105 protein-coding genes, 3 tRNA genes, 1 other RNA gene and 1 other annotated feature are annotated in these 90,041 nt (G+C 40.1%); of the genes, 9 read left to right on the top strand and 100 right to left on the bottom strand.

Annotated elements, in window-relative coordinates; all coding sequences use genetic code 11:
• Positions 1 to 119: 119 nt before the first annotated feature.
• The 30 genes from IAE53_RS07895 to xylA all read right to left on the bottom strand — a co-directional run bounded on the left by IAE53_RS07895 (position 120) and on the right by xylA (position 22,175).
• Positions 120 to 851, bottom strand: a complete 732-nt coding sequence (locus IAE53_RS07895) for an acyl-[acyl-carrier-protein] thioesterase (RefSeq protein WP_148423491.1) — start codon at positions 849 to 851, stop codon at positions 120 to 122.
• Position 852: 1 nt separating this feature from the next.
• Positions 853 to 1,722: a 16S rRNA (cytidine(1402)-2'-O)-methyltransferase gene (rsmI, locus tag IAE53_RS07890; protein WP_148423490.1), complete on the bottom strand. Its 870-nt coding sequence runs from the start codon at positions 1,720 to 1,722 to the stop codon at positions 853 to 855.
• Position 1,723: 1 nt separating this feature from the next.
• Positions 1,724 to 2,626, bottom strand: a complete 903-nt coding sequence (locus tag IAE53_RS07885) for a DNA polymerase III subunit delta (protein ID WP_148423489.1) — start codon at positions 2,624 to 2,626, stop codon at positions 1,724 to 1,726.
• Positions 2,626 to 2,955, bottom strand: coding sequence for a cyclic-di-AMP receptor (locus IAE53_RS07880; RefSeq protein ID WP_004912736.1), 330 nt, complete (start codon positions 2,953 to 2,955; stop codon positions 2,626 to 2,628). Before IAE53_RS07880 ends, IAE53_RS07885 begins: the two co-directional genes overlap by 1 nt.
• On the bottom strand, positions 2,952 to 3,593 hold the full coding sequence (gene tmk / locus IAE53_RS07875; protein ID WP_148423488.1) for a dTMP kinase: 642 nt from the start codon (positions 3,591 to 3,593) through the stop codon (positions 2,952 to 2,954). The genes IAE53_RS07880 and tmk overlap by 4 nt, the downstream gene beginning before the upstream one ends.
• A 38-nt stretch (positions 3,594 to 3,631) precedes the next feature.
• Positions 3,632 to 3,892, bottom strand: a complete 261-nt coding sequence (locus IAE53_RS07870) for a YaaL family protein (RefSeq protein ID WP_004912743.1) — start codon at positions 3,890 to 3,892, stop codon at positions 3,632 to 3,634.
• Complete coding sequence (recR, locus tag IAE53_RS07865) at positions 3,889 to 4,494, bottom strand: recombination mediator RecR (RefSeq protein ID WP_010292719.1); 606 nt, start codon at positions 4,492 to 4,494, stop codon at positions 3,889 to 3,891. The genes IAE53_RS07870 and recR overlap by 4 nt, the downstream gene beginning before the upstream one ends.
• 53 nt (positions 4,495 to 4,547) lie before the next feature.
• Positions 4,548 to 6,356, bottom strand: a complete 1,809-nt coding sequence (gene dnaX / locus IAE53_RS07860) for a DNA polymerase III subunit gamma/tau (protein WP_188353418.1) — start codon at positions 6,354 to 6,356, stop codon at positions 4,548 to 4,550.
• A 117-nt stretch (positions 6,357 to 6,473) separates the two neighbouring features.
• Positions 6,474 to 6,556, bottom strand: an RNA gene (gene ffs, locus IAE53_RS07855) — signal recognition particle sRNA small type.
• A gap of 25 nt (positions 6,557 to 6,581) precedes the next feature.
• On the bottom strand, positions 6,582 to 7,100 hold the full coding sequence (locus tag IAE53_RS07850; RefSeq protein WP_148423486.1) for an HD domain-containing protein: 519 nt from the start codon (positions 7,098 to 7,100) through the stop codon (positions 6,582 to 6,584).
• Between the two features lie 114 nt (positions 7,101 to 7,214).
• Entirely contained in the window at positions 7,215 to 7,706 is a 492-nt protein-coding gene (gene tadA, locus IAE53_RS07845) for a tRNA adenosine(34) deaminase TadA (protein WP_148423485.1), read from the bottom strand.
• Positions 7,684 to 8,316 (bottom strand): class I SAM-dependent methyltransferase, encoded by a 633-nt coding sequence (locus IAE53_RS07840; RefSeq protein ID WP_010292728.1) that lies wholly within the window; start codon positions 8,314 to 8,316, stop codon positions 7,684 to 7,686. The genes tadA and IAE53_RS07840 overlap by 23 nt, the downstream gene beginning before the upstream one ends.
• 81 nt (positions 8,317 to 8,397) lie before the next feature.
• Complete coding sequence (rplL, locus tag IAE53_RS07835) at positions 8,398 to 8,763, bottom strand: 50S ribosomal protein L7/L12 (RefSeq protein WP_114667228.1); 366 nt, start codon at positions 8,761 to 8,763, stop codon at positions 8,398 to 8,400.
• Positions 8,764 to 8,812: 49 nt separating this feature from the next.
• The gene (gene rplJ / locus IAE53_RS07830; RefSeq protein ID WP_147651055.1) at positions 8,813 to 9,379 is read right to left on the bottom strand and encodes a 50S ribosomal protein L10; all 567 of its coding nucleotides are present in this window, start codon (positions 9,377 to 9,379) and stop codon (positions 8,813 to 8,815) included.
• 27 nt (positions 9,380 to 9,406) lie between these two features.
• Positions 9,407 to 9,523, bottom strand: a sequence feature (ribosomal protein L10 leader region).
• 37 nt (positions 9,524 to 9,560) lie between these two features.
• The gene (rplA, locus tag IAE53_RS07825; RefSeq protein WP_148423484.1) at positions 9,561 to 10,253 is read right to left on the bottom strand and encodes a 50S ribosomal protein L1; all 693 of its coding nucleotides are present in this window, start codon (positions 10,251 to 10,253) and stop codon (positions 9,561 to 9,563) included.
• Positions 10,253 to 10,717, bottom strand: a complete 465-nt coding sequence (rplK, locus tag IAE53_RS07820; RefSeq protein ID WP_002815940.1) for a 50S ribosomal protein L11 — start codon at positions 10,715 to 10,717, stop codon at positions 10,253 to 10,255. Before rplK ends, rplA begins: the two co-directional genes overlap by 1 nt.
• 110 nt (positions 10,718 to 10,827) lie before the next feature.
• Entirely contained in the window at positions 10,828 to 11,406 is a 579-nt protein-coding gene (nusG, locus tag IAE53_RS07815) for a transcription termination/antitermination protein NusG (RefSeq protein WP_010279704.1), read from the bottom strand.
• Between the two features lie 74 nt (positions 11,407 to 11,480).
• Positions 11,481 to 11,657 carry a preprotein translocase subunit SecE gene (secE, locus tag IAE53_RS07810; protein ID WP_004912775.1) on the bottom strand — a complete coding sequence of 59 codons (177 nt, stop codon included), beginning with the start codon at positions 11,655 to 11,657 and terminating at the stop codon, positions 11,481 to 11,483.
• An 11-nt stretch (positions 11,658 to 11,668) separates the two neighbouring features.
• Positions 11,669 to 11,818 carry a 50S ribosomal protein L33 gene (gene rpmG / locus IAE53_RS07805; protein WP_010279708.1) on the bottom strand — a complete coding sequence of 50 codons (150 nt, stop codon included), beginning with the start codon at positions 11,816 to 11,818 and terminating at the stop codon, positions 11,669 to 11,671.
• Positions 11,819 to 11,855: 37 nt separating this feature from the next.
• Positions 11,856 to 12,443 (bottom strand): TetR/AcrR family transcriptional regulator, encoded by a 588-nt coding sequence (locus IAE53_RS07800; protein WP_148423482.1) that lies wholly within the window; start codon positions 12,441 to 12,443, stop codon positions 11,856 to 11,858.
• A 92-nt stretch (positions 12,444 to 12,535) separates the two neighbouring features.
• Positions 12,536 to 13,402, bottom strand: coding sequence for a helix-turn-helix transcriptional regulator (locus IAE53_RS07795; RefSeq protein WP_148423481.1), 867 nt, complete (start codon positions 13,400 to 13,402; stop codon positions 12,536 to 12,538).
• Positions 13,402 to 14,535: a D-alanine--D-alanine ligase family protein gene (locus IAE53_RS07790; protein WP_200136264.1), complete on the bottom strand. Its 1,134-nt coding sequence runs from the start codon at positions 14,533 to 14,535 to the stop codon at positions 13,402 to 13,404. The genes IAE53_RS07795 and IAE53_RS07790 overlap by 1 nt, the downstream gene beginning before the upstream one ends.
• A gap of 80 nt (positions 14,536 to 14,615) precedes the next feature.
• Entirely contained in the window at positions 14,616 to 15,620 is a 1,005-nt protein-coding gene (locus IAE53_RS07785) for a DUF2785 domain-containing protein (protein WP_188353416.1), read from the bottom strand.
• Positions 15,620 to 16,834, bottom strand: a complete 1,215-nt coding sequence (locus IAE53_RS07780; protein WP_148423478.1) for an FtsW/RodA/SpoVE family cell cycle protein — start codon at positions 16,832 to 16,834, stop codon at positions 15,620 to 15,622. The genes IAE53_RS07785 and IAE53_RS07780 overlap by 1 nt, the downstream gene beginning before the upstream one ends.
• 142 nt (positions 16,835 to 16,976) lie before the next feature.
• Complete coding sequence (locus IAE53_RS07775) at positions 16,977 to 17,186, bottom strand: DUF2969 family protein (protein WP_200136265.1); 210 nt, start codon at positions 17,184 to 17,186, stop codon at positions 16,977 to 16,979.
• Entirely contained in the window at positions 17,186 to 18,178 is a 993-nt protein-coding gene (locus tag IAE53_RS07770) for a rod shape-determining protein (protein WP_010279731.1), read from the bottom strand. Before IAE53_RS07770 ends, IAE53_RS07775 begins: the two co-directional genes overlap by 1 nt.
• 108 nt (positions 18,179 to 18,286) lie before the next feature.
• Positions 18,287 to 18,505: a DUF1146 domain-containing protein gene (locus tag IAE53_RS07765; RefSeq protein ID WP_148423476.1), complete on the bottom strand. Its 219-nt coding sequence runs from the start codon at positions 18,503 to 18,505 to the stop codon at positions 18,287 to 18,289.
• Positions 18,489 to 19,115: a VanZ family protein gene (locus IAE53_RS07760; protein WP_234456355.1), complete on the bottom strand. Its 627-nt coding sequence runs from the start codon at positions 19,113 to 19,115 to the stop codon at positions 18,489 to 18,491. The genes IAE53_RS07765 and IAE53_RS07760 overlap by 17 nt, the downstream gene beginning before the upstream one ends.
• A 99-nt stretch (positions 19,116 to 19,214) precedes the next feature.
• Positions 19,215 to 20,726, bottom strand: a complete 1,512-nt coding sequence (gene xylB, locus IAE53_RS07755) for a xylulokinase (RefSeq protein WP_148423474.1) — start codon at positions 20,724 to 20,726, stop codon at positions 19,215 to 19,217.
• A gap of 102 nt (positions 20,727 to 20,828) precedes the next feature.
• The gene (xylA, locus tag IAE53_RS07750) at positions 20,829 to 22,175 is read right to left on the bottom strand and encodes a xylose isomerase (protein ID WP_004912802.1); all 1,347 of its coding nucleotides are present in this window, start codon (positions 22,173 to 22,175) and stop codon (positions 20,829 to 20,831) included.
• 255 nt (positions 22,176 to 22,430) lie between these two features.
• On the opposite strand from xylA, the gene IAE53_RS07745 reads away from it, so the two are divergent.
• Positions 22,431 to 23,426 (top strand): ketopantoate reductase family protein, encoded by a 996-nt coding sequence (locus IAE53_RS07745; RefSeq protein WP_010279751.1) that lies wholly within the window; start codon positions 22,431 to 22,433, stop codon positions 23,424 to 23,426.
• Positions 23,427 to 23,504: 78 nt separating this feature from the next.
• Here IAE53_RS07745 and IAE53_RS07740 read toward each other — a convergent pair whose 3' ends face one another.
• Positions 23,505 to 25,043, bottom strand: a complete 1,539-nt coding sequence (locus tag IAE53_RS07740) for a bifunctional UDP-sugar hydrolase/5'-nucleotidase (RefSeq protein WP_148423473.1) — start codon at positions 25,041 to 25,043, stop codon at positions 23,505 to 23,507.
• A gap of 55 nt (positions 25,044 to 25,098) precedes the next feature.
• On the opposite strand from IAE53_RS07740, the gene IAE53_RS07735 reads away from it, so the two are divergent.
• Positions 25,099 to 25,764, top strand: coding sequence for a phosphatase PAP2 family protein (locus IAE53_RS07735; protein ID WP_148423472.1), 666 nt, complete (start codon positions 25,099 to 25,101; stop codon positions 25,762 to 25,764).
• A gap of 30 nt (positions 25,765 to 25,794) precedes the next feature.
• On the opposite strand, the gene nrdF is transcribed toward IAE53_RS07735, so the two are convergent.
• The 4 genes from nrdF to nrdH form a co-directional block, all read right to left on the bottom strand.
• Positions 25,795 to 26,769, bottom strand: coding sequence for a class 1b ribonucleoside-diphosphate reductase subunit beta (gene nrdF / locus IAE53_RS07730; RefSeq protein WP_010279337.1), 975 nt, complete (start codon positions 26,767 to 26,769; stop codon positions 25,795 to 25,797).
• Entirely contained in the window at positions 26,769 to 27,212 is a 444-nt protein-coding gene (locus IAE53_RS07725; protein WP_148423471.1) for a class Ib ribonucleoside-diphosphate reductase assembly flavoprotein NrdI, read from the bottom strand. Before IAE53_RS07725 ends, nrdF begins: the two co-directional genes overlap by 1 nt.
• Before the next feature lie 58 nt (positions 27,213 to 27,270).
• Entirely contained in the window at positions 27,271 to 29,442 is a 2,172-nt protein-coding gene (gene nrdE, locus IAE53_RS07720; protein ID WP_148423470.1) for a class 1b ribonucleoside-diphosphate reductase subunit alpha, read from the bottom strand.
• A gap of 109 nt (positions 29,443 to 29,551) precedes the next feature.
• Positions 29,552 to 29,782 (bottom strand): glutaredoxin-like protein NrdH, encoded by a 231-nt coding sequence (gene nrdH / locus IAE53_RS07715; protein WP_010279343.1) that lies wholly within the window; start codon positions 29,780 to 29,782, stop codon positions 29,552 to 29,554.
• 464 nt (positions 29,783 to 30,246) lie between these two features.
• Between nrdH and IAE53_RS07710 the strand changes: the two genes are divergently transcribed.
• Together IAE53_RS07710 and IAE53_RS07705 are read left to right on the top strand one after the other, a co-directional pair.
• On the top strand, positions 30,247 to 31,647 hold the full coding sequence (locus IAE53_RS07710) for a hemolysin family protein (protein ID WP_010279346.1): 1,401 nt from the start codon (positions 30,247 to 30,249) through the stop codon (positions 31,645 to 31,647).
• A gap of 120 nt (positions 31,648 to 31,767) precedes the next feature.
• Complete coding sequence (locus tag IAE53_RS07705) at positions 31,768 to 32,436, top strand: histidine phosphatase family protein (RefSeq protein ID WP_200136266.1); 669 nt, start codon at positions 31,768 to 31,770, stop codon at positions 32,434 to 32,436.
• A gap of 55 nt (positions 32,437 to 32,491) precedes the next feature.
• Here IAE53_RS07705 and IAE53_RS07700 read toward each other — a convergent pair whose 3' ends face one another.
• The 5 genes from IAE53_RS07700 to IAE53_RS07680 all read right to left on the bottom strand — a co-directional run bounded on the left by IAE53_RS07700 (position 32,492) and on the right by IAE53_RS07680 (position 37,841).
• Positions 32,492 to 34,033 (bottom strand): ABC transporter permease, encoded by a 1,542-nt coding sequence (locus IAE53_RS07700; protein ID WP_148423717.1) that lies wholly within the window; start codon positions 34,031 to 34,033, stop codon positions 32,492 to 32,494.
• Between the two features lie 96 nt (positions 34,034 to 34,129).
• Positions 34,130 to 35,083 (bottom strand): aldo/keto reductase family oxidoreductase, encoded by a 954-nt coding sequence (locus IAE53_RS07695; protein WP_148423468.1) that lies wholly within the window; start codon positions 35,081 to 35,083, stop codon positions 34,130 to 34,132.
• 122 nt (positions 35,084 to 35,205) lie between these two features.
• Positions 35,206 to 35,751: a ribosome hibernation-promoting factor, HPF/YfiA family gene (gene hpf, locus IAE53_RS07690; RefSeq protein WP_004912837.1), complete on the bottom strand. Its 546-nt coding sequence runs from the start codon at positions 35,749 to 35,751 to the stop codon at positions 35,206 to 35,208.
• A gap of 136 nt (positions 35,752 to 35,887) precedes the next feature.
• A complete protein-coding gene (locus IAE53_RS07685) occupies positions 35,888 to 36,394 on the bottom strand; it encodes a ComF family protein (RefSeq protein ID WP_233610710.1) in 507 nt (168 codons plus the stop codon).
• Between the two features lie 172 nt (positions 36,395 to 36,566).
• Entirely contained in the window at positions 36,567 to 37,841 is a 1,275-nt protein-coding gene (locus IAE53_RS07680; protein WP_188353415.1) for a DEAD/DEAH box helicase, read from the bottom strand.
• A 17-nt stretch (positions 37,842 to 37,858) separates the two neighbouring features.
• On the opposite strand from IAE53_RS07680, the gene IAE53_RS07675 reads away from it, so the two are divergent.
• The gene (locus IAE53_RS07675) at positions 37,859 to 38,494 is read left to right on the top strand and encodes a YigZ family protein (RefSeq protein WP_148423467.1); all 636 of its coding nucleotides are present in this window, start codon (positions 37,859 to 37,861) and stop codon (positions 38,492 to 38,494) included.
• A gap of 160 nt (positions 38,495 to 38,654) precedes the next feature.
• Here the strand turns inward: IAE53_RS07675 and IAE53_RS07670 are convergent, their stop codons facing one another.
• The 7 genes from IAE53_RS07670 to IAE53_RS07640 all read right to left on the bottom strand — a co-directional run bounded on the left by IAE53_RS07670 (position 38,655) and on the right by IAE53_RS07640 (position 46,595).
• Positions 38,655 to 39,626 carry a Ppx/GppA family phosphatase gene (locus tag IAE53_RS07670; RefSeq protein ID WP_010278909.1) on the bottom strand — a complete coding sequence of 324 codons (972 nt, stop codon included), beginning with the start codon at positions 39,624 to 39,626 and terminating at the stop codon, positions 38,655 to 38,657.
• Positions 39,623 to 41,755, bottom strand: a complete 2,133-nt coding sequence (locus IAE53_RS07665) for an RNA degradosome polyphosphate kinase (RefSeq protein WP_148423466.1) — start codon at positions 41,753 to 41,755, stop codon at positions 39,623 to 39,625. The genes IAE53_RS07670 and IAE53_RS07665 overlap by 4 nt, the downstream gene beginning before the upstream one ends.
• A 9-nt stretch (positions 41,756 to 41,764) precedes the next feature.
• Positions 41,765 to 43,243, bottom strand: coding sequence for an HD domain-containing protein (locus tag IAE53_RS07660; RefSeq protein WP_148423465.1), 1,479 nt, complete (start codon positions 43,241 to 43,243; stop codon positions 41,765 to 41,767).
• 89 nt (positions 43,244 to 43,332) lie between these two features.
• Positions 43,333 to 43,947 carry a DNA-3-methyladenine glycosylase I gene (locus tag IAE53_RS07655; protein WP_200136267.1) on the bottom strand — a complete coding sequence of 205 codons (615 nt, stop codon included), beginning with the start codon at positions 43,945 to 43,947 and terminating at the stop codon, positions 43,333 to 43,335.
• Positions 43,948 to 44,020: 73 nt separating this feature from the next.
• Positions 44,021 to 45,346, bottom strand: a complete 1,326-nt coding sequence (gene eno, locus IAE53_RS07650) for a phosphopyruvate hydratase (RefSeq protein WP_036067776.1) — start codon at positions 45,344 to 45,346, stop codon at positions 44,021 to 44,023.
• 107 nt (positions 45,347 to 45,453) lie between these two features.
• On the bottom strand, positions 45,454 to 46,263 hold the full coding sequence (gene tpiA / locus IAE53_RS07645; RefSeq protein ID WP_139968026.1) for a triose-phosphate isomerase: 810 nt from the start codon (positions 46,261 to 46,263) through the stop codon (positions 45,454 to 45,456).
• Complete coding sequence (locus tag IAE53_RS07640; RefSeq protein ID WP_148423463.1) at positions 46,260 to 46,595, bottom strand: bZIP transcription factor; 336 nt, start codon at positions 46,593 to 46,595, stop codon at positions 46,260 to 46,262. The genes tpiA and IAE53_RS07640 overlap by 4 nt, the downstream gene beginning before the upstream one ends.
• Before the next feature lie 112 nt (positions 46,596 to 46,707).
• Between IAE53_RS07640 and IAE53_RS07635 the strand changes: the two genes are divergently transcribed.
• Positions 46,708 to 46,793 (top strand) — tRNA-Leu (locus IAE53_RS07635).
• An 88-nt stretch (positions 46,794 to 46,881) separates the two neighbouring features.
• Here the strand turns inward: IAE53_RS07635 and IAE53_RS07630 are convergent.
• From IAE53_RS07630 to IAE53_RS07570, 13 genes are all read right to left on the bottom strand, one after another.
• Positions 46,882 to 46,953 (bottom strand) — tRNA-Gln (locus IAE53_RS07630).
• A gap of 39 nt (positions 46,954 to 46,992) precedes the next feature.
• Positions 46,993 to 47,075, bottom strand: a tRNA-Tyr gene (locus tag IAE53_RS07625).
• Between the two features lie 55 nt (positions 47,076 to 47,130).
• A complete protein-coding gene (locus IAE53_RS07620; RefSeq protein WP_148423462.1) occupies positions 47,131 to 48,219 on the bottom strand; it encodes a DUF871 domain-containing protein in 1,089 nt (362 codons plus the stop codon).
• Between the two features lie 137 nt (positions 48,220 to 48,356).
• Positions 48,357 to 48,980: a hypothetical protein gene (locus IAE53_RS07615; protein WP_242019393.1), complete on the bottom strand. Its 624-nt coding sequence runs from the start codon at positions 48,978 to 48,980 to the stop codon at positions 48,357 to 48,359.
• 362 nt (positions 48,981 to 49,342) lie between these two features.
• Positions 49,343 to 49,738, bottom strand: a complete 396-nt coding sequence (rpsI, locus tag IAE53_RS07610) for a 30S ribosomal protein S9 (protein ID WP_004912888.1) — start codon at positions 49,736 to 49,738, stop codon at positions 49,343 to 49,345.
• Positions 49,739 to 49,756: 18 nt separating this feature from the next.
• Positions 49,757 to 50,200 (bottom strand): 50S ribosomal protein L13, encoded by a 444-nt coding sequence (gene rplM / locus IAE53_RS07605; protein WP_004912891.1) that lies wholly within the window; start codon positions 50,198 to 50,200, stop codon positions 49,757 to 49,759.
• Between the two features lie 137 nt (positions 50,201 to 50,337).
• Positions 50,338 to 50,748 carry a pyridoxamine 5'-phosphate oxidase family protein gene (locus tag IAE53_RS07600; RefSeq protein WP_010293112.1) on the bottom strand — a complete coding sequence of 137 codons (411 nt, stop codon included), beginning with the start codon at positions 50,746 to 50,748 and terminating at the stop codon, positions 50,338 to 50,340.
• Entirely contained in the window at positions 50,745 to 51,251 is a 507-nt protein-coding gene (locus tag IAE53_RS07595; RefSeq protein ID WP_148423461.1) for a phage tail protein, read from the bottom strand. The genes IAE53_RS07600 and IAE53_RS07595 overlap by 4 nt, the downstream gene beginning before the upstream one ends.
• A gap of 15 nt (positions 51,252 to 51,266) precedes the next feature.
• Entirely contained in the window at positions 51,267 to 52,037 is a 771-nt protein-coding gene (truA, locus tag IAE53_RS07590; RefSeq protein ID WP_148423460.1) for a tRNA pseudouridine(38-40) synthase TruA, read from the bottom strand.
• A gap of 24 nt (positions 52,038 to 52,061) precedes the next feature.
• Positions 52,062 to 53,177, bottom strand: coding sequence for an enhanced intracellular survival protein Eis (gene eis, locus IAE53_RS07585; protein WP_148423459.1), 1,116 nt, complete (start codon positions 53,175 to 53,177; stop codon positions 52,062 to 52,064).
• Position 53,178: 1 nt separating this feature from the next.
• Complete coding sequence (locus tag IAE53_RS07580; RefSeq protein ID WP_148423458.1) at positions 53,179 to 53,982, bottom strand: energy-coupling factor transporter transmembrane protein EcfT; 804 nt, start codon at positions 53,980 to 53,982, stop codon at positions 53,179 to 53,181.
• The gene (locus IAE53_RS07575; protein ID WP_148423457.1) at positions 53,975 to 54,832 is read right to left on the bottom strand and encodes an energy-coupling factor transporter ATPase; all 858 of its coding nucleotides are present in this window, start codon (positions 54,830 to 54,832) and stop codon (positions 53,975 to 53,977) included. Before IAE53_RS07575 ends, IAE53_RS07580 begins: the two co-directional genes overlap by 8 nt.
• A complete protein-coding gene (locus IAE53_RS07570; RefSeq protein ID WP_200136268.1) occupies positions 54,808 to 55,626 on the bottom strand; it encodes an energy-coupling factor transporter ATPase in 819 nt (272 codons plus the stop codon). Before IAE53_RS07570 ends, IAE53_RS07575 begins: the two co-directional genes overlap by 25 nt.
• 174 nt (positions 55,627 to 55,800) lie before the next feature.
• On the opposite strand from IAE53_RS07570, the gene IAE53_RS07565 reads away from it, so the two are divergent.
• On the top strand, positions 55,801 to 57,471 hold the full coding sequence (locus IAE53_RS07565) for an FAD-dependent oxidoreductase (RefSeq protein ID WP_148423455.1): 1,671 nt from the start codon (positions 55,801 to 55,803) through the stop codon (positions 57,469 to 57,471).
• A gap of 67 nt (positions 57,472 to 57,538) precedes the next feature.
• Positions 57,539 to 58,537, top strand: coding sequence for a polyprenyl synthetase family protein (locus tag IAE53_RS07560; protein WP_148423454.1), 999 nt, complete (start codon positions 57,539 to 57,541; stop codon positions 58,535 to 58,537).
• A gap of 56 nt (positions 58,538 to 58,593) precedes the next feature.
• On the opposite strand, the gene rplQ is transcribed toward IAE53_RS07560, so the two are convergent.
• The 36 genes from rplQ to rpsL all read right to left on the bottom strand — a co-directional run bounded on the left by rplQ (position 58,594) and on the right by rpsL (position 81,105).
• Positions 58,594 to 58,977 (bottom strand): 50S ribosomal protein L17, encoded by a 384-nt coding sequence (gene rplQ, locus IAE53_RS07555; protein WP_004899394.1) that lies wholly within the window; start codon positions 58,975 to 58,977, stop codon positions 58,594 to 58,596.
• A gap of 37 nt (positions 58,978 to 59,014) precedes the next feature.
• Complete coding sequence (locus IAE53_RS07550) at positions 59,015 to 59,959, bottom strand: DNA-directed RNA polymerase subunit alpha (RefSeq protein ID WP_004911224.1); 945 nt, start codon at positions 59,957 to 59,959, stop codon at positions 59,015 to 59,017.
• Between the two features lie 47 nt (positions 59,960 to 60,006).
• A complete protein-coding gene (rpsK, locus tag IAE53_RS07545) occupies positions 60,007 to 60,393 on the bottom strand; it encodes a 30S ribosomal protein S11 (RefSeq protein WP_004899402.1) in 387 nt (128 codons plus the stop codon).
• 127 nt (positions 60,394 to 60,520) lie between these two features.
• The gene (gene rpsM, locus IAE53_RS07540) at positions 60,521 to 60,892 is read right to left on the bottom strand and encodes a 30S ribosomal protein S13 (RefSeq protein ID WP_002816010.1); all 372 of its coding nucleotides are present in this window, start codon (positions 60,890 to 60,892) and stop codon (positions 60,521 to 60,523) included.
• Between the two features lie 73 nt (positions 60,893 to 60,965).
• On the bottom strand, positions 60,966 to 61,085 hold the full coding sequence (gene rpmJ / locus IAE53_RS07535; RefSeq protein WP_002816013.1) for a 50S ribosomal protein L36: 120 nt from the start codon (positions 61,083 to 61,085) through the stop codon (positions 60,966 to 60,968).
• Positions 61,086 to 61,130: 45 nt separating this feature from the next.
• The gene (infA, locus tag IAE53_RS07530; protein WP_002816015.1) at positions 61,131 to 61,346 is read right to left on the bottom strand and encodes a translation initiation factor IF-1; all 216 of its coding nucleotides are present in this window, start codon (positions 61,344 to 61,346) and stop codon (positions 61,131 to 61,133) included.
• A gap of 103 nt (positions 61,347 to 61,449) precedes the next feature.
• On the bottom strand, positions 61,450 to 62,016 hold the full coding sequence (locus IAE53_RS07525; protein ID WP_010296127.1) for an adenylate kinase: 567 nt from the start codon (positions 62,014 to 62,016) through the stop codon (positions 61,450 to 61,452).
• Complete coding sequence (secY, locus tag IAE53_RS07520) at positions 62,009 to 63,343, bottom strand: preprotein translocase subunit SecY (RefSeq protein ID WP_147651110.1); 1,335 nt, start codon at positions 63,341 to 63,343, stop codon at positions 62,009 to 62,011. Before secY ends, IAE53_RS07525 begins: the two co-directional genes overlap by 8 nt.
• On the bottom strand, positions 63,343 to 63,777 hold the full coding sequence (rplO, locus tag IAE53_RS07515) for a 50S ribosomal protein L15 (RefSeq protein WP_004911235.1): 435 nt from the start codon (positions 63,775 to 63,777) through the stop codon (positions 63,343 to 63,345). The genes secY and rplO overlap by 1 nt, the downstream gene beginning before the upstream one ends.
• 29 nt (positions 63,778 to 63,806) lie before the next feature.
• Positions 63,807 to 63,989, bottom strand: a complete 183-nt coding sequence (rpmD, locus tag IAE53_RS07510) for a 50S ribosomal protein L30 (RefSeq protein ID WP_004911238.1) — start codon at positions 63,987 to 63,989, stop codon at positions 63,807 to 63,809.
• Positions 63,990 to 64,000: 11 nt separating this feature from the next.
• The gene (gene rpsE / locus IAE53_RS07505) at positions 64,001 to 64,507 is read right to left on the bottom strand and encodes a 30S ribosomal protein S5 (protein ID WP_004911239.1); all 507 of its coding nucleotides are present in this window, start codon (positions 64,505 to 64,507) and stop codon (positions 64,001 to 64,003) included.
• A gap of 19 nt (positions 64,508 to 64,526) precedes the next feature.
• Entirely contained in the window at positions 64,527 to 64,880 is a 354-nt protein-coding gene (rplR, locus tag IAE53_RS07500) for a 50S ribosomal protein L18 (RefSeq protein WP_004911242.1), read from the bottom strand.
• 79 nt (positions 64,881 to 64,959) lie between these two features.
• The gene (gene rplF / locus IAE53_RS07495) at positions 64,960 to 65,496 is read right to left on the bottom strand and encodes a 50S ribosomal protein L6 (protein ID WP_004911247.1); all 537 of its coding nucleotides are present in this window, start codon (positions 65,494 to 65,496) and stop codon (positions 64,960 to 64,962) included.
• 24 nt (positions 65,497 to 65,520) lie between these two features.
• Positions 65,521 to 65,919 carry a 30S ribosomal protein S8 gene (gene rpsH, locus IAE53_RS07490; protein WP_010280531.1) on the bottom strand — a complete coding sequence of 133 codons (399 nt, stop codon included), beginning with the start codon at positions 65,917 to 65,919 and terminating at the stop codon, positions 65,521 to 65,523.
• A gap of 133 nt (positions 65,920 to 66,052) precedes the next feature.
• Entirely contained in the window at positions 66,053 to 66,595 is a 543-nt protein-coding gene (gene rplE / locus IAE53_RS07485; RefSeq protein ID WP_004911253.1) for a 50S ribosomal protein L5, read from the bottom strand.
• A 23-nt stretch (positions 66,596 to 66,618) separates the two neighbouring features.
• Positions 66,619 to 66,927: a 50S ribosomal protein L24 gene (gene rplX / locus IAE53_RS07480; RefSeq protein WP_002816025.1), complete on the bottom strand. Its 309-nt coding sequence runs from the start codon at positions 66,925 to 66,927 to the stop codon at positions 66,619 to 66,621.
• 23 nt (positions 66,928 to 66,950) lie between these two features.
• Entirely contained in the window at positions 66,951 to 67,319 is a 369-nt protein-coding gene (gene rplN, locus IAE53_RS07475) for a 50S ribosomal protein L14 (protein ID WP_004911257.1), read from the bottom strand.
• A 48-nt stretch (positions 67,320 to 67,367) separates the two neighbouring features.
• Entirely contained in the window at positions 67,368 to 67,634 is a 267-nt protein-coding gene (gene rpsQ / locus IAE53_RS07470) for a 30S ribosomal protein S17 (RefSeq protein WP_004911259.1), read from the bottom strand.
• Positions 67,635 to 67,656: 22 nt separating this feature from the next.
• Entirely contained in the window at positions 67,657 to 67,863 is a 207-nt protein-coding gene (gene rpmC / locus IAE53_RS07465) for a 50S ribosomal protein L29 (RefSeq protein WP_002816028.1), read from the bottom strand.
• Positions 67,863 to 68,276, bottom strand: a complete 414-nt coding sequence (gene rplP / locus IAE53_RS07460; RefSeq protein WP_002816029.1) for a 50S ribosomal protein L16 — start codon at positions 68,274 to 68,276, stop codon at positions 67,863 to 67,865. The genes rpmC and rplP overlap by 1 nt, the downstream gene beginning before the upstream one ends.
• Before the next feature lie 14 nt (positions 68,277 to 68,290).
• Positions 68,291 to 68,962 (bottom strand): 30S ribosomal protein S3, encoded by a 672-nt coding sequence (rpsC, locus tag IAE53_RS07455; protein WP_004911266.1) that lies wholly within the window; start codon positions 68,960 to 68,962, stop codon positions 68,291 to 68,293.
• Positions 68,962 to 69,318 carry a 50S ribosomal protein L22 gene (gene rplV, locus IAE53_RS07450; RefSeq protein WP_004911267.1) on the bottom strand — a complete coding sequence of 119 codons (357 nt, stop codon included), beginning with the start codon at positions 69,316 to 69,318 and terminating at the stop codon, positions 68,962 to 68,964. Before rplV ends, rpsC begins: the two co-directional genes overlap by 1 nt.
• A 14-nt stretch (positions 69,319 to 69,332) precedes the next feature.
• Complete coding sequence (rpsS, locus tag IAE53_RS07445) at positions 69,333 to 69,611, bottom strand: 30S ribosomal protein S19 (RefSeq protein WP_002816034.1); 279 nt, start codon at positions 69,609 to 69,611, stop codon at positions 69,333 to 69,335.
• 17 nt (positions 69,612 to 69,628) lie between these two features.
• Entirely contained in the window at positions 69,629 to 70,462 is an 834-nt protein-coding gene (rplB, locus tag IAE53_RS07440; protein WP_010296466.1) for a 50S ribosomal protein L2, read from the bottom strand.
• 22 nt (positions 70,463 to 70,484) lie between these two features.
• Positions 70,485 to 70,772: a 50S ribosomal protein L23 gene (rplW, locus tag IAE53_RS07435; protein ID WP_004911278.1), complete on the bottom strand. Its 288-nt coding sequence runs from the start codon at positions 70,770 to 70,772 to the stop codon at positions 70,485 to 70,487.
• Positions 70,772 to 71,395 carry a 50S ribosomal protein L4 gene (rplD, locus tag IAE53_RS07430; RefSeq protein WP_148423453.1) on the bottom strand — a complete coding sequence of 208 codons (624 nt, stop codon included), beginning with the start codon at positions 71,393 to 71,395 and terminating at the stop codon, positions 70,772 to 70,774. The genes rplW and rplD overlap by 1 nt, the downstream gene beginning before the upstream one ends.
• A gap of 32 nt (positions 71,396 to 71,427) precedes the next feature.
• Complete coding sequence (gene rplC, locus IAE53_RS07425; protein ID WP_010296472.1) at positions 71,428 to 72,114, bottom strand: 50S ribosomal protein L3; 687 nt, start codon at positions 72,112 to 72,114, stop codon at positions 71,428 to 71,430.
• Positions 72,115 to 72,189: 75 nt separating this feature from the next.
• The gene (gene rpsJ / locus IAE53_RS07420; RefSeq protein WP_002816040.1) at positions 72,190 to 72,498 is read right to left on the bottom strand and encodes a 30S ribosomal protein S10; all 309 of its coding nucleotides are present in this window, start codon (positions 72,496 to 72,498) and stop codon (positions 72,190 to 72,192) included.
• A 252-nt stretch (positions 72,499 to 72,750) separates the two neighbouring features.
• Positions 72,751 to 73,830 (bottom strand): ABC transporter substrate-binding protein, encoded by a 1,080-nt coding sequence (locus IAE53_RS07415; protein WP_148423452.1) that lies wholly within the window; start codon positions 73,828 to 73,830, stop codon positions 72,751 to 72,753.
• Between the two features lies 1 nt (position 73,831).
• Positions 73,832 to 74,659, bottom strand: a complete 828-nt coding sequence (locus IAE53_RS07410) for an ABC transporter permease (protein WP_148423451.1) — start codon at positions 74,657 to 74,659, stop codon at positions 73,832 to 73,834.
• A gap of 9 nt (positions 74,660 to 74,668) precedes the next feature.
• Complete coding sequence (locus IAE53_RS07405) at positions 74,669 to 75,490, bottom strand: ABC transporter permease (RefSeq protein ID WP_031941314.1); 822 nt, start codon at positions 75,488 to 75,490, stop codon at positions 74,669 to 74,671.
• Entirely contained in the window at positions 75,477 to 76,580 is a 1,104-nt protein-coding gene (locus IAE53_RS07400) for an ABC transporter ATP-binding protein (protein WP_148423450.1), read from the bottom strand. The genes IAE53_RS07405 and IAE53_RS07400 overlap by 14 nt, the downstream gene beginning before the upstream one ends.
• 93 nt (positions 76,581 to 76,673) lie before the next feature.
• On the bottom strand, positions 76,674 to 77,861 hold the full coding sequence (locus tag IAE53_RS07395; protein WP_200136269.1) for an MFS transporter: 1,188 nt from the start codon (positions 77,859 to 77,861) through the stop codon (positions 76,674 to 76,676).
• A gap of 80 nt (positions 77,862 to 77,941) precedes the next feature.
• The gene (gene fusA / locus IAE53_RS07390) at positions 77,942 to 80,053 is read right to left on the bottom strand and encodes an elongation factor G (RefSeq protein WP_139968045.1); all 2,112 of its coding nucleotides are present in this window, start codon (positions 80,051 to 80,053) and stop codon (positions 77,942 to 77,944) included.
• A gap of 152 nt (positions 80,054 to 80,205) precedes the next feature.
• Complete coding sequence (gene rpsG / locus IAE53_RS07385; RefSeq protein ID WP_004899475.1) at positions 80,206 to 80,676, bottom strand: 30S ribosomal protein S7; 471 nt, start codon at positions 80,674 to 80,676, stop codon at positions 80,206 to 80,208.
• A gap of 15 nt (positions 80,677 to 80,691) precedes the next feature.
• Entirely contained in the window at positions 80,692 to 81,105 is a 414-nt protein-coding gene (gene rpsL / locus IAE53_RS07380) for a 30S ribosomal protein S12 (RefSeq protein ID WP_004911305.1), read from the bottom strand.
• Between the two features lie 242 nt (positions 81,106 to 81,347).
• On the opposite strand from rpsL, the gene IAE53_RS07375 reads away from it, so the two are divergent.
• Positions 81,348 to 81,998: a prepilin peptidase gene (locus tag IAE53_RS07375; RefSeq protein WP_148423448.1), complete on the top strand. Its 651-nt coding sequence runs from the start codon at positions 81,348 to 81,350 to the stop codon at positions 81,996 to 81,998.
• 35 nt (positions 81,999 to 82,033) lie between these two features.
• Here IAE53_RS07375 and IAE53_RS07370 read toward each other — a convergent pair whose 3' ends face one another.
• The 4 genes from IAE53_RS07370 to serS form a co-directional block, all read right to left on the bottom strand.
• Positions 82,034 to 84,514: an ATP-dependent Clp protease ATP-binding subunit gene (locus IAE53_RS07370; protein WP_148423447.1), complete on the bottom strand. Its 2,481-nt coding sequence runs from the start codon at positions 84,512 to 84,514 to the stop codon at positions 82,034 to 82,036.
• 148 nt (positions 84,515 to 84,662) lie between these two features.
• Entirely contained in the window at positions 84,663 to 85,781 is a 1,119-nt protein-coding gene (gene prfB, locus IAE53_RS07365) for a peptide chain release factor 2 (RefSeq protein WP_010275969.1), read from the bottom strand.
• Between the two features lie 50 nt (positions 85,782 to 85,831).
• On the bottom strand, positions 85,832 to 88,246 hold the full coding sequence (secA, locus tag IAE53_RS07360; RefSeq protein WP_139968048.1) for a preprotein translocase subunit SecA: 2,415 nt from the start codon (positions 88,244 to 88,246) through the stop codon (positions 85,832 to 85,834).
• 128 nt (positions 88,247 to 88,374) lie between these two features.
• Positions 88,375 to 89,682, bottom strand: a complete 1,308-nt coding sequence (serS, locus tag IAE53_RS07355; protein ID WP_148423446.1) for a serine--tRNA ligase — start codon at positions 89,680 to 89,682, stop codon at positions 88,375 to 88,377.
• Between the last annotated feature and the right edge of the window lie 359 nt (positions 89,683 to 90,041).

Below are 90,041 nucleotides of genomic sequence, written 5' to 3'. Positions count from 1 at the left end.
CACCATGTGTGAGCCAATATATCCTGCACCACCAAGTACTAATACTGCCATAATTATAAACGTATCTACCCTATGTGGTAGATACATCCCCTTTCTTGAGTATCTTATCTTAAATTATACTACAACTCACGCCATTTAAATTCTGCTTCGGCACTAACCGTATCTCCCATCATAATACGGTGACGTGTTTCACCATCACCTAAAACGACTTGTGATAAAATCGTATGTCCCAAACGAATTTCATTTTCAAATTTCAAGTTAATATGCGTCACTTCATGCGTCATCAAATATTCTGGTGACAAGACATCCTGCATCCATTCAAAGTACTTTGAATTATTAACATGTTGATTGGCATCAATATCCAAATACCGTACATGATAATCATTTTCAATGACGGTATCATCATCCGTTATTTTGATTGGATTGGGAATACGAGGGACTTGTTTAACGCGTTGTGCGTCGTATTTATCAACAATTTCTTGTGGCAAACGTGCCATACGACGATTTTTAATATCAAGCATCGTCCAAATTGATGACACCTTAATAATTTCATCACCTGATTCATCAAAAAATATAAAAGGTCGTCGTACAAAAAATGGATTGTATTCAGCAGCATAGGTTTGAATACGCATTAATTCACCCACCTTAGGTCGCCTTTTAATCTTAACTTCATACTGCAAAATGACCCAACCTAGTCCCATTGCCAAATGATAATCTTGACCAACCCCAAGTTCGTCACTTTGATTTTTAGATGCCAAAACCGCTAAATTCAAAATCATTGGTAGTGACAACTTTTGTGTCGTGTCTGCTTCATAATATTCAACACGACGTTCTATTTCATATTTTTTCATTTTAATTTATCCCATGATAATCTGCATAAACGGCTTGACGATCTAGTTCGCGCTCTTTAGCAACTTGTTTAATAGCTGCATTTGGTCGCAGTCCTTTTTCAATCAGTGCGTCAACAGCTTCTCTGACTGATAATGTGGTTTCTGACGTTTCTGCAACAACAGCCCCATCAAAGCCATCTATCATGACAACGAATTCACCGCGAATCTCATTTTCTTGTGCCCAAGCCACTAATTCAGAAACTGTTCCCCGTAAAAATTCTTCATAGCGTTTTGTCAATTCACGTGCTAACACCAGTTTTCGATCTGGTCCCATTATTTTTTGAATGTTCACCAACGTTTGCTTTAAACGATGGGGTGCTTCATAAAAAATAAGCGTATCTTTCATTGTGGATAACTGCTGTAATTCAGCTAATTGTTCACTGTTTTTACGTTTCAAAAAACCGTAAAAATAAAAAGGTTGCGGTACTAATCCACTGGCAATTAAAGCTGTCACGCCAGCAGTGGCACCCGGAATTGGCACAACTGGAATCGCCGCCGTAATAGCAGCAGCCACTAATTCTTTACCCGGATCCGAAATCGATGGCATACCAGCGTCACTAACCTGCGCTACATTCATGCCATTTTGCAAATCAGCAACTATATTTGGAATTTTGGCTTGCCAATTATGTTCATGAAAACTGGTCTGCGGTGTTTCAATACCAAAATGGTTCAACAACTGCTGCGTATGTCGAGTATCTTCGGCAGCAATCAAGTCAACATCACGCAGCGTATCCAGTGCTCGTACTGAGATATCACCCAAATTGCCAATTGGCGTTGGCACGAGATAAAGTGTGCCATATACTTGTGACCCAAAACTTTTTTGTTGTTGCATACTATTCTCCCAGCGCAATCGTAACCTCTAAAGCCATTTTTTCAAGACGTGCTTGCAAGGATATATTGATTTTTCGTAATTTATCATCAGCAAATACAGCTTCTGCTGCCTGCACTAACTGTGTGACTTGATAATGCTTAGCCAGTGTTTTATAAAAACCTATTAGACTGGGAAACCTCAAGTTCTCGTCAGCAGTGGCGGAATATACCACCATATCTCTTGCCAATTCTCGCAACCACTTCATAAACATTTTTTGTTGTAAATCAGTTGTGATTTGACTAATCAACGTGGTTTGAACATACGCAAAAGCTTCAATTTTACGTTGCATCATTAACTCAAACCACTTAAATAACAACATTTGTGTGTTCTTCTGCCAACTATCATCAAGAGTGTCTGCATTAGCCAAAGATATTTCAGGGTTCAAATGAACGATTTGAGCGCGCGACTGAATTGTTGGCAATACATCTTGCAAATTGTTCGTCAGTAGTAAAATAAGTTGTGGTCCGGCTGGCTCCTCAATAAACTTTAGCAGCGAGTTGGCGGCACTAGCCGTCATCGTTTCCACAGCATCTAAAATAAACACTTTTTTCGGACTTTCCAGCGTGGTAGTCACGAATTCAGGTGTCAAGTCGCGCACTTGTGCTACTTTTAAAGTAGCTCCTTCTTCTTTAGGCGCCACCAAATGAACATCGGGATGTTCATTTTCGTTAATGCGTAATGCATTACGATCAGTGGCACCAACGACTTGCCAAGCCAAATAACGCGAAAAGGCCAGTCTCGTCGACTGGCTTGATCCAACAAATAAGTATAAATGGCTTAATTGACCATTGCTCAGCAACTCATTAAAATGAGTTGCTTGTGTTGGGTAAGTTTGCTGTGCAGTTGTGGCAAAATCAGGCAACATTAAAACTGATAGAAGGATTCAATCTCTTGCGTAAATACTGTTGCGCCACCAACTTCAACTTCAATTGGATAAGCGCCTACATGATCCCCACCAGCATCTAAGCTAATTGGTGGTACCATGAATTGCTTACGCTTTTGAGATACATCTTTAATAATATCAAGAACCTCTTGAACCCGATCAGCCTCAATGGCAATCATAAACGTTGTATTACCTGATCGTAAGAAGCCACCAGAAGTTGACAGGCGTGTAGCTCGAACATTAGCTTTAACAAAAGCGTTACTCAATTTTGTTGTATCTTTGTCTTGTACAATTGCAGTTATAAGTTTCATGATTTGTCCTCCAGAACTTGGTTAATAAGTTCACGCGTATCGTGCACCACTTTATCTAACGGTTGTGTTGCATCGACTATTTTAATTCTATCAGAAAATTCACTTTGAAGTTTTAAATAAGTTTGGCGAACCTTTTGATGAAAGGCTAAACTTTCTTTATCTAAACGATCAATTTTTCCTTTACGGTTAGCTGTGACACGAGCCAAACCTAATTCAGAAGGGACATCTAAGTAGATTGTTAAATCAGGCAACAAGCCATCAATCGCAAATTGATTAATCTGCCAAATTTTTTCAACACCCAAGTCTCGCCCGCCACCCTGATAAGCTAATGAACTGTCAACATAACGATCAGAAATTACCACTTTTCCAGCTGCCAAAGACGGTTGGATAATCTCGACCAAGTGTTGTCGACGTGCAGCGGCATAAAGTAAAGCTTCTGTACGCTTCTCTAGGCCATTGTCATCTTCTGGCTGTAAAATTGCTCTAATGGCCTCAGAAATTGGATTACCACCAGGTTCACGTGTTGTGACAAGATTGTCTCCTAATTTTGGTTGCAATTCTGCAATGAGAATATTCAGTACCGTGGTCTTACCAGCCCCTTCAGGACCTTCAAATGAAATAAATAGTGGTTTTGACATTGGTGTTCCTTTTTAATACTATCTTAGTGATTATTTTCTCAAATTCGATCAGATTTGAGTACATGCGTCTGCATATGACCAACCGTTTTACGACGTCGTGCCTCACGATACAAGTAATTAAACTTTGCACGTGCCAAAGCGGTTTGCGCCTGAATCAAACGAAAATTGACCTGTCCATCCAACAATGCTTCTTCAGAATTTTTAGCCGTATCCCAGTCGATCTTAGCCTTATCGATTTGAAAGACCAGTGCCTGATCATATTCAGCACGTAAACGTCGCTTCTTTTTACCAAATATCATAGTTTTGTCCGTCCTTGAACTGCTTTTATTAGCGTCAATTCATCTGCATAGTCAATATCAGAGCCCACTGCCAAGCCGTGTGCCAACCGCGTTACTGTCAATCCAGCAGGCTTTAATAAACGAGCCAAATACATGGCCGTTGCCTCACCTTCAGCATTTGCGTTGGTGCCGACAATCACTTCTTTTATTTCTTCATGTTCTGATAAGCGTCTAATTAAGCTTGGTAAATTAATATCTTCTGGTCCGGTACCAGCACTTGGCGAAATGACACCATTTAGCACATGATACAAGCCATGATAGTCACGGGTATTTTCCATAGCCATCACATCACGAGAATTTTCAACAACAAAGACAGTTGATTGGTCGCGCGATTCATCCCGACAAATAACACAAGGGTTAATGTCTTTTTCTGTAATGTTACCACACACTGAACAAAAAGTGAGATCATTTTTGGCTGAAAGTAAGGATTTGGAAAAATCAGTTACATCCGCCTCACTCATACCCAGTGTATAAAATGCCAATCGTGTCGCAGTTTTGACACCTACGCCAGGTAACTTGGCATAACTATCAATTAATTTTGCAATAGGTTCTGGATACTGCATATATTCATAACGTTAAGCGTCAGAAACGTTTAACGTGTTCCTTCCTAAATTAATTAGTCCACAATGTTCACAAGGTCTTCACCAAACAGTGATTGGGCTTGCTTGACAATTTCTGGCGTATCGTTTACGACTGCTACTGTATCGTCTTGTTCAACAGGTATCTTTTCAACGTTCGCTTTGACAACTGGTATATCACTCAATTTTACAGTAATTTTTTCACCACCACGCAAACGCGACACATACGCTGCGCGATCAATTTTCCACTCGTCTTTAGAAATCAAAACAAGCGCAAATGGCAAGTTGCTTTCTGATAAATGCTGCACTAACTGTGCTTGTAGTTCGGCATCTTGCAAAGCTTCAGCCAGTAGGGCAGGATAATCAAATGCTAATACAATTGCCTCATCACTTGCTGCCACTGGCTTCGCAATCGTCAAAAACGCCTGCTTGGCTACATCAAAGTGTTGCTGTAGTTCTGGCCAAAGTTGCGTAGCACTAGTGAGCGTCTCGCGACGCGCCACACTCAAAACAGCAAATACTGCTTCTTGTCCTGTACGAGCACTTAACTTTTTATTACTGGCGACCGGCTGTAAAACTGGTTCAGGATCGACATTAGCTATTTTTTCCTGCGTTAGGGCTGATTGTTGTGTGTCACTTTGTGTATCGTTATTTGTTGATTTTACAGGTGATGACGAAGGCTTCGTGATTGGAGATGATATATCGTCAACGGTCATTGACGGAGAAACAGATGGCTCTGCTTCTGACGAATGTTTAGGCGTTGCCAAGGACTGCGAATGATTGATTTTAGAAGATGTTGGCGTGGATTCTGACCCAGCTAGGCTAAGTTTAACTGTTAAGAGTTCGAGGTAGACATCACTTTGCATCGTCTGCAATAACTCTTTTTGCGTTTCATCAAGTGCAAGCATCATAATTTGAATTCGCTGTTGCCCTATTTTTTGATTTAACTGTTTTAGTAGCTCAACTGAAGCTGTGGTCTTAATTAAGTTGGGCGCAATTGGCGACAGCATTACATCACGTAGAAGACCTATCATATCAGCTACAAAACGCTGTGCGTCTTTGCCGTCAAGTAATATCGTATGCAACGTCTGCAAGGCATTTCTAGTATCGCCCTCACTAACCTGTTGTAAAAACGATAACAATGCTTCTGTTGTGGTTGATCCTGTAACTTGTAAGGCATTCTCAACGGTGACTTTATCACTACCATACGCAATCACTTGATCCAAAATAGACAAGGCATCACGCATACCACCTTCAGCTGCATTTGCAATCACGCGTAGCGCGTCTTGATCATATTCTACAGACTGCTTATCAAGTATCGCTGCCATACGCGTTTGAATTGTTGCATCCTCAATCCTCTTAAAATCAAAGCGCTGTGTTCTCGACAAAATCGTTGCAGGAATTTTTTGTGGTTCTGTTGTCGCAAGAATAAATTTAACATTAGCGGGTGGTTCTTCAAGTGTCTTGAGTAGGGCATTAAATGCGCCAGTTGACAACATATGCACTTCATCAATAATATAAATTTTGTATTGTGCCTCAATTGGCGCGTAATTGGCGCTATCTCGAATATTGCGAATTTCGTCAACACCATTGTTAGAAGCAGCGTCAATTTCAATAATATCTGGAATTTGGGTTTCGTCGGTATCTGGCGAAATACCATTTACTTCACGAGCAAAAATTTTAGCAGCTGATGTTTTACCAGTTCCTCTTGGACCACTAAATAAATAGGCATGCCCCGTTTGATGAGCTTCAATTGCGTTTTTGAGCGTTTGCGTAATTACTTCTTGGCCTACCATATCGTCAAATGTACGTGGTCGATAAACACGATATAGTGCCTGATATGCCATGATAATACCTCCATTATGAACTGCCAAAAGTCATCTGCAATTTAATCAAGTCATGCTAAATCTTATTATCACAGACTCAGATTTACAAAAAAAGACCGCTACGCGGCCGCCATCTTATGTACACAAGCACAACCTCGAACAACCTTAGGGCTGCTACATTCCTGTCCTGACCCGGTTCGGGATCCGACGCTTGCCTGCCTATCTATTATATCTAAAAAAACAACTTTACGCAAACACTCTTGCCATTTTACGCGCAATATTTTCCTGCCACTTGAAATAAGTCAGGTAGACTTTAGGGATTGCATATTCATCAACAGCTGCAAAGTCATCCACTAGCGATACAATCCAGCTTTCACGATATTTGGGTAGTGCAATTGTTGCGCCAAACATGTGCTTCACAATGATATCTTCTTCTTTAGGACTAATTGTGGTAATTTTACGCGCATTTTTTAGAGCAATGCGGGGATGAACATACGCATGAGAACCTTCTGCAAATTTGGTCACACGCCAATCATAATAAAACATATCGTGTAACAAACCAGCTCTGGCAGTAGCGACTTCATCCGCACCAATCTTTTTGGCGATTAAGTATGAGTGATATGATACTGAAATTGAATGTTGTAAGCGATTTGAGAAGTGGTGTTGTGGATAAAGCGCTAATTTCTGGACTTCATCGTGTGCCAATAAATCATCAACAATATTTAAATATTCTGTATCTTGTCGCCATGCATTAGGATTTTGCATTCATTTGCCTCTTTATTATTTACTAAAAACAATTATAATCTATTTTCATAAAAAAAGCTGACATTTGACTTTGCAAATTCTTTACAAAGATATTGTAATGTTATAATCAACTGACTATTTTTGTTTTCTTTTGGCACGAATCTTAGCAAAAAATTGTTGCAGTAATCGGCTGGATTCTTTGGCACGAACATCAGATTGCACGAAAACGCGGTGATTCAGACGCTGATCTTCCAATAAATGATAGAGCGATTGTGTTGCACCGCCTTTTGCGTCTTGCGCACCATAATAAACCGCTGGCACACGTGCATTGATTATTGCACCAGCACACATAATACAGGGCTCAAGCGTAACAAATAATGCAGTGTCTTCAAGACGCCATGATTGCAAGACTTGGTTAGCACGTTCAATAGCAATCAGTTCCGCATGAGCAGTGGCTAATTGATTTCTTTCACGGTGATTGTGTGCACGAGCAATAATTTGATTTTCAAATACAATTACTGCCCCAATTGGCACTTCCCCTTCATCTCCCGCTAATTTTGCCTCATTTAAGGCTTCTTGCATGAAATAATCAATTTGTTGTTCACTAAATGTCGGAACTTTCGCCATAAGTGCTCTCCAAGATATAGTACCCTTTATTTTTATGAATTACCGACGCATTACCAAATGCCAACAGCATATTTTTTTGAGCTGACGGAGCGCCTTGTTTTTTTTGTAAAACAGCAATTAATTTGCCTCCTGGCTGTAAATATTTAATTGCCTCTTGCAACATCGCCGTCACTACCTGTTTACCTGCTCGAATCGGCGGATTCACTAAAATAGCAGCATATTGCTGATCGATATTCTGATAAACATCAGATTGGAATATTCTAGTTAAATTTTCGACACCATTTTTTTGCGCATTTTGTTTTGCAAGTGCCAAAGCTCGTTCATTAACGTCAACCATGTCAACTTTTCGATTGTAAGCTTTGGCAATACTAATGCCAACCGGTCCATATCCTGTGCCCAGGTCAAGTATTTTACCAGTCGGAATAGTCGTTTTTGACAATGCATCCAGCATTGTCCGAGTTCCAAAATCAACAGTAGATTTTGAAAAAACGCCTGAATCAGTTGTGAAATGTAATTGATGATCTAATAACTCAAAATCAAATTGTTGAAAGTGATGATCCGCATTAGGATTGGTAGTAAAATACTGTTCTCCTGATGTTTTGTCTGTCATGTTGCAATGCCTCCATGAAATTGTTTCAATATGTACAAAAAAAGAAGTACCGAAGCACTTCTTTTAATATGATGAAGAAGATTACTTCAATGTTACTGAAGCGCCTGTTTCTTCCAAGGCTGCCTTCAATGCGTTGGCGTCGTCTTCGTTCAAACCTTCTTTAACGATTGAAGGTGCGTTATCAACTAAGTCTTTAGCTTCTTTCAAGCCCAAACCAGTTGCTTCACGAACTGCCTTGATAACCTTAACTTTAGCAGTACCTGCTGAAGTCAATTCAACATCAAAGTCTGACTTTGCAGCAGCTGCACCGTCACCTGCACCAGCAGCGGCTACTGGAGCTGCAGCTGAAACGTTAAATTCTTCTTCGATAGCTGAAACCAAGTCAGCCAAGTCCAAGATCGTTGCATCTTTCAATGATGCGATAATCGCGTCTTTATCAAAAGCCATGATCAAAATCCTCCGAGATTTATATTTACTTTATAATGGTTGTTTTAAATTATTCAGCATCTGTAGCTGCTTCTTCGGCAGCAGGTGCTTCTTCAGGTGTTGCTTCAGTAGTAGCGCCACCTTCCTCTTCCAATTTGTCAGACACAGCCTTAACAGCATATGCGAATGAACGAATTGAGAATTGGAATTCTGCCATCAACTGACCCAACAGACCTTCACGTGAAGGCAATGAAGCGTACTTGTTAATGTCATCAAGACTAGCAATGTTACCATCAACAACACCACCCTTGATTTGCAATGCTTCGTTCGCATCCGCAAACTTCTTCAAGATACGTGCTGGTGCAACAGCATCATCGTTAGAAAAGGCAACAGCTGAAGGACCGGCAAAAATGTCGTTCAATTCAGCGTAACCAGCTTTTTCAGCTGCACGAGTCAAGATCTTGTTCTTGATTACTTCAAGGACAACCCCTTCTTCACGCAATTGATGACGCAAGTCTGTGGATTGCGCAACTGTCAATCCACGGGCATCAACAACAACTGCTGAAGCGGCATCCTTAAATTGATCAGCAATTTCTTCAACTTTTTGTGCTTTAACTGCAATAGCTTTTTCACTCATGATTATGATTCTCCTTCCTTTAAATTTATTTTGCAAAAGAAATCCCGTGCGCTCAAAGACACACGGGAAAAGGTTTTAAACTTCCTCGGCAGGCTATTAAGATGCAAGCATCACCTGAGTCTTAGGCAAAATGGATTCAATTACTTAATAAATTCTACCAAACGAAGTTGATATTGTCAAATTACAATGAATTAACATCCAACGATACAGCTGGACCAAATGTTGACGAAATTGAAACGTGTTGTACATAAGTACCCTTAACAGCTGCAGGACGAGCCTTCAAAACTGTTTGAGAAATTGACTTAATGTTCTCAGCCAATTTGTCAGCATCAAATGACACACGACCAACTGGAACTGCAACGTTTCCGTCACGATCTGTACGGTATGTTACTTGTCCACCCTTGGCATCTGAAACAGCCTTAGTAACGTCCATTGTAACTGTGCCAGTCTTAGGGTTTGGCATCAATCCCTTAGGTCCCAAAGCACGACCAACACGACCAACTTGAGCCATCATATCTGGTGTTGCAATCGCAACATCAAAGTCTAACCAGCCGCCTTGGATGCGTTGTACCAAATCAGCAGCACCAACAACGTCAGCGCCAGCTGCTTCAGCTTCTTTTGCCTTGTCCCCTTGTGCAAAGACAACAACAGTCTTATCTTTACCAGTTCCGTTTGGCAACACAACAGCACCACGCAATTGTTGGTCTGCTTGACGTGTGTCAACGTTCAACTTGAAAACAACTTCAACAGAAGCGTCGAACTTAGCAAAATCAATTTCTTTTACCAATGAAACAGCATCGTCCAAAGCATAAGCTTTTTCAGCTTCTACCTTTGCTGCTGCTGCAACATAATTTTTACCATGCTTTTGAGCCATTATTCTGCGTCCTCCTTGATTGCTGTACCTTCAACAGTCAAGTCAACACCGTCAACAGTAACACCCATTGAACGTGCTGTACCTTCGATCATACGCATAGCGTTTGTGATGTCGTTGGCGTTCAAATCAGCCATCTTGTTTTCCGCAATGGCACGAATTTGATCAAGTGTCACGTTTCCTGCCTTTTTGGTGTTAGGTTCACCTGAACCCTTACCAACAATCTTACGCAATTGATCAGCTGCAGGTGGTGTTTTTGTGACGAATTCGAATGAACGGTCATCAAATACAGAGATTTCAACTGGAATAATTGATCCAGCTTGATCTGCAGTACGCGCATTAAATTCCTTAGTGAATTGCGCAATGTTAATACCAGCTTGTCCCAATGCAGGACCAACTGGTGGTGCCGGCGTTGCTTTAGCGGCGGCAATTTGTAGCTTAACTACGTTTACAACTTTTTTAGCCACGATATTTTCCTCCTCGTGTTGTGGTGAAACACAGCTTTAGTGCTGCTCCCACGTATGCCGATGGCATACTAATATATGTTACCAAATATCAAAACGTTTTGCAAGATGATTTAACGTTCATCTAAAACTGTATCAACGTCAGCAAAATCAAGTTCAGTTGGTGTTTCGCGTCCAAACACTTCAACTGTAGCTTCCAGTGTTTGCTTTTCCTGGTCAACTGAAGTGACAACGCCTTCCATTCCTGAAAATGGTCCAGCAATAATTTTAACCGTTTGACCAACTGTCACATCTAGATCAACCTTTTCACGGGTAACCATACCCATTCGTTTCATCAATAAGTCAACTTCTTCAGGCATGAGTGAATTTGGTTTTGAACCAGCACCGTGAGAACCCAAGAAGCCAGTTACGCCAGGTGTGTTACGCACAACGTACCAAGCTTCATCCGTCATGTTGTCGTCTTGTGGTGTTGCCATCTCGACTAAGACATAGCCCGGAAAGTCGTTTTCAACGGTTTGCTTGGCTTCACCATCTTGAATCGTTGTCACTTCTTGTTCCGGCACTAATACACGAAAAATTTGTTGTGACATACCCATTGTTTGTGTACGTGATTCTAAGTTTGCTTTGACTTTGTGTTCATAACCAGAATAAGTATGCACAACGAACCATGATTTTTCAATATCTTCTGACATTTTTTACCTCTTTCCAAAATAAAAAGAACCCCCAAAGAGCTCCTGTTGTTAAAGCAATTATAACAAAAAAAAACTTACTTTGCTAGTAAGACATTAAACCCTTGTTGCAAAAGCCAATCAACGCCACCTAGAAAAAGTGCAAAAATAATTGATACCGTGATCACTGTAACTGTTTCTTTTGATGTTTGCTCACCTGTAAGCCAAGTGACCTTTTTCATTTCTGCTGCAACGTTTTTAAAGTAGTTAATCATTAGGAAATTCCTTATTTCGTTTGTTGATGCAATGTATGTTTGCCACAGTGTTGGCAAAACTTATTGACAGAAAGACGCTCGGTGCGATCTTTCGATAATGTTACCGTGTAATTGCGCGAACCACAAACAGTACACGCCAACGATACTTTTTGACTAGCCATGCGTTAGCCTCCATATTCTCTATGTATCATACCATTGTTAATTATTTTTTGCTACCCCATACAGGATCAAATCCATCAGCTGCGCAATTCGTTCATGTTTAGTTTGTTTAGCACCTAAGGCGTGAAAATCACCAAACAGTGGTGCCAAACTCGTGATATAAAAAGAACTTGCAGTTCGTGCGTCAATGTTTGAACGCAAACTCATTTTCGCAAAAAATTGGGCGATTGGTGCAACATAATCTTGCCCAAAAATCATCCCCAGAACGCGTTGATGTTTGTCCGATAATGACGTAAAGCTACTATGGATTAGCGTAAAAACATCACGCGGATGACGTGTCAAAATAGCATCCGTCAAATCAATGAGTTGATCTATTGGTTCCGTATATGTCCTCGCCAAAATTTTTTTCATATCGCGATTGACCTGATCGCCAACCGTTTTAACCACTTCGACAAATAGCGTTTCTTTATCACCAAAATGATGATAAAGAGCAGGTTGACTAATATTTAGGACTTTTGCAATATCTCGCGTTGTTGTTTGGTTATAACCTCTGGCCAAAAAAAGGGTTGTCGCTGCATCGATAATTTGTTGGCGCCGGTTTTCACTTTCTGGTATAGACTCTGCCACTGTGTTACCCCACTTTGTATTCTTCAATCTAGTTTACACCTGAAACCGACAAAAAAACATTTCCAAATTGTGGAAATGTTTTTAAATATTGATCAAAACACCACAGTATCAAGTTTAGCTAAACGTGCCTCTGTGTTAGAACGCCCTGACAGGTAAGCAGCGATACGCGCATAGTGCATATAACGTTTAGCTGCTTCTGCATCACCACGTTTTTCTTCAATGTTTGCTAATTGTTCGCTCAATTCAGGTACCCAGAACAAATCAACACGGTGGCGCAAAGCATTTAACGCACCCGACAAGATACTTGCAGCTTCGTCATAATCTTGTTGTGCTACCAAGAATTCAGCATAATATTTGCGCCCTTGCAAAACACCATGGAATTCCAAGTCAGAAGAAGTCAGCAAATCAGGCTCTTGTTCGTAGGCCAAAGCGAACTTTTCTCGTGCTGTCGCGACATCTCCTTGCAAATAATAGGATGATCCCATTTGGTGGTACGCGTAAAATAAGAAGAAATTACTTAAGACAGGTGTCTTCTTATCGGTTGCGCGCTCAGTATTGTAAATAACTTGCGCGTAGTTCTGTTTATTATGAAATTCGTCAGCAGCTTTTAGAATGTAATAGGCTTGCAGTGTAGGAGGATTCTGGCTCAAAGCTTTTTCAAAATCCTTGAATTCATTCAAAGCATCTGTGTTCATGTTTAAAACAACTTGACTCAATAATTCCTTAGCTTTATTCGTCAAGAAATCACCGGACACGAACTGTGACATATCTAAATTCAAACGGTCTAGTATTGCCAACAATACATCTGCATTGGGTACGCGATTTTGATTTTCGACCAATGAAATTGTCGCTTGAGTGGTGATACCTTCAGCTAGCTCAACTTGTGATAAATGCATCTTTTTGCGAGCAGCGCGGATTGCTTTACCGTCAAAATTTTCGTTTTTACCGTTTCTTGCCATTAATTAAACTTCCCTATTTTTTCTTCACCCAGCGCTAAGAATGAATAGCTTAATGATTCATTGCGCTCAAATTCTTCAAAACCGTACTCAATTAACATATCAGCTAACTTTGCATTATTGATGTCTGAATAGTCCCATAAACGCTTAAATAAAGACATATTAGTGAATCCAGGCAACGTGTTTGGTTCACCTAAATAAGGCACATTATTTTCATCCAACAAGAAGTCCATTCGTGCTTCACCGCGCAGATTTAACACTTTAAACGCATCCAAAGCCATTTGCTTTACTTCTTGTGTCACACTGTCGGGTAACTTAGCCGGAATTTCAAATTGAACCGCTGAGTTATCAACAAACTTGTTACTGTAATCGTACCAGCCGTCACCTACACCTTGTTCTGGAACCGTATGTGCACCAATTTCAGACACCAATAAATCATCGTTTCCAATAACGCCAACTTCTAATTCTCTTGGTCCTTTAACCGCCAGCTCAATCAACACTTTATAATCGTATTGAAATGAATCGGCCAATGCTGTCTGCAATTCTTCAGCACTTTTAACACGTGAAATACCTACAGAAGAACCCTGATTTGCAGCCTTAACGAAGACAATATCTCCTAATTCAGCAACTACTTGTTCCCATGTAAGATTTTGTGCAGTTTTTGGATCAACTACCATATACTTCGTGTTACGAATGCCATTAACTGTCAACAACTCTTTGGTCAACACTTTATCAAAACTAACCGCATGACCGCGTAATGGTGCACCAACATAAGGCTTGTTGAGCATTCGGAAAAGGCCTTGTAAGGTCCCATCTTCACCTAAATTACCGTGAACGACTGGGAAGAAGATATCAAAATCACCAGCTGCACGTAGCGCAGAAATGCGTGCCAAGGGGTCAGTTGCATCAATTTTTGCCATAAACGCATCAACAATTGGTTGTTCATTTTCCAGTGCCAAAATGCGTTCCGAACTAGCTGGATCTAAAAAGAAACCGTTTTGTGCAATAGCGAAAACCGTGATGTCATATTTATTTGTGGCCATAATTGCATCATAAAAATTTTGAGCCGATCGTTTCGACACATCATGTTCTGATGAGTTGCCACCAAAAATAAGCGCTACGTGTTTTTTATTCATTTTTCTATCCCCGTTTTTTTATTATATCAAATATAAGTAATATTATGCAAGCATTTACATATTGAAAGTCAGCAATGTCACTAACTCAAGTAATTTTTGGTCTCGTTAACATAATCAGTAATTGCTTTGGGCACATCACTTGGGTTAAGTAAGATAATCTCGTGAAAAAACTGTGACCGATTATAAAATTGTTGCCAACGTGCTTGCGTTTTTGGTGGTGTTTGCGTCACCAAATCTTTACGCCAATTTTTAAGCGTTAACAACATATAGTCGCTGTAAAGGGCATGTTGTTTTGCCAATTTTGACAAAACTTCCACCAATCGGCCTGTTTCACCAAATGTCAGCGGGTCCGACAGTTCCCTAAAACCAGCAAGCATCGCACTCATCAAAAATAATTTGTCTGCTCTTATAAGTTGTGGCATCAAAAATATTTCAGCAGCAGCATTACCAACGTGAGTAAAGGCATGCGCCCAGCCATTTTGGCCAATGAAGCCTCGACCATCCCGCTCTAAAGCAGCATATAAGGCAACCTGATCAATCAAATCGTCTAATTGACCATCTGACAAAAATGGTTTTTTTACCCGATTCGCGTATAACAGTAGTGACAAAATCATAACGCTAAATGAACGTCGATAAATGCCATCATTGTGTGGTTCCAATATATGACTGAATAATTGCTCATCCGATGACAAGTACTCAGTTAACCACCGAAGCTGTTCCGGCGCTAGTAAATCATTTTGCACCATGTCACTTAAAAAGAAGAAAGCGCCTGTGTCTCTGTACTGTGGCTGTGGATTAGCCAGTTGTTCAGTAATGACATGTAAGTCAGTATCACTGATATGAAAATCGACATGCTGCATATCTGGATCTGCTTCAGTTATAAGATCCAGTTGATGTGTATATTCTTGTATTCTTTGTAAAGCGTACTCACCATCTACTGGTAGTATGACTTCAGTCGCCGGTTTAGGGGGCATTTCGCGTAAAGCTTCTGCCATTAAATCACCCAAGGACTGAAAAATATTACCATCCCGGACCTTTTGACGTAACGCCCCAAATTCTTGCTTTAATTTTTCGAATTCTGTCATTAGATTGAAAACCCTGTTGATTCAGTAAAAGTTGTATTTTTCTTTTGATAGCTGATAGAAAGTACTAGACCAACACCTATTAAATTACCAATCAGTGATGAGCCACCTTGAGAAATAAAAGGCAGTGGAATTCCTGTTAACGGCAATAGCCCAATACTCATCCCAATATTTTCGAAAACATGGAATAACACCAACATCACAACGCCGGTTGCTATATAAGCGTAAAAAGCACTTTGCGCGCGAAAAGTAGCACGAACTAGTAAGTAAATAAGGCCAAAATACAAAGCAATCAAGAGCGCACCGCCAATGAATCCAAAGCTTTCACCAATGACTGAAAAAATCATATCAGACTCTCGCACGGGTACGTAAACTTTTAACGCACCCCACCCATTACCTGTTAATTGTCCTGATCCAATGGCTTTTAAACTCTGATAAGTTTGGTAGCCATCACCTGAAGTATCAGTCGCTGGATGCAACCACGTATCAATACGTGCAAATTGATAACTTTGAAACCCTAATACGGATAAAATTTCTCGTCCTGCAGTTGAAATAACAAGCGTTAGCAAGGTAGTTCCCAAAACAACGCCAGAAATGATGACAGGTGCCAAAATTCGCCAAGTAACACCAGAAACCAACGTAACACCACCAAATATGGCAATAAAGACAAGTAATGTTCCCAAATCATTTTGCAAGGCAATCAAAGCCGCTAGAGGCAAAAACACTAATGCCATTTTTCCTAATAAAATCCAATCACTCTGCACCGCGTGCGTTGGATAATCACGATTATGCTGTGCCACTACCCTTGCTAGCATTAAAATAAATGCTGGTTTGACAACTTCAGAAGGTTGAAATGAGATCGGTCCAAACACAAACCACGACTTTGCTCCTGTCGCAAGAGCCATCGATCGGTTATAGAATATCAAAACAGCCACCAGCAAGAATACGCCTAATCCATAGGCAATAGGGGCTAATCGCCACAGCTGCGATTCATCAAACCGTAGCAAAAAAACAATAATCAAGCCGCCAATAAACCAGAACCCTCCCTGCACAATTACCGCACGAAGCGCTGTTCCAGCGGTTGAACCTTGCATATGCGTAGCTGCCTCAAACAAGGCACTCAAACCAATAATCATAAATAATAGCAAAGCTAAAATAATGCCCCAGTCTAATTCTGATCCAGATGTTCGTTTTGAAATTTGTCGTCTTTGTTGCATGATATCTCCAAAATGCTAATCACTTCTTTTTTAACGCTACTTTTTGCTCAACCCCAAGAGGGATGATATACGTTATTACACAATTAATATTTCAATCGATTTATGTACAAAAAACGCCGCGAAAAATCACGACGTGCTTTATTTATTGATACAAATTAAAGCTTGCCAGAATCGCTTGTAAAGCCTCATCGTCATCTTTTGCCTGATTAACCACGGCTTGTTTACCGAAATACCCAGCAAACCCGCGTGTCGTTTTCTCAATGTATCCGATTTCTTTACTATCGACTAACACTTGCGTCCGTCCGTCTGTTGCGACAAGATCGACCCCAAAGCTTTGATTTTTTTTACTCATTATAGACCTCGATGTCCTGCCTTCATGTGCTCAAGAAGTGCGCCAGCACCTTTAGCCACGTTATCAAGTGGTGAATCTGACACAACAACTGGCACTTCAAGTGCATCAGATAGCAGTTGATCCATACCATGTAGCAAAGCACCACCACCCGTCAACATAATACCGCGATCAATAATATCAGCTGCTAATTCTGGTGGTAACTTGGCCAATACAGAGTGAGCCGCACGCACAATTTGTTGCAGCGTATCATGCAGTGATTCTTCAACTTCATTTGAGTTAATTGTGATTGTTTTTGGCATGCCTTCAAAATTATCACGACCACGCACTTCCATAGTCAATGGCTCATCAACTTGTAATGCAGATCCGATTTGGATTTTAATGGTTTCGGCTGTGCGTTCACCAACAATCAAGTTGTGACGACGTTTTAAGAAATTGACAATATCAAAATTCATCTTGTCACCGGCCACTCGGATTGATTCAGAGACAACGATATCGCCCAATGACAATACGGCAATATCAGATGTTCCACCACCCATATCAATCACCATTGAACCAATTGGCTTAAAAATATCCAGTCCAGCACCAACAGCCGCTACCTTTGGTTCATACTCCAAATAAACTTTTGCCCCGCCAGCCTTTTCAGCAGCTTGAATGATGGCTTTGCGCTCAATTTCAGTAATGTTAGTTGGCGCACAAATCATAATGTTTGGTTTTGACATGAACCCTTTAACATTTAGCTTGTCAACAAAGTAAGTCAGCATTGCTTCTGTGACGTCAAAATCAGAAATCACACCATCTTTCAAAGGGCGTACCGCACGAATATTACCAGGTGTACGACCCACCATGCGATAAGCCTCTGATCCGACAGCCAATACACGATCAGTTTTGTCATCAACTGCGACAACCGAAGGTTCATTTAAGACGATGCCTTTGCCTTCCACGTAAATCAGAACATTGGCTGTTCCTAAATCAATTCCGATATCTTTTGCCATTTTATTTCTCCAAGATTTTAGCTTTCGTACTGTATTTTTCGTCGTACATAATCCAGTAAATTATACCATAATACCACTTTTTTTGCGGTGGATTCTCTCGTTAATCGGTCATTTCAGAACTGCATCCGGAATTTGTAAGACCCATTGTGTGATTGAGATAAAGAAGCTTGAGAGTAGATAGCCACCAATAATTGCCAGCGTGACCTTCAAAAAAGTTGCCTGAACCGGTGTATAAGGCATGAATTTAGCAAAATTAATTGGCCTAATTGCCCAGAAAAAGAAATATATGGTGATTAAAGTTAAACTCAACTCAAAAATCGGACTCATCTTGTTTCTCCTTAAAATGTTTACCTTGACTAAAACGCTGTTTTTCAATTCTGATGTATCTCACAACAAGTTTATATAAAATATAACCAATCACCCCACCAGTAGTATTTGTGACCAAATCATTCGCATCAAATAACCGATTAGAAAGATAGAAAAAAGTGCTGATACCTTGAATAGTTTCAATGATTAGTGACGTCAGAAAAATTTTAGGTAGAATTTTAAAAAAGCCACGCCATTTAGGTAAGACTAGAGGTGACAGCAACCCCAACGGTATAAATAATGAGATATTGGCTAACATTTGATACCAACTAAAAGCCACCCCTTCAGGGTGAAAGACTGAGAGTCGCCAAAACTCATATTGACCTAGACCCCCGTATCCTTTAATGACATCAATATATGTGCCAAATGAAGGCCAACGATAAAAAGTCAAGGTTAAAAAAGCAACTAAGACGGCGTAACTCGCCAATGCTAATCGTCCCAAGACAGTTTGCCAAGTCAACGTCTCTGCAAGTTTAGATTTCACGAGATAACGTAGTAGTAAAATAACGCTTAAAAACGCTACCACAAGACTAGCATTAACATTTTGCGCTGTGTATTGTTGATTGTTCAAATAAACAGTGTGCATAACTTAATATTATACCATTTGTCATTCAACATGACCTTATTTCCAAAATAAAAAGAACCGTTTCCCCAACGATTCTTTCATTTCTTATTCGGCATTTTCACGACGATAATTCATCAAATCATGCGAAATTTCTGCCGTTGCAGCATAAGCTTTTTTGTAAGCAGCGTGCACCTTTTGATACTTCACAACATTGTCAGCGATTGGTTCATACGTAGCACCAAATGAAATAAAGCTTTTAGCGGCGTCTTGCACTGTGTCAAACCATCCAAGACCAGTCGCTGCAAGCATTGCAGCACCTAATCCAGGTCCTTGCTCATTACGCAATGTTGTAACCTTTTTGCCAAAAATATCGGCTTGAATTTGTAACCATAATGGTGATTTAGCGCCACCGCCAATGGCAACCACCGTGTCAAAATCGGCGCCCTCGCGATCATAAATATCAAAGATATCGCGGAATGAGAAAATAATACCTTCCAAAACTGAACGCACAAAATCATATTTCTGATGAGTGCCATCAACACCTAAGAATGCGCCACGAACATCTCCATCTGGATGCGGTGTCCGTTCACCCACAAGATAAGGTGTGAAAATTAAACCGTTAGCGCCAACAGCCGATTGTTCAGCAGAAGTAACAAAATCACTAAAATCTTCATCTTTTGCAAACGTATTTTTAAACCATGATAATGAATAGCCCGCCGCCAAAGTAACACCCATGGAATAAAATTTATTTGGAATAGCATGATTAAAGAAGTGCAAATCGCCCTTATAATCAACATTTGCATTGTCTTCATACTTCAACACAACACCTGATGTCCCAATTGACGACATCACCATATTTGGCTCTAAAATGCCAGCCCCCACAGCACCCGCAGCGTTATCAGCTGCGCCACCAAAGACTTTGGTGTGTGTATCTAGACCCGAGAAAGTCGCGTATGATTCAGTAATGTTCCCCGCATAACCAATCGATTCAATCACTTCTGGGAAGAATGAAGCCGGTAACTCAAAAACTTCTTGAATTGTTTTTGACCACGTCTTCTTCGCAACATCAAAAGCTACTGTTCCAGCCGCGTCTGAATACTCCATTTGTAGTTTACCAGTCATGCGATAACGCACATAGTCCTTGGGCAAAACAAAAGTCGTGGCTTGCTTAAAGATTTCTGGTTCATTTTCTTTTACCCAGAGGATTTTTGGCAAGGTAAACCCTTCTAAGGCACGATTGCGTGTAATATCAATAAATTCTTGACCAAGTGTTTCATTGATTTCAGTCACCTGTGCTGTCGTACGCGTATCATTCCAAAGAATTGCTGGACGTAATACTTGATTATTAGCATCTAGCAAAACTAAGCCATGCATTTGTCCAGAAAAAGAAATACCATCGATTTCAGAAGGCTTAATGCCATCTTTTAAAATTAAATTAACAATGGCAACCGTTGTCCCATTGACCCAATCTTCCGGATTTTGTTCGGCATACCCAGGTTTTGGATATGAAAGTGGATAATCAAAACTTTGTTGCGCAACGATGTTACCCGTACGATCAACGGCTGATACTTTAACCGCCGACGTGCCAAGATCAACACCTAAAACAACTGATGTCATAGTTAGTACCTCATTCTTTTTTTGTTGTGATAAAAAGGATCGGAACACAACGTCCCGACCCTTGTCCGTGCAAATCTTTTGGTGGAACACGGAAAACTTAAATTATGCACCTAATACTGAGAAAATGTAATTATTCAAAGTTTGCTTAATTTGTTCTTGACGACCAGATTTCAACGTAGCATTGATATCAGCATCTGTCTTATTTTCAGCATATTCAGCCAAATCCTTCAATGTCAACTTACCAGCTTCAAAGTCTGCACCAATACCTTCGTCAAATGAAGCATAACGCTCTTTCAAAACATTTTCAATCACTTGGTCTTCAATCAACTTAGCTGCTACTTTCAAACCAGCAGCGTAGATGTCCATACCAGCAATGTGAGCATAGAACAAATCATCCATTTCAAAGCTTTGGCGACGTGGCTTTGAATCAAAGTTCAAACCACCAGTTGGCAAGCCACCGTTCTTCAAGAATTCGTACATAACCAATGTTGCTTCATAGATGTCGTTAGGGAATTCATCAATATCCCAACCAATCAACTTATCACCCATATTAGCATCAAGTGATCCCAACAAACCAGCTTCACGTGCAAAACGTACTTCATGTTCGTATGTGTGACCAGCCAAATAAGTATGGTTACCTTCTAAGTTCAACTTGAATGTGTCTTCCAAACCATAAGTCTTCAAGAAAGCAATTGTTGTTTGGGCATCAAAGTCATATTGATGTTGTGTTGGTTCTTTTGGCTTTGGCTCGATCAAGAATTGTCCAGTGTAACCAATCTCATTAGCATAGTCTTTAGCTAACTTGAAGAACGCTGCGATATGATCTAATTCACGCTTTGTATCAGTATTTAACAAGAAATCGTAACCTTCACGGCCGCCCCAAAATACATAACTTTCTGAACCCAAACGCTTAGCAATATCTAATGAATGCTTGATTTGTCCAGCAGCGTATGCAAATACTTCAGCAAATGGTGATGTTGCGCCACCAGCCAAGAAACGCTTGTTAGTGAACAACGATGCTGTGTTCCAAAGCAATTTCTTGCCAGTTTCTTGCATTTTTTGCTCAATCTTGTCAATTACTTTGTCAAGATTTGCATTTGTTTCTGCCAAAGTGTTGCCTTCAGGTGCCAAATCACGATCGTGGAATGCAAAGTATTCAACGCCTGTCTTTTCCAAAAATTCAAACATGTAATCAACTTTAGCCAAAGCCAAAGCCATTGAGCCTTCTTCGCCTTCTTTATCCCAAGGGCGTGTTGCTGTGCCTTCACCGAATGGGTCAACCAAACGTTGATCCATTGTATGCCAGTAAGCAACTGAGAACTTGAGCCATTCGCTCATCTTCTTTCCTGCTACAACTTCGTCTGCGTTGTAATAATGGAAGCCATCTCCAGCTTGCAAAGATTTGTTTCCTACGAATTCTACTTTAGGAAAAGAGAATAATTCAGCCATGTCGTTAGTTCCTCCTAGATGATTAAACATCTGTCTTTTAATTGTTTTTTAGTTGGTTGGTTTACGCAACCAACTTACATGAATAATTATATATCCTTTCCAAATTCCTTGCAAGCCCTTTCTTATAAATCAAAGAAATATTCGATATATTTAGCCGTTTGTAATATTTTTCCTAAACATGTCTCTGTTTATATTGACAGTATATTAGAAAAAGATTAGTATTAAACTATTATTTATTGGAGGACGTTAAAAATTATGAAATATACAGTTGTAGGTGCGGGTGCAATGGGGCTACGATATGGTATTTTACTACAAGAAAATGCCGGTGTTTCAGTTGACTATGTTGAGCCAACACAAGCAAGCCTAGATAAAATTCGCCAGCAGGGTAACAAAGTTTGGAAATCACGTGATCACAAAGATCGTCACGAAATTAAAATTAACATTTTTTCACCTGAAGAATATCAGGGTTCGCCAGATGTTTGGATTTTCTTTATGAAGCAAATGCAATTGCAAGATACACTTGACCGTCTTGCGCCAAAGTTTAAGCCAGGTCAAACAGCACTTGGTGCAATGAATGGTATGGGCCATATCGAAAAACTACAACACTATTTTGATGATGAACACATTATTGGTGGTACAGCTATGATTGCCACTGTCTTGAATGATTACGGCGACGTTGATTTCATGGGCGCTGAAAGTGCTGGCTCATCAGTCTATGCTAACCTGACAGAAAAACCATCTGAAGTAATGGATCAGGTGCAAAAAGATTTTCAAGCAGCACATTTGAATCCGTCTTACACCGAAAATTTCATGGGAACTCTTTTGACAAAAGTCTTCTTTAACGCAGTGGAGAACTCAATTGCTACAATGTTCCAATCACGTATGGGTCAGTTAATGGCCTATGACGGTTTCTTAGAAGGTATTGCTCGACCATTGGTTAACGAGGCTTACGATGCTGCCGAAGCGGCTGGCATCCAACTCATCGAATCGCGTGACGACATGGTCAAACAAGTTGATTACGTTTCAAATGTCGCTAACCCCTTACATTTTCCATCTATGTATCAAGACTTTGTTAAGGGTCGCCCGACAGAAGTCGACTATATAAACGGCTGGATTGCAGATTTGGCTGACAAGAATGGCACACAAGCGCCTAATCATCATCTGGTCACAAACTTTGTTCATCTTGCAGAAGCTATGCGTAAGTTCACCCCACCAGTCAATAAATTATCACCAGATTATACTGGTGCATAATTGAAAAATATTTTTTTGTAAAAATCCCCAGCAATAACTTCAGTCATTGCTGGGGATTTCATGCTATTGAATTGTAGGTTAGGATTTAAAGAGTTTAAAATTATGCGCATCCGTCAAAGTCACAGTACCATGTTGCATAAAATAATCCGCAATGACATCAGCCACTTCTTCGGTGTCTTCAAAAATAATTTTATCTGGTGAAAACATACTAAAATCACCGCCACCAATCGCTCGATATGTTGTCATCCCAACTTTTAATTCATCCTCATCAGCAACACGATGACCATGGTATTGCAAATCAACTAATCTCGAACCAATTGGTTGGCTAATATCAAACGCATAAACTATGCCATACCATATATCATAATTATAATGTTGTGGCTTGGGATATTGATAGTTTGGACTAATGATGATTTTGTCATTCAACACGCTAAAATAACTGGCATATTTTTCTAAGGCTAATTTAAAATCAGATCCCGTTATTTTGAGTATAGCCAACGTTTCAGCGTATGGGTAATTAATAGCCACTTCACGTCGCGTTACCTGAGTGTCAAACCCATGTATGGCATCATTGAAGATAGCATTGGCTACAATATCTACCCCTAAACGTTCAGACGCAATGCGATTAATTAATTGAATATATGGATGATTATCTCGTCTTGCCGCAAAAGGGTCAGCAAATTTCGCTGATTGGGTAAGATGCCCCAATGGCTTATCTAAATATTGTTCCGTCGCCTGTTGTGCAGTATCAACTGCCGACATCACTTCTTGTTGGGGTACACTTGTTGCTGTCTGAATCAATGATGCATCACTTATTTGATTCTGTAAATCAAGATGGATACAACCCACATCTGAACCGCGATACCCAGGTTGCGTAAAAGGTACGCCATTTACTTTTCCAGCAAGACGACGATGCTGATGACCAGTAATTAAGGCGTCAATGCCAGGCACGTCACGCATCAATTCATAACCCTGATTTTCACCCCGATCCGTTTCTGTTAGTTCCCCGGACAATGGATCACGTTCTAAACCGCCATGGTAGGAAACAATTACAATATCAGCCAGTTCTCGGAGTTTTGGTACCCATTTTTTTGCAACAGCAACAGGATCATTAAATAAAATACCGGCAATGTTTGATTGTTGTTCCCAATGTGGAATATATGCCGTTGTCAAACCCAAAATAGCAATTTTAACCCCCTTGCGATGCACAATTTTATAAGGTTTCCCCATGAAAGGATCGCCATTTGCTTTTAATAGGTTAGAATTTATGACGTCTTTGTCGCTTTCAGTCGCCTTTAAATAGTCAACACCAAAATTAAACTCATGGTTTCCTAATACTCTGGCATCGAATCCTACCGAATCATAAATTTCTTGATACACAGGTATAAATCGCTGTGCCTTTTGAGCAATGAAGTTAGTCAAGGGAGAACCTTGAATAAAATCACCATTTTCAATCGCAATCACAATTTCATCGTCAGCTTCTTGGAGGCGTGCATTAGCAACAACTTGTGCTGCACGCGAAAAACCAAATGGCTGATGCATATCATCACGCTGCTTGAAATCAGTAGGTGTGACAAATCCGTGGGTATCACTTGTTGATAGTATTGTAATTCGCATGTGATTTCCTTTATACTAGAAGAATATAGAAAAAGATATTTTGGAGATTAGTTGCATGATTATTTCCGTTAAAAACAAACAAATACGGCGCGCGATTCTATTCGTCGTATTGGCAATTTTACTAACGATTTTTGTCAAAATTAATTTTATCATACCGATTGGTATAGATGATGGTATTCGATACTTTATGTCAACAACCCAAACAGGATTAAATGACATCGTTATGTCGATTTTTTCATTTCTTGGGTCTCCAGTTGTTGATTTAATTTATATTTTTATTTTAGCTGGTGTATTACTTGTGGCCGGCCTTCGAATTCCAGCTATATGGTCTGTGCTGACCATTGTCCTTGGTGAATTTTTAGCTTTCGTTGTATGCCAATTAGTAGAACGGAATCGACCAATCGGACATCTGCTGAGTGATACGGGTTATTCCTTTCCAAGCCTGCACATATTTGGAATTTTTACAGCTATCTTCATTTTATTGCTACTTGTTATACCCAATATAACTTCTTCAAGGAGTCAGTTGATTAGTGGATGGGCTATCACTCTAGTAGGACTTATGTCATTATTGTCACGTTTATACTTTAGCGCGAACTATTTAAGTGACACAGTTGCCAGTGTACTATTTGCCTACGCGTGGGTGATCCTAGCCGCTTCTCTGTATTCTCCACTAGCCAAGCGACTCACCAAAATATCAATATTCGAACATGAAGAAATATAAAAAAATCGCTTGCGCGATTTTTTTTTGGTCTTATAACCACTTCTTATAATCATCATCATCCAAAGCTTCAACTTCACCAAGTAGATAGCCATTTCCAACACCAGAAAAGAAATCATGGTTAGCTGTTGAGGTTGAAAGCCCGTTCATAACAACGGGATTCACATCATCTGCGCCATCAGGAAACATTGGTTCTTGACCCAAATTCATTAACGCTTTGTTTGCATTATAACGCAAGAATGTCAAAACTTGTTCTGTCCAACCAATTTCATCGTACAATTCGTGTGTGTACTTTTCTTCATTTTCGTATAATTCATAAAGTAAATTGTACATCCACGTTTGTAGTTCTGTTTGTTCTTCTTCCGATAATTGATTAAATCCAATCTGGAATTTATACCCAATATAAGTGCCATGCACTGACTCATCGCGAATAATTAATTTAATAATTTCAGCGACATTCAACATTTTATTATGTCCCAAGAAGTATAATGGTGTATAAAATCCTGAATAGAATAAGAATGTTTCTAGAAATACAGAAGCAATTTTCTTCTGCAAAGCTGTGCCTGTTTGGTAAATATCGTTAATTCGGTGTGCTTTAAACTGCAAAAATTCGTCGGTATCAGCCCAATCAAAAATTTTCTCAATTTCAGCTTTTTCATTTAGCGTTTCAAAAATGGAAGAGTATGACTTTGCATGAACAGATTCCATAAATTGAATATTGTTTAACACCGCCTCTTCCTTCTGGTTGATAGCATCTAATTTAAGTTGCGCCATACCATCTTGTGACTGAAGCGTATCTAGTGTTGTTAAGCCACCAAACACTAAATTCATCGTTTCACGCTCTTGATCAGACATATTACCACGCCAATGCTTCAAGTCGTTGGAAATCGGAATACGTGTATCTAGCCAAAATTGTTGGGTTAACTTTTCCCACGTTGCTTTATCCAACTCGTCTTCGATATTGTTCCAGTTAATTGCTGTGTATGATCCATTATTAATATGTGCCATTATTGTTCTCCAATATTACGTTTTATTTTATTATATATTATTTTAGCATCAAAAACACTACCACGTAACTCGTAAGCAGCAATCATTGGTACATTGTATTTTTCGGAGTAACGGATAGCTGTCAAATTGAATTGAACATTGAAATTGCGATTACCTGACCCAACAACACCTTTTAAATAACGTGCATTATTGCCAAAATCAATATATTCGCCCAACGCGTTAGTAAAAATCTCAGTTACTTCCGGTCCTGTACCGGTTCCACCAGTTAAATACGTTGGTACGAGTGCAAAAAAGGGTTCCGTTTCATTAGCATACTCTGTTTCATCACCAATTAAGCGAGCGTTCAGAGTATCTCCTTGTTCGATAGCAACTTTTTTAAGCTTTTCAACAAATGATTTCGTATTACCTTCTGTTGAGGCATATAATAAATTAATGTGTGTCATTCAACTCTCATCCAGAATCTTTTATCGTTATTATTTGCTGCGCAATATCTTTTAATCTCTAAATTGAGCAACTTTCGCACTCACTCACACCAGATTCCTGATTATCATCAGTAAATGTTCGAACATAATAAATTGACTTCAGGCCTTTATTAAACGCATAATGACGTAAAATAGTCAAATCACGTGTTGTCATTTTATCTGTACGACCCTTTTTCCATTCATACAAATCATCTGACAATGTTGACCGCATAAAGAATGTTAACGCCATGCCTTGATCAATATGCTCTTGCGCAGCCGCGTAAACGTCAATTACTTTTCTCATATCAGTATCGTAGGCTGAGATATAATAAGGCATTGTTTCATTGCTCAATCCTGGTGCAGGATAATACACTTTCCCAATCATACCCTCTTGTCGTTCTTCAATACGATTAACAATCGGCAACAGAGAAGCTGTTGTATCATTAACATAAGAAATAGAACCAGTTGGTGCGATCGCATGACGATAAGCATGGTACATGCCATACTTCATCACATTGTCTCGTAATTCAGCCCAGTCGTGCTTAGTGGGTAAGTGATGCTCTGAAAACGCTTCTTGAACTTTCGCTGTTTTTGGTGTCCAATCTTTTTCTAAGTATGTGTTGAAATAATCACCACTTGCATACGTTGATTGATCAAATTCAAAGAATTGTTCATGACGTTCTTTGGCAATTTTCATAGATGACTTGATTGAGTAATAATTAAGCGTCATAAAGAATGTAGATGTAAAGTCCAATGCCTCTTCGTCACCATAGTACATTTTATTTTGTGCGAAGTAGGCAGCCAAGCCCATGGCACCCAATCCAATCGCATGCTTCTCACGATTACCTAACGCAACAGAAGGCACGACATCTAGATTTGATGAGTCAGAGACAAAAGTCAAGGCACGCACCATTGTATCAACAGATTCCTCAAAATTATTAGTCTGCATCATGTTGACAATATTGATTGAACCCAAGTTACAACTGATGTCTGATCCAAGCTTTGTATATTGCTGCTCATTGTTCAAATCTGATGGCGTTTGGACCTGCAAGATTTCGGAACACAAATTTGAAGACACTATCTTCCCTTTAACTGGATTAGTTTTATTTGCAGTATCAAGATTAATAATATAAGGGTAACCTGATTCTTGCTGCAGCTTAGAGATTTCTTCTTCTAGCATACGAGGGTCAATGCGATATTTACGAATCGCTTCATTAGCAACCATATTATCGTATTCACCTGTAATATCAACATAGTTGAATGGCACACCATAGACTTTTTCAATGTCTTCTGGGCTAAAAAGATACATTGGTTGATTTTCTTTGACCAATTCATAAAACTTATCTGGAACAGTTAAACCAAGTGACAAGGTCTTAACACGGATTTTTTCATCCGCATTTTCTTTTTTAGTTGACAAAAATGCCAAAATATCGGGATGAAAGACTGATAAATAAACAACACCAGCGCCTTGTCGTGCACCAACCTGTGATGAAAAAGTAAAGGAATCTTCAAGTAATTTCATGATTGGTACAACGCCGCCTGCAGCATTTGCAATGCCCATTACTGGTGCACCAGCTTCACGAACGTTAGAAACATTAATGCCAACGCCACCACCCATTTTTGATAACTGTAGTGCAGAGTTTATTGTTCGGCCAATTGAGTTCATATCGTCTGATGTTTGTATCACAAAACATGACACCAATTCACCACGACGCGCACGTCCTGCATTTAAAAAGGAAGGTGTTGCCGGTTGATATCGTTGGTGAATCATTTCATCAGCCAATCGTAATGCTAAAGCTTCATTGCCATCCGCGTAGTACAATGCATTCATAGCGACACGATCAACATAGGTTTCCACATAGTGTTCCCCATCGTTAGTTTTCAAGGCATATTGATTATAGAATTTAAAGGCAGCCATAAATGACTTGAAGTTAAAATGCACACTGTCAAGGTAGGCATATAGTTCTTCAATAAAAGGCATTCGATATTTTTCAATAAAACTACGCTCCAAAAAATCATTGTCAAAAAGCCACTCAAATCTTTGTGACAACGAGTCAAATTTAAGTACATTTGGCCAGACATTCTCAGTTAAAAATGCATCAAGCGCCTCCTGATCCTTTTCAATTTGAATTTGGTTGTTCTTTGGGATGTTGATTTGATTGTTTAAATCAAAGTAAGTAACTTTATCAATATCTAATGTCTTCAATGGCATAACGCTATCCTCTTTTTTGTTTCATATTTTTACTGCTTATTTTACAAAATAATCTAATAAAAAAGCATCATTGCGGCTGCGTCGCAAGATGCTCGGAATACGGCTTGAATTAAGCAGATATTTTTTTGAGCACATCTGGACGGAAGCCAGAAAATGATGGCATACCCTCAATAGCAACAACTGGCGTTTGTCGATAACCATTAGCCTTCAATTCATCAACATATTGTGTCTCTTCTTCAATGTTAACTTCTTTAAAAGCAATACCCTGCGCCTCTAAAAACTTTTTCGTCATTTTGCATTGCACACAGTTATATTTTGTATAAATTGTTACTTTTTCCATGACGCGTACCTCACATTTATATCCATTATTCTGTTTAGTTTTAGTTAGAACTGTTGATTAATAGTTTACCGCAATTCGATAATTCTACAAGGACCAAAACTGTCTTCACAAACATTTGTTCGATAAAATCAAGTCATAGCTTAATTCACAAGCTAAACAAATTAATAAAATTCACAAGCGCCTACCACGAACATTGAAAACGTTGACATATAAGGCTTTTTCTGAATCGCAGTACTGTGAAATAATTTAATAAAAACGATAGATGCGTTATGCATTAAGGCGTTTTGTTTGTGAAATTTAAATTTTAAAGAAATCATTAAGCTGATTTTTGTTCGCCTTTATCTACCCCAATTGCACCTTCAAACTTAATCATTCGTTAAATTTTAAGAAGCGATAAAAATCACCGTATGACGACTTTTTTTGGTATAATAACTCTTAGTATATAAGAAAAGAGGTTTACGAATTTGGATTCTGGTCCGTCTTTGATCATCAACTTTTTTGTTATTTTGGTGGTCTTGTTGTTAGCTATTCTGTTTACTTTAACGGAATATTCATTGGTTAAGGTGCGACTAAGCGCTTTAAAGGTTTTACAGGAAGATCGTGATAAGCCTTCCCGTAACATCAGTAACGCCATTCACATGGTGACACACCTGACTGAATATCTCTCGACAGCGCAAGTCGGGATCACATTAACAAGTTTGATTTTAGGTTGGATTGGTGAAGAAACTGTTGCTGACATCATTCTCAAATCAGGTATTATTCCTGCTGAATATGCTCACGCAGTTGCCTCAGTCGCAGCCATGATTATCTTCACTATTGTCCATGCTGTGTTTACAGACCTTGTACCTAAAAATATTGCGATTGAATCGCCTGTAAAAGTCTTACTATTCATTGTTCGACCAGTTCGCTTCTTTCATATCACATTATTTCCCCTAATATGGGTATTAGATCATTTATCAAACGGTATTACACATTTATTAGGATTTAAAACTGACGGCGAAGAAGACATATATTCTCAAACCGAAATTTTATCATTGTCTAAAAACGCAGCAGCAGCTGGTGAATTAGATGAAGAAGATTTAACCTTCATGCAACGTGCTTTTGAAATGAACGATAAAGTTGCTGTTGATATCATGATTGATCGCACATCAATGACAGTCATTGATGTTAAAGCCTCTATCGCAGAAGGTGTTAATTTATACTTGCAAGAACGTTATTCACGTTTTCCAGTTGTTGCGGACAATGACAAAGATAAAGTGTTAGGCTATGTCTTTAACTATGATCTTGTCCGTCAAGCACGTATTAAGTCATCGGACCCTGTTTCAAAGATTATGCGTGACATCCCCGCCGTACCCGAAAATATGGACTTACACGACGTCATGGATGAAATGATTATCAAACGTTCACCTATTGCCATTGTTGTCGATGAATACGGTGGTACTTCTGGTTTAATTACTGATAAGGATATTTATGAAGAACTATTTGGTACAGTTCGTGACGAAATAGATGATGTATCAGATGATTATATTGAAAAACTTGGTGATCATCGTTTCAAAGTTTCTGGTAAGATGACCCTTTACGACTTCGAGCGCTACTTTGATAAAAATATCAAAGAACTAGAAAATGATGATGCAGTGACATTAACCGGGTATGTCTTAAATCACGATCCCGAATTCCGTGCGGGTGATACCATGACTGTTGCCAACTTCCAGCTAACAGCACTTGATTATGATAATGCTTATATATCTGAATTCATTGTAAAAGAACTACCCACACCCAAAGAGGATGTTAATAGTAACGGCATTTTCGATGATGAAGAGCTTGAATCTGAGTCACAATCTGAGAGTGAATTATCGAATCATTGATTAGTCGAAAACGAGTACAAAATACTCGTTTTTTTGATTGGTGGGTAATCTTTACTTTATCACTAATTTAATTTTTCGTGATTATGGTAAAATAGAATTATTATATTGAGGAGGAACAGTATGTCAGTCCATATCTACATGGTGCGCCATGGTGAGACTTATTTTAACTTTTTACACCGTTTTCAAGGATGGTCTGATGCCCCTCTGACTGAAAAGGGCATTCAAGATGGCTATCATGCCGGTACACGATTAGCCAATGTTCATTTCGATGGTGCTTACTCATCAGATTTAACACGAGCCATTCATACCGCACGCTACATTTTAGCTAACAATAAGAAGTCTGATTTTTCAGATCCAACGCAACTTCCTGATTTCCGAGAAGAAAATTTTGGTGCTTTTGAAGGTGTTAGCGGTGAGATTGTGCTCACGACGTTAGGTGCCTATAAAAAAGACCAATTTAGTAATTTTTCAGATGTTATCACGCGATATAGCATGGCTGATGCGATGAACGTCATGGCTGAAGCCGATCCTTTCAATCTAGCTGAAAATCATGAAGCGTTCCTAGAACGTGTTAAGCATGGTTTTAATGACTTGCTGAATCATCACCATGATGGTGACAATATTCTCCTCGTCTCACATGGCACAACTATTCGTGCTATTGCCGAATATTTTGGCAGACATGACTTGTCAGCTATTAGTGTTACGAATGGCGCAGTTATGCAGCTAGACCTATCAACTGATGAACAGGCTGATATTATTAACTTTAACGACGATACAACCGTGTTTTAATTGAATAAATCAACTCAAAAAGACGATACATCAGCAATGCCATGTATCGTCTTTTTTATACGTTTAATGCTTGTTTCAAATTTTTGCGTTGTTTTACACGGTAATATGTCACAAGTAAAATAGTCAGTGCCAAAAGCCATATAATCAAAATCATGACGTTTGGCTCAATATCATTACCGCCAAAAACAAGTGAATTGACTGCATTTTTCAAAGCTGACAATGGCCAAAATGGTCTTATAAATGCAAAAATTGAATCCTGTAAAAGAATTGGATCATTAGGCACAACAAAGACAGTTTGGATAGCTAATAGTACAGTTGACAGCCACCAGCCAGATTGGCCTAACCACTGCTTCAGGAACCAAACTAAACTCATCATGCTCCATTGACTCAATAATGTGATGCCAGTCAAATACCAAAAGTTACCGATGTTCACATGCCAAAGGAAAGCGCTGCCTACCATCAAAATGCTACCTAAAATGCTTAGCAAACCACCAATTTGAAAGTTTTCCCACCATTGTTCTAATGCCAAAGCGTCTGTTTTAGTTGGCTTAACTGGCAATAGTAGTCCAAACAGCACAGACATCATAGAAACACCAACGACTAACAATGACGCCATCAAAACTTGTCCCTGCGTTTTTATTGGCTTGATGTCAGTCGTTTTTAACATGAGCATTTGCGTCAGCGCCGTATTTTTGTCTGGCTGATTACTCAATAACGATTTCAGTTGGCTTGAAATTTCTTGCTGTCCACTGTTGATATTTTTGGCACTCGATTGAATAACGCCTGACTGGTCGCTCAATGCTTTGGTGCTGCTTAAATTGGTGGCAAGACTGCCTATGCCACCAGCAATTGTCGTCTGCATTTTGTATGAAATATTATTAATTTCTACTGCCAAGGACTGAATTTTCGTTTTATCACCCGCATTAACAGCATCATTTAATTGCGCGGAATAGGTAGACAAATCCGTGATCAAATCAGCCGCATTAGACTGTAAATCATTTGCGGCATCAGCATCAATGCTATTGCCTACCGCTTGCAAATTAGTTTGTAAGTCTTTTGTTTGCTTTGCTAGATTTTGACTTTGTGAACTTAGCTTCGATAACGTGGAATCACTTGTATTGCCCAAAGACAACTTATTATTCGCTATCGCAACTATTGCGTTGATTTGATCTTCAATGTATTGCGTCGCATATTGACTATTTCCCGTTGCAACAGTAACATTGACCGTGCCTGATTTGCCACTCTTTTTATAATCTGCTAATTGCGTCGTTAATGAAGTAGGAATTTCAATCATCGCGCTAATACGCCCTTGCTTTAGCGCCAGCTTTGCTGCCCAAGTTGATTGATAAGTACTTGTTTTGAAATGCTTACTTTCCTTTAACTGTTGCTGCAACGTGTCGCCAAATCGCTGATTTTTACCATTCAAGGATGCTGCCTTATCTTGGTTTATTACCGCTACGACTAGACGGTCTGTTTTCTGATTACTGTGACTAGTTGCCCCCAAATAGCCGCCAATCAGTAAGACAGGCAAAACCACTGCTACTAGCCACTTTCCCAATATACGTTTATTTCCCAACACCGCTTGCCAACCCAACATAAAAAACCTCTTCATCTTAAACTCTGCTACTAATAGCATACGAGATTGAAGTGGCCTTGTGGATAACTTTATAAAGTTTTATCATTTTTAAAGAAATTATGGCAAAGTATTCCCTGCCGCCATATAGACGTCATACCATTCCTGATTGGTCAACTGAAAATCAAGCTTCGTCATATCAATAATACGGCTTGGCGTCATTGAACCAATTATAACTTGCATATTGGCCGGATGATGCAAAATCCAGGCAACAGCAATAGCGCTTTTTGATACATCATATTTGCTAGCCAACTTTTTTACCGTTTGATTAAGTTCTGGAAACTTTTCATTATCAATGAAAACACCTTCAAAAAATCCAAATTGGAATGGTGACCAAGCTTGAATGGTCAGATTGTGTAACCTCGTGTAAGATAGAATACCGCCATCATGATCAACACTGGCTGCGTCATTCATATTAACGTGCAATTCAGAATCAATCATATTAGTGTGCATTATGCCAAATTGTAGTTGGTCAATTTGCAGCTTTTCCTCTCCTAAAGCATTTTGAATCAGCGCAATTTGGTAAGGATTCATGTTAGAAACACCAAAATGGTGTACTTTCCCAGCGGTTTTCAAGTCGGTGAAAGCACGTGCTAACTCATTAATGTCAACTAATGTATCTGGCCGATGCAGCAAAAATGTATCAAGATAATCAGTTTGTAAACGTTCTAACTCAATATCAACGCTAGCAATCAGATGATCATAACTAAAATCAAAGCGCGGTCCTGTTTCACCATCCCCGTTGATTTGACCGTTGGGTAAAATAATACCAGCTTTTGACTGTATAAAAATTTTATCACGCTTGACACCCGCATCTTTCATTGCTTTACCAAAAACAATGGATGATTGACCACTACCATAAATATCAGCTGTATCAAAAAAATTAATTCCGGATGCTATTGCTGTTTCAACAATTTTTTGGGCTTCTTCTGATGTTTTATCGGCAATTCTCATGACGCCCAAGGCAACTGCACTTGTCGTCAGATTTGTACTACCAATTTGAATTGTTTTCATGAGATATACCTTTCATATAACAATTAATTTAAAACCAGCTACATTGAAAGTAATATAGCACAGCTGGTTAAAGCTGAACTATATGAAATCACTTTCAGTGATAGCTGGCAATTTGTGTGTCCTTATTCAGCTGTTTCAAGCAAACCATACTTACCATCTGTTCGCTTGTAGATAACTGAGTCTGTGTTAGATTCAGCATCTTTAAAGATAAAGAAATCATGTTCTAGCAAATCCATTTGCAGCGCTGCCTCTTCAGGTGACATTGGCTTTAAATCAACCTGCTTTGTACGTACAATTTGTAATGCCGAATCATCAACGTCCGTCTCAGGAATTTCGTCATGTGAATCAATACCCTTGAAGCCTGTTTCACGTGACTTACGGTTAATTTTTGTCTTATACTTACGAATTTGGCGTTCAATCTTTTCAGATACATTATCTACTGCTGCATACATATCAGCATTTGTATCTTCAGCTCGCAACACTACGTATGGTAATACGATTGTGACTTCTACTTTACCAGAGTTATCCGAACGATATGTGCGTAAATTGACATTTGCTTTTGCACTTTCTTCAATATAGCGATTCAATTTCGTTAAACGCTTCTCAACATAGTCACGGATTGCGTCTGTTACTTCGATGTTTTCACCACGTACATTATAATCTAACATAATAAATTCCTCCATACACGCTTTATTATGATAATAATCTAAGTATCATCAAATTCAGCGTGGTTTTTATCTTGTTGCTAACTACATTATATCACAACTGTAAGCGTTTTCTGTAAAATTCACCATTTTTTCATTTTTAACGGGCCAATGAAATACTTTTGACAGTTTTTGCGCCCGCCTGATAAAGCAAATTAGCTGCGTGGTACATTGTATTGCCGGTTGTGTAGACGTCATCCACTAACAAAATACGCTGGTCCAAGACTAATTGGCTTGATACATTGAGGGCAAAAGGCTGTTGACGGTTCATACGCTCGCGTCGTCCAAATTGTGATTGATGATCTTTTTTGCTTGCAGTAATAGAAAGTATATCGGATAAAGTTTGCCCATTCAGCATGCCACTAACTTGATTAAACCCACGCGTTTGCATAGTATAGTGACTGACTGGAATTGGTACAACAATATCCTTGTCACTATTATCAATCAGTCGGATTAAGTCGTGATTAAATAAATCTTTTAATAAAAAATCGCCATTAAACTTATATTGCTGCATATAGGTTTTCATAACATCATTATATTGGTAAATTGCCCGATGTTCCAATAGCGGATAGCCTTTATTTTGCCAGCGAATACAATCAAAACACATTTCTGATGTCGCTTGTAATCTGCCACAGTTTGGACAAAATGTATCATTAATAAGTACCAATTGGTTACAACAATCGTCGCACAGATTATTTGAATCGGTAGACATTATTCCCAACAACGATAAAAATGATTGATCCTCTGTCAAAGGCAAACTACATAGTTGACACAACTTTCTAGATTGATTCACGCAATTTCTCCCCCAAACGATTGAGTTGTATAATTTGACGTTGGCCAGCTTTGACTTTTAATGTCACATGCTCAACGTAGGCCAGTACAAGACCAGTGGGACAATCAGATTTTCTACCAACGCGTCCAGCAATTTGGACCAAAGCATTTTCGGTAAACATTTCATCATCAGCGCCCAAAATGATGACATCAATACCAGGAAAAGTCACACCACGTTCAAGTATTGTTGTCGTGACAAGATATTGTAAATTTTCATTGCGCATACCTTGTACTTTTTCTTGTCGATGTTTATCATTGGCATGCACAAAATCACCATGCATTCTTGGAAACCACCGCCTGATATTTTCTTGTACAGGTTTTAAATCTGACACTTTAGGCACAAAAACCAAAAATCGTTTATTCGTCTCAACTAAGTAACTAAGCTGTTTTCGAAACTTTCTTGGTAGTTTTTTACGCCAATTACTGAGTCGCGCTAATTGAATTTCTGGTAACAAATGTTGATGAAATCGTAGTGGCAAATACGAGACTGGTAACCCTTTCTTAATCCGCTTTTTTAGTTCTCTAGTTGGTGTTGCGGTCAGATAAATCATCGTATGACGAACTTTAACGGCATTTTTCACAGCATGCATTAGCATCTCATTACCAGCAAATGGAAAACTATCAACTTCATCAATAATTAGGACATCAAAGGCTTGTCTAAATCTTAAGAGTTGGTGTGTGGTTGCCAATACAAGTTGAGTATACCGATAACAATCAGTCTGTTCCCCATATAACGTCACCATGTCCGTTTGAGCAAATGCAGCACGTAATCGCGGTGATAATTCAACAATAACATCAACGCGCGGTGCAACAATGCCGATGCGCAGTTTTTGCTGCAAAGCGCGATAAATAAGCGGAAATAACATTTCTGTTTTGCCCGCACCCGTCACAGCCCACACTAAATGTTCTCGTTGCAGTGCTAAAGTGGTCAATAAATCTTCACTAACTTTTTGCTGTTGACTAGTTAAAGTCCCTGTCCAACTTAATACCACTTTCCCATTAAATTGATTGGGTTCAGGCAAAGAGATTAAATTATCTAATGAACTAACACGACCAAGCGTCAGGCAGGCGCGACAATAAAATGCATCATTGGGTAATGGTGATACTAGTTTTTGGTTACAACGTTGGCAAACACCTCCCTGAAATGCTGTCCTCACGTCTCCTAAACTATGATCTATTTTTGGACAGACTAACTGCCTCCCGTAGAGATTTTCTATTTCCATACTGTATAATACGATGTATGGAACATTACTTCACAATTTTCCCAAAAATATATACTTGGGACCAAGTTATTAAAAAATCTCGCTTTATCTTGAATGTTGCGCGAATTAATTCTGAAGAAGAAGCACGCTTATTTATTGCACAAATCAACAAGCAACATTACAAAGCCAACCATAACGTTTTTGCCTATATGCTAGGTGATCAAGATCAAATACAACGTTTTAGTGACAATGGTGAACCTAATGGTACGGCCGGTGTACCAATGTTAGAGGTCCTCCAGAAAAATAAAATTCACGACGTTGTGGCGGTTGTGACGCGTTATTTTGGCGGTGTCAAGCTAGGGGCTGGGGGCTTAATTCGTGCTTATGCTAGCACAACAGCAGACGGGTTGAAAGCAGCTGGCTTTGTCGAACGACTAGCGTTGCATCAAGTGACTATTACAATTGCCTACAAGCACGTTGATAGCCTAACTTACTGGTTAACACAAAATGACTATCAAATTATGAGCACAAATTACGATGAAAACGTTCATTTAATCGTCCCTGTGTCTGAAGAAGGACTGCCTAGCTTTCAAAATACACTGACGAATCAATTTGCCGGGAATATTGTGTTTGATATTGGTGACATAACTTTCTTTGAAATTCCGGTCAAATAGGCTATAATTAAATAGTTATGATCCGCTAGTGTAATGGATCGCACGCAAGATTCCGGTTCTTGAAATCCGGGTTCGACTCCCGGGTGGATCATTATAAATGCTCTGATATAATTTTGTAGCAAAAAAAGCTGATACTGTTGATACAGTATCAGCTTTTTTATTAATCAATTGTCATGGCTGCCGGCTCTGGCGCTATGACATCATGTCCAGTTTCACGTTTGATCGTTTCAAATAAAATTCCTTCACGTAGCCCAGACTGAGAGAAAATGACTTGCTGGCCGCTCAACAGAATCAGTAATTCCATCAAAGGTAGTAACCCACCAATAATAATGTCCCCACGTTCTTTAGCTAAACCAGCCATTTTTTTGCGTTCATCTAGATCTTTGCTTAAAATCATCTGATAAATTGCAGTAGCATCTTGCGTGCTCAAATGGTAGCCATGAACTGGTAAATCAACAATCTTCTTTTGTCGACGCGAAATCTTTGCTAATGTTCTATTGCTGCCCCCTAGCGCAACCAAAGGTAAATTTGCTGCCTCATTTAGCCATGAGACATCACCAAACATTCGCCGTAAGGCGACAGTGGCTTCAAATAATGAAGCAGCGCTCACGATATCTTTTTCTAGGTAACCTTCACTAATTGTGACAGCGCCAATGGGCAAACTCACTTCATGTAACGCTTCCTTGTTTCTGACTAGCACTAACTCGGCCGAAGCGCCACCAGTATCTAGTATCAAGGCATCGTTGATGTTAAGCGTATTAACAATACCAACGTAATCAAAATGCGCTTCCTGTTCACCAGTTAATACTTCCAACGGCCACACCATTGTGTTCTTAAATGCTACTAGAAATTCATCTTGATTAGCCGCCTGACGCACTGCAGCCGTCGCTACTGCCCTAACATTGATGTCGGCCTCAGGATAAACTGATAACGCTTTTTTAAAATGTTTAAGCGCGTCTAGTGTTCGTGCAATAGCTTCGGGCTGCAAAATTTTATCCTCGCCCATGCCTTCGGACAAACGCACCATTTCTTGATAACGCTCCAAAACCTCATAGTGACCATCCTGATGGTACTTACTAATCGTCATACGGACTGAGTTAGATCCTAGATCTATCACCGCTAGTATTGTCATACTTCCTCCCCTGTAAATGGATTATTAATTGGTTCAAAATCTCGGCGCCGATGTAACGCCTCTTCACGTTGTTGTAATTCAATTTGTTCTGCCAATGAAGCCGCAATAAAAAATTCTTGGGAGTTGCTGGCTGACAAACCGCGTCGATCTATTTTTTCAAACACACCATCGTCTTGTAAAACACGCGTTTTAACGTTGTCTTCCCACATGGTTTTGAAAATTGATAAGACACGTTGTCGAAGGGTAAGGTTCTTAATAGGAAACAACAACTCTACTCGACGGTCCAAATTTCTAGTCATCAAATCCGCTGATGATAGGTAAACTTCTGGATTGCCATCATTTTCAAAACTATAAATGCGACTATGCTCCAAAAAACGACCAACAATTGAATGCACTTCAATTTTATCACTAATTTTTGGAATCCCGACACGCAACATCACAATACCGCGGACAATTAATTCAACTGGCACACCAGCTTCACTGGCTTCATATAAATGTCGAATCATGTGTTCATCTGAAAGTGAGTTAAATTTCATTTTAATGCCTGCTGGTTTGCCAGCTTTTGCATTGGCCATTTCAACGTGAATTTTGTCGTAAATAAACTCGCGAATACCTTCCGGCGACATGTGCAATTGGTGGAAATACACAGGATCTGAATAGCCAGTCAAAATGTTGAAAATAGAAGCCACATCTGCCCCCAACTCACCATCACTGGTAAACAAGCCAAGATCTGTATAAAAATTAGCTGTCACATCATTATAATTACCGGTTCCTAGATGGACATACCGTCGAATGGTATCATCTTCCCGACGAACCACCAAGGCAACTTTGGCATGAACTTTTAAACCACGCAAGCCATAGACAACATGAACACCTTTTTGCTCTAATTCCCTCGCCCAGTGAACATTATTTTCTTCATCAAAGCGGGCTTTAATTTCAACTAGCACAGTCACTTGTTTTCCTTGTTGCGCTGCGTCTGCCAATGCTTTGATGATTGGTGAATTACCTGAAACACGATAGAGCGTCATTTTAATTGCCAAAACATTTTCATCGCGAGCAGCCGTTTGAATAAACTGCACCACTGGTTTGAAAGTGTCATAAGGATGGTGCAATAGATAATCACGTTGTTTAATACTGGCAAACATTTTTTCGGGTACCAAATCAGGATTTTCATAGCCTTTAAAATGTGAAAACTCTAGCGTGGGGGCATCAATTAATTTAAGCCAAGCATCTAAAAACGTTAAATCGATTGCGCCATTCACATCATACACACGTTCATCTGGTACTTCTAATGCTTTAATTAGCTTATTCATCAACGTTTTGCTTGTATTGGCACTAACAATGACGCGAATAACGCGACCACGCTCACGTTCTTGCAATTTACTTTGTACTTCCTGCAAAATGTTTGGCGTATCTTCATCATCAGCGACGTCTAGTTCCATATCACGCAAAATATGGAAGACCGTTGACTCTTTAATCGTATAGCCTTGAAATAGTGCATCAAGAAACTGCTGGACGACTTCTTCGATCAAAATGACTTGATTAGACTCTGGCAATGCAATCACACGTCCTGATGTTGTTGGGACCTGCAAGACAGCTATATGCTTTTCTGATTTTTCATCGTCTTTTTTTAAGCGAACACCAATGTTTAACGTATCATTTGCCAAAAATGGAAACGGGCGCGTGCTGTCAATTGCCATTGGCGTTAAAACCGGCAACAGTTCCTCATCAAAAAAACGCTTCAAAAAGCTTAACTGTTCGGCACTTAAATCATCTGCATGCTTTAACTCATAACCATTTCGTTTGAGTGCTGGTAAAATACTGCGATTTAATACTTGGTACTGGTTTTTAATTTGTTCTCCAGCTGCTTCAGAAATAATGTCTAGCTGTTCTTTGGGCAGTAGTCCAGCTGCATCAGGTTTGTCATGGCCAACAAAAAATTGCTGCTGTAGACTCGCTACACGCACCATGAACCACTCATCCATATTTTTTTGCGTGATAGCTAAAAACTTGGCTCGTTCTAATAATGGATTTTGAGTATCTCTTGCTTCCTCTAAAACACGGTCATTGAACGCTAACCAACTTACTTCTCGATTGACATAGTACTTGGGTAATTTTAATTCACTCATAATCGTTGCCTAGCCTCTCTTCCCTTGTCGTTTCAATACAATCGGCATGCCAAACACTGCCTCAAAAAATCTTGCTTTTTTAGTGAAAACATAAATTTCTAATTGCAAATCTAACGGTGTGTGTCCTGTCACAACAACTTTCTCTGCTTGCACAGACACCGTTAATTTGGTAATTTTTTGCAAGCGGCTATCATCCAACGCATCTGCTAATCTTAGCAGCGCGGCCATCTTAGCAATTCGGATACGTTGCCTTGGGGAAAATTCATTGGTGGCACGTAAAGCATTGTCCGGTGTTTCAGCGCTATGGTAGCGTGCTATGGCTGCAATCATGCGTTGTTCCGACGTCGACAAGCCATGAAAGTCAATTCCCTCCAATATTTCTTCCGAATACTGGTAATGTCGCTGTGAATTAATAAAACTACCAACATCATGTGTCAAAGCAGCAACCCCTAGCAAAAGACGATCGCGCGGGTCCAAACGATGAATCTTTTTCAGCCGATCAAATAATCGCCATGCATACTGTAGAACAATTTCACGATGCTTATCCTCAACCATGTAACGATCAGCAATCCCACGTGCCGCCGTAATAATATCTTGTTGCGCCGTTGTGTCTTTAACAACTAACCCATCCAATACGGTTAAATTACTAATATGCAACTTTTTGGCAGAGACAGCAGACATCACATTGAGCACTAATACAGCTTCCATGTAAATCATCCAAATATCTTTATTATCAATCGTATACTCTTCCGAAATTGCTTGATTATTCATACGAGTAAAATTTGCAACTAGATTCTCAACATCTTTTTTCGTAATAGTTACTGAAGATTGATGCGCCAAAAACACGTTGTTTAAAACATCAGCACCTAACAAAACAACACTGTCGGCTTGTTGAAAAGGTGGTAACATATGCCAAAAATCAGCAAGTTTACTATTAATAAATTCAGGTACAAGATCTGAAATTTGTGTGATTTCCGCTGTCATTTTGCGAATTGATTGGGTTAATCTAACTGGTCCAATAGCAGAATGTTGTGAAAATTTAAACTGTTCATTTTCAAAATATGACAAATCTATTCTTGTAGAACTAACACCTAAAACAAAAGCATTTCCGCCACTTAAAACTTTTTGTTCATGCATCCTTAATGCTAATTGCCGGTAGTAATTTTCTTGGTTAGCATTTAACCAACGCATTGTTAATCCTGTCACATTTTCTACCTGATCAACAAAGTACACAGCATTAGGCATTTTTGACAAATTTTCACTACCAAATAGACGAACAGTCGTCACATCGTAATCCCGCAATAACTGCTGAAAACGTTGTAATTGGGATAAAGCACGCTGCATGACCTCGGTTGAAAAGTGCCTCAGCTCTAAATCATTTTCACTGTATTCTCGTTTAACAGTTTCAATTTTATGACCACTGCCATCAACAATTTGTAATTCTGCAACACCTGAGTTGAGTAAAATAATACCTTGTAATTTCGCCATTAAAAGTGTCCTCTCTGGCTAGTTTAACATATTTTTGTAAAGATATTGTTTACAATTATCATTAAAATACCATAATAATATTCTGACACTCATTCTGGATTAAAAACACATGCCGCTTCATGGTCGTTAATAATACCCATCGCTTGCAAATAAGAATATATCGTCACCGGACCAGCAAATTTAAACCCCTGTTTTTTCATATCCTTAGCGACCTGCTGAGACAATGCATTCTGCGCGACAATCTCTGATGGTTGCGTAATATGATGATTAATTGTCTGATTATCAGTGAAGTGCCACATATATTCAGATAGGCCACCAAAAGTAACCTGCAAATGTTGAATAATCCGAGCATTGTTAATTGTAGCCGCAATCTTTAAGCCATTACGAATGATATTTTCATCTTGCTTCAGACGCAAAACATCAGCTTCCGTCATACTTGCGACGCGGTCAACGTCAAAATGAAAAAAAGCTTCGTTCAATCCAGAGCGCTTTTTTAATGATATTTCCCAACTTAACCCAGCCTGAAATATTTCCAAAGTGAGCAATTCAAATAACTTAACATCATTATCCCGTAATGGTTGTCCCCACTCAGTATCATGATATTTTGTCATCATGTCAGTGGCTGAATAGTGGCTAACCCACTCACAACGTTTGATCATATTGTCAGTCGGAGTGGTTTTTAAAAGATTATCTATTGATACCATGATTGTTTTACCCTTTTTGATTTTTTAGATACTAAAAAATCATCTCTTAACGAGATGATTTAGTAAAGTTAAATTACTTGTTTTCAATTGCTTCGCGAGCATCAGCTGACAAGTTGTAGAATGAGTGGATACCCTTATACTTTGCAGTTGTGTCCAACAATTCTTCAATACGGATCAATTGGTTGTACTTTGCAATACGGTCAGTACGTGACAATGAACCAGTCTTGATTTGACCAGCGTTAGTAGCAACAACCAAATCAGAAATTGTTGTATCTTCTGTTTCACCTGAGCGGTGTGAAACAATAGCTGTGTAGCCAGCTTCTTTAGCCATTTCAATAGCTTCCAAAGTTTCTGTCAAAGTACCAATTTGGTTAACCTTGATCAAAATTGAGTTAGCGGCACCCATCTTGATACCCTTAGCCAAGTATTGTGTGTTAGTAACGAAGAAGTCATCACCAACCAATTGAACTTTCTTGCCCAATTCAGCAGTAATTGTAGCCCAGTCTTCCCATTCATTTTCATCAATAGGATCTTCGATTGAGATGATTGGGTAACGATCTGCCAAATCTTCAAGATACTTGATAAATTCAGGTGTTGTGAATTCTTCACCTGTTGACCAACGCAACTTGTATGTCTTTGATTCTGCATCATACAATTCTGATGAGGCAACATCGACAGCAATCGCAATATCTTTTCCTGGCTTGTAACCAGCAGCTTCAATCGCACGAATCAAGTACTTCAAAGGTTCTTCGTTATCAGCAAAGTCAGGGGCAAATCCACCTTCATCACCAACTGAAGTTGCCTTACCGTCAGCTTCCAATAATTTCTTCAAAGCGTGGAAAGTTTCTGAACCATAGCGAATTGCTTCTTTAACTGTTGGGGCACCAACAGGCATAATCATGAATTCTTGGAAGTCAACTTTGTTAGCTGAGTGAGCGCCACCGTTGATAACGTTCATCATTGGTGTTGGCAAAACGTATGAGTTCATACCACCAATGTATGAGAACAAAGGCACACCTAATTCATCAGCAGCAGCACGGGCAGCAGCAATTGAAACGGCCAAAATAGCGTTGGCCCCCAGCTTACCCTTGTTTTCTGTACCGTCCAATTCGATCATAGCTTGGTCGATAGCGCGTTGATCAGTAACATCAAACTTACCAACCAATGCCTTTGCGATAACATCGTTAACATTGGCAACAGCCTTTGTTGTACCCTTACCTGAAAAACGTGACTTGTCGCCATCACGCAATTCAACAGCTTCGTGTTCACCTGTTGAAGCACCAGAAGGCACCATACCACGACCAAAGCCACCTAATTCTGTGATAACTTCAGCTTCAAGTGTAGGGTTTCCACGTGAGTCAAGGACTTCGCGTGCGATAATATCAGTGATTAAAGACATGTGTCTATTCTCCTTTGGTTTTCGGTTTTATACCATGTTTATTATATCACACAGCAGCGATAATTTGCCAAAAATTGATAGTGGGATCACGACCAAATAATTGTTGATTAAACCTCTTCTGTATCAAAATCAGGAATGGTCGGGTTATGGGCAATCGCTACCAATTCCAAAAACTTCTGTGGATCCAACGCTGCGGTGCCGACAAGCACCCCATCAATATCTTCTTGGAGCATAATTTCTCGGGCATTTGCGGGTGTAACAGAGCCACCATATAAAATTCTAACTTGTTCTGCAATGACTGGTGAATAAAGCTTGGCCAATGTTTGTCTGATTAAATGAGCAGCTTTTTGCGCTTGGTCTGCACTCGCTGCTTCTCCAGAACCAATTGCCCAAGTTGGTTCGTAAGCCAATGTGACATTACGAATTTGATCAACTGAAACACCCGCCAATGCAGCCGCGACTTGTGCCACAGATGGTTCAGCATCCATAAATTGGGCATACGTACTCATATCTTCATCAACATCAATAATAGGACGTAAGCCGTTACGTAAGGCAGCAGTTACTTTTAGGTTAACTGTTGAATCGGTTTCATTGAAAAACTTGCGTCGTTCAAAATGTCCAATCAATACATATTTAGCACCAATATCCTTGAGTGCCTTAGGGGAAGTTTCCCCCGTATAGGCACCACTATCTTCCCAGTGAACATTTTCTGCTACCACATGAATAGGCGACTTTTCTGTGGCACGTACCATATCTGCCAAGAATAAATCTTGAGCAGCAATACCAGTTTCGACAACTTTTTGGTCAGGTACTTTGTCGTTAACCTCATTCAAAAACGCCATCACATCTGCCTGCAACTTATTAATTTTCCAGTTAGCAACCACGAATGGCACACGTGCCGCTTTATGTTGACTCATTTTTCGTCTCCTTTGAGCATCATGAAAATAAATGCTGCTTCAATTAACAGTAACCAAATAATATCGCGTGATGATTCACCAACGACTGACAGTAGAATATAACTCAAAAACAAAGCGGCTAATCCGCCACCTGTCTTAACCAACGTCCGATAATATTTGCTTGTTGTTAGCAATTCGGAAAGACGCGTATTTTCGGCTTTAAGTTCAGTGACATCAAGCTTCAGTGCTTCTATTTGGTCTAGTAAATCATCGTTTTCACTTTGTAAAATTTCAGTTTGTGCCTTAATTTCAGGATTATCTTCTTCGGCTTTCTTGCGATTAAAAAATTTCATGTCATTTCTCCATTACCTCCATTTTATCAAACTTCGAGGTGTCGCGTCAGTAGAATTCTATTGACGTGTCAGCATTAAATGGGTATAATTATAGAGTTGCCAATTATAATATGCAGCTGTGGCGGAATTGGCAGACGCGCAGGATTAAGGATCCTGTGCCCGTTTTAGGGCGTGCGGGTTCGACTCCCGCCAGCTGCACTACGAACGTTCACATTAGTGAGCGTTTTTTTGTGGGCACTATAATTAATCAAAGAAAAAAAGCCCCTATGGTAAGAGGCCTTTTAGATTGCCCCTGCTGGATTCGAACCAGCGCATGTCGGTACCAAAAACCGATGCCTTACCGCTTGGCGAAGGGGCAATAGTTAATTTATTTTGCCGTTAACTATTAAATCGGCAATGGGAGCGGTAGGATTCGAACCTACGAACCCGAAGGAACGGAGTTACAGTCCGTCGCGTTTAGCCAGACTTCGCTACACTCCCATATCTCAAACAACTCTACTATCATATCAAATATCGTTGTTCTTGACAACCCCTTTTAGCCACGTATCAAATCAAAATTGCCCCATGGTTGAATTAGTGGTAATAAATTCAAGTCATCTTCATGAATGTGTCCAACTACGTTGATGCGACCATCATTGGGTAAATCGCGCAACGCAATTTGCAACTCGCCTTTATATTGACCAAATTCATTATTGTCAATTAATAGGTCACCACGTTTAATCGCGGCGGTGTGCTTTGCTGGAAAATCTTCGTCTTTGTAGATAACACGCGTCATGGAAGACCGCAAAACATAGTCAGATTTGTCGCCACGATACATTTGTTCTTGATTAAAGAGCACCGCTTGTTCTGCTTGACTCAAGTCACTTTCTGTCACAACACGTAATTGTGGACGTCCAAGCTTGAAGGCATCACTAGCCGCTTTTAAATCGAGCTCAGAAGCAAACGCATTACCTATGATAACATCATCGATTAAACCGCCCAGCCGTAGTTCTTGAATCTGTGTTGCGATTGGTAAGCTACGATGATCTTCAAGTGACACGAGACCATCCGATACTGGCCAAGGACCAAAAGTGCCACTAGGCGCATTTACGAATGCGGCTGTCCGTAAGTGATGATTACGATATTGTGTTGACGTGTTCGCAAAATAGTCACGTCCCAATCCCGTAAATCGCTGTGGGTAAAAATTATGTGACCCAATCAGGTTATCACGATTTGGCACATAATCAATGATTTGATCAATATAGTGTGTTCCTCGAGACATATTAACCTCGATTTTAAGACCATAAGGATTTTGCGTCATTGCCGCTTCTTCTTGCCCTGTAAAACCCAAATCAAGACGTATACCCCAAGCGCCCAAGTCAGCAAAGAATTTCAAGTTATTGTAATCAACGCCTAGTTGGTCAAAAAGGGCTGGATTGATGTCAAGGATTGTTTTCATCCCCAAGTCATTACCAACAGCAATTATTTTTTTAAAATCAGCAATAACTGCATCAGCATCACCTTTTATTTCTAATAACGATGTAAAAATTCTTGTAAAACCAAACTGTGCAGCCTGCTTTAAATAAGCTGCATTATTTTCAAAACTTGCTTGTGATGGATAAATTGATAGTCCTAATTCTGGCATTTATTCGCTCCTTTTCCATTAATACTATTATAACGTAACCGCTTACATTTTGTTGATGTTTTTTATTAGGAGAAAACAAAAAGCGTCTAATACAATGATTAGACGCTTTGAAATCACCAGGGCGATTATCTGTGAACTTAAATAACTGTTGAATCAGCATTTTGAGTTACTGGCTTATTTTGATTGACAGCACCTTTACGCAAAACCAACATATAAATGATCGTGCCTGTCAGAATAACGATCCATAGTAAAGGTATAAAGACTGTATTAAAATTGATATTTGAAGCAGCTATAATGCTTAAAATCATGGCTGCGTCTCCCCATACATATAGTTCAAGGTTTTCTGAAAATGGTGCTTTTTTAATTTTCTTAATAGTTGGAATAATTGCTAAAGCTTCAATAATTGCCAAATCAATAAGTAACCAACTTAAAGGAATTACGTTTAAAAGAGATAGTGCCGTTGGTACTACTATGAAGAAAGCCATAGTGCTAAGAAACTTAGCTGAGACAGGCTGTTGCTTGATAAACTTGATGCCCTTTAAACCAAAGAAAAAACAAAATACTGTTGTCACAACTGTTGACGTTGCAGCCCAACCTCCATGGCTACTCAAAATAATGATAGCCTCAATAAATGAAATAGTGGCCCAAATAAAACAGGTTGGTGAACTAGGCTGAAACGTTCCTTTTTTCAGAGCAATTAATGCAGGAACATTTCTATAAATGATTGCCCCCATTGCGATGACACCTAGAATTGAATGCACAATATGTAAATTCCTTTCAAATATAAGTAATAAATAGCGACTTTCCGAAAATTATTATATCACCTCAATTTGCCGATTAAACGGAATTCACAATTTGTTCGATTACTATTCACAAACTTAAAGTTGAATTCATTTCCTTACTTTTCAGTTTAACCGCTTAATAATCGAAATTCTTCACATTATTGGTCGCCCATAACCTCGGTAATCCACTGAATTATTTTATAAAAAAAGAAACATTGCCACTTATTGCATTGACTAAAAATGCAATAAAAAAAGTGTTGAACGAATTTCGCTCAACACTTTTAATCACGCTATAAATCAAAAACGCTTATATATTAAGAGTCTATATAACCAATAAAATATTAACGCTTTGAGAACTGTGATGCCTTACGGGCTTTCTTCAAACCTGGCTTCTTACGTTCCTTCATACGTGAGTCACGAGTCAACAAACCTGCTGCCTTCAATGCTGCACGGAAATCAGGATCTACTGTCAACAAAGCACGGGCGATACCGTGACGAGTTGCACCGGCTTGACCAGAATAACCACCACCAACAACGTTAACTAATACATCGTAGTTACCCAATGTTTCAGTTGCGTTGAATGGTTGCAAAACAACTTCACGCAAGTTAGCGAAAGGAATGTATTCTTCGATTGCCTTGCCGTTCATTGTAATTTGGCCATTACCTGGAACCAAACGTACACGAGCAACTGAATTCTTACGACGACCTGTGCCGGCATATTGTACTGCTGTAGCCATAATTCAGATTCTCCTTTCTTAAACCAACTTGTTGATGTCAAGTGCTTCAGGCTGTTGTGCTGCATGATCATGTTCTGATCCTGCATACACGTGCAAGTTCAAGCCTTGCTTACGACCCAAAGTGTTCTTTGGCAACATACCCTTAATTGATAATTCAAGCAACTTTTCAGGGTTGAATTCACGGTAGTTACCTGCTGTGCGAGCTTTCAAGCCACCTGGGTGGTTTGAGTGGTGGTAATAAATCTTATCAGTAGCTTTCTTACCAGTCAACTTAACTTCGCTTGCATTGATGATGATGACATTGTCACCCATGTCAACGTTTGGTGTAAACGTTGGCTTGTTCTTACCACGCAAAATTGAAGCTACTACTGTTGACAAACGTCCCAAAACGACGTCTTTGGCATCAATAATATACCACTTCTTTTCGATTTCACCTGGTTTTGCTAAAAATGTTGTACGCATGTTTGCGCTCCTTTGATTAGTTGTTTACAGGCTCGGCCGTTCCTTGCCAAGCAATTACAATAAGTTTCCGGGGCTTATCGTGAGGTAAACAATACCGTCTACAATCTTACCTAAAAAACCGTGCAATGTCAATGGTTTTAATCAAAATTAACTATTTCCGTCCCAGCATATGAAGCAAGACGAGCTGAGTGAATTTCTAATACTAAAATCACTTCATTTTCAACATCTGGATGTGCGTGAAGATAGGGCTTATTGTTTGCAAAAAGGTCTTTAATGTCAGCCCATTTTTTATCCGATCGACGCATTGTGGCGTGATTAGATTCAATTCTGGCACCATTTTGGTTTAGTGGCGTTATGATTGAAACGTTCTCATTAGCCGCCAAGTCAATCATCTTCTCAGTATTTGGCTTCGAATTAAAATACCAAATATTTGGTTGATCAGGATCAGGCGCAAACCCCATAATACGTACACTTGGTTGATTTTGTTTGCTAGTGGCAACAAATGCTAATCCTCGTGATGCTTGAATATACTCCTCAAAAAGTGTCATAAATTTTTTCCTCCAAATAATAGTTCATCCCAATTTTGTTTCACAACAAAATAAGTGCCTCGAACATCCCCAGCTAATTTAGACCGTTGATGCGCAAATTTAAATTTACCAACTAAAGCATCTGGTATCGCCGCCCCTTCGACCAGAACAATTCCCACTGCTCGTTTAGGATTTTTGCCATCTTGACCGTGCTTTTCATACAGTAAATTTAGCACCATACCATTTTGATAATAAAATTCGGGCCAGAAAACATCCACATCCTCATACAGTGCCACTGCAATAATGGGTGAATCAAATATTAATTGCCGCTCCTCTAGTAATATTTGATTGAAATGCGAGATTTCCCTTTTCTTTTCATCAGGAGAAAATGAGACATATTGTGAGTGATATTTTCGCGAAAAATACTTCGCCTTGCCGGCACGAAAGCCTGCTAGTGAAGCTGATAACGATGAATCCGTTAGCCCATTGTCACTGACGATTTTAAAATCAACCACATCACTCATTTTTCATTTACCTCTTTAGTCATGATAAGAAATTTCATCCAAATATAAACCGCTGGCCGGTGCTGTAAAACGTGCTTGTTCCCGATCCTTAACCGCAATTAACCTTTGAATATCATGAACAGGTCGTCGTCCAGTGCCAATTTCTAGCAAAACGCCAACCATAATTCGAATCTGATTATATAAGAAAGCATTACCCTCAAAAACCAAAACCAGTTCATGTTCTTCAACTTTTTCAGTTAATTCAACGCGTGTAATTCGGCGCACGGTGGTAGCCGTCTCGTTTCCAGAAGCGGCAAAACTAGCAAAATCATGTTCACCTATGAAATCAGACAACGCTGATTTCATGCGATCGACATCTAAATGCCAATGAAAATGTCCAGTATAATGCCGTTTGAACGGATCTGTATAGTCTAACGTTGAAATTCGATAAATATAACGCTTGGCATGCGTATTAAATCGCGCGTGAAAATCATCAGACACGCGTGTCACAGATTTAACCAGAATATCGCGGGGCAACAAAGTATTCAACCCCTTGCGAAACTTATCCGATGCAATATCATAAGGAAAATCAAAATGCACGACTTGTCCAAACGCATGAACACCCGTGTCTGTTCGTGATGCGCCAATGACTTTAATAGGTGGTTGCGGTTTTTTGGCCATTTGATTAACCACTTTGTTAAGTTCACCTTGGACGGTACGGGCTGACTCAACGCCGTTTTTTGTTTGAAGTTGGAACCCAAAAAAATCTGTACCATCGTAGGCAACAATTGCTTTATAACGTGGCATACTGTATTTTTACCTCTATCTGCTTTAAAAATAATCTGCTAAAACGGGACGCTGACTGAAATTAATGACCTGATCTAATCTGCGGGCTGATTGTATATCGCCATGCAATTCACAGGTTTGTAACAGCATTTCAGCACGACGCGCATGCAACAGAACTTTTGTCCATGCTTGAACCGTACCACTCAATTGGGCGGTTGCGGTTGATTTCTCACCATTGATTTGCCAACGACCGGCGTTTTGTTCAAAATCATCAGTAACATCAATGACCATTTCAACTGGTAAGGCAAGTATCCTTAGCAAAGCAGCTATATTGACAATGCGTACCATCATACCTGCCTGTTGTTGTATCTTTACTGCCATTGGTTCTGCAGATAAATCACGCCAGTCACGAGTTTGCCCGTCCGTTAGTTGAAATTGCTTGAATGTGCCTGCTCGACTACTAATAAAACGCCACAATGCCAGTTCAGCATCATGAGTAAGCGTAACTAATTCCTGTATGATTAGCTTCTCACCTTCAAAACGATACATCACGTAACCATTTTCAGTCGTAGCGATTTTTAAATCAGAGAGGCGCACTGTGTAGCGAAACCGCCACCACCAATCATCTCGCGCTAAAGCACCAAATTGAAAATCTGGGTGCTGTCCGATAATTTTTTTCATTGTGGGTAACGCTTCATCAAACGATAACCGCTTGACTGGTGTTGTTTTGGCACCTATTGGAACCGTATGATCGTCCCAAGTGTACTGTTTTTGGTCAAATAGCCACTCATAGCCAAATTGACGATAGAATCGATACGAAAACGGCGCCAAGTAAGACAGTATAGCGCCATCTTCATAAGCATCAGACTGAATTTGTGCCATAATGCGACGGATGGCGCCATTACCGCGAACTTCAGGATATGACGCAACATTGCCAATGCCAACCATTTTAACAGTTGCAGTATTAAGCCTAACATGCAACGGTAACGCGAACACTTGACTAGTGATAGTGTCATCATTAATATCACCATAAACCGTCGCGTTCTTAACAAGCTCACGACGATACATTGTCTTAGTCCCCACTGGATAGCCAAAAGCATCGGCATCCAGAGCAAGAATTTGTTCAAAGTTCGAAGGCGTGATAGCAACAGTTTTAATCATATTAGACCCCGCTTATTTTGATACCGATAAAAATTAAAACGAAAATTAGTGTACCGATAAATGCTACGACATCCTGTCTGCCATACAACAAAGTACGATACTTTGTTCGTGATGCTGCGTCCTTGAAACCACGAATTTCCATCGCGTTGGCAAGATCAAGAGCACGCTGTAAGGCACCAACAAATAATGGAATCAAGAGCGGTACAATAGCACGAGCTCGTTTGATGGGTCCACCAGTCGAAAAACTCATGCCTCGTGATTTCTGCGCATTCATAATTTTTTGTGTTTCATCCATTAAAAGTGGCACAAAACGTAATGCAATTGACAACATCAAAGCCAACTCGGCAACTGGCACATGAATTTTATTAAGTGGGGCCAATAATGACTCTAATGCGTTGGCAATGCTAGTTGGTGGTGTACTTAATGTCATAATAGTTGACATCAAAATAATCAATGTAAACCGAATCATAACGTAAATAGCATTTAAAATACCTGGCCATGTCACTTGAAGTGGTCCAACATGCAACACAACAGGTGTTCCTGGCGTTAAAAATAACTGCAAAACGACAGTAAACAAAATGAGCCAAAAAATCGGTTTTAATCCATCCCAATAAAGTTTAAAAGGCTGTTGTGTCAATCTTATTGCCAAAACCACAAAAACAGCTGACAATGCATAAGTGCCCCATGATGAGGCAAATAGCATCACAAAAATGAACACAAAAGTTACAATCATTTTCGTTCTTGGATCTAATCGGTGTACCCAAGAAGAGCCCGGCACAAAACGACCAATCATAATATTATTCATGCTCGTATTCCTCATTTATCATGGTTGCTAATTCCGCTAAGGTTAATGGTCGCCGACTGAGTGACACACCATTAGCACGCAATTGCTCGGCAAATTGTCCTGCACGTGGCAAGTCCAAATTCACACTTTTAAACCAGTCAATGTCGCGATTGAATACATCAGCCGGGGTTCCTTGTGCCGCAACATGACCGTCCTGCATGACAATCACTTGGTCAGCAACTGATACAACATGATCCATTTGATGCGAAATAAAAACAACTAGTTTTCCCGCTTCTTTTAAATTGCTCACCAATGCCAGCAGTTCTGCTTGTCCCTTAGGATCCAAACCAGCGGCCGGCTCGTCCATAACCACAATATCTGGATTACTAGCCAAAGCACCAGCCATTGCAACACGGCGCATTTGACCACCCGATAATTCAAAGGGTGACTTTTGCCACAAATTTTCGGCTACATTTACCATTTTTAAAGCTGATTGTGCGGACTGTTTAGCCTCATCAGTTTTATAGCCAAAGTTCAATGGTCCATACATCACATCTTCCAAAACTGTGTTTGCAAATAATTGGTTTTCAGGAAATTGAAACACCATCCCAACTTTTGCTCGCAATTTAGTTAATTGTTTTTCTTTAGTGGCGTTTGTCACAATCAAATCATCCACAGTGACTTGACCCGTTGTCGGTTTTAACAAACCGTTTAAATGTTGAATCAACGTGGATTTGCCGGAACCAGTTTGCCCAATAATAGCAGTTACTTGGTGGTCCGCAATCGTAATATTGATGTCGTGCAAAATAGGATTGGCCAGAGTTGTGCCGGCACCATAACTAAAATTTACTTGTTCGAAGGTGATAGCCAATGTATTAATTCTCTCTCATCCAAATATTTTTCTGGTTTAACGGTCAACCGCGCTGTTAGTTCACCGGCAAAAGGTAGCTCCAAGCCATTATCATGCATGGTTTGTGATTTTGAAAAAACAACATCTGGGCTGCCATCTAAAATAAGCCGTCCATCGTTAATAACGACGATACGGTCTGCCAACGCAGCCTCGTCCATATCATGCGTAATTGTAATCAATGTCAATTCTGCACCAAATTGTGCCTTTAGATTCTGAAGTGTGGTCATGATAGTCGCCCGTCCTTCTGGGTCCAACATGGCAGTGGCCTCATCCAGAATAATAATCTTGGGTCCCAAAGCTAAAACGCTGGCTAAGGCCACACGTTGCTTCTGCCCACCTGATAAAGTATGTGGTTCACGCTCTTTGAAATTTTCCATGCCCACAGTGTGAAGTGCTTCATCAATTCTTTGTGGCATTTCATCACTGGGCAACTCAATATTTTCCAAACCAAAGGCCACATCATCAGCAACTGTTGCGCCAACAAACTGATTATCTGGATTTTGAAATACCATTCCAATCTGGGCGCGAATATCATTGACACTATCAACGGTTAGACGTTCACCAAAAACATCGATATCCCCACCGTTGGCAACGATTAAGCCAACAATTAATTTTGCCAAGGTTGATTTACCGGAACCGTTATGACCGACCAGAGCCACCCATTCACCGGCTTCAACCAATAAATTGAACCCATCAAAGAGCTCATGATCATCATATTGATATGTTAAATTGTTAATTGTAATTGCTTTAGCCATTAACCTATATTTTACCACATTTTTCTATCAAAAATAGTTTATGCCGTATTCGATATTTAAACAATGTAATTCACAAAGAAATTATCTCATAAACCTAGTAAATTAAGCTAAACTAGTCTATACTAAGAAGAGTAAAATACTAATAAATTAGAAATTTCACAAAGGGAGTATTTCATGACAGAAAAAAATATTGTCATCGTTGGTGCCGGATTTGGTGGCGTTTTTGCTGCAAAAACACTATCTAAGAAGTTGAAAGGTCACAAGGATTACAACATTATCCTCATTGATAAACATTCATATTTCACCTATATGACTGAATTACATGAGGTAGCATCGCAACGTGTTAAACCAAAGCACGTACAAGAAGACTTAGAACACCTTTTCTATCAAAATAAGAATGTTAAGTTGCTCACAGCTGAAGTTAATGGTATTGATAAAAACGCCAAAACTGTTTCAACCACTGAGGGTGATATTCCTTATGAGAAGTTAGTATTAGCTGTTGGTGGTCAATCCAATGATTTTGGTACTCCCGGTGTTAAAGAACACGGCTTTGAATTATGGTCAATGGAAGAATCATTGGCAATTCGTTCGCACATTGAACACACAATTGGTCAAGGCGCTGCCGAACTTGATCCCGCCAAGCGTGAACAAATGCTAACCATCGCCGTTGTCGGGTCCGGTTTCACTGGTGCTGAGCTAATGGGTGAATTTATTGAACAACGCAAAGTATTAGCGCAAACTTATAAATTGTCCGAAAGTGAAATTAAGCTAGTCTTACTTGAAGCTTCACCATCAATTTTGAACATGCTAAAAGACCGCAAATTAGCGGACAAAGCCTTTAAATATATGGAAAATAATGGTGTTGACATTCGCTTAGGCGCCCGTGTCACTGGTGTGACTGAAGATGGTGTCGTATTTGCTGATGACTCGACGTTGCCAACAAAATCATTGATTTGGACGGCTGGTGTTAAAGCAAAATCATTCATCTCTGATTGGGGATTCAAGTATGGTCGCGGTGGTCGTATCGAAGCAGACGACTACATGCATGCAACCAAAGATGATGATACACCCGAAAAAGACATCTACGTTGCCGGTGATACATTATCATACGTAGATGACAAGACTGGACCAGTGCCACAAACTGTCGAAGGTGCTGAGAGTGCTGCACGTGCTGCTGCCATCAACATTCTTGCAGACTTAGGCTTTGGTAAATCAAAGACTTTTGCTGAAGCTGTTAAATATCATGGCTTTGCTGTTTCGATTGGTTCCCACTACACGGTTGCAAGTCTAATGGGATTGAACTTCTCAGGATTTTTTGCAAGTATCGCCAAGCACGGTATCAACTTATTCTTTTACTCACAGATTCGTTCCGCTTATTCTATTTTCCACTATTTGATGGATGAATTTTTCAGAACAGAGGATGGTCGTAATCCTTTCAAAGGCAGCATCTCAAGATTAGGCAATGTACTCTGGTCAACACCGCTTCGCCTCTTCCTTGGAATCTTCTGGATTTTAGCAGCATTGGGCAATATTGGTAGCCTCAATGAGCTGTTCTGGCAACACGGATTTGCTAGCTTCTTAGAAATTATTACGGGTGCCGGCCTTTTCCTTGGTTTGTTCACTTGGCCATTAGGTCTCTTATCAATTATCCTCACAATCGTTGCTTGGTCAACAAACGGATTTGACATGACACACTGGTTTATTATTTTGAGTAGTTTAGCTGTTATGAACGGTTCGGGTCGTGGATTTGGGCTTGATTTCTACGTTGTCCCATTCTTACAAAAGACTCTCGGTGGTCTTTGGTACGGAAAAGCCAAATCAACATATAATGAACTTGAAAAATAAGTTATAATAATAAAGTGCGAGAATGTACGTTCTCGCACTTTGTACATATTAATGAAAAGAGATTTCCATGGCAACGCCATCCCTTCCAACTATATGGGATTCTTTCCCAGAACTAAACGAACCATTACAAGCGGTATTAACCAAAATGTCAAACAGTTGGCGAATTGGTTTTTCAGAAATTGACAATGCAATTCGTTCACAATTAAACGCTGGTAAACTTGTCCGACCCGCTTTGACACTCTTATTTTCTGAATTAACTGCGCAACCTTACAACAAAAAAGCTATTGCCCTCGGTGCAAGCGTCGAATTGTTACATCTAGCAACGTTAATTCATGATGATATTATTGATGAATCCAAACTGCGGCGTGGCTTTGAAAGTATCCAATCGCAATTTGGCAAAGATACCGCAGTCTACGCAGGGGATTATTTGTTGACGGGTATGTTCTCTCTTCTGAGTGAAGCCGATGATACTGGCGCAGACAAACTTGCTTTAAGCGCGCTGCAAGATATTTTATTTGGCGAGCTCAGCCAAAAACAAAATCGCTATCAAACTAATATCACTTTCCAAAGCTATATTTCACAAATCAGCGGTAAAACCGCTGCATTATTTAAGTTAAGCGTTATGTTTGGTATCAGTAGCGACAGTGTAGATGATCCCAATCTCAAACAAATTGTTCCTCAAATCGGTGAAACACTAGGTATTGTCTTTCAATTATTAGATGATTATCTTGATTTTGAAGCCTTATCAAAGAATTTGGCACTAGGCAAACCAATTGGTCAAGATATTAAGAATGGTATTTATACAGCGCCAATTCTATTTGCTCTAGAAGACAGTACAATCCACAATGAGTTGATTAGTCTTCTTCAACTTCGCGATGACATTTCTGATACTGAACTTAAACGTGTTCATACCCTCGTAGATAGTAGTGCAGCAATGAGTCGCCTTAACTCCTTGCTAGTTAAATACAATGAGGAACTAAATCTATTAATTGATCAGTTACCACAACAAAATATTAAAACTCAAATCGAACAATTAAGCGACATCTTGTTGAATCGTCAATATTAATGGTTACAAAAAACACTCAAAGCATTAAATGCTTTGAGTGTTTTTATTACAATTGATTAATCAACGAGCTCCAAGATGACCAATTGAGCGGCGTCGCCACGACGTTGGACAGTCTTGAGAATTCGTGTATAACCACCATTACGTTCGGCAAAGCGAGGGGCAACATCATCAAAAAGCTTTTGCAAAGCTGATTGAACCTTGACATTGTCACCATCTTCGATAACATCCGCAACTTCATTGCGGACAAAGGCAGCAGCTTGACGACGAGCAGCCAAGTCACCACGCTTACCTAATGTAATCATCTTATCAGTCGTTTTACGCACTTCTTTTGCGCGGGCTTCTGTTGTCGTAATACGCCCATTGATCAAAAGATCAGTAGTCAAATCACGTAACATAGCCTTACGTTGTGAAGACGTACGACCCAATTTACGATATGGCATTGGTGAATCCTCCTTTATAGTAGTTTAAAAACATGTGTTAATCTTCCTTGCGGAATCCCAAGTTCATTTCTGTGAGCTTTTCTTGGATTTCGTCAAGTGATTTCCGACCGAGATTACGCACTTTCATCATGTCAGCTTCAGTGCGATCTGTCAACTCCACGATGGTGTTGATACCGGCCCGTTTGAGACAATTATAAGAACGAACAGACAAATCCAAATCTTCAATTGGTGCAGAATCAGATGCACTAACTGCAACTGGTTCTGCCTCAACCATAACGCTGGCTTCTGCAGCTACTGGTGAGATGTCCATAAACAAGTTCAAATGCTCTGCTAAGATTTTAGCACCTAAGCTGAGCGCATCACTTGGTTTGATGGAACCATTTGTCCAAATATCAAATGTGAGTTTATCGTAATCGTCACGTGCACCAACACGCGTGTTCTCAACTTGATAGTTAACACGTTCAATTGGTGTATAAATCGAATCAACCGCCAAAACACCGATAGGCATTTCATCGCGTAATTTTTTGTTTTCATCTGCTGACGTATAACCGCGGCCTTTAACTGCCGTGACTGTCATATGCAGTGACTTACCTGCTGCCACAGTAGCGATATGCAAATCAGGATTGAGCACTTCAACGTCTGCGCCACCCTGCAAATCTGCAGCTGTCACATCAGCTGGACCTTGAACATCAATTTCAAGAGAGCGCTCATCATCAGAATCGATCGCCAACACAACTTTCTTAAGATTTAAGATAATTTGTGTGACATCTTCAACTACGCCGTCCACAGTTGAAAACTCGTGAACCACGCCGTCAATTTGTACCGTGTTAACGGCTGCGCCTGGAAGCGAAGATAGTAAGATACGACGTAAAGAGTTACCTAATGTCGTACCATATCCCCGTTCAAGAGGCTCTATGACAAACTTGCCATAGCGGGCATCCTCTTCGATGTTATGAATATTTGGCTTTTCAAATTCAATCATCTGTAAATTCTTACCCCTTCTTTCACAGCAAGAGCAATGAAATTCAATTAAACACGACGACGCTTTGGTGGGCGTGATCCGTTGTGGGGAACTGGTGTAACATCTTTAATAGATGTCACTTCCAAGCCCGCTGCTGCCAAAGCACGGATTGCTGATTCACGACCAGAACCTGGGCCCTTAACAGTTACTGCAACTGTGCGCATGTTCATTTCCATGGCACCTTTTGCTGCAGCTTCTGCTGCCATTTGTGCAGCGAACGGTGTCGACTTACGACTTCCTTTGAAGCCAAGTGCACCTGCTGATGACCAAGCAACTGCGTTACCTTGAACATCTGTAATCATGACGATGGTGTTGTTGAATGTTGAATGGATGTGAGCCACACCAGCTTCAATATTCTTCTTCACACGACGCTTACGCGTTGTACGACCTGCCATTTGTTTGCCTCCTTTTCAATACTTTATATATAATTTCTCGGGTTAACAGATTGTCAACCAACATTACGCAACTATGGTTGCGATAATCATGTGCCGTATCGATGAGGATACAACCAGAAAAAGTATATTACTTTTTCTTACCAGCAATTGCTTTAGCTGGGCCTTTACGTGTACGAGCGTTGTTTTTCGTGTTTTGTCCACGAACTGGCAAGCCCTTACGATGACGAATGCCACGGTACGAAGCGATTTCTTGCAACGATTTGATATCAAGTGATACCTTGCGGCGCAAGTCACCTTCAAGTTGCAAATTCAACTTGTCAACTGTTGCACGGATAGCGTCTTCTTGGTCTGATGTCAAATCGCGAACGCGAACGTCTTCAGACACACCAGCTTCAGCTAAAACCTTTTGTGCAGTAGTATTACCGATTCCGTAGATGTATGTTAAGCCAATGACAATTCGCTTGTCACGTGGCAAATCAATACCTGCAATACGAGCCATAACAATTTACCTCCTTTAGTATTTTGAAAACGACAATTATGTCCTTATTCAATCAATAATTAATGCGCGATAATTACTTACCAGCGCGTTGCTTGTGCTTTGGGTTAGCAGAGCAGATGATCATTGTTCGACCATTGCGCTTGATAACACGACAAGCATCACACATCTTTTTAACTGATGGGCGTACTTTCATAATCTATTCCTCCTATTCGGTTAACTGATTATTCCAAATCTTTCCTTATCGGAAACGATAAGTAATACGACCCTTAGTTAAGTCGTATGGTGACATTTCAACAGTGACGCGATCACCTGGCAATATTCTGATAAAGTTCTTACGAATTTTTCCAGAAACATGTGCCAAAATCACAGCACCATTTTCGAGTTCTACTTGGAACATCGCATTTGGTAAAGTTTCTTTCACCTTACCTTCAATTTCAATGACATCATTGGCCACGCACTCAACCTCCTGTGCTTATCATGTTCTACATTGTTGATAAGTGCCTAACCTATCAAATTATACCAGAAATAATGGTATTTCTCAATGACATTTCAGATAATTAATCTAAGTTATCTAAAACTTCCTTAACATCACGATACACGTCAGCAAGTTGGCGACCGCCATCGATGGTGTGCAACACACCAGCACGTTGGTAATAATCTACCAAAGGCAAGTTGGCCGCTTTATTAACGGCTAAGCGGTTATCAATTACCTCTGGCGTATCATCTGCACGTCCACGTCCCAAAAGACGTTGACGCAATAATGAGTCAGAAACTTCAAAGTACAATGTTGCTGAAACTGCCTGATTATTGTCAGACAGGTAACTATCCAAAAATTCAGCTTGTGCTTCATTACGAGGATAACCGTCAAGCATAAATCCAGCTTCCTCAACATCACTTTGACTCAAACGGTCAGCAACCATAGCATTCGTAATTTCATCGGGAACTAAGTCACCAGCATCCATGAATTCACGAGCTTTTTGACCTAATTCTGTGTTATTGGCCAAATTAGTACGGAAAATATCTCCAGTACTAATATGAACCACAGGATAGTCCTTCACGATGAAGTCTGCCTGTGTACCTTTCCCGGCACCAGGTAATCCCAATAAAATCAAATTCTTAGCCATTGATTGCCTCCCGAGCTGCTAATTGATCTTTTGTAATAAATCCAACATAATTCTTTTTCTGCATTAAACCATCGATTTGACGAATCAAATCCAGTGCAACACCTATTGAAATCAATAGACTAGTGCCACCCAAACCGATTTTCTCGTTTAATCCCCACACGTCAGATGCAATCAAGGGTACTAATGCGACAACACCCAAGAAAATTGAACCAACAAAGCTCAAGTTTAATAGAAGTTTTGAAACAAAAGCTTTCGTTTGATCACCAGGTCGAACACCGACAATGTAAGCCCCTTGTTTCTGTAGATTCTCAGCTAACTTTTCAGGGTTAACTTGAACAAACGCGTAAAAATATGTGAAAACGACAATTAACACAGTGTAAAGTATTGCTCCTGGTAAAGTCGTCATGCTAAATATTTGTTGCATAACTTGATACCATTGAGCAGAAGAATATTTATCTTGAAAGGCCAACAACACTGTTTGCGGCGTGCTAATAAATGATGAGGCAAAGATGACAGGAATCACACCTGAAACATTGACTTTCAAAGGTAAATACGCTTCGCTACCATACGAAGTAGCCGAACGTGTGTACTGCATTTGTAAACGACGTGTGCCTTCATATGACCAAGTTGTAAACGCAACAACCAAAACCATTGCTACTAACAGCACAATCATAAACACCCAACCGTTTAATACTTCACCATTACCAGCTTGTAAAATATTTTCTTTGAAAATTTCATACAAACCTTCTGGCGCTTGCGCGATAATACCTGCAAAAATAATCATAGAAACACCGTTTCCAAGACCTTTTTCAGTAATCATCTCACCCAGCCACATCGCAAAAAACGTTCCAATCGTCATGACCGAACCGATCACAATAAATGACATCACGTTATTTGTTTGGCTAACTAATCCATAGGAAGACAGTGAATTAAATCCTGCTGTAATACCCACAGATTGAACAAAAGCAAGCACAAGTGTCAACCAACGTGTGGCGTTGTTCAACTTTCGCCGACCAACTTCACCTTGCTTACTCCATTCAACAAAGCGAGGCACGATATCTAATTGCAAAAGTTGCACAACAATTTGTGCCGTCACGTATGGTGAAACACCCATAGCAAACAATGAGTAATTCATCAAGCCACCACCAGAAAAGATGTTCAAAATGTTCATCAATCCTGAGTTAGCCATATCAGACATAGCAGCAGGATTAACACCTGGCACAGTGATGTGTGTTCCAATTCTGTATATAAACAAAATCAAAAATGTCCATCCTAGCTTTTTGCGTATGTCTTTTTCACGTACTGCATTAAATAACGTGCTAAGCATTAAAGTACCTCAGTTGACCCACCGGCTTGTTCAATAGCAGCAACAGCTGCTGCTGAAAACTTATGTGCCTTCACAGTCAACTTCTTTTCAAGTTGACCTACAGCCAAAATTTTAATACCTGACTTTTGATTCTTAACAATACCGTTTTCAATCAAAAGTGCTGGTGTAATTTCAGTGCCATCATCAAAGCTGTTCAACTTATCCAAGTTAACAACTGCAAATTCCTTACGTGAAATGTTAGTAAATCCACGTTTTGGAATACGACGGTACAAAGGCATTTGACCACCTTCAAAACCCAAACGCACTTTTCCACGAGCCTTTTGACCCTTTTGACCACGTCCGGATGTCTTACCGTTTCCAGATGATGTACCACGACCAACACGGTTGCGTACGTGACGTGAGCCAGCGGCTGGTTGTAATTCGTTCAAATTCATCTTTCGGTACCTCCTATTTTAATGTGTATTTACTTAACTTCTTCAACGTTAACTAAGTGAGCAATATGGAAAATTGCACCACGTGTAGCTTCGTTATCAGGCTTCACCACTGAACTAGATACGCGGCCAAGTCCAAGAGACTTAACAATCGCGCGTTGCTTAGGTAAGCGATGAACCGCACTCTTAATCAAAGTGATTTTCAAATCTGCCATTTTATCGCTCCTTATTCAGCTAAGTGTTCCAAAGAAACACCACGCAACTTAGCAACTTCTTCGGCATCTTTCAAGCTTGTTAGCGCATCGAAAGTTGCACGAATAACGTTAACTGGTGTTGATGAACCAAGTGACTTAGCAGTCACATCGGCAATACCTGCAAGTTCCATAACAGAACGTGCGGCACCACCAGCGGCAACACCAGATCCTTCTTCGGCTGGCTTGACCAAAATCTTACCGCCACCCCATTCGCCAAGGACTTCATGAGGAATAGTTGTAGCAACTGTTGGCACAGTGATCAACTTACGCTTAGCATCTTCAATAGCTTTACGGATAGCTTCAGGAACTTCTTGTGCTTTACCAGTACCAAAACCAACGTGTCCTTGTTTGTCACCAACGACAACCAACGCTGCAAAACGCAAGCGACGACCACCCTTAACAACCTTTGTGACACGGTTAATAGCAACCACGTTCTCTTCTAATTCACCAAGTGACTTAGGATTAACGAATTCAACCATTTTAATATTCCTCCTTTCCTTAGAACTTCAAACCGTTTTCACGGGCTGATTCTGCTAGTGCTTGAACACGTCCATGATAAACGTAACCACCACGATCAAAGACAACTTCTTCAACCTTTGCGGCTTTACCACGTGCGGCGATCAATTCACCCACTTTAACTGCTTGTTCAGTCTTTGATCCCGTTACTTCGGCATCGTGACTTGAGGCACTTGCTAGCGTTACACCCGCTACGTCATCAATTAATTGAGCGTAGATGTTTGCATTAGAACGGAAAACGTTCAAACGTGGGCGAGCAGCAGTACCAGAGATTTTTCCACGTACACGCTTGTGGCGCTTTACGCGAAGCTTATTCTTATCTGGTTTTGAAATCATAGCTGTGCTTTCCTTTTCTTATGGCTTATGCCACTTTAAAATATTTTTTAACAGAACTTGTACTACTAGCAGTAAATACTTACTTACCAGTCTTACCTTCCTTACGACGAACAACTTCACCTTCGTAACGAATACCTTTACCTTTATAAGGTTCTGGTGAACGAACGGCACGAATTTCAGCTGCTAAATCGCCGACTTTTTGCTTTGAAATACCTGAAATTTTAATTGTCAAGGCATCTGGTACTTCAACAGTTAACGCTTCACGATCTTCAAAGACAACTGGGTGAGAATAACCAACACTCAAAGTCAACTTTGAACCTGACTTTGCAGCACGGTAACCAACACCAACAAGTTTCAATGTCTTTGTGAAACCTTCAGATACACCTTCGACCATGTTTGCAACGTTGGCACGTGTAGTACCGTGCAAAGCTTTGGTCTTGTTGTCGTCACTTTCACGCGTGAAAGAAACTTCAGTCCCTTCAACATTCATTGTGATTGCTGAAACGATTTCACGTGACAATTCACCCTTTGGTCCTTTAACTGTAACAACTGCACCTTCTTGAGATACAGTCACATCAGCAGGCAATGTGATTGTTTTGTTTCCAATACGGCTCATGGTAAGTCTCCTTTCTTAGATATATTACCAAACGTAGGCGAGTACTTCGCCACCAACTTGCTTTGAACGAGCTTCTTTGTCAGTTATCACACCGGCAGAAGTTGAGATAATAGCAATTCCCAAACCATTCAAAACCTTTGGCAATTCTTCAGCCTTAGCATACTTACGCAAACCTGGCTTTGAGATACGCTTAATACCAGTAATCACACGATTACGGTCTTCTCCGTACTTGAGAAATACACGGATGACACCTTGCTTGTTGTCATCAATATATTCCACATCGCGGATGAAACCTTCTGATTTCAAGATTTCAGCGATACTCTTTTTAATTTTTGATGCTGGAATTTCAACAACTTCGTGATGTGCCAAGTTGGCATTACGAATGCGTGTCAATAAATCAGCAATTGGATCAGTCATAGACATCTATCGATATCCTCCTTTAAATTTTGAACGTAATCATGCAAAATGACACGCTCTTAACTATTATAGACTATTTTAGTCGATAACAGTTAAAAACGCGTCACTCATTTAGAGTAACAACATTTTTATTCACTAATTACTTAGTAAATGGCATTCCCAATTGTGTTAACAACTCACGACCTTCTTCGTCGTTTTGAGCAGTTGTAACAATAACAATGTCCAAACCGCGAACACGGTTAACTTTGTCAAAATCAATTTCTGGGAAAATCAATTGTTCACGAATACCCAAAGTGTAGTTACCACGGCCATCAAAAGCCTTTGATGATACACCACGGAAATCACGAACACGAGGCAATGAAATGTTGATCAACTTGTCTAAGAAGTCATACATACGTTCACCACGTAGTGTTACCTTAGTTCCGATTGACATACCTTCACGCAAACGGAAACCAGCGATTGACTTCTTTGCCTTTGTGATAACTGGTTGTTGTCCAGCAATCAACTTCAATTCTTCAACCGCTTCATCCAAGTTCTTTGAGTTTGAAACTGCATCACCAACACCCATGTTCAAGACAATTTTATCAATCTTTGGGGCTTGCATTGATGATTTGAAGTTAAACTTTTCGATCAAAGCAGGTTGAACTTCATTAACATATTTTTCTTTTAAAGCGTTAGCCATGAAAATGATTTCACCTTTCGATATTAGCCTAGTACGTTACCAGACTTTTTAGATACGCGAACTTTCTTGCCATCTTCCACTTTGAACCCAACACGTGTTGGTTCATTAGTTGAAGGGTCAAGCAATTGCACGTTAGAAACATGGATAGGTGCTTCGATATCGATAACACCACCTTGTGGATATTCGTTAGAAGGCTTTTGATGCTTCTTAACGATGTTCACGCCTTCGACAACGACGCGATCTTTTCCAGCAACAGTCTTAGTGATTGTGCCTTCTTTTCCCTTGTCTTTGCCGGCAATGACGCGAACCTTATCACCTGTTTTTACAAACATGATTTGGCTCCTCCTTGTCAGTATTAGAGCACTTCTGGTGCCAATGAAACAATACGCATGTAGTCGTTGTCACGTAATTCACGTGCAACTGGACCAAAAATACGCGTACCAACTGGTGATTTGTCGTCCTTCACGATAACAGCGGCATTTTCATCAAAATTAATGTATGAGCCATCTGCACGACGAACGTCAGATACAGTACGAACGATAACAGCCTTAACGACGTCACCCTTCTTTACGTTACCACCAGGGATAGCTTGCTTAACTGTTGCAACGATCATGTCGCCAACACCTGCAAACTTACGGCCTGAACCACCGAGCACTTTAATCGTCAAGATTTCACGTGCGCCAGAGTTATCAGCCACTTTTAAACGACTCTCTTGTTGAATCATGGTTCTTCCTCCTTGTTAGCAATTAATTACGACGTTTTGGGTCGAACATTAAAGAATAACAGCCTCTTCAACGATCTTAACCAAACGGAAGTGCTTAGTTGCAGACAAAGGACGTGTTTCCATGATTTGAACAATATCGCCTTGCTTGGCACTATTGTTTTCATCATGGGCCTTGAACTTCTTTGTGTACTTGACACGCTTACCATAGACGGCGTGTGTTAAATAAGTATCAACAGCGACAGTAATTGTCTTGTCCATCTTATCTGAAACAACGCGTCCTTGGTAAACCTTACGAGTATTACGTTCTTCACTCATTTTTCAGCTTCTTCCTTTCGTCTTATTTGTTGGCGTTTGCCAATTCTTGTGCACGAATAACTGTCTTAACTCGTGCAATGTCCTTACGAACTTGTGCGATACGCGCCGTGTTTTCCAATTGACCAGTAGCCAATTGGAAACGAAGGTTGAACAATTCTTCCTTGAATTCGGCTTCGCGCTTTTGCAAATCCGCAAGTGACAATTCTTTCAATTCACTTGCTTTAGCCATTATTCAGCCTCCCGAGCAATAATCTTCGTACGTACAGGCAACTTATGTTGTGCCAAACGCAATGCTTCACGTGCAGTTGCTTCAGGAACACCTGCCACTTCAAACATTACTTTGCCACGCTTAACAGGTTCAACCCATCCTTCGGGAGCACCCTTACCGTTACCCATTCGAACACCAACACCTTTTGATGTATATGACTTGTGAGGGAAGATTTTAATCCAAACCTTACCACCACGCTTCATATAACGTGTCATTGCAATACGAGCAGCTTCAATTTGACGGTTAGTGATCCAGCTTGATGTTGTTGCTTGCAAGCCAAAGTCACCAAATGTCACCGTCTTGCCACCTTTAGCTTCGCCACGCATGTGACCACGGTGTACACGACGGAATTTAACACGCTTTGGTACTAACATGTTTGCTTCCCTCCTTACTTACTGTTTTTCTTTTGTGGTAAAACATCACCACGGTAAATCCAAGTCTTGATACCCAAGTTACCATAAGCAGTCATTGCTTCATCCCATGAGTAGTCAATGTCTGCACGTAATGTATGCAAAGGAACAGTGCCTTCAGTATATTGTTCGATACGGGCAATATCTGCACCGTTCAAACGACCTGAAACCATAACTTTGATACCTTTGGCGCCGGCACGAGTAGCACGTTGAATGGCACCACGCATTGCACGACGGAAAGCCACACGGCGTTCCAAATCACCAGCAATTTGTTGTCCAACCAAATGTGCACTCAAGTCAGGCTTCTTGATTTCAACGATATTAATGAAAACACGCTTTGAACGACCCTTTTCATCTTTATCTGTCAATTTTGCCAATTGAGTACGAAGTTTTTCAACTTCTGACCCACCCTTACCAATTACCATTCCAGGCTTGGCAGTGTGGATTGAAACGTCAACACGTGACTTAGTGCTGCGTTCAATTTCAATGCGATCAACTGAGGCATCAGCTAAATTCTTTTCGATGTACTTACGAATACGCAAGTCTTCGTGAAGTTGGTTAGCATAATCAGCCTTGTCAGCAAACCACTTTGCGTCCCAGTCGCGAATAACGCCAACACGGAACCCAGTAGGGTTAATCTTTTGACCCATTACTTTGCCTCCTTCTCAGCAACCACAATTGTAATGTGGCTTGTACGCTTGTTGATAGGTGAAGCAGAACCTTTGGCACGTGGACGGAAACGCTTTAGCGTTGGTCCTTCGTTCGCGAAGGCTTCCTTCACAATAAGATCTTCTCTGTCTAGTGAGAAGTTGTTTTCAGCATTAGCAACTGCTGAGTTCAAAACCTTGTAAATATCTTCAGTAGAAGTATTAGGTAGGAACTTCAAAATTGCGTATGCTTCGTTAACGCTCTTACGGCGAATAGTGTCAAGAACTAAGCGTGCCTTACGTGGGGCAACGCGAACGATCTTAGCAGTCGCGCGAGCTGATGTAACTTGTTCAGCCATTTTTCACTTCCTCCTTATTTACCAGTCTTTTTATCGTCGTTCTTGTGTCCCTTGAACGTACGAGTTGGTACGAATTCACCTAACTTGTGACCGACCATATCTTCTTGCACATATACTGGAACGTGCTTGCGACCATCATAAACGGCAATTGTAAAGCCGATGAAGCTTGGGAAGATTGTTGAACGACGTGACCAAGTTTTGATCACTGATTTCTTTTCAGAATCAACTTGCGCTTCAATCTTCTTAAGCAAGTGTGGGTCCGCAAATGGTCCCTTTTTTAAACTACGAGCCATTAGTTGTCTCCTTTCCCTTACTTACTCTTACGACCGCGAACGATGAACTTTGTTGAAGCCTTCTTCTTATCGCGAGTCTTCTTACCGGCAGTCTTCTTACCCCATGGTGACATAGGACTTGGACGACCAACTGGTGCTTTACCTTCACCACCACCGTGTGGGTGATCGTTAGGGTTCATAACTGATCCACGAACATGTGGACGCTTTCCACGCCAACGGTTACGACCAGCTTTACCCCAGTTAATCAACGAATGCTCGGCGTTACCAACTTCACCAATTGTGGCGCGGTTAGTAGCCAAGACCAAACGTACTTCACCTGAAGTTAATCGAACAATGATGTACTTGCCATCACGTCCCAAAATTTGTGCTGATGTACCTGCTGAACGAGCCAATTGACCACCCTTACCAGGCTTTAATTCGATATTATGAATCAAAGTACCTTCAGGAATAGCACTCAATGGCAAGGCATTGCCGGGCTTAATGTCGGCATCAGGACCAGATTGAACTTTATCGCCAACCTTCAATCCCTTTGGCGCCAAGATGTATGACTTAATACCATCTTCATATACCAACAAAGCAATGTTAGCTGTACGATTTGGATCGTATTCGATAGCTTTAACAGTAGCTGTCTTGTCATCTTTAATACGCTTAAAGTCTACGATACGGTAGGCTTGCTTGTGTCCACCAGCATGGTGGCGAACTGTCATACGGCCTGATGCATTACGTGCACCAGTTTTTGACTTTTTAGCCAACAAACTCTTTTCGGGCGTTGTCTTAGTGATTTCAGCAAAATCTGAAGTCGTCATATTACGACGTCCGTTAGAGGTTGGCTTATATTTCTTGATAGCCAATGTCTTATCCTCCTATTTAGAATTAACCTTCGTTAAAGATTTGAATATCTTTTGAATCTTTTGACAACGTAACAGTTGCCTTTTTCAACTTACGTGTGTAACCAACATAACGACCTTGGCGCTTGAGCTTACCACGAACGTTTGCTGTGTTGAGACCTGAAACTTTAACATCAAAGATTTCTTCGATAGCTTTCTTGATTTCAGGCTTTTTCGCGCGAGTATCTACTTCGAAGACATAACGCTTACGTTCTGTTTGCGCCATTGAAGCTTCGGTGATGATAGGGCGACGGATAATATCGCGTGCATCCATTAGGCAAGACCTCCTTGGATTTCTTCGATTGATGATTGAACAATCACCAGCTTATCTGCATTAACAACGTCAAGTACGTTGATACCCTTTGTTGTCATAACTTGAACATTAGCCAAGTTACGTGCTGACAAGATCGCGTTTTCATTGTCTTCATCAACAACTACTAATGTCTTTGTGTCAGCTGCCAAGTTAGCCAAAACCTTTTTAAAGTCTTGTGTCTTTGGTGCTTCAAATGACAAAGCATCAACAACGACCAACTTGTTATCAGCAACTTTTTGCGACAAAACTGACTTCAAAGCCAATTGATAAGCTTTGCGGTTGATACGATAAGCGTATGAACGAGGTGTAGGACCAAAAACAATACCACCGCCACGGAACTGAGGCTCACGGATTGAGCCAGCACGTGCACGACCAGTACCCTTTTGCTTCCAAGGCTTACGACCACCACCAGAAACAGCAGAGCGGTTCTTGACAGCATGTGTACCTTGACGCAATGATGCACGTTGCATCAATACTGCATCTGTAATAACGGCGTTGTTAGGTTCGATGGCGAAAACTGCGTCATTCAATTCGATTTCAGCAGCTTGACTACCATCTTGCTTTAATACAGCAACTTTAGTCATGATTGATTGTTCTCCTTTCTATATAGTTTAGATTAAGCTTCTTCTGAATCAGCGGCAGGTGCAGATACACCAGCCATTTTGATTTCAGGATGCTTTGCATTAACTTTAACAGTTGATTTGATTGTCAAAAGTGACTTATTGGCACCGGGAACATTTCCCTTCAATAGCAAGAGATTATTTTCAACATCAACATGTACAATGGCAACATTTTGCATTGTGCGCTTGTTGTTACCCATACGACCTGGCAAGAGCTTACCCTTGAAGACGCGGTTAATAATCGCACCCATCGAACCAGGACGACGGTGATAACGTGAGCCGTGGGCCATAGGTCCACGAGACTGACCAAGACGCTTAATTGAGCCTTGGAAGCCATGTCCTTTTGTGATGCCCGTTACGTCAACGTATTCCCCTGCTTGGAATGTATCCACTTTGATTTCATCCCCTGCGTTAAATTCGCCTTCCGCGTCGCGGACTTCACGAACGTAGCGCTTAGGGGTCGTGTTTGCTTTTGAAGCGTGACCTTGTTCAGGTTTGTTTGACAAAACTGCACGTTTGTCTTGGTAACCAAGTTGAATAGCACTATAACCGTCTGTTTCTGCATTTTTTACTTGCAAAACGACGTTTGGTGTTGCTTCAACTACGGTAACTGCGATCAATTCGCCAGATTCTGTGAAAACCTGAGTCATACCGACTTTGCGGCCTAAGATACCTTTAGTCATGACTAATCTCCTTAATTATTTTGCTTGACTTATTTTTTGTCTCTAAGTTGAGACGCGAAGTTATATCCGTTAAGATTACAACTTGATTTCGATTGCAACACCTGATGGCAATTCAAGCTTACGCAATGCGTCAACTGTCTTGTCAGTAGGGTTCACAATGTCGATCAAACGCTTGTGCGTGCGCATTTCAAATTGTTCACGGCTATCCTTATGTTTATGTGGTGAACGTAGAATTGTATACAATGTACGTTCAGTTGGCAATGGGATAGGACCAGCAATTTCTGCGCCCGTACGCTTAGCCGTCTCAACAATTTTTTCTGCTGATTGGTCTAAGATGCGGTGTTCGTATGCCTTCAAACGGATACGGATCTTCTTTTGTGCCATTATTTCGTGCCTCCTCGTTGATTTTGTAAATCAGCTAACTTCGATTAAAAACCGACAACACTGCTTGTGTTTTGCGCGCCCATGGCAACGCGGCCGCGCGTGTCGCAACCTTAATCATCATCGCTAAACATTGATACACCAGGCTTTCGGTAGGTTTATATGACTACTGTTCCAAAAGCGTACTTAAATATAATAACAGAAAAACCCCTGCATTGCAAGGGTTTTGTGCGATATTTTCAGCATGTTTTTTGATCATCTCTGTGTCATTTTAAATTCCAAAAAGGCATCATTATATTTTTCTGTCCATTTTTGTCCTAAGTCTGAATATACTTGCAAGTGACTCACAGTTTTGGCATCTGGATAAAACTGTTTGTCCTCACGAATACTCTTAGGTAATAATGCTAATGCCTTTTTATTTGGCGTTGCATAACCTATATATTCGGCATTTTGGGCTGCATTTTTTGGCTCACTAATGAAATTTAAGAAAGCGTAGGCAGCCGCTTTATGTTTAGCTGTTTTGGGCATAACAATATTATCAAACCAAAGATTTGAGCCCTCACTCGGCACGACATAATGCAAGTGTTTATTGTTTGCCATTGCTTCGGACGCCTCTCCAGAGTATGTTACGGCAATTGACGCTTCGTCTTGTGCCATATACATTTTGATTTCGTCAGCAATAATGGCTTTAACATTTGGCATCAAAGTTGTTAGTTTGCCTTGAGCTGCCGCCAAATCAGCTGTTGACTTATCATTAACAGACTTTCCTTGTGTAATCAATGTAAAACCTAATACATCACGTGCCGAGTCAATTAACATAACTTGATTTTTAAACTTTGACGACCATAAATCATCCCAATGTTGGACATCACTGGCCTTTACGTATTTATCATTGTAGATAATACCTAAAGTTCCCCAAAAGTATGGGACAGAGTATTTGTTGTGTCTATCAAAAGATTGGTTAAGGAAGCGACTGTCGTAATTTTTTAACCCAGTCAACTTCTGATGATCTAGTGGCAACAATAAATTTGCAGCCTTCATTTTTTCAATCATATATTCCGACGGCACAGCTAAATCATAGGATGTCCCGCCTTGCTTAACCTTCGTAAACATGGCTTCATTGGAATCAAAAGTTTCGTAACTGACTTTGTAACCGGTCTCTTTAGTAAACTTTTTAAGTAAGGCTGGATCAATATAGTCTCCCCAGTTATACAAATTCAAAACTTTAGACCCGCCTTCACCACTGCCGGTTTTGGCAGCCAAATAGCGCTGGGCACCAAACAAAACAGCGACAACGGCTAGAATAGCAACAACGCTAGTTAATAACTTTTTCATGTTATAAACCCTCCGTAGCCGGTGTTACCAGTCGCGTACCGCGCTTTTTATTTTTAGATGAGCGTGTTGAAATAACGTAATATAGTAAAACCAGCACGAGAGATACAACAAACATCATTGCCGATAACGCATTAATTTCCAAACTCACCCCTTGACGGGCACGCGAGTATATTTCAACAGATAACGTCGAAAATCCATTACCAGTTACGAAAAATGTGACCGCAAAATCATCCAAAGAATACGTAAATGCCATAAAAAATCCAGCCAAAATACCTGGCGATATAACGGGTAAAATCACGCGCGACAACATTTGCCAGTTATTAGCGCCTAAATCTTTAGCAGCAGCAACTAATGATTGATTCATTTCTTGAAGTCTCGGCAAAACCATCAACACAACAATCGGAATACTAAACGCAATATGTGACAAGAGCACTGACGCAAATCCTAATGAAAAACCGACAACTGTAAACAATATCAAAAACGAAGCGCCAATAATAACATCGGGTGATACCAACAAAATATTGTTTAGCGATAAGAAAATATTTTTAATCAACTGATTGCGCTGATCATAAATATACAGCGCACCAGCCGTTCCCAAAATGCTAGCCAAAAGCGAGGACAATAATGCAATTAAAAAAGTATTAACCACAATCTCAATAATGCGCGTATCTGCGAACAGCTCAGCGTAATGCTTCAACGAAAAGCCACCCCATCCTTGCATCACGTCACCTGCATTAAATGAATAAATAATCAAGAAAAAAATAGGTAAGTACAGCAAAATGAAAACAAACCACAAATATAAATTTGACCATTTAAAAGCTTTTTTCATTTATATTACTCACTTTCTCGTGTTCTTTTTGACACGATCACGCGTCAAAATCATCGTCACAACCATCGCTACAATTAAAATCACACCAATCGTCGATCCTAGTTGCCAGTTTTGGGTTACTAAAAAATGTTCCTCAATTGCTGTACCTAACGTAATCACACGATTACCGCCTATCAAACGTGTAATCATAAATAATGACAAACTTGGAATGAAAACAGCTTGAATGCCCGCCTTCACCCCCGGCATTGATAGTGGCAAAATGACTCGTCGTAACGTTTGCCATTTATTGGCACCCAAATCACGACTAGCTTGCTCCAGTTTTGGATCAATTTCTGCCAACGAATTAAAAATCGGCAAAATCATAAACGGAATTTCAATGTAGGCAGCAACTAACAAAAAACTCCAATCAGAGAACAACAGTTGCTGTGGTGCAATGCCAAAAAAGCTCATAAAATTATTAACCGTACCGGTTTTTGACAATAGGCCAATAAACGCATAAGTCTTTAACAACAAATTAATCCACGTTGGCAGGATCACTAATAACAACCAAAATTGTTTTTGCTTGAGTTGATTGAGTAGGTAAGCCATCGGGTAGCTAATCACCAATGTAATTAGTGTAATCAGGAAAGCAAACCAAACTGAGTTAAACGTCATGCGGAGGTATGTACCACTACCAAAATAAACAGCATAGTTATGTAACGTTAACCCACCATTGGCGTTAGTTAGCGATTGAAATAACAATAAAACAAGTGGGGCAATAACAAATAACAATAACCACGCGCCATAAGGCACAAGATAAAATAACTGACGCTGTTGTTTACTCTTCATCATCATCCTCGTAACTTTCCAAACGCGCGTCAAAATCGTCTTCAGACTCATTAAATCGCATGATGTGAATGTCTTCCGGATCAAATGTCAAACCAACTCGTTCTCCCACTTGGGCCGAGTTCGTTGCTTGCACTTGCCACTCGTTACCGTCATCATCAATTGCTGTAATTTCATAATAATCACCACGAAATGATTGATCATCAATTGTCACAATTAACTTACCGTTTTCAATTGTGGTTAAATCTAAGTCTTCAGGGCGCAAGACAACTTCAACTCGTTCATTAGGTCGCATTCCAGCATCAACATTTTCAAAATCTTTGCCCACAAAATGAACAACATAATCGGCTTTCATGATGCCATCTACAATGTTACTCTCACCAATAAAATCCGCAACAAAATGGTTAATTGGTTCATCATATATATCCTCTGGTGTCCCATTTTGCTGTATGACCCCGTCATTCATCACAAAAATCCAATCAGACATAGCCAGTGCTTCTTCTTGATCATGCGTCACAAAAACAAATGTAATACCCAGTCTTTGCTGAATTTCACGTAGCTCATACTGCATGTCTTTGCGCAACTTGTAATCCAATGCAGACAATGGTTCATCGAGTAACAAAACTTTTGGATCATTAGCCAAAGCGCGCGCAATCGCCACACGCTGCCGTTGCCCACCTGACAGCTCACTAATATCACGATCAGCATATTGGTCAAGTTTAACTAACTTCAACATGTCATGAACCTGCCGTTCAATATCGTTCTTTGACATTTTTTTTATGGACGGACCAAAAGCCACATTTTCAAAAACATTCATATTCGGAAATAATGCATAATCTTGGAAAACAGTATTAACAGTTCGTTTTTCCACTGGCACATCATTGATACGCTTGTTTTCAAATAAAATATCACCTGAAGTTGCCGCCAATTGACCAGAAATCAAGTTTAAAATTGTTGTTTTACCAGATCCTGAGGGTCCCAACAAGGTATAAAATTTACCTTGTTCTAAAGACAAGTCGATGCCCTTCAAAATCTCTGTGTCACCATAAGCTAAGCTTACAGACTTAAATTCAATAATTGGTGTTTGCTCTGCCAAATTCTCAACCTCAACTCTTTTCGATAATTTCAATTTTACACTAATTTTGAAGACATAAAAAGAAAATCATATTTGACCATTTAGCTTCAGTGGCTATGCGTCAATGATCTTTTCACGATTTTCAACAACAACAATAGCTAGTGTCATTAAGATGAACAAAATAACAATAACGATAATTTGCGGTGTCCAAGAATGCCACCAACCATATGCATAACCAAACATAGCTGGACCAACTGCCGCAATCAAATAGCCACCGCTTTGCGACATACCGGACAGTTGTGCCGTTTGTCCCGGTGTGCTGGTTTTAAGCGTGAATGTGGTCATCAAATATGGAAACAACACCGAAGTACCGACACCAATAAATAAATTGACCAGTAACCAGTAGGGAAAAGTACCTTGTGGATTCAGCAACAGGAGGTAGCCAATTGTACCTAAAACTGAAAAGCCAGCAACTAGCCACTGCCTTTGGCGTTTGTTCAATCGAACAACAATTGACGGTACTGTTAGTGCAAATGGTAGACCAATTAATGAGTTAAGACCAGAAAATAAACCAGCAGTTGCCGGCGTTAATCCAGTCTGAATCGCCATAGTTGGCCCCCACGCCATCAAAACATAGAACATTGCAGATTGCATACCACCAAAAAACAACAATAACCAAGCATTGCGGTTTTTCCAAACGTTGAATCGGACTGTTTTCTTGTGATCACTCGCCATTTGAGTGACTTGTCTATTTGCCGCAAACCGTTCATTAGGTAACCAAACCAGCAAAGCACCAACGAGCAAGATTGTCAACAATCCCACAAAAACCTGCCAACTAGTTAATGCCGTTATTGGCGCTGCCAAACTAGCACCAACTGCCGTTGCTAACATCATGCTAAATGTAAAGACAGACGTCATTGGACCGACTTTCATCGGAAAATACGTTCGAATAACACTAGGCAGTAACACATTCATGTGGGCAACACCAATACCAATCAGCATTGTCCCAATGTAGAGGAAAGTTGTATTAATAACTCTAATGCCAGACCCAACAATTAACAGCATCAACATCAATGCAAATGCCCTTTCTAGCCCAATCTTTTGAGCCACTTTAGGCGCTGTTGAAGAAAACAAGGCAAACGCTATCAGCGGAATAGTTGTTAGCATGCCCAATTGTCCAACAGGCACACCCTCTGATTTGGAAATACTACTCAAAATTGGCGGCATAGCCGTGAATGGTAATCTCAAAATCATCCCGACAACAATAATACCTGGAATTAAAAACTTACTGTGATTTTTCATGTCAATTCCCCTAATAATAACAAAACAGCGCCACTCTGTTGAGTGACGCCGTTTATACTGAACCATCAGTCAGTCAAAGATTAATTTTCTTGACCGTGGGTCTTGATAATTTCTTCTTGAATGTTCTTAGGAACAGCTTCGTAGTGATCGAAAACCATTTGGAATGTACCGCGACCCTGCGTTGCTGAACGCAAAGTAGTTGCATAACCAAACATTTCTGACAAAGGCACCTTAGCCTTAACTGCCAAAACTGGACCACGTGACTCTTGACCTTCAATCATACCACGGCGTGCTGAGACGTGTCCCATAACATCACCCAGGTTGTCTTCAGGTGCAACAATATCAACGGCCATAATTGGTTCCAAAATAACCGCGCCGGCTGTCTTAGCAGCTTCGCGCAAAGCCAATGAAGCAGCAATCTTAAAGGCAGCTTCACTTGAATCGACATCGTGGTATGAACCATCATACAACTTAGCTTTCAAATCAACTAATGGGAATCCAGCCAAAGGACCAGCATTCAATGCGTCCTTCAAACCAGCTTCAACTGATGGAATATATTCACGAGGCACAACACCACCAACGATGGCATCTTCGAATTCAAATCCAGCACCTTCTTCGTTTGGTGAGAATTCAATCCAAACATCACCATACTGACCTTTACCACCAGATTGACGCTTGAAGTAACCACGTGCTTGTACTGTCTTAGTAAAGGCCTCACGATAAGCAACTTGTGGCGCACCAACAGTGGCTTCAACATTGAATTCACGACGCATACGATCAACCATGATATCCAATTGCAATTCACCCATACCAGCAATCAATGTTTGACCAGTTTCAGGGTTAGTTGTGGCACGGAATGAAGGATCTTCTTCAGCCAATTTTTGAATGGCATTTGACAATTTGTCTTGATCAGCCTTTGTCTTTGGTTCGATAGCCAATTCGATAACTGGTTCTGGGAACTCCATTGATTCCAGAATCAATTGATGATCAACAGCTGTCAAAGAATCACCAGTTGTCGTGTTCTTCAAACCAATAGCCGCAGCGATATCACCAGAGAATACTTCTTCAATTTCAGTACGTGAAGTAGCGTGCATTTGTAGCAAACGACCAACACGTTCACGTGTATCAGAAGAGGTATTTTGTACGTATGAACCTGATTGCAATGTACCAGTATAGACACGCATAAATGTCAAACGACCAACGAATGGATCTGTCATGATCTTGAATGCCAAAGCAGCGAAAGGCTTTGAATCATCAGCGATCAAATCAACTTCTTCATCTGTCTTTGGATCTTTAGCAATATATGGCTTAACATCCAAAGGTCCTGGCAAGTAGTCAACAACGGCATCCAGCATCATCTGAACACCCTTATCTTTATAAGCTGAACCCGCAAGAATTGGGTAGAATTGAAGTGCTAATGTAGCACGACGAATGGCTGCCTTTAATTCTTCAATAGAAATATCTTCACCTTCAAGATACTTTTCCATCAAATCATCATCGACATCAGCAACAGCTTCAATCAATGTATTGCGCTTTTCTTCCGCCAAGTCTTTCAAATCAGCTGGAATATCACGTGGTTCCCACTTTTCACCAAGTTCATCAACTGGGTAATAAGCTTCTTGTGTAATCAAGTCAATAACGGCTTCGAAGTCATCCTCAGCACCGATTGGCCATTGGATTGCTTCAGCATTAACTTGCAAACGTTCGTGCATTGAGTCAACTGACATTTGGAAATCAGCGCCCATTTTGTCCATTTTGTTAACAAAGACGATACGTGGCACATCATAGGTTGTTGCCTGACGCCAAACTGTTTCTGTTTGTGGTTCAACCCCAGCTGCACCATCAAGTACGGCTACGGCACCATCAAGAACACGCAAAGCACGTTCAACTTCGATTGTGAAGTCCACGTGTCCAGGTGTATCAATGATGTTAACACGATAAGGTGTTTTTTCAAATTGATCAAAGAAACCGTGCCAAACAGCTGTTGTAGCAGCTGATTGGATTGTGATACCACGTTCCTTTTCTTGTTCCATGAAATCCATTTGTGAAGCACCATCATGTGTTTCACCAATTTTGTGAATTTTACCTGTATAGTACAAGATACGTTCAGTAGTCGTTGTCTTACCCGCATCAATGTGGGCCATGATTCCGATGTTACGTGTACGCTCTAGTGGGTATTCACGTTTTGCCATTGTGAGTTATCTCCTGGTTTAGTTATATATGCAACAAAAAGCGACACATAATTGTGTTCGCTTTTTGATGGTGCTTGTTTTGACAAACACCATCTATGACAATTGTACACTATTTGACGCGCAAGAATAATTAAATTCTTGTCATCAACAGATTACCAACGATAGTGTGCAAACGCACGGTTGGCTTCAGCCATCTTGTGCGTATCTTCGCGCTTCTTGACAGATGCACCAGTGTCATTGGCAGCATCCATAATTTCTTTGGCTAAACGCTCATCCATTGTGTGCTCGTTACGCAGACGTGAGTAGTTAACCAACCAACGAAGTCCCAAAGTCGTACGACGATCTGGACGAACTTCGATTGGCACCTGGTAGTTAGAACCACCAACACGGCGAGCTTTAACTTCCAATACTGGCATAATGTTTTCCATAGCTTGTTCGAAAACTTCCAATGGTTCATTGCCAGTTGCTTCCTTGATACGATCAAAAGCATCATACAAGATTGTTGAAGCTGTACCACGCTTACCATCAAGCATCAACTTGTTGATCAAACGTGAAACGAGTTTTGAATTGTAAATTGGGTCAGGCAAAACTTCCTGACGCTTAGTATAACCTTTACGTGGCATTAGTCAGTCTCCTTCTTACTTCTTTGGTGCCTTTGTACCATACTTTGAACGTGATGTCATACGACCATCAACACCCGCAGTATCCAAAGCACCACGGATAATGTGGTAACGTACACCAGGCAAATCCTTAACACGACCACCACGAATCAAAACAACTGAGTGTTCTTGCAAGTTATGACCAATACCTGGAATATATGCTGTTACTTCATACAAGTTTGAAAGACGCACACGGGCGTACTTACGCAAAGCTGAGTTAGGCTTCTTTGGTGTCATTGTACCAACACGTGTTGCGACACCACGCTTTTGTGGGGCAGCATTGTTAGTTGCTTTTTTCTTCATTGAATTGTAGCCAAAGTTCAAAGCAGGTGATTTTGACTTAGAAACCTTTGACTTACGTGGCTTACGAACCAATTGGTTAATTGTAGGCATGCTACAGTCTCCTTAAATTTTTCATTATTTCACAGTTCCAGGTGTTTCATTTCTGTTTTCAAACAAAAATGCTCACCGGAAATCTGCTGACAGTTACCTTTACAGCGCCGTTCAGCACAGTGTGACGATGTCACAGAACAGATTACTTAAAAGCACGTTCAATATAATACCAGATTGAGCGATAAAGTCAAGTGGGTATTTACATTTTGTGAATAACTATTTGTTTTTTCGTACTATTCCACATGGAAAATATATTGATATTGATTTTTAATAGCATCATTGTTTCGTCAGTTATGTGTGCCAATGATCGCATCCAACATAATATTTCTTTACTACAGCCCAGATCGTTTTGCCTGATGTGTCATCATTTATTAAAGTGGTACGATCTCGTACCGTTTTTTTCGGCAATTTTCACGTTTGCAAAATGTCGCTATTGTCACAAACATTTTGGTTGGCGCTATCCTGCCTTAGAATTGACGTGCACACTGTTTGGCACCATTCTTTGGTATTCCTCGACCCTTCAATGGCTAATCGCAGTAGTGCTACTGTTTTTATCACTTGAAGACTGCGCGTCGCAGGCCATCCATAGCTACTTGATTATTCCGCTGTTATTGTACGCAATCCACCAACACCATGATCAATCACACATTTTTCTAGCTTTATTAATTAGCTTGATATCCTATTATTTGGTTTATATACGACACGCTTTAGGATCCGGTGATATTCCAGTTTTATTGACACTCATTTTTTCAACCACAACCTTGGTTTTTGTACTAGGCTTGTTATTGGGCTGTTGTTTAGCCACACTTTTTTTAGCATTGTCATCACAAAAACGTTTACCATTTGTGCCTTTCCTAACCGTTGGTTGGCTAATAATTGGTGTCTTGATATAAAAAAACACTTGAATTATCTTCAAGTGTTTAAACTATTAAGTTGCTGGCGATGTCGTTTTAAGTGGTTTCGTTGTAATTTTAATACTGCCATTCTTTGCGCCGATTGTAACGGCATCTTCAGTGGTAATATTACCTCGTAATAATTCTTCACTAAGTGCATCTTCAACACTTGTCTGAAGTGCACGGCGAATTGGACGGGCACCATATTCAGGATCAAAACCAGCACTGGCAACAACGTCAATGGCGGCGGGTGTCATTTTAATTGTAATCCCTTGTTCAGCAACACGTTGTAGCACTGAACGACTCATCAATTTTACAATTTCATGTAATTCTTGTTTAGTCAAGCTCTCGAAGACAATTGCTTCATCTAAGCGGTTGATAAATTCTGGCCTGAAAGTCTCTTTCAGTGTTTCTCTAATTTTAGCTGCAACAGCTTCATGATTATTTTTCAAATCAACAGCACCAAAACCAACTGATTTTTCATCACGAAGACGTGTGGCACCTAAATTAGAAGTCATAATAATGATTGTATTACGAAAATCAACTTTTCGACCTTTAGAATCAGTCAAATAACCGTCATCAAAGACTTGCAACATCAAATTAAATATGTCTTGATGGGCTTTTTCAGCCTCATCAAGTAAAACGACTGAATAAGGATGATTGCGTACTTTTTCAGTCAATTGTCCACCTTCATCATAACCAACATACCCAGGTGCAGAGCCGATTAATCGGCTAGCTGACCAGCGTTCTTGATATTCTGACATATCGATACGAATGAGATTATCTTCGCTACCAAAAATAGCTTCGGCCAGCGCTTTAGCCAACTCCGTTTTTCCAACACCAGTTGGACCTAAGAACATAAAGGTTCCAATGGGGCGTGTCGGATCTTTCAATCCAGAACGTGCACGGCGAATAGCGCGTGCAACTGCTGACACTGCAGCCTGTTGACCAACAACTCGCCGTCCTAGAACTTTTTCTAAATTGACCAGCCGCTGCTGATCATTTTTTTCTAACTGTGTTAACGGCACACCTGTTTGTTGAGAAATAACTTCCGCGATGTCTTGCGTCGTCACATGCAAATCATATTGTGAGCGCTCACCACTAGCCACTGCTGCATGTATTTTTGCCTCTTTCTTAGCTAATTTTTTCTTGAGCTTCATTTCTTCGGTACGCAGTTGCGCTGCTTCTTCAAAGTTTAAAGCTTCAATAGCAGCATCTTTGTCAGCCTGAACTTGTTTAAGACGAGTGACTACTTTGTCATTAACACCATTATTTTCTGTTGCCTCAATGCGAACTTTTGCGCCCGCTTCATCAATTAAATCAATTGCTTTATCAGGCAAAAAGCGATCACTAATGTACCGCGATGATAGCTTAACAGCGGCATTTATCGCGTCATCATCAATTTGCACTTGGTGATGCTCTTCAAATTTAGGTCGGATCCCATTCAATATAGCAATTGCATCTTCTTGCGTTGGTTCGTCAACCGTCACTGAAGCAAAACGCCGTTCTAATGCCGCGTCAGATTCGATGTACTTTTGATACTCATCAAAGGTAGTTGCGCCCAATGTCTGTAATTCACCACGCGCTAAAGCTGGTTTCAAAATATTTGACGCATCAATAGCACCTTCAGCACCACCAGCACCAATTAAAGTATGCAATTCATCAATAAATAAGATAACTTCGCCATCTTGATAGATTTCTTCGATTATTTTTTTCAAACGATCTTCAAACTCACCACGATATTTGGTACCAGCTACTAATGATCCCATGTCAAGTGCCATTAAACGCTTATGTGACAAATTTTCTGGTACTTCACCCGTGACAATTTTCTGAGCCAATCCTTCTGCAATTGCTGTCTTTCCAACACCTGGTTCACCAATCAAAACAGGGTTATTCTTTGTACGTCGAGATAAAATTTGGACAACGCGGCGAACTTCTTTAGATCGCCCAATAACTGGATCCATTTTTTCATCACGCGCCATTTGTGTCAAATCACGCGCCAAACCATCTAACGTTGGTGTCCCAGCTGCTGCTTGCTGCTTCTCACGTTGTTTCATTTGTTTGCGAATATCTGTGACACCCAATTTTCGCAAGATCCCGCGACGCAAATCTTGCAAATTAGCATCTAATGCTAACAAAATACGTGACGATAAAATACTTTCATCTTGCAACAACGCTAATAAGATATGTTCAGTTCCTACTTTAGGTTGTGCTAAAGCCCGAGACTCTTCACCAGCTTGACGTAAAATATCTGCTGCTTTGGGTGAATATGGTAAATAAACACCTTTTTCATAACGACTTGACATGCCATAACCAGTAAAGTGTTCAATTTCTTCACGGATATCATCATCTGTGACATTAAACTGTGTCAAAATTTTGCTGGCAATGCCCTCTTGTTCGATGGCTAAAGCTAGCAACAGATGTTCTGTGCCAACTGCTTGATGCTTAAAATATTTTGCCTGTTCTTGTGCCAAAGCCAGGACGTTTTGAGCACTCGGTGTATAGTTATTATCCATGTATGCCTCCTTAAAATTCGGCTGTGTTTGTATAATATTGACTTATATTATAACCCAATTAGATGTTATTAGGAAATCATTTGTTTGTATCAGTGGCATTTAATTACAATTCAAAATTCAAAAAGCCGAAACGACTGTTTCGACTTCATTAATTTGGGTTTTTTAGCGATAATTGCCACTGCAAATAGGCGTTGATGAAAGGATCCAAATCACCATCTAGAACCGCTTGCGGTTGATTAGTTTCATAGTTAGTCCGATGATCTTTAACCATTTGATAGGGGTGCAAAACGTAAGAACGTATTTGTGATCCCCAGCCATTTTCCATTTTTTCGCCAGTAAGCGCTGCTCGCTCGGCTTCTTTTTTCTCAAGCTCTAACTGATAAAGTTTACTTTTTAATAATCGCATGGCATAATCGCGGTTACCATATTGTGTCCGTTCAACTGTTGATGAGACAACAATACCCGTTGGTTCGTGTGTCAATCGCACACCCGTTGAAACCTTGTTGACGTTTTGGCCACCAGCACCACCCGAACGGAACACATCCATTTTGACATCGTCATCACGCACTTCCACTTCAATTGAGTCGTCCAATTCTGGCATGACATCAACCGATACGAAGCTCGTATGACGCCGCCCTGCGCTATCAAAAGGTGAAATTCTAACAAAACGATGGACACCTTTTTCACTGCGTAAAAAACCGTATGCATTGTGTCCTGTCACTTTTATCGTAGCGCTATCAATACCAGCTTCGTCACCCGCATGGTAATCAAGCGTTTCCACTTGAAAATTATGTTGTTGCGCCCAGCGAGTATACATACGATACAAATTAGCACCCCAGTCAGTTGATTCTGTTCCGCCAGATCCTGGATGAATTTCCAAAACGGCATTATTAGCATCATAAGGTTCTGTCAATAATTGTTCCAAGTTGTAAGCATCAATATCTTGCTGTGCCTTTTCAATACCTTCAGAAAGTTCATTTTCTAAATCTGTATCTTCAGGATCTTCAGCCAACATTTCTGTCAAAACTTCCAAATCTTCAACTTGACTAGTCAAATTCAAGAAGGAATCACGCCGATTTTTCAAAACATTGTTTTCTTCAATGACTTTTTGCGCTTTATCATTGTCATCCCAAAAGCCAGGCTCAGTCATACGATTTTCGTAGTCTGCAATTTCTTCCGTTAATGCCTCCAAGTCAAGACTATTACGGAAGCGCGTGATATTTTCTTGCATATCAGCAATCGCATGTTTGGCATCAATAATTTCCATAGTATTTCCTTTCAAAATAAAAACGAACAAAGTTCGCTTTTATTTGTCTATTAAGCACGTAAATTCTGGCGAATTTCAGCTTTCATGAAGGTACGCGTGGCATCATATTCGACGTCAGCGATCATTTTATTGAAATTAGCGTAAGCTTCATTTTGGTACTCAATCAAAGGATTTAATTGACCGTAGCCTCGTAAACCAACACCCTGACGCAGGCGGTCCAATGAATCGATATGATCAGTCCAATGTTGATCGACCGCTCTCAAAATAACTACTTTTTCAAATTCTAACATTTGGGCGGGATCATAAAGTTGGGCTTGCTTTTCTTTATAATTATCTTTGGCTAGTCGCAATAATTTCGCTTTGATATCGTCACGAGACAAGCCTTTCAACTCTTCAACCGTGAATGCATCTTCATGTCCTAAAGCATTACCAACAAAAGCAACGATTTGAGCCAACTCCCAAGTCTTGTCATCTTTAGATTTTGTTTGTGCATCAACAACTCGATTAATCGTTCGTTCGACCATGGGCATCAAAACCCATTCAAGCGACTTGGTTTCATCAATCACGATGTCTCGTTCGTGATAGACTAATTCACGTTGCTCACGCACAACATCATCATATTGTAATACGTTTTTACGTGTGTCATAGTTGTTTCCTTCAACACGCTTTTGAGCTGATTCAACTGATCGTGTAATCATACGATTTTTGATCACTGTGTCTTCTTCATCCAAATTAAGTCGTTGCATAAGCAAACGCACACGATCAGCACCGAATCGAACCATCAAGTCATCTTCCAATGATAAGAAAAACTGTGAGAAACCGCGGTCTCCTTGTCGACCAGCACGCCCACGTAACTGGTTATCAATTCGACGTGACTCATGACGTTCAGTTGCAATAACTGCTAAACCACCTAGTTCTTCGACCCCAGGGCCCAATTTGATGTCAGTACCACGACCAGCCATGTTAGTCGCCACAGTTACAGCACCACGCTGACCAGCATTAGCAATTATTTCGGCTTCTTTGGCATTGTTTTTAGCGTTCAAAACATTATGTGGCACATTTTGCGCCATCAAAATTTTAGACAGCAATTCTGATGCTTCAACTGAACCTGTACCAATTAAGATGGGTTGACCCTTTTCATGAAGTTCAACAATAAGCTTTACAACAGCATTATACTTGGCACGAACTGATGGATAAAGCAGATCCGGGTAATCCACACGTTGGATTGGGCGATTAGTCGGAATCGTAATCACTTCCATGTTGTAAATTTCACGTAACTCTTCTTCTTCAGTCTTAGCCGTTCCTGTCATACCTGACAATTTTTTATACATACGGAATAAATTCTGATACGTAATTTGTGCCATTGATTTGTTTTCTTCTTGAATTTCAACGCCTTCTTTGGCTTCGATTGCTTGATGCAAACCATCTGACAATCGTGTTCCCTCAGAGATACGACCAGTTGATTGGTCAATCAGCTTCACTTCACCATCCTGCACAACATAGTCTTTGTCGTTGATGTAGTTGAAATTAGCTCGCAAAGCTTGATCAATATGATGAGTCAAAGCAGTATCATTTGCATCATACAAATTATCCAAGTTGAAGAAAACTTCACCCTTGTGGATACCTTCATTGGTCAACATTGTTGCTTTAGCTTCTTCATCTACCTTGTAGTCTTCATCACGTTGCAAAGTTTTCACAAAACGATCTGCTCGAGCATACATTTGTGAAATACCTGATCCTGGGCCAGAAATAATCAAAGGTGTTCGCGCCGTATCGATCAAAATTGAATCAGCTTCATCAATCAAAGCAAAGTTCAAACCACGTTGCATCACGCGCTCTTCCGCTCGACGAACCATGTTATCACGCAAATAATCAAATCCAATGTTAAAGTTCGTTGAATAGGTAATATCGGCATCATAGGCGGCACGTTTTTCTTCAGCAGGCGCGTCACCAACGTTGACACCAACTGAAAGACCAAGCCAATTATAGAGTTGCCCCATCTGCTCCGCATCACGTGCTGACAAATAATCGTTAACAGTGACAACGTGAACCCCACGCCCTGGTAACGCATTCAAATAAACAGCCATTGTTGCTGTCAAGGTTTTACCTTCACCAGTGCGCATTTCGGCCAAGTTACCATCATGTAATACAGCCGATCCCATAATTTGTACTCGGAAAGGATAAAGACCCAAAACACGTTTGGCCCCTTCTCTAGCAACAGCAAATGCTTCAGGTAAAATTTCGTCAAGAACCTTTGCTAAGGCTTTGTTTTGTTTTTCCTTATTCTTGATACCATCTGTAGCTTTGTTGATGGTTTCCTTAAATTCACCTGTCTTAGCTTGTAAGGCCTCATCAGACATTTTTGACATTTGATCAGCATAACTTTCAACCTGATCAGCAATATTGTTTAATTTTTTGAGTTGTTTTTTTGAATTATCAACTAATTTACGTATTGGATTATTCATGTTATTTAGCGTGTCTTCAAGAAATTGACACGTTTCTCCTCTAAAACCTAAATTTGTGTGGTCTAGCGCACAATAGTCTACGTTCCATTATAACAAAAAAAGAGCCCAAAAAATAGACTCTTTTATGCTTAATAATGAGATTTTGCTTCGAGTTTTTCTTGGCCACCCATGTAAGGACGCAAAACATCTGGAATCGTGACAGATCCGTCTTGATTCTGGTAGTTTTCTAAAATGGCTGCTACTGTTCTACCAACTGCAAGGCCTGAACCATTCAAAGTATGAACTAGCTGTAACTTGTTATTTTCATCACGGTATGTGATATGCATACGGCGTGCTTGAAAATCTTCTGTGTTTGAAACTGAAGAAATTTCACGGTACACATTTTGCTGTGGCATCCACACTTCAACATCATAGGTTTTAGCGGCAGAAAAGCCCATGTCGCCAGTTGAAAGTAGAATAACGTGGTAAGGTAACGCTAATTTTTGCAAAATATTTTCCGCATTAGCTGTCATTGCTTCCAACTCGTCATATGACTGTTCAGGCTTAGTAAACTTGACCATCTCAACCTTGTTGAATTGGTGTAAACGAATTAATCCACGCGTATCCTTTCCAGCAGACCCAGCTTCTTTTCTGAATGAAGGTGACAACGCCGTAAATTTAATTGGCAAATCTTCTGCTGGCAACGTTTCGCCGGAATAATAATTTGTTAAAGGTACTTCTGCCGTTGGAATATATGTTTGATCTAGGCCAGCTACCCGGTAAGCATCATCTTGAAACTTTGGATACTGACCGGTTCCAAACATCGCTGAATCATTGACCACAATTGGCGTAATCATTTCAGTGTAGCCTTCCTTACGATGTTCGTCTAGCATAAAATTATAGACAGCACGTTCTAAACGAGCGCCATCACCAACATAGTACAAGAAACGTGCACCTGAAACCTTTGCGCCACGTTCAAAATCAAGAATGCCAAGCGCTTCTCCGATATCGTAGTGAGCTTTCACCCAATCTGTTTTCACCAATGCTTCAGGACGATTATCATAATGTGCTGGCGCCCACTTACGTTGTTCAACGTTGGCAGACTCATCTGGACCAACAGGCACTTCACTAGCCGCCAAATTAGGCAAGTGAGCAGCAATCTCATTTACTTGCTCATCTAATTCTGCTTGTTTGGCGTCTAACGCCTTTATATCACTACCAACTTGTTGCATTTGAGCAATCGCGTCACTAGCATCTTCTTTTTGACGTTTTGCATAGGCAATTTTGTCAGAAACTTCATTTCGTTGCGCCTTCAAATTTTCAACACGCTGAATTGTATCACGTCGTTCTTGATCCAACATCAACAATTGATCAAGTGTTTTTGCTTCAACACCTCTATCAAGCAATCTCTGCTTTGCTTCTTCACTATTTTTTCTCAAATAACGCATATCTAACATAATATTTCCTCATTCTTCCAAATAAAAAGCGTTCTCGTCTTGTTGTTAAACAAGGGACGAAAAACGCGATTCCGTGGTACCACCCAATTTCTATAACCTAAATTATAGCACTTCATTACCTTTAACGAGGGTACCGGGCAGCATTACCTGCCAAGCTAAGATTAATGGAGTTTCACGCTGTTATTTCTCATCAACCAATAACTTTCTTTGATGCGCTACTTATAATAATCACTAAGAACATTCTATCCTATTACAAATTAAAACACAAGGAAAAAGCAAGCGCTATGCTACCATCACACTTACTTTCTCCATCATCTTATTAGTGGGCCATCCAGGACTCGAACCTGGGACCTCTGCGT

Source organism: Leuconostoc sp. S50, assembly GCF_016624925.1.
GTDB lineage: Bacteria > Bacillota > Bacilli > Lactobacillales > Lactobacillaceae > Leuconostoc > Leuconostoc pseudomesenteroides.
This window is presented reverse-complemented; position numbering and strand designations above follow the sequence as displayed.

Excerpts from the sequence above, each read along its gene's own strand:
- eis (WP_148423459.1), bottom strand. The coding sequence starts at position 53,177 with ATGATTAAAACTGTTGCTATCACGCCTTCGAACTTTGAACAAATTCTT.
- rpsM (WP_002816010.1), bottom strand. The coding sequence starts at position 60,892 with ATGGCTCGTATTGCAGGTATTGATTTGCCACGTGACAAGCGAATTGTC.
- secE (WP_004912775.1), bottom strand. The coding sequence starts at position 11,657 with ATGATTAACTACTTTAAAAACGTTGCAGCAGAAATGAAAAAGGTCACT.
- IAE53_RS07410 (WP_148423451.1), bottom strand. The coding sequence starts at position 74,659 with ATGAAAAAAGCTTTTAAATGGTCAAATTTATATTTGTGGTTTGTTTTC.
- rplX (WP_002816025.1), bottom strand. The coding sequence starts at position 66,927 with ATGTTTGTAAAAACAGGTGATAAGGTTCGCGTCATTGCCGGCAAAGAC.
- IAE53_RS07370 (WP_148423447.1), bottom strand. The coding sequence starts at position 84,514 with ATGGATAATAACTATACACCGAGTGCTCAAAACGTCCTGGCTTTGGCA.
- rplO (WP_004911235.1), bottom strand. The coding sequence starts at position 63,777 with ATGAATTTGAACGAATTACAACCAGCCGCTGGCTCACGTCACGTACGC.
- prfB (WP_010275969.1), bottom strand. The coding sequence starts at position 85,781 with ATGGAAATTATTGATGCCAAACATGCGATTGCTGATATGCAAGAAAAT.
- IAE53_RS07600 (WP_010293112.1), bottom strand. The coding sequence starts at position 50,748 with ATGACACTTTTTGAGGAGTATATTCAAGCATCACGAGGATTAGCATTT.
- rplF (WP_004911247.1), bottom strand. The coding sequence starts at position 65,496 with ATGAGCCGTATTGGAAACAAAACAATCACATTGCCTGCTGATGTGACT.
- nrdE (WP_148423470.1), bottom strand. The coding sequence starts at position 29,442 with ATGCCATTGAAGACATTAGATATTGATAAAGTTACTTACTTTGATTTA.
- rplQ (WP_004899394.1), bottom strand. The coding sequence starts at position 58,977 with ATGCCATATCGTAAATTGGGTCGTACGTCTTCACAACGTAAGGCTATG.
- rsmI (WP_148423490.1), bottom strand. The coding sequence starts at position 1,722 with ATGCAACAACAAAAAAGTTTTGGGTCACAAGTATATGGCACACTTTAT.
- rpmD (WP_004911238.1), bottom strand. The coding sequence starts at position 63,989 with ATGGCAGATTTGAAAATCACTTTGATTAAGAGTGCGGTTCATCGCTTA.
- nrdH (WP_010279343.1), bottom strand. The coding sequence starts at position 29,782 with ATGGAAAAAGTAACAATTTATACAAAATATAACTGTGTGCAATGCAAA.
- recR (WP_010292719.1), bottom strand. The coding sequence starts at position 4,494 with ATGCAGTATCCAGAACCTATTGCAAAATTAATTGATAGTTATGCCAAG.
- IAE53_RS07870 (WP_004912743.1), bottom strand. The coding sequence starts at position 3,892 with ATGATATTTGGTAAAAAGAAGCGACGTTTACGTGCTGAATATGATCAG.
- rpsS (WP_002816034.1), bottom strand. The coding sequence starts at position 69,611 with ATGGCTCGTAGTTTAAAAAAGGGACCATTTGCGGACCCACACTTGCTT.
- dnaX (WP_188353418.1), bottom strand. The coding sequence starts at position 6,356 with ATGGCATATCAGGCACTATATCGTGTTTATCGACCACGTACATTTGAC.
- xylB (WP_148423474.1), bottom strand. The coding sequence starts at position 20,726 with ATGACATCAGTTGTTTTAGGTGTTGATCTTGGCACGTCGGCGGTTAAA.
- IAE53_RS07695 (WP_148423468.1), bottom strand. The coding sequence starts at position 35,083 with ATGAAAACAATTCAAATTGGTAGTACAAATCTGACGACAAGTGCAGTT.
- IAE53_RS07570 (WP_200136268.1), bottom strand. The coding sequence starts at position 55,626 with ATGGCTAAAGCAATTACAATTAACAATTTAACATATCAATATGATGAT.
- IAE53_RS07395 (WP_200136269.1), bottom strand. The coding sequence starts at position 77,861 with ATGAAAAATCACAGTAAGTTTTTAATTCCAGGTATTATTGTTGTCGGG.
- rplM (WP_004912891.1), bottom strand. The coding sequence starts at position 50,200 with ATGCGTACAACATTTTTAGCAAAACCAGGTGAAATCGAAAAGAAGTGG.
- rpsK (WP_004899402.1), bottom strand. The coding sequence starts at position 60,393 with ATGGCAGGTCGTACAACGCGTAAGCGTCGTGTGAAGAAGAATATTGAA.
- IAE53_RS07375 (WP_148423448.1), top strand. The coding sequence starts at position 81,348 with ATGGAAAATATATTGATATTGATTTTTAATAGCATCATTGTTTCGTCA.
- serS (WP_148423446.1), bottom strand. The coding sequence starts at position 89,682 with ATGTTAGATATGCGTTATTTGAGAAAAAATAGTGAAGAAGCAAAGCAG.
- rpsC (WP_004911266.1), bottom strand. The coding sequence starts at position 68,962 with ATGGGTCAAAAGATTAACCCTACTGGGTTCCGTGTTGGCGTTATTCGC.
- IAE53_RS07675 (WP_148423467.1), top strand. The coding sequence starts at position 37,859 with ATGGAACATTACTTCACAATTTTCCCAAAAATATATACTTGGGACCAA.
- IAE53_RS07700 (WP_148423717.1), bottom strand. The coding sequence starts at position 34,033 with ATGTTGGGTTGGCAAGCGGTGTTGGGAAATAAACGTATATTGGGAAAG.
- IAE53_RS07840 (WP_010292728.1), bottom strand. The coding sequence starts at position 8,316 with ATGACAGACAAAACATCAGGAGAACAGTATTTTACTACCAATCCTAAT.
- IAE53_RS07785 (WP_188353416.1), bottom strand. The coding sequence starts at position 15,620 with ATGACAGAATTCGAAAAATTAAAGCAAGAATTTGGGGCGTTACGTCAA.
- rpsE (WP_004911239.1), bottom strand. The coding sequence starts at position 64,507 with ATGGTTGAATTCGTTAATCCTAAGTCACTTGGTGAATTAGAAGAGAAC.
- IAE53_RS07405 (WP_031941314.1), bottom strand. The coding sequence starts at position 75,490 with ATGATGAAGAGTAAACAACAGCGTCAGTTATTTTATCTTGTGCCTTAT.
- IAE53_RS07705 (WP_200136266.1), top strand. The coding sequence starts at position 31,768 with ATGTCAGTCCATATCTACATGGTGCGCCATGGTGAGACTTATTTTAAC.
- rplL (WP_114667228.1), bottom strand. The coding sequence starts at position 8,763 with ATGGCTTTTGATAAAGACGCGATTATCGCATCATTGAAAGATGCAACG.
- IAE53_RS07640 (WP_148423463.1), bottom strand. The coding sequence starts at position 46,595 with ATGAAATTTTTTAATCGCAAGAAAGCCGAAGAAGATAATCCTGAAATT.
- IAE53_RS07660 (WP_148423465.1), bottom strand. The coding sequence starts at position 43,243 with ATGGCGAAATTACAAGGTATTATTTTACTCAACTCAGGTGTTGCAGAA.
- IAE53_RS07560 (WP_148423454.1), top strand. The coding sequence starts at position 57,539 with ATGGCAACGCCATCCCTTCCAACTATATGGGATTCTTTCCCAGAACTA.
- rplC (WP_010296472.1), bottom strand. The coding sequence starts at position 72,114 with ATGACTAAAGGTATCTTAGGCCGCAAAGTCGGTATGACTCAGGTTTTC.
- tpiA (WP_139968026.1), bottom strand. The coding sequence starts at position 46,263 with ATGAGTCAACATAAAGCGGCACGTGTGCCATTCGTGGTTGCTAACTGG.
- rplD (WP_148423453.1), bottom strand. The coding sequence starts at position 71,395 with ATGACTAAAGTTGCTGTATTAAAGCAAGATGGTAGTCAAGCTGCTGAA.
- secY (WP_147651110.1), bottom strand. The coding sequence starts at position 63,343 with ATGCTTAGCACGTTATTTAATGCAGTACGTGAAAAAGACATACGCAAA.
- IAE53_RS07670 (WP_010278909.1), bottom strand. The coding sequence starts at position 39,626 with ATGACAATACTAGCGGTGATAGATCTAGGATCTAACTCAGTCCGTATG.
- fusA (WP_139968045.1), bottom strand. The coding sequence starts at position 80,053 with ATGGCAAAACGTGAATACCCACTAGAGCGTACACGTAACATCGGAATC.
- IAE53_RS07880 (WP_004912736.1), bottom strand. The coding sequence starts at position 2,955 with ATGAAACTTATAACTGCAATTGTACAAGACAAAGATACAACAAAATTG.
- IAE53_RS07550 (WP_004911224.1), bottom strand. The coding sequence starts at position 59,959 with ATGATTGAATTTGAAAAGCCAAATATTCATAACATCGAAGAGGATGCC.
- rpsH (WP_010280531.1), bottom strand. The coding sequence starts at position 65,919 with ATGTCTATGACTGATCCAATTGCTGATTTATTGACACGCATTCGTAAT.
- IAE53_RS07775 (WP_200136265.1), bottom strand. The coding sequence starts at position 17,186 with ATGAGTAAAAAAAATCAAAGCTTTGGGGTCGATCTTGTCGCAACAGAC.
- rplP (WP_002816029.1), bottom strand. The coding sequence starts at position 68,276 with ATGTTAGTACCAAAGCGTGTTAAATTCCGTCGTGTACACCGTGGTCAC.
- truA (WP_148423460.1), bottom strand. The coding sequence starts at position 52,037 with ATGCCACGTTATAAAGCAATTGTTGCCTACGATGGTACAGATTTTTTT.
- rplJ (WP_147651055.1), bottom strand. The coding sequence starts at position 9,379 with ATGAGTGAAAAAGCTATTGCAGTTAAAGCACAAAAAGTTGAAGAAATT.
- eno (WP_036067776.1), bottom strand. The coding sequence starts at position 45,346 with ATGTCTTTAATCACTGATATTATCGCACGCGAAGTCCTTGACTCACGT.
- rplA (WP_148423484.1), bottom strand. The coding sequence starts at position 10,253 with ATGGCTCAAAAGCATGGTAAAAATTATGTTGCAGCAGCAGCAAAGGTA.
- IAE53_RS07790 (WP_200136264.1), bottom strand. The coding sequence starts at position 14,535 with ATGAATAAAAAACACGTAGCGCTTATTTTTGGTGGCAACTCATCAGAA.
- IAE53_RS07795 (WP_148423481.1), bottom strand. The coding sequence starts at position 13,402 with ATGGCAAGAAACGGTAAAAACGAAAATTTTGACGGTAAAGCAATCCGC.
- rplR (WP_004911242.1), bottom strand. The coding sequence starts at position 64,880 with ATGATTTCAAAACCAGATAAGAATAAGCTTCGCGTAAAGCGCCACAAG.
- secA (WP_139968048.1), bottom strand. The coding sequence starts at position 88,246 with ATGAATAATCCAATACGTAAATTAGTTGATAATTCAAAAAAACAACTC.
- IAE53_RS07665 (WP_148423466.1), bottom strand. The coding sequence starts at position 41,755 with ATGAGTGAATTAAAATTACCCAAGTACTATGTCAATCGAGAAGTAAGT.
- rplN (WP_004911257.1), bottom strand. The coding sequence starts at position 67,319 with ATGATTCAACAAGAGAGTCGTTTAAAAGTGGCTGATAACTCTGGCGCA.
- IAE53_RS07655 (WP_200136267.1), bottom strand. The coding sequence starts at position 43,947 with ATGGTATCAATAGATAATCTTTTAAAAACCACTCCGACTGACAATATG.
- IAE53_RS07850 (WP_148423486.1), bottom strand. The coding sequence starts at position 7,100 with ATGCAAAATCCTAATGCATGGCGACAAGATACAGAATATTTAAATATT.
- rpmJ (WP_002816013.1), bottom strand. The coding sequence starts at position 61,085 with ATGAAAGTACGCCCATCAGTTAAAAAGATGTGTGATGCTTGTCGTGTT.
- IAE53_RS07725 (WP_148423471.1), bottom strand. The coding sequence starts at position 27,212 with ATGACACACATTAATTTATTATATGCCTCAACAGAAGGTAATACGAAA.
- IAE53_RS07780 (WP_148423478.1), bottom strand. The coding sequence starts at position 16,834 with ATGCAACAAAGACGACAAATTTCAAAACGAACATCTGGATCAGAATTA.
- tmk (WP_148423488.1), bottom strand. The coding sequence starts at position 3,593 with ATGTCAAAACCACTATTTATTTCATTTGAAGGTCCTGAAGGGGCTGGT.
- IAE53_RS07740 (WP_148423473.1), bottom strand. The coding sequence starts at position 25,043 with ATGCGAATTACAATACTATCAACAAGTGATACCCACGGATTTGTCACA.
- IAE53_RS07685 (WP_233610710.1), bottom strand. The coding sequence starts at position 36,394 with ATGTGTTTTGATTGTATTCGCTGGCAAAATAAAGGCTATCCGCTATTG.
- IAE53_RS07765 (WP_148423476.1), bottom strand. The coding sequence starts at position 18,505 with ATGAGTCCGATTTTTGAGTTGAGTTTAACTTTAATCACCATATATTTC.
- rpmG (WP_010279708.1), bottom strand. The coding sequence starts at position 11,818 with ATGGCTAGTCAAAAAGTATCGTTGGCGTGTACTGTTTGTGGTTCGCGC.
- IAE53_RS07620 (WP_148423462.1), bottom strand. The coding sequence starts at position 48,219 with ATGCCAGAATTAGGACTATCAATTTATCCATCACAAGCAAGTTTTGAA.
- IAE53_RS07745 (WP_010279751.1), top strand. The coding sequence starts at position 22,431 with ATGAAATATACAGTTGTAGGTGCGGGTGCAATGGGGCTACGATATGGT.
- nrdF (WP_010279337.1), bottom strand. The coding sequence starts at position 26,769 with ATGGCACATATTAATAATGGATCATACACAGCAATTAACTGGAACAAT.
- xylA (WP_004912802.1), bottom strand. The coding sequence starts at position 22,175 with ATGGCTGAATTATTCTCTTTTCCTAAAGTAGAATTCGTAGGAAACAAA.
- rpsJ (WP_002816040.1), bottom strand. The coding sequence starts at position 72,498 with ATGGCACAAAAGAAGATCCGTATCCGTTTGAAGGCATACGAACACCGC.
- hpf (WP_004912837.1), bottom strand. The coding sequence starts at position 35,751 with ATGTTAGATTATAATGTACGTGGTGAAAACATCGAAGTAACAGACGCA.
- IAE53_RS07595 (WP_148423461.1), bottom strand. The coding sequence starts at position 51,251 with ATGAGTGATGTGGTTGATTTTAAAATCGTCAGTGACAATGGGCTAACG.
- IAE53_RS07565 (WP_148423455.1), top strand. The coding sequence starts at position 55,801 with ATGACAGAAAAAAATATTGTCATCGTTGGTGCCGGATTTGGTGGCGTT.
- rplV (WP_004911267.1), bottom strand. The coding sequence starts at position 69,318 with ATGGCTGAACAAGTTACATCAGCTCGCGCGACTGCTAAGATCGTTCGC.
- IAE53_RS07525 (WP_010296127.1), bottom strand. The coding sequence starts at position 62,016 with ATGGCTAAGAATTTGATTTTATTGGGATTACCTGGTGCCGGGAAAGGT.
- nusG (WP_010279704.1), bottom strand. The coding sequence starts at position 11,406 with ATGTCAGAAGATATTGAAAAATCATGGTTCGTTGTGCATACTTATTCT.
- IAE53_RS07735 (WP_148423472.1), top strand. The coding sequence starts at position 25,099 with ATGATTATTTCCGTTAAAAACAAACAAATACGGCGCGCGATTCTATTC.
- rpmC (WP_002816028.1), bottom strand. The coding sequence starts at position 67,863 with ATGGCTAAAGCAAGTGAATTGAAAGAATTGTCACTTGCGGATTTGCAA.
- rpsL (WP_004911305.1), bottom strand. The coding sequence starts at position 81,105 with ATGCCTACAATTAACCAATTGGTTCGTAAGCCACGTAAGTCAAAGGTT.
- IAE53_RS07680 (WP_188353415.1), bottom strand. The coding sequence starts at position 37,841 with ATGGAAATAGAAAATCTCTACGGGAGGCAGTTAGTCTGTCCAAAAATA.
- rplW (WP_004911278.1), bottom strand. The coding sequence starts at position 70,772 with ATGGATGCACGCGATATTATCCGTCGCCCTATCATCACCGAAGCTTCA.
- rpsI (WP_004912888.1), bottom strand. The coding sequence starts at position 49,738 with ATGGCTACAGCAGTACAATATGCCGGCACAGGTCGTCGTAAGAATTCA.
- tadA (WP_148423485.1), bottom strand. The coding sequence starts at position 7,706 with ATGGCGAAAGTTCCGACATTTAGTGAACAACAAATTGATTATTTCATG.
- IAE53_RS07895 (WP_148423491.1), bottom strand. The coding sequence starts at position 851 with ATGAAAAAATATGAAATAGAACGTCGTGTTGAATATTATGAAGCAGAC.
- IAE53_RS07415 (WP_148423452.1), bottom strand. The coding sequence starts at position 73,830 with ATGAAAAAGTTATTAACTAGCGTTGTTGCTATTCTAGCCGTTGTCGCT.
- rpsQ (WP_004911259.1), bottom strand. The coding sequence starts at position 67,634 with ATGAGTGAAGAACGTAATACTCGTAAGGTTTACCAAGGACGCGTTGTT.
- rpsG (WP_004899475.1), bottom strand. The coding sequence starts at position 80,676 with ATGCCACGTAAAGGTTATACTAAGCGTCAGGAAGTTTTGCCTGACCCA.
- rplE (WP_004911253.1), bottom strand. The coding sequence starts at position 66,595 with ATGGCTAACGCTTTAAAAGAAAAATATGTTAATGAAGTTCAACCTGCT.
- IAE53_RS07885 (WP_148423489.1), bottom strand. The coding sequence starts at position 2,626 with ATGTTGCCTGATTTTGCCACAACTGCACAGCAAACTTACCCAACACAA.
- IAE53_RS07580 (WP_148423458.1), bottom strand. The coding sequence starts at position 53,982 with ATGAATAATATTATGATTGGTCGTTTTGTGCCGGGCTCTTCTTGGGTA.
- IAE53_RS07770 (WP_010279731.1), bottom strand. The coding sequence starts at position 18,178 with ATGGCAAAAGATATCGGAATTGATTTAGGAACAGCCAATGTTCTGATT.